At 40.2% G+C, this 115,343-nt stretch carries 81 protein-coding genes and 3 tRNA genes (1 of these 84 cut by a window edge); 42 read left to right on the plus strand and 42 right to left on the minus strand.

What is annotated here, in order from left to right:
* The 5 genes from BLP52_RS00570 to BLP52_RS00590 all read right to left on the minus strand — a co-directional run.
* On the minus strand, nt 1-631 hold the 5' portion of the coding sequence (locus BLP52_RS00570; protein WP_091707776.1) for a DUF354 domain-containing protein. Its footprint begins 425 nt before the window's first position; only the first 631 of its 1,056 coding nucleotides appear in the window; the start codon lies at nt 629-631; its stop codon lies beyond the left edge, outside the window.
* 3 nt (nt 632-634) lie between these two features.
* On the minus strand, nt 635-1,735 hold the full coding sequence (locus BLP52_RS00575) for a carboxylate--amine ligase (protein WP_091707777.1): 1,101 nt from the start codon (nt 1,733-1,735) through the stop codon (nt 635-637).
* A gap of 17 nt (nt 1,736-1,752) precedes the next feature.
* Entirely contained in the window at nt 1,753-2,037 is a 285-nt protein-coding gene (locus BLP52_RS14555; RefSeq protein ID WP_202905698.1) for an acyltransferase, read from the minus strand.
* Between the two features lie 191 nt (nt 2,038-2,228).
* A complete protein-coding gene (locus tag BLP52_RS00585; RefSeq protein ID WP_091707780.1) occupies nt 2,229-3,254 on the minus strand; it encodes a lipid II:glycine glycyltransferase FemX in 1,026 nt (341 codons plus the stop codon).
* A gap of 14 nt (nt 3,255-3,268) precedes the next feature.
* Nucleotides 3,269-4,057 carry a polysaccharide deacetylase family protein gene (locus tag BLP52_RS00590; protein ID WP_202905699.1) on the minus strand — a complete coding sequence of 263 codons (789 nt, stop codon included), beginning with the start codon at nt 4,055-4,057 and terminating at the stop codon, nt 3,269-3,271.
* A gap of 264 nt (nt 4,058-4,321) precedes the next feature.
* On the opposite strand from BLP52_RS00590, the gene artC reads away from it, so the two are divergent.
* Nucleotides 4,322-5,146: an archaeosortase C gene (artC, locus tag BLP52_RS00595; protein WP_091707781.1), complete on the plus strand. Its 825-nt coding sequence runs from the start codon at nt 4,322-4,324 to the stop codon at nt 5,144-5,146.
* 29 nt (nt 5,147-5,175) lie between these two features.
* Here artC and BLP52_RS00600 read toward each other — a convergent pair whose 3' ends face one another.
* Both BLP52_RS00600 and BLP52_RS00605 read right to left on the minus strand, forming a co-directional pair.
* Complete coding sequence (locus BLP52_RS00600; RefSeq protein WP_154717756.1) at nt 5,176-5,418, minus strand: hypothetical protein; 243 nt, start codon at nt 5,416-5,418, stop codon at nt 5,176-5,178.
* Nucleotides 5,415-6,200: a M48 family metallopeptidase gene (locus tag BLP52_RS00605; protein WP_154717757.1), complete on the minus strand. Its 786-nt coding sequence runs from the start codon at nt 6,198-6,200 to the stop codon at nt 5,415-5,417. The genes BLP52_RS00600 and BLP52_RS00605 overlap by 4 nt, the downstream gene beginning before the upstream one ends.
* A gap of 285 nt (nt 6,201-6,485) precedes the next feature.
* On the opposite strand from BLP52_RS00605, the gene BLP52_RS00610 reads away from it, so the two are divergent.
* The 3 genes from BLP52_RS00610 to BLP52_RS00620 all read left to right on the plus strand — a co-directional run bounded on the left by BLP52_RS00610 (nt 6,486) and on the right by BLP52_RS00620 (nt 11,027).
* Complete coding sequence (locus tag BLP52_RS00610; RefSeq protein ID WP_091707787.1) at nt 6,486-9,206, plus strand: DUF1616 domain-containing protein; 2,721 nt, start codon at nt 6,486-6,488, stop codon at nt 9,204-9,206.
* 153 nt (nt 9,207-9,359) lie between these two features.
* A complete protein-coding gene (locus BLP52_RS00615) occupies nt 9,360-9,863 on the plus strand; it encodes a PEF-CTERM sorting domain-containing protein (RefSeq protein WP_091707788.1) in 504 nt (167 codons plus the stop codon).
* Nucleotides 9,864-9,980: 117 nt separating this feature from the next.
* Complete coding sequence (locus BLP52_RS00620; RefSeq protein WP_091707790.1) at nt 9,981-11,027, plus strand: M42 family metallopeptidase; 1,047 nt, start codon at nt 9,981-9,983, stop codon at nt 11,025-11,027.
* Nucleotides 11,028-11,152: 125 nt separating this feature from the next.
* On the opposite strand, the gene BLP52_RS00625 is transcribed toward BLP52_RS00620, so the two are convergent.
* On the minus strand, nt 11,153-11,467 hold the full coding sequence (locus BLP52_RS00625; protein WP_091707792.1) for a hypothetical protein: 315 nt from the start codon (nt 11,465-11,467) through the stop codon (nt 11,153-11,155).
* Nucleotides 11,464-11,742, minus strand: a complete 279-nt coding sequence (locus BLP52_RS00630; RefSeq protein WP_091707794.1) for a hypothetical protein — start codon at nt 11,740-11,742, stop codon at nt 11,464-11,466. The genes BLP52_RS00625 and BLP52_RS00630 overlap by 4 nt, the downstream gene beginning before the upstream one ends.
* A gap of 340 nt (nt 11,743-12,082) precedes the next feature.
* Between BLP52_RS00630 and BLP52_RS00635 the strand changes: the two genes are divergently transcribed.
* The 5 genes from BLP52_RS00635 to BLP52_RS00655 all read left to right on the plus strand — a co-directional run bounded on the left by BLP52_RS00635 (nt 12,083) and on the right by BLP52_RS00655 (nt 17,477).
* Entirely contained in the window at nt 12,083-13,558 is a 1,476-nt protein-coding gene (locus BLP52_RS00635) for a (R)-citramalate synthase (RefSeq protein WP_449405410.1), read from the plus strand.
* 67 nt (nt 13,559-13,625) lie between these two features.
* Nucleotides 13,626-15,323 carry an acetolactate synthase large subunit gene (locus BLP52_RS00640; protein ID WP_091707798.1) on the plus strand — a complete coding sequence of 566 codons (1,698 nt, stop codon included), beginning with the start codon at nt 13,626-13,628 and terminating at the stop codon, nt 15,321-15,323.
* Complete coding sequence (gene ilvN, locus BLP52_RS00645; RefSeq protein WP_091707800.1) at nt 15,320-15,805, plus strand: acetolactate synthase small subunit; 486 nt, start codon at nt 15,320-15,322, stop codon at nt 15,803-15,805. Before BLP52_RS00640 ends, ilvN begins: the two co-directional genes overlap by 4 nt.
* A 62-nt stretch (nt 15,806-15,867) precedes the next feature.
* A complete protein-coding gene (gene ilvC / locus BLP52_RS00650) occupies nt 15,868-16,875 on the plus strand; it encodes a ketol-acid reductoisomerase (protein ID WP_091707801.1) in 1,008 nt (335 codons plus the stop codon).
* 80 nt (nt 16,876-16,955) lie between these two features.
* Nucleotides 16,956-17,477: a nitroreductase family protein gene (locus BLP52_RS00655; protein ID WP_091707803.1), complete on the plus strand. Its 522-nt coding sequence runs from the start codon at nt 16,956-16,958 to the stop codon at nt 17,475-17,477.
* A 261-nt stretch (nt 17,478-17,738) separates the two neighbouring features.
* On the opposite strand, the gene BLP52_RS00660 is transcribed toward BLP52_RS00655, so the two are convergent.
* Entirely contained in the window at nt 17,739-20,051 is a 2,313-nt protein-coding gene (locus BLP52_RS00660) for a DNA topoisomerase I (protein WP_091707805.1), read from the minus strand.
* A gap of 201 nt (nt 20,052-20,252) precedes the next feature.
* On the opposite strand from BLP52_RS00660, the gene thiC reads away from it, so the two are divergent.
* Nucleotides 20,253-21,536 (plus strand): phosphomethylpyrimidine synthase ThiC, encoded by a 1,284-nt coding sequence (thiC, locus tag BLP52_RS00665; protein ID WP_091707806.1) that lies wholly within the window; start codon nt 20,253-20,255, stop codon nt 21,534-21,536.
* 59 nt (nt 21,537-21,595) lie between these two features.
* A complete protein-coding gene (locus tag BLP52_RS00670; protein WP_091707809.1) occupies nt 21,596-22,435 on the plus strand; it encodes an MBL fold metallo-hydrolase in 840 nt (279 codons plus the stop codon).
* 48 nt (nt 22,436-22,483) lie between these two features.
* Here the strand turns inward: BLP52_RS00670 and BLP52_RS00675 are convergent, their stop codons facing one another.
* Complete coding sequence (locus tag BLP52_RS00675) at nt 22,484-23,134, minus strand: peroxiredoxin (RefSeq protein WP_091708365.1); 651 nt, start codon at nt 23,132-23,134, stop codon at nt 22,484-22,486.
* Nucleotides 23,135-23,592: 458 nt separating this feature from the next.
* Here BLP52_RS00675 and BLP52_RS00680 point away from each other — a divergent pair, with 458 nt between their 5' ends.
* The 3 genes from BLP52_RS00680 (at nt 23,593) to BLP52_RS00690 (ending at nt 31,135) form a co-directional block, all read left to right on the plus strand.
* Nucleotides 23,593-27,159 (plus strand): PAS domain S-box protein, encoded by a 3,567-nt coding sequence (locus BLP52_RS00680; protein WP_091707811.1) that lies wholly within the window; start codon nt 23,593-23,595, stop codon nt 27,157-27,159.
* 550 nt (nt 27,160-27,709) lie between these two features.
* Entirely contained in the window at nt 27,710-28,342 is a 633-nt protein-coding gene (locus BLP52_RS00685; RefSeq protein ID WP_091707812.1) for a MarC family protein, read from the plus strand.
* Between the two features lie 78 nt (nt 28,343-28,420).
* Complete coding sequence (locus BLP52_RS00690) at nt 28,421-31,135, plus strand: cation-translocating P-type ATPase (protein WP_091707815.1); 2,715 nt, start codon at nt 28,421-28,423, stop codon at nt 31,133-31,135.
* A 37-nt stretch (nt 31,136-31,172) separates the two neighbouring features.
* On the opposite strand, the gene BLP52_RS00695 is transcribed toward BLP52_RS00690, so the two are convergent.
* From BLP52_RS00695 to BLP52_RS00705, 3 genes are all read right to left on the minus strand, one after another.
* Entirely contained in the window at nt 31,173-32,027 is an 855-nt protein-coding gene (locus BLP52_RS00695; RefSeq protein ID WP_091707817.1) for a mechanosensitive ion channel family protein, read from the minus strand.
* A 127-nt stretch (nt 32,028-32,154) separates the two neighbouring features.
* Nucleotides 32,155-33,180 (minus strand): DUF21 domain-containing protein, encoded by a 1,026-nt coding sequence (locus tag BLP52_RS00700; RefSeq protein WP_091707818.1) that lies wholly within the window; start codon nt 33,178-33,180, stop codon nt 32,155-32,157.
* Between the two features lie 118 nt (nt 33,181-33,298).
* Nucleotides 33,299-36,838, minus strand: coding sequence for a PAS domain-containing hybrid sensor histidine kinase/response regulator (locus BLP52_RS00705; protein ID WP_091707820.1), 3,540 nt, complete (start codon nt 36,836-36,838; stop codon nt 33,299-33,301).
* A 182-nt stretch (nt 36,839-37,020) separates the two neighbouring features.
* On the opposite strand from BLP52_RS00705, the gene BLP52_RS00710 reads away from it, so the two are divergent.
* From BLP52_RS00710 to BLP52_RS00790, 17 genes are all read left to right on the plus strand, one after another.
* Complete coding sequence (locus BLP52_RS00710; RefSeq protein WP_091708367.1) at nt 37,021-38,823, plus strand: glycosyltransferase; 1,803 nt, start codon at nt 37,021-37,023, stop codon at nt 38,821-38,823.
* A 3-nt stretch (nt 38,824-38,826) separates the two neighbouring features.
* Entirely contained in the window at nt 38,827-39,804 is a 978-nt protein-coding gene (locus BLP52_RS00715; RefSeq protein WP_091707821.1) for a galactose-1-phosphate uridylyltransferase, read from the plus strand.
* A gap of 25 nt (nt 39,805-39,829) precedes the next feature.
* Nucleotides 39,830-41,011 carry a glycosyltransferase family 4 protein gene (locus BLP52_RS00720; RefSeq protein ID WP_091707823.1) on the plus strand — a complete coding sequence of 394 codons (1,182 nt, stop codon included), beginning with the start codon at nt 39,830-39,832 and terminating at the stop codon, nt 41,009-41,011.
* A gap of 30 nt (nt 41,012-41,041) precedes the next feature.
* Complete coding sequence (gene corA / locus BLP52_RS00725; RefSeq protein WP_091707825.1) at nt 41,042-42,106, plus strand: magnesium/cobalt transporter CorA; 1,065 nt, start codon at nt 41,042-41,044, stop codon at nt 42,104-42,106.
* A gap of 35 nt (nt 42,107-42,141) precedes the next feature.
* A complete protein-coding gene (locus tag BLP52_RS00730; protein ID WP_091707826.1) occupies nt 42,142-42,855 on the plus strand; it encodes a DUF432 domain-containing protein in 714 nt (237 codons plus the stop codon).
* A complete protein-coding gene (locus tag BLP52_RS00735) occupies nt 42,852-43,724 on the plus strand; it encodes a mechanosensitive ion channel family protein (RefSeq protein WP_091707828.1) in 873 nt (290 codons plus the stop codon). The genes BLP52_RS00730 and BLP52_RS00735 overlap by 4 nt, the downstream gene beginning before the upstream one ends.
* Entirely contained in the window at nt 43,721-44,899 is a 1,179-nt protein-coding gene (locus BLP52_RS00740; protein WP_091707829.1) for a polysaccharide deacetylase family protein, read from the plus strand. The genes BLP52_RS00735 and BLP52_RS00740 overlap by 4 nt, the downstream gene beginning before the upstream one ends.
* Entirely contained in the window at nt 44,896-46,092 is a 1,197-nt protein-coding gene (locus BLP52_RS00745) for a glycoside hydrolase family 57 protein (RefSeq protein WP_091707831.1), read from the plus strand. Before BLP52_RS00740 ends, BLP52_RS00745 begins: the two co-directional genes overlap by 4 nt.
* A gap of 43 nt (nt 46,093-46,135) precedes the next feature.
* Nucleotides 46,136-46,945, plus strand: a complete 810-nt coding sequence (locus tag BLP52_RS00750) for a V4R domain-containing protein (RefSeq protein WP_091707833.1) — start codon at nt 46,136-46,138, stop codon at nt 46,943-46,945.
* Complete coding sequence (locus BLP52_RS00755; protein ID WP_091707835.1) at nt 46,942-48,963, plus strand: glycoside hydrolase family 15 protein; 2,022 nt, start codon at nt 46,942-46,944, stop codon at nt 48,961-48,963. Before BLP52_RS00750 ends, BLP52_RS00755 begins: the two co-directional genes overlap by 4 nt.
* Entirely contained in the window at nt 48,941-50,893 is a 1,953-nt protein-coding gene (locus BLP52_RS00760; protein ID WP_091707836.1) for an amylo-alpha-1,6-glucosidase, read from the plus strand. Before BLP52_RS00755 ends, BLP52_RS00760 begins: the two co-directional genes overlap by 23 nt.
* A 109-nt stretch (nt 50,894-51,002) precedes the next feature.
* Nucleotides 51,003-52,172 carry a glycosyltransferase family 4 protein gene (locus tag BLP52_RS00765; RefSeq protein ID WP_091707838.1) on the plus strand — a complete coding sequence of 390 codons (1,170 nt, stop codon included), beginning with the start codon at nt 51,003-51,005 and terminating at the stop codon, nt 52,170-52,172.
* A 9-nt stretch (nt 52,173-52,181) separates the two neighbouring features.
* The gene (locus BLP52_RS00770; RefSeq protein WP_091707840.1) at nt 52,182-52,394 is read left to right on the plus strand and encodes a winged helix-turn-helix domain-containing protein; all 213 of its coding nucleotides are present in this window, start codon (nt 52,182-52,184) and stop codon (nt 52,392-52,394) included.
* Nucleotides 52,395-52,587: 193 nt separating this feature from the next.
* Nucleotides 52,588-55,209: an S-layer protein domain-containing protein gene (locus tag BLP52_RS00775; RefSeq protein ID WP_238380671.1), complete on the plus strand. Its 2,622-nt coding sequence runs from the start codon at nt 52,588-52,590 to the stop codon at nt 55,207-55,209.
* 186 nt (nt 55,210-55,395) lie between these two features.
* Nucleotides 55,396-56,019 carry a MotA/TolQ/ExbB proton channel family protein gene (locus BLP52_RS00780; RefSeq protein WP_091707842.1) on the plus strand — a complete coding sequence of 208 codons (624 nt, stop codon included), beginning with the start codon at nt 55,396-55,398 and terminating at the stop codon, nt 56,017-56,019.
* Nucleotides 56,016-56,378, plus strand: a complete 363-nt coding sequence (locus tag BLP52_RS00785) for a DUF2149 domain-containing protein (RefSeq protein ID WP_091707843.1) — start codon at nt 56,016-56,018, stop codon at nt 56,376-56,378. The genes BLP52_RS00780 and BLP52_RS00785 overlap by 4 nt, the downstream gene beginning before the upstream one ends.
* 285 nt (nt 56,379-56,663) lie before the next feature.
* Nucleotides 56,664-57,011, plus strand: a complete 348-nt coding sequence (locus tag BLP52_RS00790; protein ID WP_202905700.1) for a zinc ribbon domain-containing protein — start codon at nt 56,664-56,666, stop codon at nt 57,009-57,011.
* 59 nt (nt 57,012-57,070) lie between these two features.
* Here BLP52_RS00790 and BLP52_RS00795 read toward each other — a convergent pair whose 3' ends face one another.
* From BLP52_RS00795 to BLP52_RS00830, 8 genes are all read right to left on the minus strand, one after another.
* Nucleotides 57,071-58,372 (minus strand): APC family permease, encoded by a 1,302-nt coding sequence (locus tag BLP52_RS00795; protein ID WP_091707845.1) that lies wholly within the window; start codon nt 58,370-58,372, stop codon nt 57,071-57,073.
* Nucleotides 58,373-58,486: 114 nt separating this feature from the next.
* Nucleotides 58,487-60,208, minus strand: a complete 1,722-nt coding sequence (locus BLP52_RS00800) for an alpha-amylase family glycosyl hydrolase (RefSeq protein WP_091707847.1) — start codon at nt 60,206-60,208, stop codon at nt 58,487-58,489.
* A gap of 80 nt (nt 60,209-60,288) precedes the next feature.
* Nucleotides 60,289-60,717, minus strand: coding sequence for an EVE domain-containing protein (locus tag BLP52_RS00805; RefSeq protein WP_091707849.1), 429 nt, complete (start codon nt 60,715-60,717; stop codon nt 60,289-60,291).
* Between the two features lie 29 nt (nt 60,718-60,746).
* Nucleotides 60,747-60,971: a YgaP family membrane protein gene (locus tag BLP52_RS00810; protein ID WP_091707851.1), complete on the minus strand. Its 225-nt coding sequence runs from the start codon at nt 60,969-60,971 to the stop codon at nt 60,747-60,749.
* A gap of 118 nt (nt 60,972-61,089) precedes the next feature.
* A tRNA-Gly gene (locus BLP52_RS00815) sits at nt 61,090-61,161 on the minus strand.
* A gap of 12 nt (nt 61,162-61,173) precedes the next feature.
* Nucleotides 61,174-61,246, minus strand: a tRNA-Phe gene (locus BLP52_RS00820).
* A 64-nt stretch (nt 61,247-61,310) separates the two neighbouring features.
* Nucleotides 61,311-61,387 (minus strand) — tRNA-Val (locus BLP52_RS00825).
* Between the two features lie 492 nt (nt 61,388-61,879).
* Nucleotides 61,880-62,323: a hypothetical protein gene (locus BLP52_RS00830; protein WP_091707853.1), complete on the minus strand. Its 444-nt coding sequence runs from the start codon at nt 62,321-62,323 to the stop codon at nt 61,880-61,882.
* Between the two features lie 180 nt (nt 62,324-62,503).
* Between BLP52_RS00830 and lonB the strand changes: the two genes are divergently transcribed.
* The 5 genes from lonB (at nt 62,504) to BLP52_RS00855 (ending at nt 70,238) form a co-directional block, all read left to right on the plus strand.
* A complete protein-coding gene (gene lonB / locus BLP52_RS00835; RefSeq protein WP_091707855.1) occupies nt 62,504-64,405 on the plus strand; it encodes an ATP-dependent protease LonB in 1,902 nt (633 codons plus the stop codon).
* A gap of 60 nt (nt 64,406-64,465) precedes the next feature.
* Nucleotides 64,466-65,797, plus strand: coding sequence for a TldD/PmbA family protein (locus tag BLP52_RS00840; protein ID WP_091707857.1), 1,332 nt, complete (start codon nt 64,466-64,468; stop codon nt 65,795-65,797).
* 1 nt (nt 65,798) lies between these two features.
* Entirely contained in the window at nt 65,799-67,109 is a 1,311-nt protein-coding gene (locus tag BLP52_RS00845; protein WP_091707859.1) for a TldD/PmbA family protein, read from the plus strand.
* A 292-nt stretch (nt 67,110-67,401) separates the two neighbouring features.
* Nucleotides 67,402-69,432, plus strand: coding sequence for a CHASE4 domain-containing protein (locus tag BLP52_RS00850; RefSeq protein ID WP_091707861.1), 2,031 nt, complete (start codon nt 67,402-67,404; stop codon nt 69,430-69,432).
* Complete coding sequence (locus BLP52_RS00855; protein WP_091707863.1) at nt 69,432-70,238, plus strand: response regulator; 807 nt, start codon at nt 69,432-69,434, stop codon at nt 70,236-70,238. Before BLP52_RS00850 ends, BLP52_RS00855 begins: the two co-directional genes overlap by 1 nt.
* Nucleotides 70,239-70,261: 23 nt before the next feature.
* On the opposite strand, the gene BLP52_RS00860 is transcribed toward BLP52_RS00855, so the two are convergent.
* The 7 genes from BLP52_RS00860 to BLP52_RS00890 form a co-directional block, all read right to left on the minus strand.
* Nucleotides 70,262-71,485, minus strand: a complete 1,224-nt coding sequence (locus BLP52_RS00860; protein WP_091707865.1) for an MFS transporter — start codon at nt 71,483-71,485, stop codon at nt 70,262-70,264.
* A 45-nt stretch (nt 71,486-71,530) separates the two neighbouring features.
* Nucleotides 71,531-72,388 (minus strand): phosphatase PAP2 family protein, encoded by an 858-nt coding sequence (locus tag BLP52_RS00865; RefSeq protein WP_091707866.1) that lies wholly within the window; start codon nt 72,386-72,388, stop codon nt 71,531-71,533.
* A 200-nt stretch (nt 72,389-72,588) separates the two neighbouring features.
* Nucleotides 72,589-72,981 carry a cupredoxin domain-containing protein gene (locus BLP52_RS00870; RefSeq protein WP_154717758.1) on the minus strand — a complete coding sequence of 131 codons (393 nt, stop codon included), beginning with the start codon at nt 72,979-72,981 and terminating at the stop codon, nt 72,589-72,591.
* Between the two features lie 72 nt (nt 72,982-73,053).
* A complete protein-coding gene (locus tag BLP52_RS00875; RefSeq protein ID WP_091707870.1) occupies nt 73,054-74,745 on the minus strand; it encodes an ATP-dependent DNA ligase in 1,692 nt (563 codons plus the stop codon).
* 31 nt (nt 74,746-74,776) lie between these two features.
* Complete coding sequence (locus BLP52_RS00880) at nt 74,777-75,772, minus strand: homoserine dehydrogenase (protein WP_091707872.1); 996 nt, start codon at nt 75,770-75,772, stop codon at nt 74,777-74,779.
* The gene (locus BLP52_RS00885; RefSeq protein ID WP_091707874.1) at nt 75,772-76,281 is read right to left on the minus strand and encodes an amino acid-binding protein; all 510 of its coding nucleotides are present in this window, start codon (nt 76,279-76,281) and stop codon (nt 75,772-75,774) included. The genes BLP52_RS00880 and BLP52_RS00885 overlap by 1 nt, the downstream gene beginning before the upstream one ends.
* A gap of 100 nt (nt 76,282-76,381) precedes the next feature.
* The gene (locus BLP52_RS00890; protein WP_162272914.1) at nt 76,382-77,293 is read right to left on the minus strand and encodes a helix-turn-helix transcriptional regulator; all 912 of its coding nucleotides are present in this window, start codon (nt 77,291-77,293) and stop codon (nt 76,382-76,384) included.
* Nucleotides 77,294-77,553: 260 nt separating this feature from the next.
* Between BLP52_RS00890 and BLP52_RS00895 the strand changes: the two genes are divergently transcribed.
* The 5 genes from BLP52_RS00895 (at nt 77,554) to htpX (ending at nt 84,215) form a co-directional block, all read left to right on the plus strand.
* Nucleotides 77,554-77,862 (plus strand): hypothetical protein, encoded by a 309-nt coding sequence (locus BLP52_RS00895; RefSeq protein ID WP_091707877.1) that lies wholly within the window; start codon nt 77,554-77,556, stop codon nt 77,860-77,862.
* Nucleotides 77,863-78,049: 187 nt separating this feature from the next.
* On the plus strand, nt 78,050-79,573 hold the full coding sequence (locus BLP52_RS00900) for a hypothetical protein (RefSeq protein ID WP_091707879.1): 1,524 nt from the start codon (nt 78,050-78,052) through the stop codon (nt 79,571-79,573).
* A gap of 33 nt (nt 79,574-79,606) precedes the next feature.
* Nucleotides 79,607-79,879: a hypothetical protein gene (locus BLP52_RS00905; protein ID WP_091707880.1), complete on the plus strand. Its 273-nt coding sequence runs from the start codon at nt 79,607-79,609 to the stop codon at nt 79,877-79,879.
* Between the two features lie 420 nt (nt 79,880-80,299).
* Nucleotides 80,300-83,140, plus strand: a complete 2,841-nt coding sequence (locus BLP52_RS00910) for a methyl-accepting chemotaxis protein (RefSeq protein WP_091707882.1) — start codon at nt 80,300-80,302, stop codon at nt 83,138-83,140.
* A gap of 217 nt (nt 83,141-83,357) precedes the next feature.
* Nucleotides 83,358-84,215, plus strand: a complete 858-nt coding sequence (gene htpX, locus BLP52_RS00915) for a zinc metalloprotease HtpX (protein ID WP_091707884.1) — start codon at nt 83,358-83,360, stop codon at nt 84,213-84,215.
* A 25-nt stretch (nt 84,216-84,240) separates the two neighbouring features.
* Here htpX and BLP52_RS00920 read toward each other — a convergent pair whose 3' ends face one another.
* Nucleotides 84,241-84,675, minus strand: coding sequence for a DUF488 domain-containing protein (locus BLP52_RS00920; RefSeq protein ID WP_091707886.1), 435 nt, complete (start codon nt 84,673-84,675; stop codon nt 84,241-84,243).
* A gap of 334 nt (nt 84,676-85,009) precedes the next feature.
* Here BLP52_RS00920 and aroA point away from each other — a divergent pair, with 334 nt between their 5' ends.
* A complete protein-coding gene (gene aroA, locus BLP52_RS00925) occupies nt 85,010-86,287 on the plus strand; it encodes a 3-phosphoshikimate 1-carboxyvinyltransferase (protein ID WP_091707888.1) in 1,278 nt (425 codons plus the stop codon).
* A gap of 132 nt (nt 86,288-86,419) precedes the next feature.
* Here the strand turns inward: aroA and BLP52_RS00930 are convergent, their stop codons facing one another.
* The 12 genes from BLP52_RS00930 to BLP52_RS00985 all read right to left on the minus strand — a co-directional run bounded on the left by BLP52_RS00930 (nt 86,420) and on the right by BLP52_RS00985 (nt 115,253).
* Nucleotides 86,420-87,001 (minus strand): hypothetical protein, encoded by a 582-nt coding sequence (locus BLP52_RS00930; protein WP_091707890.1) that lies wholly within the window; start codon nt 86,999-87,001, stop codon nt 86,420-86,422.
* Nucleotides 87,002-87,057: 56 nt separating this feature from the next.
* Complete coding sequence (locus BLP52_RS00935) at nt 87,058-87,612, minus strand: XTP/dITP diphosphatase (RefSeq protein ID WP_091707892.1); 555 nt, start codon at nt 87,610-87,612, stop codon at nt 87,058-87,060.
* Complete coding sequence (locus BLP52_RS00940) at nt 87,605-88,177, minus strand: Kae1-associated kinase Bud32 (protein ID WP_091707894.1); 573 nt, start codon at nt 88,175-88,177, stop codon at nt 87,605-87,607. The genes BLP52_RS00935 and BLP52_RS00940 overlap by 8 nt, the downstream gene beginning before the upstream one ends.
* Nucleotides 88,174-89,193 carry a bifunctional N(6)-L-threonylcarbamoyladenine synthase/serine/threonine protein kinase gene (locus BLP52_RS00945; protein WP_091707895.1) on the minus strand — a complete coding sequence of 340 codons (1,020 nt, stop codon included), beginning with the start codon at nt 89,191-89,193 and terminating at the stop codon, nt 88,174-88,176. Before BLP52_RS00945 ends, BLP52_RS00940 begins: the two co-directional genes overlap by 4 nt.
* Nucleotides 89,194-89,231: 38 nt before the next feature.
* The gene (locus BLP52_RS00950) at nt 89,232-93,548 is read right to left on the minus strand and encodes a PGF-pre-PGF domain-containing protein (protein WP_091707897.1); all 4,317 of its coding nucleotides are present in this window, start codon (nt 93,546-93,548) and stop codon (nt 89,232-89,234) included.
* 119 nt (nt 93,549-93,667) lie between these two features.
* Nucleotides 93,668-98,371 carry a PGF-pre-PGF domain-containing protein gene (locus BLP52_RS00955; protein ID WP_162272915.1) on the minus strand — a complete coding sequence of 1,568 codons (4,704 nt, stop codon included), beginning with the start codon at nt 98,369-98,371 and terminating at the stop codon, nt 93,668-93,670.
* 213 nt (nt 98,372-98,584) lie between these two features.
* Nucleotides 98,585-102,895: a cobaltochelatase subunit CobN gene (locus BLP52_RS00960; RefSeq protein ID WP_238380672.1), complete on the minus strand. Its 4,311-nt coding sequence runs from the start codon at nt 102,893-102,895 to the stop codon at nt 98,585-98,587.
* 327 nt (nt 102,896-103,222) lie between these two features.
* On the minus strand, nt 103,223-108,355 hold the full coding sequence (locus BLP52_RS00965) for a cobaltochelatase subunit CobN (protein ID WP_091707900.1): 5,133 nt from the start codon (nt 108,353-108,355) through the stop codon (nt 103,223-103,225).
* Nucleotides 108,356-108,495: 140 nt separating this feature from the next.
* Complete coding sequence (gene cobN, locus BLP52_RS00970; protein ID WP_091707902.1) at nt 108,496-113,424, minus strand: cobaltochelatase subunit CobN; 4,929 nt, start codon at nt 113,422-113,424, stop codon at nt 108,496-108,498.
* A gap of 151 nt (nt 113,425-113,575) precedes the next feature.
* Entirely contained in the window at nt 113,576-113,956 is a 381-nt protein-coding gene (locus tag BLP52_RS00975) for a DUF2149 domain-containing protein (protein WP_091707904.1), read from the minus strand.
* Complete coding sequence (locus tag BLP52_RS00980) at nt 113,953-114,576, minus strand: MotA/TolQ/ExbB proton channel family protein (RefSeq protein ID WP_091707906.1); 624 nt, start codon at nt 114,574-114,576, stop codon at nt 113,953-113,955. The genes BLP52_RS00975 and BLP52_RS00980 overlap by 4 nt, the downstream gene beginning before the upstream one ends.
* Nucleotides 114,577-114,578: 2 nt before the next feature.
* A complete protein-coding gene (locus BLP52_RS00985; protein WP_091707907.1) occupies nt 114,579-115,253 on the minus strand; it encodes a DUF2162 domain-containing protein in 675 nt (224 codons plus the stop codon).
* Between the last annotated feature and the right edge of the window lie 90 nt (nt 115,254-115,343).

The following is a 115,343-nucleotide window of genomic DNA, read 5'->3' on the forward strand; positions in this document are numbered from 1 at the left end:
AAGATAAAATATCAGCTTCATTTTTAAAATTAAAGCCTTCTGCATTAACATCATGATGCGCATTTAAAGCTGAAAGACGGAGTATCGTATATTTTTCACCTTTTTTCAAACCGGCAATCTGCAACACACCAGGATCTGGAGTAAAGTATTTTGGGTGTAAATAAGATAACTCATAATATCCATTGAATTTCTTTTGTTTTTTACCCCTATCAATTCTGTGACATGTAGGTACATAATCTACTTTCGAAAACAGCAAAGTTGTGAATACAAACTGATTAATTGTTGCTTTTTCAGTATCAGTATCAGTAAAAGAAATATGATCTTTTCTCAATAAAAAACTAGCTTGGGCTGCATAAGGTGAACCAAAGCTCACAAAAAGATCTGCATTGAAATTCTTTGCTATTTTATATACCCGATAATCATTTTTAAACATGCCACATAATTTATTGAACAAACCTGTGTAATGAGGTTTCACTTCATAATCTAAACAATAAGAATTTAAAATCTCCAAGATATTTTCTTTGTTTGCAGCAACAATCTTAATTGAATGACCATCAGTAGATAATCTATTTATTACATTCAAAAAAACATTAATATCCTTTGGATGATTTATATCAATGAGAATACGCATTGATTACCTCCATATAAGTGTATTTAGTAAATCTTTTGATGAGAAAACTTTTTTACCCCGATAAGAAGAAAGAGCTGAATTGAATATTTTCATCTTGTTTTCATTTCTTAATAATTGGTTAATAATAGAAGGAATATCTTTGTAGATATTTATGAACTTTACACCTATATCATATGAAGTATTTGTTTCAAAATCATAGCCTAATGACACATTATATAGATGAAATGGAAAGTCAACCCCACATGCAATTGGATGCTTTAAATACTGCCAAAAACGAGGGTTTATTTCAATTAACTTAAAGCAATTATCCCTCAAATCCAATTTGAATTCAATTTCCGCTACTCCATACCACTTCAGGCTATCAAATATTTTTTTTGCATAATCCAGTAAAACCTGTTCAAATATACTCACGCCACATGTAGTAATTCCACCCGTATGAGGATATTCACGAATTTTTTTTGCCATAAAAAATGATACTAACTCATGGTCTTGATTGTACAGCACATTTATCATATACATCTGCTCACTTGAACCAGGAATATATTCTTGAACCATAGGAAGATGTCCAGCATTAATAAGTTCGGAATAATAACCTATAAGTTCATCTTTTGATTTAACAATATGAATACATCTTGCTGCACCTCCACCCATTCGAGGTTTTATTATTAGAGGATATGTCGCAATTTCGGAATATTTAATCAATTCATCATGATTTTTAAAAACAAATGTTTCAGGTACTGGGATATTTAATAATTTCGCTAAATCAAATGTTTGAAATTTATCGTGTGCTTTTATCAAATAATCGTAATCTGAAATTGGAACATCACACACTTCATTCAAAAGAGATTTGTTTTTACTAAGTGGAATTACAACGTCATCACTCATTGGAAATACTGTTTCGATATGATTTTTTAAACATATATCATATACTGAGTCAATAAAATATTCAGTTGACGGAGGCAAATAAGTCACATATTTTTGTTGGGAAAAATTAAAGATGGGTTCTGAAATATCTGCTGCAATAGTAGAAATACCTTCTTTATTAAGAGATTTTGCTGCCTCTTTTGATATTTTCCAAGAAGAATTTGTTAATAATACAGACATATAAACCTACTCCACTTTTACTTTAAAGTACCTATTTTTTTTGCAGGAACACCTGCAACTATGGTATATGATTCTACATTTTTAGTAACAACTGCCCCAGCACCCACAACAGCTCCTTCACCAATTGTAACATTAGGCAATATTGTAACAGAAGCTCCAATCCAAGAGCCTCTCATAATATGTATTGGGCCACTTGTTGTCGAAGTAATTTTGCCATATTTAGCAATATCACTTACAGGATGTGTACGAAGAACTAAGATTGAATACGGACCAATGTGAACATCATCTTCGATTGTAAGCAAAGATGAATCTGAATGATGAGTCCCCCATAAAAGGCAAAAGGGACTTATAATGGAGTTATTACCTATAGCGTAACCACATTTCCTCCACCAATAAGTAGGCCACTTATACGATACAGGATATCGTGCTAAAAAACTATATAATTTCAACTTCAGTTTATGTAATATTAATAGGCCCATAATCCACCATTGTTTTAACGTGAAATCCAAGTCAAAAAAGGTTTTACTTTTTGATAGGGCTTCAGTGCGTTGATTGCTAGTATTTTTTTTGCCGCAGAATGCACCTTCTCATACCTGCCATAATTCACCATTTCCCCACCAAATCTTCTCTTGAACTCCCTGACACCATATGGTTTATCCGGGTGACCGGCACCGCCAAAATCAAAGACCTTATATTTACCGGCATTCGTCTTAAGGATATGCCATACAAGAGCTTCATCCACGTAATCAACTCCCTGACAGGATCCGGCATACCAATCATAAACCATATCCTTATAATTGAGAGTAATTCGTGTTCCTATAGCTTCCTCGTCTTTATATGCAATAAAGAAATCTGCAAGCTCTGTACCTGACAAGTCATCATATACAGCTTCAAAGAGAGAAATATCTGCTATGGGAATCTTAAATCGCTTATATGTTTCAAGCACAAGATCATAACATAGATTCAGTTCTTTCTTATTTTCTACGCTACGGACTACAATTCCATCTCTTTCAGCCCTGTTTATCCCTTTTCGACGGGACTTCTGGATATCCGACCAAATTTCTTTTTCATCCCGATCAAGATCGATCAAAAAATCAAGGTGTTCTTTGTATTCATAACCCATCTCAGTCAAAGTATCGTGATAATCGCTGGTATCCCACATATTGCGTATCTGAGTATAAACAATCTTACTTTTTATTCGATTATTATAGTGAGACATTAGTTCCAAAACTGCTTTCCTGCCCTGATCAGAATCCACAAATAGCGGAGCACCCTGAATGACTGAGCGTGACGAAAAAGGCGAAAGCACACCTTTCATTTCACAAATCAAAGAACCCTGCACCAGAGCAAGTATATTTCCTGAATCTTCATCCCTTGCTATAAGGCGTACAGGTTCATACTTGTTGGTCTTCTCATATATCTTTGACATATGAGATGTCTGGAAAATATTGCCATGCGGATGATCCTGAACAAAATTATCCCACTCTGTATCATCAAAATTATCAGTAATTAATGTCATGAACTTCACCTAAGCTACCTGGTCATCTTCCTATACTGTATAATTCCAGCCTTGCCAACATTCTTGAGATTCTGCATGACAAGCTCTTTGGTCCAACCCAGCATTCCATCACACCACCTGTTAGGATGTGCAAGGATACACATCTGCTCAACCTCTTCACGCTTCACAAGGTTAATAACATCATCTGTAGATTTTATGGTTTTCCCATACCTGACACTCAGTTCATTATCAGGACTTTCAAGAACATCCTTTACACGTATGTTGCGATCCGCCCAGGTTCTTCCGGTATCTGTGAGATAAAGCACTTTGGAATAATCAATGGAAAAATAAGGTTCACCTACGATCCCAAGATCAGTGTAATTATGATCCTTCCAGAGATCCCGATTGGACCACGAAGCAAAAGGATTTCCATGCATGCATGCAGTAGTAACCTTCGCATATTTGCGAAGATCTTCCAGTTCAGTTCTGAATATTTCCAAGGCCTCTTCTTTATCACCCTTTGCCTTATCCATTACTTCATAATGGAAACCCACCTCATGTCCAAGATCTGCGACCTCTTCAATGGCCGAAGGGATGAAAACATCTTTTACATGCCTGAAATAATAAGTAGATCTTACACCATATTCCGCTTCCAGTCTTGCCATTTCAAGATTTCTGTCAACAGCACGATCCACATCGTGGCGTAAGATGATACAGCGTTCCTCTGGAGACAAAAGATAATCGAGAACTGGCATGGGTTTGTATTCTGTAGACTCTATTGCTTCGATAAGTTCTTCATACTTAGCTAATGTGAAATCTCTCAAGACAGAACCTCAGTGTTAGATAACAATCAATATTTATGGAGTGGTAAAGTAATCAGATTCAACTGACGGCACATTAAGTATTTAATGAAACAGGAAATCCCATAGTATATTGCAATATCACCCTGTTTTTAGCCAAATTACTAAACAAAGCAAAATATAAATTACTAACTATATAAAGTTAGCACCTGCTCAAAAAATGATGATGATGAGGACTTCAGTCAAATATATATATCATTTTAATGATTCTGTAAATGGGTACAAAAAATGCAAGATGAAAACAAAAACTTAATTATTATCCTTTTAGTACTTGCACTTTTCACGGGGGCAACTATAGAACTCAGTGAAGGTTCTACTATAATGGGTGTAATACTTTTCATAATAGCTGCAATCCTTATCTCCAGAATGAAATTAAAAGGAGAAGAAGGGTTACAGAGTTCAAAAAATTTCATGCTCATAGGTGGGTTCATAGTAGCTGCTGATCTCATATACAACTATGTGAACAGCAGCGGGCTGGGAACACTCGATTCAATGGTCTTTTTCCTTGGAGTATCATTGATCGCAATGGGTACAGGGAAGAGAGACCTGAAACAACTTGGAGAATTTGGTTTCTATATATCCTCTGTGTTCACCGGACTATACCTGATATTCTATTCATTCTTTGGATTTTTTAACATCGATTTTCTGCATCTCTTTGACCATTATTTTGTCCTTATGCCAACTGTGGCATTCATAAAGATTTTTGGAATACCCATTGAAATAATAGCCACAGAGACCGTCATCCTGTATGGTGCTAAACCAATGACCATTGTGATAGGAGGACCCTGTTCAGGTCTTTATTCAATGTTCCTGTTAATAGGTATTGTTGCTGGATATTCAAGGATAGAGAAAATGGACATGAAAAAGACATTTGCCTTATTGGGTCTTGCAGTTCTTATCGCATACATTGCAAACCTTATCAGAGTCCTGATCTTATATATCACTGCATACTTCTACGGAATGGACGTAATGATGATAGTCCATACACACATAGGCTGGATGATATTCGCAGTCACTGCAGGCGGCATCATGTACATTATCAATAAAAAATAAAAGAAATAGTAAAAATAATAGAATGCATTTTAGCGTTCTATTAATCTCTTTTTGAATATCCTGACAGATATAACCATCAGAACTATGACTGTGCCCATATAAACAAAGCTAAGTCCAAATACAAGTAGGAATTTGAAATCTTTGAGTATAAAAGTTATAGCCACAATAAGACCAAAAAGAATGATCGAATAAGAAATAAAACTGAACATCATTGCTTTTTGCCAGTCTTTAAGACTTGTATAAAAATAGTTAATCTCCGTAAACATACTCAAACCTCAACTCCATCCAGCCTTTTTCTAATTATTTTCTCCTGATATACATCATTATCGATCTTGTCAATGGCCTTCAAACGTGCCGAAAGATCAGGTTTCATATTAAAAAGAGAGAGATGAATGTCGAAAAAAGAGTTGACTTTAACAGGATTCATGACATACAAATGAACATGGCCAGGATTAAAATACTCCATGGAATTAAGAAGTATATCATTATGCAACCTTTTTAACGCGGATGATAATATATCCTTATTTTTCATTACCTTTAAAACTTCAATATCAGCCTTTGATGTTGAATCAGAAGCACCGGCATAAACAATAAGGGAACATGGAAGCATAACAATACCCATAACAACAAATCGTATGAATTTTGGAGCAGGATCTTCCTCCTGACCAAAACCACCCAGCATAGCCATCCACAGAGCAATAGTAGAAAAAGATGCAATGATACCTGCTATAAATGCCACAAAAGTATTGAGAGCCACATTGCCTTCTTTAATGCGAGCCATCTCCCGGGCAAAGATCATTTCCAGTTCATCATCTTCCAGAATATCAAGCAATCTGCGAGAGAAAACGATATGAGAACTTTTTTTAGAACCTACTGTAAATATAACAGGAACTGCTGATTCAAATAGATGGATTTCCGGCTTATTCACCGAAAAAATGCTGCAAAGATTATCTAACATTCCATATACTTCTGCAAACTCACCAGATGGCACATCATGGCATCCATACCACTTCAAAATAAAACGTGAAGATGACAGATAGATTACTCTGCTCAATATGAGAACAATAGCAAAACTCAAAATTCCCGGTACTAAGCCTCCAATATAGAATGAAACTGATACTACAGGAAGAGTAATCAAAATAAACAGAAGATATATCCAGATCTTATTCCTAATGCTTATCCCTCGGTCATATTATAAAAGATACAATGTTGTTTTATTCTGAAGTTGATATACAATGGCACCCTATACTTATATATTTTAGCAAATAATTACCTTCAACTCATAAATATTTCATTCATATTTCATAATCATACTAACTTACAAGGATCAAGTGAATAGATGTTTGGCAAAAACAAATGCAAGTACACCCAGGATCTTAAAATATTATTTTTGGTAGCATTGCTATCAATTGTCTTTATCCTGGTTCCGCCTTTCAGTGAAACCCCTTTGAGGATACCTTTCGCATTACTATTGATATTTTTTATACCTGGGTATACTTTTATTTCCGCCATGTTCCCCGGAAATCAGGTGATCTCAGGAATTGAAAGATTCACACTAAGCGTTGGTTTTAGCATTATTATCATGGTTTTTGATGGATTTCTTATTAGCCTTACTGTATGGAAATTCAGGCCAAACTCAATTACCATTTCACTTGTATTGCTCACATTCATATTTGGGATCATAGCTTATCTGGCAAGGAAACGCCTACCTCTGGATGATCAATTTAGCTTTTCATACAAAGATTTCATTCATTCACTTACAGCGCCGGAAACATGCAACATTGATGATGAAGAGGAGAATATCTGCTATGATGAGAACATAGATGACAAGCGTTTTGCTGCAAGGAACAGAAAAAAAATATCCTCAATGCGCAAACCAGTGAAAGCTATGAAAAAACCTGCTTTGAAAACCAGTGAAAGATTGCCTCCAGAGATTACAAAAACTCTCATAATAGCAATGGTGCTTTCGATCATCGTTGCCGGTTCAATGTTTGCCTATGCAAAAGCTACCAGAGAAAAAGAGACATTCACAACATTATACATACTGGGCCCTGATGGCAAAGCTGACAACTACCCGGAAAATTTCTCAATAAATGATCCGATACAGATTATTGCTGGTATTGAAAATTATGAACATGCAAAAGAGAACTACACACTTGAGATAATTCTGGATGGGTCTACATTAAATACAATGGAAATAACTCTCGATCATGGAGAAAAGTGGGAAAAAGAACTTACTATAACTCCTACCCAATCAAAACAAGGAAAACAGAAACTCGAACTTGCTTTATATAAGGGTGGTTCAGAAGGTAATACATATAGAACAGTAAATCTCTGGGTCAATCAGGTACTAAGCAATGGACCCATCATAACAAAAGATCATGAAGCAATAGATTTCGTAAAAATAATAAATCCATCTATGGAATCTGATGACGGATGGGAATTCACCACCACTAACGATACCATAGCCGCAGGATACTATGAAAATGGTACGGGAATATACGGATCAAGGGCATTTGTCATCAATGCCACTTATAAGGGTATGCTTAATGAATACAATTCACATACTGTAGAACAGATGATATACAGTAACAAATCTGCAAATGTTATATTATCATGCTACATTAAAGATTCATATACAAAAGGAACCCCGGATAAAGATGAAACCCAATCAAAAAGAATAATTTTGAACAGAAATGTAATTTGGTCTGATGGAATGAATGGAGATGAAGGTTGGCAACATTTAGAAATACCAATCACATTGCAAGAAGGTAATAATACCCTTGACTTTAGAATGCTACAGGGAAGACTTCAGGAATTAAATCCTGTTGAAATGATAATAGATGAGGTTTCTATTATACCAGAATCTGCATTATCAAAATACATAAGAGCCGACAATACAGTAGAATTTGAACTGCCAGAATCTAAGGTATTGCCGCTTCCAAAAACAAGCAATACAAAATTTACTGTTCAGTGGGAAGGCACTGATGTTGGATCTGGAATCTATTATTATACTATACAATATTCTACGAATGGAACTGAATGGAAAGACTGGATATCAAAAACAGCTATGACATCGGGAGAGTTTGAAGGGCAAGAAGGAGTTACATATTATTTCAGATCAAAAGCTGTTGACAATGCACTTAATGAGGAAATGGAAAAATCAACACCAGATACCAGTACAACCATAGATACGGCCACACCGGAGATTGAACTGGATATTACACCAAATCCGACAAGTGATGTAACGTATCTAACAGTAAACTCGAACAAAGCACTTTTGTCTGTTGACTGCCTGATCACCCCTCACAATTTTGGTACTATTGAAAATATCAAACTTTCTACAACTGATAATATAACCTGGGCAAGCAAATACAAAGTGGAAGTACAAGATACATATGATATTGAGGTAATGGCCAGAGATTATGCAAACAACACAGCCTACACATTTGGCACGTTATACACGGATGAGTCTTTAGAAAAACTGACTATAGATTTCGATCCAGAAGAAACATCTGATGAAGTAACAATAACTGTAACCTCATCAACTGCATTAAAGACAGAACCTACCTTAGTAGTGAAAGACAGATATGGTCACAAACTAGAGGTTAATTACCAGAGTTCAAAAGATAATGAGTATGTATACGTTGCCACAACCAATGATGACGATCTGGATTATACAATCTATGATGGAACAGCACGTGTTACGGTTACTGCTAAAACAGTTAATTCAATGACGCTCTATGAAGAAGATACTTTCTTAATAGACAGAGTAGACCCGACAATCGTAAGTTTCAGTCCTGATGACGGTGAAACTGTTAAAACAAATAGCCCATCTATCAGAGCTTCATATTCAGATGATCGTGCAGGTATTGATAAAACAAAAGTAAAACTCATAGTAAATGGAATAGATGTAACCAGCAATGCGGAAATAGATTACAGTTCCATATATTATCTGGCACAAGGACTGGAAAATGGAAAAGTTGACGTGCAACTGACAGTAACAGATCAGGCGGGCAATACTAAAGAGAAAGACTGGTCATTCTTTGTAACAGCATGATGATGGCGAATAAAGGATATCGATAACATATCATCATAATGAGTATAATGACTTATATGAATGTTTACAAACGTTTATATAGAAAAAAAGCAAAGGAGAGAATACCGTAAAAATCTTTTAGATATACTTTGAGATATAATGAGGTGGTACGATATGAAAAAAATATTAATAGCAATAGCAGTCATTGCATTGTTTACAGGAACAGCAGCAGCATATGATGCTAACATATGGAATGCAGCAGGAACAGCAGCAGCCGGTAACCCAATAGTTATTCACCCTGGCGAAACACTTACATTCAGTTACAATGGAGCTAATTTTGCATCCGAGAATCAGGTTTTGCCTTATTACTCTGACGTAGAAGCTGTTTCAGGAGGAGCTGCCGATACAGATATGACAGTAACTATCAGCAAAACAAACTTCGAGCCAGGAATAGCAGATCCATATACCGATGTAGCTGTAGTTCAGATCACTCTTGATGCAAATGCACCAGCAACAGGACAGTGGAGAGTTACCATAGGAGCAGGCGAAGATGCAATAACAAAGGATGTAGGATCAGCAGCAAGGAACTTCCTGATTCCTGAATTCCCAACAATTGCACTCCCAGTAGCTGCAATCCTTGGTCTTGCATTCTTCATGCAGCGCCGCAAGGAAGAGTAAGTTAACTAACTTACTCCTATTTTCTCTTTTTTGAAATCTAGCTTTAATTCATCTAACTCTAAAACTTATATTCTTTTAAACCCATACTTCCCTGAATAACATCAGAAGATGATCATCATGGAAGAACTAATCACAAAATTATCTAATGCTCATGGAATATCCGGTAGCGAAGGCAATATAAGAACAATTCTTGAAGAAGAACTCAAACCTTATACTGACGAGATGAGAACTGATAAAATGGGAAATCTCATAGCAATCAGAAAAGGTGAAGGACCTTCAATTATGCTTGCTGCACATATGGATGAGATTGGCCTGATGGTCAAATACATCGATGAAAACGGTTTCCTCAAGTTTGTCAAGATCGGTGGATGGTACGACCCAACTCTCCATAGCCAGAGAGTTATTGTCCATACAACAAAAGGCCCCATACCAGGTGTTATAGGATCAAAACCACCACATGTTATGAAGCCTGAGGACAGGAAGAAACCACCTGAAGCTAAAGATATGTTCATTGACGTCGGTGCAAAGGACAAAGAAGATGCTATGAACATGGGCATAATTGTTGGCACACCTGTTTCCATGGATCGTGAAGTAAAGAAACTTGCAAATGGCAAGATAACCGGTAAAGCATTCGACAACAGGGCGGGATGCGCGATTATGATCGATGCTATGCGACAGATAGCAGAGCTCGATATCAAGGCAACCATCTATGCAGTAGGTACCGTACAGGAAGAGGTTGGACTTAAAGGAGCACGTACTTCAGCGTTTGGACTTGATCCTGACATTGCAATTGCAATTGACACAACAATCCCGGGAGATCATCCGGGCATGAGCAAGAATGAATCCTCACTTGATACAGGAAAAGGAGGAGTCATAACAATAGCTGATGCAGCTGGAAGAGGTATTATCGCTTCACCACAGGTCATTAAATGGCTCATAGAAACTGCTGAGAAGAATGAGATTGCATACCAGACAGACGTAGGAGACGGCGGCACTACCGATGCAACAGCCATTCACCTTACAAGAGAAGGAATTCCATCTACTGTACTGAGCGTTGCAACAAGATATATTCACTCACCTGTGGAAGTTCTTGATCTTGCAGATCTGCAGAGCTGTTCAGACCTTATAGCAAAGGCAGTTCTTAGTGTGAACGACTATTTTTGATCAGGGATAGCTCCCTGATTATTTTTCAGTAACTTCATATATCAAAAAATTCATTTCGCAGGAATGATTCCTGAGCAAGATACTATTTGCCCTTGTAGCCAAAAAGTCTGTTATATTCGTCATGATCAACTATATCCAAGACAACTGCAAGAATAAGATTTGCCATCATCATGATCATTTTTTAATGTGTAAAGCATCCTCCAGAAATATGCCAATTCCACTCGGAATAGGTTTTTAACATCATAATTAGTGCGATATACGTCAGGAATCAATTTTTTATTTACAGGGATACCATAGTGCATATCTTTTTTAATAAGTTCAGCTTTGTCCTTTATTGCTTCTACAATTGCCGATTCTTTTTTAGATCCGGATGCCCTTTCCCGCAAGGAGTTATACTTAATACCTACCTCTTCAATAAGGACTACCCTAACTGTTTTCACATCTCAAAACCTCTGGATATTGCTTTGTTGAGGTTACGGTTACTATTGAATATCCAGGTAATTCCTCTGATGCTTACTGCTATCTTATTACTCTCTTCAAGATACTCCAGAATGGTTTTAAGAGTATTGTGATTTACTTGCCTTGGAAGATACCTTTTTAGCTCGGCCAGAGACACAACACTCTCATCCATATTTTGAAGGGTATTTTCTACCATCTTAATTGTATTCAACGTAGGTGAGCGTCCTGGCCTGCTGATCGATTCTGTAGTGTTCATTTATAGTCCCCTTACTTGATATCAGATAATTATTAAATGATACAAACTGATAATTATTATTTACTCCTCAATTACTATATATCTTCATTGATAAGTAGTACTGAAAAATCCTGTGTCATCCTGACAAAAAACAACTCAACTAGCCCGCCAAAGGCGGCACATTCCATGATCACTAAACGAAATGTTAACCAGTAATTTTCCATCTGATTCAACATCAAAGTAAAATAGTACTGCCATCATGTGATAAATCATGATAAATTAATCGTTATACATATATAGCACTTCAGTGTATCCCTCTAAGCTGTTGCTACTCAGTGACAGACAAATATCGTGAGGGATTATATTATTCGAAAATGTCCGGTTTTTAGACACAACTCTTAGAGACGGCGAACAAACACCAGGCGTAGCGCTTACCAGCAAGGATAAGGTTGACATTGCCACAAAGCTTGATGAGCTTGGCGTTAATGTCATCGAGGCAGGATCAGCCATCACCTCAGAAGGTGAACGCGAGTCCATAAGAGCCGTGGTTGCTGAAGGATTGAATGCAGAGATCTGTAGCTACTGCAGGATCATGAAGCCAGATGTAGATTATGCACTGGCATGTGATGTTGATTCGATCCACCTAGTGGCACCTGTATCCGACTTACACATTAATGTGAAGCTTAAGAAAGACAGGGAAGCTGTCAGGAAGATGGCTATTGAGACCACAGAATATGCAAAGGAACATGGCCTTATTGTAGAACTCAGTGGCGAAGATGCCTCAAGGGCAGACTTGGAGTTCCTGAAGTCATTATACATTGACGGCGTGGATGCCGGAGCTGACAGATTATGTTTCTGCGATACAGTAGGATTACTTGTTCCTGAGAAAGCGGAACTCATATTCAAGGACATCTGTTCTGCTGTAAAGGCACCTGTAAGTATTCACTGCCATGATGATTTTGGCCTTGCGACATCCAATACCATTGCAGCTTTACGAGGAGGCGCACAGCAGGCCCATGTCACAATAAACGGAATTGGCGAGCGTGCAGGCAACACATCTCTGGAAGAAGTTGTGATGACCATTGAATGGTTATACAAACACAAGACCGGAATTAACACAAAAGAGATCTTTAAGACCTCAAGACTTGTAAGCAGGCTCACAGGCATACCTGTAGCACCTAACAAATCACTAATCGGTGGTAATGCATTTACCCATGAAGCAGGAATCCACGTACACGGTTTACTTGCTGATACGGAAACATATGAGCCAATAAAGCCTGAGATACTTGGAAGAGAAAGGAAGATAGTTCTTGGAAAGCATGCAGGCAAGAGTTCTGTTACCCTTGCTGTCAAGGAAATGGGATTTGAGGTTGATGATTCACAGTTACATGAGATACTGAACCGTGTAAAAGAACTGGGAGACCACGGTAAGAAGGTAACCGACGCAGATCTGCAGACAATAACTGAAACTGTCCTTAGTATCCAGAGAGAAGCGAAGGTCATTCTTGAAGAATATACTGTAGTATCAGGTAACAAGGTCACACCTACGGCATCTGTTAAGCTCAAAGTTGATGGCCAGGATGTCGTTGAGGCAGGTATTGGAGACGGACCTGTGGATGCAGCCTTTGCAAGTATCAGAAAAGGAATATCAGGAATTGCTGATGTCCAGCTTGAAGAATATCACGTAGATGCAATCAGTGGTGGCACTGATGCCCTTGTAGAAGTACTTGTGAAGCTCTCAAAGGACGGAAAGATGGTTACGGCCAGAGGTTCAAGGACAGATATAGTAATGGCATCCGTGGAGGCTGTTATTAACGGAATTAACCGCCTTATCTGAAACTTCAGAAACATATAAGGCAGATACTAGCAATTAACGCAGATAATTTACATTTCAGAGGTTTCATATGACTGAATCGACGGAAAAAATGACAGGCGCCCGAGCCCTCATCGAGTGCCTGTACAGGGAAGGCGTAGATACCATCTTCGGATATCCGGGTGGTGTACTACTCCCTATATATGACGAACTTTATGATGCGGACATCCGTCACATACTTGTCCGCCACGAACAGGCTGCTGCCCACGCAGCAGAAGGGTATGCAAGAGCAACAGGGAAGACCGGAGTATGTATCGCAACTTCCGGACCTGGTGCAACAAATCTTGTTACAGGAATTGCAAACGCATACATGGACTCCATACCTATGGTGGTTTTCACCGGACAGGTACCAAGCAGTCTTTTAGGCAACGATGCATTCCAGGAAGCAAATATCACAGGCATTACAATGCCTATCACAAAGCACAATTACCTTGTACAGGATGCAAATGAACTTCCAAAGGTCATCAAGGAAGCATTCCACATAGCATCTACAGGCAGACAAGGACCTGTACTAATTGACCTACCTAAAGACATAACTGTACAGGAGATCGATTTCTATTACCCTGACAAAGTAGACCTAAGGGGCTACAAACCAACATACCAGGGTAACCTGCAACAGGTAAAAAGAGCAGCTTCTGCAATAAAAGAATCAAAGAACCCTGTGATCTATGCAGGTGGTGGCGTCATAAGTTCCAATGCAAGTAAAGAACTTCTTGATCTTGCAGAGAAAATAAAGGCACCTGTGACAACAACCCTTACAGGCATGGGCGGATTCCCCGTAGAACATGAGCTTTTCCTTGGAATGCCAGGAATGCACGGTGCAAAGTATGCAAACTACGCTATACAGGAATCCGACCTTCTTATTGCAGTAGGTGCAAGGTTTGATGACAGAGTAACCGGTAAACTCAAAGCTTTTGCATCTAACGCAAAGATCATTCACATAGACATTGACCCTGCAGAGATCTCAAAGAATGTCAAGGTAGATATTCCAATTGTAGGAGATGCAAAGTGGATCCTTCAGAAACTGCTGAAATACACAGAATCTGCACAGTCAGAGAAATGGCTTGACAGGATAGCACACTGGAAAAAAGTCCATCCACTTCATTACGTTGAACCTGCAACTGGTGATGGGATCAAACCTCAGTATATCATCGAGCAGATAACCGAAGCATGCAAGGATGCAATAATAGTTACTGAAGTCGGACAGCACCAGATGTGGGCTGCACAGTACTTCAGGTTCAGCGAACCAAGGACATTTATCACATCAGGCGGACTTGGAACAATGGGATACGGATTCCCTGCGTCCATCGGTGCAAAAATAGCAAGACCTGACAAGGTTGTCTTTGACATCGCAGGTGACGGTTCATTCCAGATGAACTCCCAGGAACTTGCAACAGCAGTTCAGGAGAACGTACCTGTAATTGTTGCAGTTTTTAATAATGGGTATCTTGGAATGGTAAGACAATGGCAGGAACTTTTCCACAACAGGAGATATTCCGCAACCTGTATCCAGAACAGTGTTGACTTTGTTAAACTTGCTGAGGCATACGGTGCACTTGGACTCAGAGCCACAAAGCGTAGTGAAGTACGCCCTGTAATAGAAGAGGCTATTGCATCAGGCAGGCCAACAGTCATTGACTTTGTTGTTGAAGAGGAGGAGAACGTATCCCCAATGGTACCGGCAGGTGCTGCTATCAACGAAATACTTGACCTGGAGAGGAAAGAATGAGACACACACTTGCAGTTCTGGTCGAGAACAAATACGGAGTACTTTCAAGAGTCTCAGGCATGTTCTCCAGAAGAGGTTATAACATTGACAGTCTTACAGTAGGAGTCACCGATGACCCTACAATTTCCCGTATGACCATTGTTGTCATGGGAGATGATGAAGTACTGGAACAGGTCACAAAGCAGCTTAACAAGCTCATTGATGTGATCAGGGTCACAGACCTTAAATCTGAAGAATCTGTTGAAAGGGAACTGGCTTTAATAAAGGTTAACTCAGATGTAACAAACCGTTCCGAGATCATGCAGATAGCAGACATTTTCCGTGCACGCATCATCGATGTTGCTTCAAAATCCATGATCATTGAAGTAACAGGTGACGACGGAAAGATCACTGCCATTGAGCAGTTACTCAAGCCATTTGGAATAAAGGAAATGGTGAGGACCGGAAAGGTTGCACTTAGAAGGGGACAGAAGAGTTCTTAATTATTCAAACACTTATAGGTGTTTTAATTATAAATAATAAATTTTGATTAGAGGTACATACAATGGCACAAATGTATTATGATAACGATGCAGACCTTAACTTGCTTAAAGGTAAAAAGATCGCTGTAATGGGTTACGGAAGTCAGGGACATGCACAGGCACAGAATCTGCATGACTCAGGTCTTGATGTAACAGTCGGTCTTAGAAAGGGAAGCAGACGCTGGAAGCAGGCAGAAGAAGACGGCCTTAAGGTCATGACCGTTGCTGAAGCAGCAAAGATGGCAGACGTCATCCAGATTCTCCTCCCTGACGAAACACAGGCACAGGTCTACTACAATGAGATCGAGCCAGGACTTGAAGCAGGTAATGCAATCGTATTCTCACATGGATTCAACATCCACTACAACCAGATCGTCCCACAGAAGGACATCGATGTCTACATGGTAGCTCCAAAGAGCCCAGGACACCTTGTCAGAAGGACATACGTTGATGGTGCTGGAGTTCCAGGTCTTGTAGCAGTCTATCAGGACGCAACCGGCAAGGCAATGGAATTGGCACTTGCACACGCAAAGGGTGTAGGATGTACCCGTGCAGGAGTCTACAAGACATCTTTCCGCGAGGAAACCGAGACTGACCTCTTCGGTGAGCAGGTAGACCTCTGTGGTGGTGTTGCATCACTTATCAAGACCTCCTTTGAAGTACTTGTTGAAGCAGGTTACCAGCCAGAAATGGCATACTTTGAGACATGCCACGAGCTTAAGCTAATTGTTGACCTTATCCACGAAGGTGGCCTTGATAAGATGTGGTACTCAGTATCCAACACCGCAGAATACGGCGGAATGACTGTTGGTCCAAAAGTTATCAACGAGCTTTCCAGAGAAGCTATGTACGAAGCTCTTGACAGGATCCAGAACGGAGAATTCGCCCGTGAGTTCGTACTTGAAGGCAAGGCAAACAGGCCAGTCCTCACCGCAATGGAAAGACAGGATAGAGAACACCCACTGGAAGTCATCGGTAAAGAGATCAGATCCAAGATGCCATGGCTTAACAGTGAGCTTAACGAAAAGTAGGCCTATTGGTCTACACAACCTTTTTTTATTTTTTACTACAATATTCTTACAATAATTTCCTTTTAACCGGAGGTATAGATGTGCATAAAGTAATTGAAACGATCCTTTCAAGAAGAAGTATCAGAACATATACAGAAGAATCAGTGGATGACAAAGATATCATAACCATACTGGAGGCAGCAAGATGGGCTCCATCCGGCCTTAATAATCAGCCATGGAAATTCATAGTAATCAAAGATAAAGTAACTATGGAAGAACTTGCTGGCTGCACCCATTATTCAAAAATAGTCCAGAATGCACCCTTACTAATAGCAGTCTACCTTGACACCGAAACGATGTATAACAAAACAAAAGACATACAGGCCATCGGTGCAGCCATACAAAACATGCTGCTTGCCTGCTGCGACCTGGGACTTGGTGCAGTATGGCTGGGAGAGATCCTGAACCAGTCAGATAAAGTTAACTTGATTCTTAATTGTCCTGATTCTATGGAACTTATGGCAGTACTTGCAATTGGCAAACCTGCTGAAGGTGGCAAAAGTCCATCCCGCAAGGAACTTCAAGACATGGTTTTCAGTGAAAGATACGGAAATAAATTCTGAGTATATACTAAGAATTAGAAGATCTGACATAAAAAAGGGAGGCTGAGACGAATTGTGATAAATTGGAGGTATATTGGAGGTAGTAGATCGGCTTGACCCATTTTTGTTGTAGTAGACATGATCAGGAAAATAGGTCTACAATTCGCCTCTAAATCCTAAAAGGGATTTTATCATATATAAGGCTTTTTCAAATTTGACACTAAATCAAGAAAAACTGATTTAACAATAATTCAACTACGATTGATTAACTATTATATACTATTACCTACCAGGACATTTCCTATTAGCACAAAACTCCATAGCATCCTGTTTTTGCTCTTTTACACGAAGTATATGCCACCCACAGTGCTCACACAATCTATCAAGAATAGTAAGTCTACCTGATTTAGGCACAGATTGCGTGTGCCCGCATCTGTTGGTGCAACCAAGAAAACGGGAATCCTTTGTAACTATAAGGAACATCGAACCGTCACAAACAGGGCACGGACCTACAATCTCAGGAGGGAAACATTTCTTTTCCATATCACATGTGAAACAAGGACCTATTCCCACGGCCCAATTATACTTGTTGCCTACCTTCATAACCGCAACACCACCCTTTTCACACTGTTGTGAGCGCAGAACAGTAAGCGCACCTGCCTTTGGCAGAGGATAAGTATTCTTGCATTCAGGATAACCAGTACAACCTACAAAGCGTCCTTTTTCAGTTTTGATCATGTGCAGCATTCTTCCGCATTCCGGACAGGTGCCAACGAAGTTCTTCTTATCCGTAGCAACTTGCTCATCCACAATCGTACCTGCCATTCTGGCAGCAATAGCATCTTTACTGGATGTCAGTTGAGAATACATCTGCTTGATTAGCATTGTACCTTCAGAAAGAGCAGCATCAAGGGATTTATTCCCATCCTCCACATCCTGTATCAGAGATTCGATGCGAGCCCTTATCTCAGGTTGTACCAGAATTGGCACCGTAGCATCCAAAGTATCCATAAGAGTAAAACCAGTATCCAGAATGGAAATGGTCTTCCCCTTGGTTTCAAAATATCCTCTCTTTTTATTGGTTTCTATATGACTTGGCGCTGTGGCCTTAGTACCAATACCATGCTTATCCATAAGAGTGAGAAGTTCAGCTTCAGTTAGTCTTTTTGGAGGAGTGGTTTCTGATTTGGTATTCTTTAATTCCTTGACATCGACCTCATCCTTTTCCTCAATTAAAGGCAGCAGTTTATCATTCTTTGTCTCAAAAGGATAGACGTCAAGCCAGCCCGGATTTGTCAGAATCGAACCTGTTACATCAAATATCTCGCCACCAACGAGGATTTCCAACCGGGTTTTCTCAAACAGGGCAGGTTCCATGAGATTTGCAAGAAAATGCCTCACAACAAGATCATAAACTTTCCATGCATTGGGCATTCGGACACTCTTTTCTATATCATCCTTTGATGCTGCCTTTATTGGGTGAATAGGTGGGTGGTCATGCCCATCTTTGGTTCCGTTCCTGCAGTTGATATCACCTGATGAAAGGATTATAAGAGCATATTTCTGGTAGATACCTGATGAAAATCCTATCAATTTGGATTTAAAATCAAAATCATCCGCATACTTATTAGTCTCGGTCCTCGGATAACTCGTAAATCCTGAAAGATAAAGCTGCTCTGCTGTTTCCAGCGCTTCCTCGGGACTAACACCAAGGAATTTAGAAGCACGTTTGAGGAACTCAGTTGTATTCAAAGGATAAGGTGGATTAGTGCGAGCCTCTTTTACGCTTTTCTTATCCACAAGACCGACCTTACAGTCCTTGATGCGAGCAAATATCTCATCGGCCTTTTCTTTTTCATGAATGTTTCCGGCCCTGTGCACACCGGTGAAATCCGCACCTTTTGAATTAAAAAGTGCTTCTATTTTCCAGAAATCCTTTGGCTTGAAGTTTTTGATCAGTTTCTCTCTCTCATAAACAAAACCACAAGTAGGAGTCTGGCACGGACCTATTGAGATAACACCTTTGGTGCGAGCCCTCTCCCTTATGGACAATGTCATGAAGCGGGTAAAAGCTGCACCCATTTTAAGATCAAGAATCTGTCTGGCTTCTGCTGACATTGCCATATTGTAATCAGGTTCAACAAGATTGGAAAATGCTTTTTTGATCTCACTTGAAGATAGTGAGGAAAAACGTGCCCTTTTTACTGGCAGGGAAGCCACCCTTTCAGCAATTTCCTTGGCTTCAAAACCAATATTCTCCCCTTCCCTGTCAAAGTCACATGCAAGGACAACTTCTTCAGCACCGCTCGCAAGAAGGGAAATTGCAGCTGCATAAGGTTTTTTAGTAACATTCTTCACAGGAGGAGTATCCAGGAGGACTGCAGGGTCGCATTCACGCCAGTTATTGAACTGTTCCGGGAAATCATAACCCATTATATGACCGGCAAGTCCCATTATTCTCCATTCTTTGCCGTTCATCTTAAAGTCATAAACAGGAATGCTTTCCACCGAAGCCCTGTTAAAGTGCCCTCCACTGAGAATACTTGCTATCTGGGAAGCTGCTTTGTTCTTTTCCGTGAATACGACTATAGACATGCTGCAACCCTATGTTCTGATGATAGATAAAAATTGAGCTTGCAGGGTGAAAGTAATTCGCTAATAATTGCTTGATTAATGCCACTAACCAACTGTAGACAATTGAAGCTGAGTATTCCAAATATTAAATAAGTCCTGTGAAACATATATATGTCCCTACAATGTATCTGCACCTAAAAGACACTGCATGCAGGAGATACAATGACACTAATGGAAGATGCTAAAAAAGGCAAGATAACACCACAGATGGAAGCCGTTGCCAGAGACGAGGGCATTGACGCGAAGACCATCTGTTCATGTGTTGCCAACGGGACCATAAGTATCCCGAACAACCCTGTAAGGGACTGCAGGGTCGTAGGTATAGGAAAATACCTCAGTACTAAGGTAAATGCTAATATCGGGACTTCCAGAGATTACATCAATATCGATGAGGAAGTAGAGAAGGCAAAAACCGCAGAAACCTTTGGTGCAGATGCACTCATGGACCTTTCAACCGGCGGAGACCTTGACATTATCAGAAAAAAGATAATGGATGCAGTGAACATCCCCATTGGCTCCGTGCCGATCTATCAGGCAGCAGCTTCGCAGAAGGCTGTTGTAGATATGACATCCGATGACATGTTCAACGCAGTACGCAAACATGCTAAAGATGGTATTGATTTTGTTACAATTCATGCAGCTGTAAACCAAGATGCCCTGAAGAGAATAAAAAACGCAGACAGGATAACTGATATTGTCAGCCGTGGTGGCTCATTTACCCTTGCATGGATGCTGCATAACGGAGAGGATAATCCATTCTACGCAGAATACGATTACCTCATGGAAATTGCCTACGAATACGATATGGCAATCAGCCTCGGAGATGGCATGAGACCGGGATGTATTCATGATGCATCTGACGGACCTTCATTTATGGAATTCATAACCCTTGGAGAGCTTGTCAAGAGAACAAGGGATGCAAACATCCAGTGTTTCGTGGAAGGTCCGGGACATGTACCTATTGATGAGGTTGAACTTAGTGTAAAGGGGATGAAGAATCTCTGCCACAATGCACCACTCTACCTTCTTGGTCCGCTTGTCACAGACATTGCACCGGGATATGACCACATAACCGGAGCCATAGGCGGAACATTTGCAGGCATGTGTGGAACAGATTTCCTGTGTATGACAACACCTGCAGAACACCTTGCACTGCCAACAAATGATGATATCCGTGAAGGAACCATAGTTACAAAGATTGCTGCCCATGCTGCCGACCTTACAAAAGAAGGACAGAGAGAGCGTGCAAGGGCGATTGATAATAAAATGGCACATGCCCGTAAGAACCTTGACTGGGATACACAATTTGAGCTTGCCATCGATGGTGAGAAGGCAAAGAAGATAAGAGACAGCAGGAACACCGGAAGTGAAGCCTGTTCCATGTGCGGCGATCTCTGTGCCATGAAGATTGTAAGCAAGGCACTCGAAGAAGAGAAGAACAAGTGACATTCCGTCACGTCTTCTTTAAATATAACGTTTATAATCATTCAGGCTTATTCTAATCTATGAAATTAACAGTACTCATAGATAACAACACTCTGATAGACCGTTATTTTCTGGGTGAACCGGGTGTTTCCTATTTAATTGAAGCCGACGATAAGAAAATACTCTTTGACACCGGATATTCTGACGCATTTATCAGAAATGCCCAAAAACTGAATATTAATCTTCTGGATATTGACCACATAGTTCTCTCCCATGCGCATCTGGACCATACATGGGGACTTGACCCTCTTATCAAACTGTACACCGAAGCGCAGATAGAATACCTGGATCATTCGCAGCCGGACCTGATTGCACACCCATTGATATTCAATAGCAGAACATATTGCGGATTGCAGGAAATTGGCACTCTTCTTTCTGCAGATAAGGTCTCACGTATTTTCAAATTGAAACTCAGCAGCGAACCATTGTGGATTACGGAGAATGTCGTGTTCCTTGGCGAAATTCCCCGGAAATTTGCTTTTGAGCATGATCCACTTGAAAGCAGAATCATCATTGATGGAAAAGAACATGAAGATGAATTACTGGATGACACCGCACTTGCCATAAAAACAAAACAGGGTCTTGTTATCATTACAGGGTGTTCCCATTCGGGTATCTGCAATATAATTGAATACGCAAAGAAAGTCTGCAACGAAGAGAAAATTGTAGATATTATCGGAGGGTTCCACTTACTTAATCCTCCTGAGATAAAGATGAAACAAACTATGGATTACTTCCACAGACTAAATGCTACAGAAGTGCATGCCTGTCACTGTACAGACCTTAGATCGAAGATCAAACTGTCAGAAGTATGTAATCTGAAAGAAGTAGGCTGTGGTCTTCAACTTGAATACAGGTAAATAAAAAAGGACTTGAAAGTCCTTTTAGCTTTATTGATATTATTTTTACTACTGCTTCTTAAAGCATATAAACCAGTCAAGACAATACTTTCCTTCTTCTTTCGATTCAACCCTTTCCTTTGCAGTTCCGCATGAACCCGGTGGCGGAATGATCACATCATCACCTGGCTGCCAGTTGGCAGGTGTGGCAACACCCTCTGCATCGGATTTCTGCATTGCAAGCAAGAGTCTTTTGATCTCGTCTATATTCCTTCCGTTGGACAATGGATAATAAACAATGGCTCTGATCTTTGCTTTCGGATCGATCATGAAAACTGCCCTGACAGCCTGGGTATCAGAAGCATTTGGCTGTACCATACCAAATTTTTTGGCAACTTCCATTTTAAGATCGGCTATTACCGGGAAGGTGACCTCAACATCCTTCATTCCCTTGTACTCTATCTTTTCCTTGATGGTACGCAGCCAGGCAATATGAGCATAAATACTATCAATTGAAAGACCAAGAAGCTCAGCGTTCAGTTTTTTGAAATCTTCCTGCATGCTTGAAAAGGTCATGAACTCTGTGGTGCAGACCGGTGTAAAGTCAGCAGGATGACTGAAAAATATAACCCACTTACCTTTATAGTCTTTTGGGAAATTGATCTCACCTGCTGTCGTTACAGCTGTAAAAGACGGTGCTGTGTCGCCTATAAGAGGCATATTAAAACCGCCTGTATCTGAAATATGTTTCTCACTCACACTTGATTTTAATTTTTTCATGCTGGTATCAAGATATTCATTGATATCTTTTACCTGTTTGTCGAATTCCTTTTCCAGCTCCAGATCTTTAATGTTTCTGGAAATGTAATCCTTCATATCCTTGAACTGCTCTTCAAGATGCTTTTTCATGTCTTTTTTCTCATCCATACATTTCACCTTTTAAGAAGTGTACTCTTTAAGAGTATTAACTAAAGGACAGAATAAAAACAATAAATCTGCCCGCACTCCAATAAATATTAAGGATTTCAAGAATAAGAAGTTGATTGTTCCAATAGTAATATTGAGACAGTTCTGTACAAAATAGGATATTGTTCAACAAAATATAAATACTGACTTATACAAATAGAAAATGAACATAACCGGAAAAGTACAGGCTTTAATACATCATTTTACGAAAAATGACTGACAGAAATAATAAGGGCACAAATACATCCTCAACCCCTGATTGTGGCCATGATGACTTCAAAAACCTTGTTGATGAATTGCCCCTTGGATTACTTTCGTGTGATACGAAAGGGAATATTACTTCTGTAAATGATTTTCTTTTAGATATTCTGGGTTCCCCTTCGGCTGAAGCTACTAAGAAGATAAACATACTAACTTACCAGCCGCTTGTGAACTCTGGCATATCTGCAATTATAGAGGAAGCAATCAATACAGGTAAAAACACTTCTATAGTAACGCCTTACAATTCAATGTGGGATAAAGAGCTCTTTTTAAGATTCAGAGCGTTTCCACGAAAAGATTCAGATGGGAATGTTTACGGATGTCATGCCATTGTTGAAGACATGACAACTGAAAAAGATACATCTTCAGAGATAGAATACAACAGACGTAAAGACAAACTTATATCAAAAATTTCCAGTCGTTTTATCAACAGTAACTTCCGAAGTATTGACCAGGACATTAAAATTACACTTCAGGAACTTGCAGAATTTGTAGTCTGTGACCGGATTACATTATTTAGTAATGATGAGAACACTGATTACATCATAAAAGAATATGAATGGCATATTGATGGACTATATCCTAAAATATCCATGAATGAGAAAATAGATACGAAGAAAATCGACTTCAAGCATCTTAAGAAACTGAAAATATTAAGTATCTCTGACGTCAGTGAGATTTCAGATGAAGAAAAGGATCTCCAGAAATTTTTGCAGCGCTTGAATGTTAAATCAATAGCAATAATACCTCTTTCTCGAAATGGAAAACTTAAAGGGTTTATAACAGTTGATTCAGAACATGTTGTTAGAAAGTGGAATGATAAACAACTTTATGTACTGAGAATAGCAGGTGGCATGATTGCCAATATCCTTGAACGTAAGGAAACTGAGGATCTTTTGCTTGAAAGAGAAAAGGAATATGAAGACATTATAAGTTCCCTGAAATCAATTATATGGAAAGCAAAATTTGATCCGCAGGGAAATGTACTTGAAACGTATGTATCCAAGTCCCTTGATGATGTAATGGGATTTACTGAAGGAACTGTGGGACATAACTGGAATACTTATTTTGAACACATTCATGAAAAAGACCTACCTGAAGTCCATAAAAAACTTAAACATGGTTTTGAAAATCCAGGTATACCCATATCAGCAGATTATAGAGTAATATCGGACAATGGAAAAGTTGTATGGATGAATAGTCTCGGTTCAGCCCAACTCCTTGAAGATGGTAATTACCTGATGTCAGGAACAACAACAAACGTGACAGATCGAAAGCTTGCTGAGAACAAGGTGGTTGAGAACGAAGAAAAACTGAGGTTGCTCATAGAACATTCACCGGCAGCGTTACTCATGTTGGATAGCAATATGCGGCATATAGCTGTGACTCAGAAATGGCTTGATGAGTCTCACCTTACCGGCCAGGATATCATTGGTCGATCACATTATGAAACACACCTCAATGTAAGGGAAGATATTAAAGAAGCACATCAGCGTGCCCTGAAAGGAGAAACTGTACATAAAGATGAAGATGCCATAGAACTTCCGGATGGAACTATAGTTTGGTCTCGTTGGGAAGTTAGACCATGGAAAGAAGCCGATGGATCAATTGGTGGAATTATTATCTTCGCGGAAAATATTACAGAACGCAAGGAAGCAGAAGAGAAAATAAAACGCAATGAGGAAAAATACAGAGAACTCTTTGAACAGTCAAATGACGCAATTCTGTTATTGAGATATGGCGGGATTATCCAGGAATTGAATAGTAAAGCCCTTGAGATCTTTGAGTGTACTGAAGAAGAGCTTCAAGGAATGAGCATTATAGAACTTGTTCCTCCTGAAATGAAAGAAAAAGCCGTAGAATATCTTAAATTGTTCCGTAAAGGTGAACTTAACAGATTTACCTTTAAAGCGATCACTTTCAAGAAAAATATATTGGATGTGGAAGTCAATGCTAAAATATTAGAGGGGCAGGACAACATATCCCAGTTAGTCATCAAGGATATTACTGCACGGAAAAAAGCACTTGAAAAATTAAAACGCAATGAAGAAAAATACAGGGCACTTTTTGAGCAGTCAAATGATGCTATTTTCCTGAACCGCACTGATGGCACAATAATTGATGTAAACGAGAAAGCCTGTGAGATGTTCGGATACACAAAGAAAGAATTTAAGAAAATGAATGTAGCTGATCTTCATTCTCCTAATCATATTGATCCTGGAAAATTGGGAATTAAAAATTTCAAAGAAACTGGTGTCGCTTCCTTATATACCCAATACCAAAAAGCTAATGGTGAAATATTTGATGCAGAGGTCAATGCAAAAATCATAGAAGGTGAAGAAGATCTTGCCCAGGGTATCGTCAAGGATATCAGCGAACGCAAAAAGGCAGAAGAAGAGATAATACGAAGCGAGATGAAATACAGAGCTCTTTTTGAAAAATCTAATGATGCAGTTTTAATTCATGATCTGACAGGAAAAGTTCTTGATGTAAATGATAAAGCCTGTGAGATGTTCGGATATGCTAAAGAAGAACTAATGAAGATTAATATTATCGATCTTATAGTCCCGGATGATGCAGAAAAATCCATCGAGTCGATGTTTAAAATAAAAGAAAATAAAACATGGCGTAATGAAACGCGAATGTTCAGATCAGATGGAAGTATAATTCACCTTGATGTCAATGGTTCGCTTATAGAGGCACAACAAAATATCATACAGGCAGTAGGTAGGGACATTACAGACAGGATCAAGGCAGAAGAAGATATGGTACGGGCAAAGATCGAGGCTGAGACTGCAAGTCGTGCTAAAAGTGACTTCCTTGCCACCATGAGCCATGAACTTCGTACGCCTCTTAATTCTATAATAGGATTTTCTGACATTATGCTGGACGGACTGACAGGAGATCTTGGAGATAAGCAGGAACACTACGTACAACATATTTCTCAGAGTGGACATCATCTTCTGAGTCTGATAAATGATATTCTGGACATATCCAAGATAGAAGCAGGAAAGATGGAACTATATATGGATATGGTAGATATTGCAAAGGCCGTCAGCGAGATCGTAACAATAACAGAAAGTCTTGCATCTCGCAAGAACATAACTGTAGATGTCCAAATTCCGGATGAGATACCACTTATTACTGTCGACAGATCCAAACTGAAACAGATAATGTACAATCTCCTTGGAAACGCTATCAAGTTCACAGACAATGATGGAAATGTGCACATAGAGGTCACTAATAACGATGAATATATGACCATGTCTATTACTGACACTGGAATAGGTATTTCACAGGATGACCAGAATAAACTTTTCAAACCATTCAGCCAGATAGATACTTCAATTTCAAGAAGATATGAAGGCACAGGCCTTGGGCTTGCACTTGTAAAAGAACTCATTGAGCTGCATGGTGGAAGGATATGGGTTGAAAGTGAACAAGGAAAAGGAAGTACTTTCTCCTTTGAGCTTCCGATCAAACCAGATAAATCCATCATTCTTCAAAATCAGAACTAGTCTTTTTTCCTAAGGTCTAAAAGATAGGGCATCATTAAAGATTAAGAGCCATCTTTTCAGAATTAGTTTGAAGGTTCACTGTTGTAAACCATCCAATGTAAACCACTTATCGTAAACCTCTATATTCAATCAAAATATATTAATTCTCAAAATATGTGTGAAAGGGAAGTGACCCTGGCAAGCCAGGGCAACTATGGAAGGGGATGTGGTGAGTTTGAAGGAGGTAGTTAGATGGATTTCAAATGACCCACATCCGCAAATACGCCAGAGTAATTATCCTCTGACAATTTGTGGTTTTATAGAAACTAGTATATATATGTATCGAGAAAATATAAATACTCCATGTATATTTTGCTATTGTGTAACAAAATAGATAAACATATTGTAAACCACTATATAAATGATACTCGAATAATGCAAAAAACAAATCAGATTTCAGGTTAACAATAAGGTTACGCACTTTATGAATAAAATATAGTATGACATCAATACCACCATAAATCTTATTAATCTGCGAAAAGGATTTTAGCCATATAGGGAGAACAAAAAGATGGACAATATTGCATTTCTTGTGTATTCATTCAGTACTTTATTTGCAATAGTCAGTCCTGTTGGTGGAGTCATCACATTTGTTTCGTTAACAAGTGATATGACACTAGAAGAAAAAAATATACTTGCAACAAAATCAGTCACTCTTGCATGCATTATTGCCTTATTTTTCGCAGTTACTGGAAAAATTATACTCAATTTCTTTGGAGTCAGCATAGACTCACTGAGGGTAGCTGGTGGAATACTTCTTTTTGTTGTAGCTTTCGACATGATACTGGCAAAAGTTTCCCGTGAGAGTATCACAGAAAAAGAGATAGATAAATCAATGGACCGTAGTGACATATGGATATTCCCCATTGCACTTCCGCTTTTAACCGGACCAGGAACAATAACAACTATAATAGTTCTTATGGGAAGTGCTCTTTCAATATTTCAAAATGCAATCGTTATGGTTGCGATCACACTCACCTTTGCAATCACATGGATATTGTTCCACTTCTCCAGAAGGATATACAAATTGCTCGGATACACCGGAATGCTGGTATTTACAAGACTAATGGGACTCTTACTGGCAGCCATGGCAGTTAATTTTGTAGCAATCGGTATCTGGAATATTTACATGTCATTCCAATGATCCGTCTGCAATGAAAGATTAACAATCACAATCATTTTATGCCATTATCTCATAATTCTATTAGAGTGTGGGATAGGATTGACAAACGATAAGAATATCCAATGTAAATCCAAAGGTGACGAACACAGAGTTTCATTAGAAGAGATCCTGAAGAGACTCGGTGCAACAACCGAAGGTTTGTCTACAGAAGAAGCAAACCGCAGGATCGACCTTTGTGGAAGAAACGTTTTCGAGGAAACAGGAAAACAAAGCCTGTTAGTCAGATACTTCAAGCAATACAAGAATTTCTTTTCACTACTACTGTTATTCGGCTCAATTTTATCATTCATAGCCGAATGGCTGGACCCCGGACAGGGTAATATTTTCATTGCCATAGCACTGCTTGGAGTAGTTATCCTGAATGGTACTTTCACATTTATTCAGGAATATCAGGCCGAAAGGATAATGGCGAGTTTCAAGAACCTGATACCACCAAAAACAAAGGTATTAAGAGATGGAGAAATAACTGAGATACTTGCCACGGATATTGTTGTTGGAGACATCATTTTTCTTGAGGAAGGAGACAAAGTACCGGCCGACGGCAGACTCATCGAAGAGAATTCCCTGAAAGTAGATAACTCACCAATAACAGGAGAAGCCGAACCACAACTAAGATCACTTGACTGCACGCACCCGAATATACTCGAATGCAGGAACATGGTCTTCTCAGGAACCCTTGTCCAGACTGGTAATGGTAAAGCTATCATATTTGGCACCGGTTCGGACACACAGATAGGAAAGCTTGCAGCTTTAACCGAACAAACAACATCTGTTGATACACCTATACGCAGAGAGCTTAATGACTTCATCAAGATTATTTCAGCAATTGCTATTTTCCTTGGAATATCCTTCTTTATTGTCGGATTTCTTATACAGGACACATTCCTTGCAAACCTCATCTTTGCCATAGGCATCATCGTTGCAAACGTACCTGAAGGACTGCTTCCAACAGTCACACTTGCACTGAGCCTTGCTTCAAAAAGAATGGCAAAAAGAAACGCCCTTATCAAACAACTGGAATCCGTTGAAACTTTAGGTTCCACAACAGTCATATGTACCGATAAGACAGGCACACTGACCCAGAATAAAATGGCGATCCATTCAGTTTACACCGGCTCTGGAATGCTTGATGTTGAAAACAAATCAAAGCCACCTGAGATGCTTCTGAGAGTTGCCACTATATGTAACAATTCAAGGCTTACTGAAGAAAATCCAGGATACAAAGGAGATCCGACAGAAGGTTCACTTCTGGTATATGCCAGTGAATTCACTGATATTGAAAAATTAAAAGATGATTACCCAAGAGCTTCGGAATATCCATTTGATTCTAAAAAGCAGAGAATGCAGGTTATCTGTAAGACACCTGAAGGAGCTATGGAAGCATACATGAAAGGAGCTCCGGAAGTTATCCTGGATATGTGCACTCATACTCTTGTTAATGGAAAAGAAGAAACACTTGATGATAAGGGGAAAAAGGATCTTGCAGCCGAACATCTTGAAATGGCAAAAAGAGGAGAAAGAGTTCTTTCATTTGCTTACAGGAAAGCTGACAGCGTTAAAGAATATGAAGATGGATTCGTATTTCTGGGATTTGCAGGTGCTGTGGACCCACCAAGACCTGAAGCAAGTGAAGCGATCAGGAAATGTCATCTTGCAGGCATTAAAGTAGTTATGATAACAGGAGACCATCCTGTAACTGCCCGCTCTATCGCTGCAACTGTTGGACTTACCAGTGACCATGAAGAACCTGTACTGATAACCGGTGCGGAACTTGAAGAACTCTCAACAGAAGAACTATCACAAAGATTAAAAGCACCAAGCATTGTATTTGCACGAACTTCTCCGGTGCAAAAACTCAAGATCGTGCAGGCTTTTCAGGAAGCTGGAGAGATCGTTACAATGACAGGAGACGGTGTCAATGATGCACCTGCCATGAAAAATGCCGATATGGGTGTTGCAATGGGAAGCGGAACCGATGTTGCAAGAGAGGCAGCAGACATGGTCCTCTTAGACGATAACTTTGCAACCATAGTCAATGCAATAGAAGAGGGAAGGACCGTCTTTGACAATATCAAGAAGTTCATAGCCTACATCCTAACAAGCAACGTTCCTGAAATATTACCGTTCATAGCATTTGTTTTGCTGGCACTTCCATTGCCAATGAATGTACAGCTGATCCTTGCCATCGATCTTGGTACGGATATTCTTCCGGCTCTGTCACTTGCTGTTGAAAAAGGCGAAGGTGACATCATGAACCGCCCGCCACGTTCAAAGGATGAAAAACTTCTGACACCCCAGGTATTGCTAACTTCATACGGTATCAAGGGACCAATAGAAGCAGCTGCAGGATTTGCATGTTACTTTGCCGTGCTCTTTGACGGCGGATGGAAATGGGGACAGAGCCTGCCATTTACAGACACTCTTTACATGCAGGCTATCACCGCTTTCTTTGCAGCCGTGATCATCTGCCAGATAGCGAATGTGTTCACGTCACGAACAAGAAGGCAGTCAGTTTTAACAAAGGGGTTCTTCAGTAACAAAATGGTACTTGTGGGAATTGCAAGTGAGCTCATCATTCTCTCATTCATAATATTCAACCCACTTGTGAATTTGATATTTAATACTGCCGTTATCTCCATGAAGTATATACTCATTGCAGTACCCTTTGCAATACTATTGCTCACTGTGGATGAACTAAGGAAGTATGGCATAAGGAAAGAATCCGCATTTATAACTCGTTTCCTCAAATGGTAATTGTAAGCAATTTTTCATTTCAAACTTATACTTACAATTACATTGCCTTTTTTCTGAAGATAACCTCGGTATGCGGGTAGGCTATTTCAACATCTTCAGCATCATTTATCCTGTCAAAGATCTCCTTTGTTATCTTTGAGGAATATTCATGTAACTGCCTTGCTGGTGAAAAATACTTTACCTGCACATCTATGCCGCTTGCCTGGAAATCAACCCTCACTTTCGGAACTCCCGGACTGGTACTGATCGTCCCGGCAAGAAATTTTCTTGCAGAAAGATCTGCTATCTCTATTGCACGGTCAAGATTGCTTTCATAAGTAACATTCACGATAACACTATGCAATACAAAATCATTATTATAAGTGTAGTTAATGATGTTCTTCTCAAACAGCATCCAGTTAGGGACCATAATAATTCTGCCTGAATTCTCTTCATCAGTTATCAGGCCTCCGATCTCCATGACATGCACATGAGTCAGGTTGAAGTCAACGACATCGCCTTTTACATCGCCTATGATAATCCTGTCACCTATATCAAAAGGTCTTTTTGTAACCACCATAATCCAGGCAGCAACACCTGTTATCGGTTGCTGGAGAGCAAAGCCAATGGCTGCTGAGAGCAAACCAAGGAAAACACCAAAGCTTGACCATGCGCCTGAAGAGGAAAGAATCGCTAATATAATAACAAGCAATGACAGAGTATATCTGGACAGCTGACCGAATATTCTGATATTAGAGCGTTGTTTTTTGGTCTTTGCTTTTTTCATCAAATTGGTCCTAATAATAGTGAAAAAAACATTGATAAACAAAAGAAAGAAAAGAACTATCAAAACATTTATTCCGGCACTTACCCAGAGATTGACATTATCTAAAAAATTCTGCAGCACTGCCATTCAATCACTCTTCCTTAAAACAGATCTATATGAATCCCATTTATTCCCATTTTAGTCCTATACTTATACTATCCTTCTGGATGATATTATTTTTCCAGTTCATTCATTATTTTAACTGGCCAGGAGCTCATTCGACCCTTACTACAATACCTCTGAGAAGTCTTCCCAGAATATCAGAACCTGTGATTATCATCTTTTCCGGATCATCCCTGTTCCAGTAGAGTATCAGATCGTCATCAATAACATCATCCTCGTCATTTACCGGATAGACTTTCAGACGGTGGAGAATGCTTCCAAGTTTTTCTCCCGGGTCACTGACGACTATTGGATGATGACAGTATTTGTAAGGATTGAAATTGTCCTTTTTGTAAATAGCATCCCTTAAAAATGATCCGGAGTCTACTGCCATTACAGGATCACCTGTTTCATCCAGTATTATGACCCATTTCTTTGAACTGGAAGCCATTTTTTCAAGTAGAATGGTAAATTCTGGATTATCATTATCAGGAAAGACCACAAGACCGTTGAAAGTAGGCATGGATATGATACTCAAGGGGTCTACCACAGAACCTTCCTGCTTAATGTAAAGGTCATCTATTGACAGGAAATTAAGAGCTCCAAGACCTTCAAGGTGATCGATCTCACTGCTTTCTGAAACTATATGTTTTTTAAGCATTATACCAAGAGACCGTTCTTTGAAATATTCAAGTTTTTCTTTTCCAAGCCACATGTCAAGCATTATAGCTGAGGGCTTTGCTACCGGATACAAAAGAATCATGTAAAATTTCACAAGAGGAGAAAGTCTGGCTCCCAGACGCAGAGAATTTCTTGTAAAATATGCCTGCGGAGCTATTTCTCCGAACAATGTTATGAATATTGTAGAAAAAGCAAAAGCTGAAGTTCCTGTAAGCACAGAGTCCGTAAGCAGTGTCAAAAGTACATTTATTCCTACATTGCCCCATAACAGAGTTGAAAGTAATAGGTGTGAATTGTGCCTTAGAGTAAGTACTTTCCTGGCGTTCTCATTTTTAGCCTCTGCTTCTATCTCAAGACGAAGACGGCTGAGCCCGAACATTCCGATGGTCAGACCGGAAAAGATACCGGACTGGACCAGACATAGAAATATCAAAAACCATGTAATTAGTTCGTTCATGTTTTATTCCGCTGACGCAGTTTCAAAAGTATCGTTAATGATAATGGTTTCAAGATTCATAAAAAGCTTTTCTGACATTCTTAACTTTAAGAATGTATTCAGGCAACTTAAATTGAACTCACAGTTTTCTCAATTCCTCGACCAGTGTTTCATATCTTCTGTCGAGTTCAGGAATCTTTTGCTGCAGAGAGCCAATATTAACAGAATTTCCGGATTGGACTTCTGCCTCAATATCAGCAACATATTTGCTCAGTGACATCCCCCCGACACTTGCTGTAGCTCCCTTGAAAGCGTGAGCCTTTTCAACTATATCTTCTGATTGGGCAATAATTGAATTTTTCAGATTATCCAGTTGACGAGGGGCATTATTTAAGAAAATGGAAATAACACGCCTTGCAAGCTGAAGATCATCCATCACATTTTCCATTAATAATCTATCATCAAAAACAGTTCCAGAATTTGCTGTTTTTGCAGAAAAAGCTCCATCTAACTGCAACTCAGGCTGTTTTTTTATCAACCAGTAATCAAGTGTATGAATAAGTGACTGGATCTTTATTGGCTTTGATATGTAATCGTCCATACCATTCTCAAGACAACGATTTTGGTCATCTTTCATTGCATGGGCGGTCATAGCAATAATAGTTGTATGTTCTCCACCGGATTCCTGCATCTTTCTTATTTTTCTTGTTGCCTCAAATCCATCCATAACAGGCATCTGTACATCCATTAACACCAGGTCATATTTCTTCTTTTTAAGGGCTTCAATCGCTTCTTTTCCATTATCTGCAACTTCTACATCCAGTCCAATTTTGTGCAACATACTTTGTGCAACATGCTGGTTTACCACATTATCCTCTACAAGAAGTATGCTTGCGTTGATATCGCCCAGTTTCCCGGAGGAAAGACCAGTCTCGCATGGCATTGATTCCTGTGACTCCTGATCATTACTGAAAATTGAGCACAATTTATCATAAAGTTCAGAAGCCTTGACAGGTTTTGTAATATATGCATCAAAAGTATCTTTGAATTCTATCCATGAATCCGTACGCCTTCCCAGAGAACTCAGAATTATCAATGACAGGTCACTGAGCTTCTCTTCGGATTTAATGATCTTGCCAAGAGACAGACCCTCCATATCAGGCATTTGCATGTCCAGCAATGCTAACTGGAAAGGTTCATTTTCGTGACAGGCCTTTAAAAGTGCAAGAAGAGCTGCAGGCCCATCTATTGCTTCCTCTGCATTCATTCCCCATGAAGTCAGTAATTTTACGAGATACTCGCGATTTGTGTTATTGTCATCAACTACAAGAACACGGCTGTTCTTCATATTGTTACAGATATTTTGCATTTTCTTTACGTTTGAATGTTTAGTGAACGGAATTCTGAACCAGAATTCTGAACCTTTGTCCTGCCCACTTTTTACACCAATATTCCCATCCATTAGTTCAACAAGCTCTTTTGAGATGGCAAGTCCAAGACCTGTTCCGCCATAATTTCTAGTCGTGGAAGTATCCACCTGACTGAATTTTCTAAATAGAACACCTGTCTTATCTTTAGATATACCGATACCAGTGTCCTTTACAGAGAAAAGCAGTGTTGTCGTTAGTTCCTTCTCTGACACAAGAGATACATTGATAACAACTTCCCCTTCATGCGTGAATTTGATGGCATTTCCACCAAGGTTTATAAGGATCTGTTTCAGTCTGAAAGGATCTGCAACAATATTGGTTGGTACGTCAGAGTCAGCTGCACATATAAATTCAAGTTCTTTGTCATGAGCTTTTACAGCTAAAAGGGAAGCAACTTCCTCTAGCACATCATTCAGGTCAATAGGTAGTACCTCAAGTTCCAGCTTTCTGGCTTCTATCTTTGAAATATCAAGAATATCATTGATAAGTTCAAGCAGAGCATCACCACTTTTCTGAACTGTATCAACATAATGCTTTTGTTCTTCATCCAGATCAGTACTAAGAAGAAGTGTCGTCATTCCGATCACACCATTCATAGGTGTGCGTATCTCATGTGACATATTAGCAAGGAACTCGCTTTTCGCCCTTGTAGCCCCTTCGGCCTGAATAAGAGCTAAGTCCAGTTCTTTGTTTTTCAGTTTCAGTTCTTCATTATATTCCTGCATCTTTTTATCGGCTATCTTGAGTTCTGTTATATCAATTCGGGAAATGACCACTTTACGTGGGAAAGAAGCTGCTCCTTCAAATGGACGTACTTTACTCACAAACCATTGTTCCTGCTCTACAAAAGGACATTTGAACTCAAGTTCGAAGTATTCTTTCCTGCCTTCCATTACATCTGCAATTCCCTCTATCAAACCCGCTGCGAGATTATTTGCTTCAATATTCGAATCCTTGAAAGATCTAAGGAAATTGCTACCTTCACTGAATATTTCAGATGCAGGAGTATTCTCAATAGCAAAATCTTTCCATGACTTGTTTGTTTTGATAATAATACCGGTTTCATCAAGCACACAGATGTTAACATCAAGGGAGTCAAGAGTTGACTGATTAAGTTTGTTCAGATCCTTGATCTTTTGCTCTGCTTTCCAGCTATTGGTTATGTTGCGACCAACACCCAGCAGACCAATGATGTTTCCAGAAGAACTATAAAGAGGGGCTTTAATCAGATCCAGAAAAGCCTCTGTTCCGTCTGGATATTCAGCCCATATTTCATCATGTCGGATCTTTCCTTTTTGTATGGTAAGTTCATCCTTCTTTGAAAAAAAATCAGCTTTTTGCTTACTAAATATATCGTATGAAGTAAGGCTAATTATTTCTTCTCTGCTCTTACCTGTAAACTTTGAGAACTCCGGATTACATCCCAGATATTTACCCTCAATATCTTTAAAGAAGATCATATCAGGAATTGAATCAAGAAGACCTTTCAGCAGGATACGTTCTTTTTTCAGTTTCTCTTCTGTAAGTTTACGTTCGGTAATATCACGAACTGCAGCCACACGAATGTATGTTCCATTGTGCATTATGCTATGAGCTTCGATCTCTATAGGAAAAACAGTTCCATCTTTTTTTATGGCACGTACCTCATACGGTTTGGTAGTATCATTAGCCATGTTCTGATATACAATTTCCAGATCATCTGGATGGACCAGCAGCTTCAGAACATTATTGCCCAGAACTTCTTCCAGGTCATATCCTGTCACTCTTGAAACTGCATTATTGGCTTCCAGTGCTATCCCGTTATCATGAATTACTATTCCTTCAAAAGTTGTGTCTGCAAGCAAACGGTATTTGATATGGCTTCTGGTAAGTTCTTCCTGAATATTAGTGCGTTCTGTGATATCAGAAATAATCACACATAATAGGTCTTTTCCTTCTATATTCACCGGAATGGCATAGATTTCCACATCACGAATTTCGCCATTTGCAAGTTTGTTCCTGGAAATAAAGCGGTTTTGTGTTTCGTTCTTTGCCATTTCAATTGAAGAAATTATGTCCTGTTCAGGAAGAATGACTATATCAATTATCTTTTTAGCAATGAACTCATCATGCGTCCAACCATAAAAATTGCAAGCAGCACTGTTTACATCTATTATAGATGCTGTTTCCGGATCAAACAAAGCCATTGCTGCATGATTATTATCAAATAATGATCTGTAACCTTTATCAATTTTAGTTTCCGTATTCATTGAACCTGCCTGAAATGTCGAGGACTAGACCTCATATATACTATAAATATAATAGAGCTTATAATAATATATAATTGTTAACTTCAAAAAAATATGACAGTTAGCAATCATGGATTTCAGATATTTTCATATATAATCGAAACTCTATTTAGAAAAGAAGATAATTAAGGGAGACGGGAATGATGCTGGAAAGCAAATGTATAATTATCGCAGGAGAAGAAGCCGGACCCAAGTCCAATAAGATGGGGGGCATATGGAATGTCATTGATGCTGAAGCTAAAAGTCTTGCAAGTCTGATAGCAAAAGGAGTTATCGATGAAGTGCCTGCTCCGACCATAGTTGTTGCAGGACCGTACTACGGTCACAGCGGCTCAGACTGGAACAAAGGACTGAATCGTATCACGGATATGAGCGAATTTGAAGAGCTTGAACCAGAAGGTCCTATTTTCGAAGCCATCGAGAACCTGAAGATCAAAGGTATTGAAGTTTTTCCCGGTGTTGAGATAGTCCATGATGTGAAGATAATCTACCTGATGTTCAAGACAAATGATTTTTGCCGTGTCAGTGTGGAATACAAAGGAGAGGAAACATGCCTGGCAAATGCTGTAAAAGGAGAAGCATTTGATTTGATAGGCCTAGATTCTATGACCTATGAGAGTATGGGCAATGGTATGGAATACAGCCATTATGTCAATCTATCCTATGCCATCTCAGAATTTGTAAAAGAGCTGGTAACGTCAAGGGATACAAGCTCTGAAGAATACCATGACAAAGCGATTTCCGAGTTCGCAGCATCTCTGATGCCAGCGGTTCACGTTTCACTTCACTGTCACGAGTTCGGTGTATTCTATGCACTTGCAAGACTTAAGAAACTGGGAATCAGTGTAAAAAGCGTTGCAACATACCATGCAACACTTCCGGGAAGATCTTCAGGACATAAATCCATACAGAAGATAAGAGAAAATGATAGTTCCTGGGATAGCGGTGTGCCGGTCAACTTCGCAAAGCTGGAATCGTTATCAGGATTTGCGGATGTTGTCACTGCTGTTGGAGATTCCACACGTAAGGAAATAAAACTCTTCTATGGAATTGATTCTATTGTTGTTCGAAATGGAATTGACAACGATGAGGAAGAAGATATTGAATGGGAGAAGAAAACAGAGTGCAGGGATAGAATACAAAACTTCCTTTCGGATAAATTATATGCAGTTTACAATGGTAAGGTAATACCTCCTGAAAGGATCATACCCATTTTTTCAATATCACGTATCGAGATCGAGAACAAAGGTTACCCCGACCTGCTGGATTCACTTGTACTACTTGACAGAATGGTCAAGGTCGAGATCGATGCAGGACATCTCGATGATAAATACCGTGTTATCTGCTTTATAATAGCAGCCCACGGACCAAAAACCAATCCACCTGAGAATTTCCCTATAAACCTCCCGGAAGAAGTGTTGGTGGGTGAAGAAATACGCCTCCAGCAGATGATCAAAGCCAGAGGTCTGGAATGTTCGAAACTTACTGACGGTAGCAGACATGTCTCAGCAGTCCTTTACCCGCAGTGGATATCTGACCATGACGGCGGACTTAATATGAGATCCGATGAGCTCATGGCAGGCTGTATTGCAGGGGTATTCCCTTCAAAATACGAACCATTCCTGCTTACGGGACTTGAAGCAGGAAAAGAAGCAACCCCAAGTATCGTTAGTAAGATATGCGGATTTAGTGATGCTCTCAAGACCCTCAAAAGACTTGTTATGGGAATGGGAGGTGTCATTGTTGTTGACAACATCAATATCCCGTATCTGGAATCAATTGCAGACTACGCGCTTGCAATGGATTATTTCATTGACACATTCACCGATGATAAGGTTAAGTATAACCTTCTTTGCCAGGAAGCAAATCTCCTTGCAAAGGACATGAACTGGGAAGAACCAATAAAGACGTATTATGAACTTTTAACCGGAACAAGAATGGAGTGAAACATGTCCGAGATACGCAAACACTATTTCCTTGATGAATATTGTATAATAGCATCCGGAAGAGCCAAAAGGCCATCCGCACCAAAAGCCTGTGGAGAGGACATGAAAGCAGGTAGTTGTGTATTTTGCGGCGGTCATGAAGATAAGACCCCTCCTGCACAGGCCGTTTACAAAGACGGGGAAATACTGAAAGATACTGATGAAGCACTGATCAGGGACTGGCAGGTCAGGTGTATACCAAACCTCTATCCTGCACTATCCCCTGATGCCGAGGAAGTTCAGAATTCCGGCTTTGAGGCAAAAAAAGGGTATGGATATCATGAAGTAATAATAGAAAGTCCGTCCCATGAAAATAAAATAAACCTTTTTTCAGATGAAGAAGTCCTGCTTCTTATGAAAGCCTACAGGGACAGGGTTATGCATTACCAGTCTCAGGAAGGTGTTGAGTATGTATCACTCTTTAAGAACTGGGGAAAAAAGGCGGGTGCTTCCCTGGAACACACCCACTCCCAGCTCATTGCGGTTCCTTTGATGCCACCATCTCTTGTTAAAGAAAAAAAGGCTATTTCTGAGATGAACAATTGTCCTTATTGCCGCATCATTGAGAAAGAGAAAGGAAAAGAAAGACAGGTCTACGAGAATGATGATTTCATTCTCATTGCACCATACTTTTCCAGGAACCAGTACGAAATGTGGATGCTTCCAAAAAAGCACGTGAACCACATCTCCGCTTTCACTGATGAGATGCTCATGTCTCTTGGAGACTGCATACGAACCGCTGTCAAATTGCTTGACAGAACGATACCGGAGCTGGCATACAATTACATGTTCTTCCAGATAGACCATGACCTTAGCTATCATTTCAATGTGAGGATTGTACCAATCACTTCAATTGCAGCGGGATTTGAAAAGAACACGGACATATACATTAATACTATCCCGCCAGAAATAGCTGTAGAGCATTTGCTGAATCCTGAATAAGGAATCTGCATTAAGAAGGGATCTGATGGGAAATAAATTAAGAATCGCCATGTTCTCATGGGAAAGCCTTAATTCCATAACCGTTGGCGGACTGGCACCCCATGTAACCGAGCTTTCAGAAGCTCTGGCACTTCAAGGACATGACATTCATATTTTTACACGCAATAAGGATATGTTGCCTTATGAGGTCATAAACGGCGTTCATTACCACAGGATATACCACGCCCTTGACGGCGGTATTGTCCAGCAGATGGACAGTATGTGTGACTCAATGTACAGTGCATTCACTGAAGCCACCAATACGTTTGGGAAATTTGACCTTACACACGTACATGACTGGCATCCTGTAAACCTGGTATGCAGACTGAAAGAGGAATCAGGAATTCCTTTCATAATGACATACCATAGTACCGAATGGGGCAGGAACGGTAACAAACATGGCAACTGGTTGGAAGCCATGGAGATAAGCCACCGGGAATGGAGGGGTGGCTACGAATCTGCAAAAGTAATAGTCACATCCACAAAACTAAAAGATGAGATCCAGTACCTTTACCAGATCCCGGATTACAAGATCAGCATAATACCCAATGGCATACACGGGGACAAAATGAGGATGGATGTGGACCCTGGCAAACTAAAAGAAGAGTATGGGATACATCCATACGCACCTGTTGTTCTTTTTGTTGGAAGGATGAATTACCAGAAAGGTCCTGATCTTTTTGTGAAAGCTATTCCGGCAATTCTGGCAAACAAATGGGACGTAAAGTTTGTCATTATAGGTGAAGGTGAAATGCGACCCGAATGTGAAAGGCTTGCACATGAACTGAAAGTTATGGACAGTTGTCGCTTCCTTGGTTATGTAGATGAATCCGTGAAGAAGAAGTGGATGAATGCCTGCAACCTGATATGTGTCCCAAGCCGCAACGAACCTTTCGGTATAATCCTTCTAGAAGCATGGGATGCCGGGAAGAATATAGTTGCAACCGATGCAATCTCTCTTATTGATAATTTCAAGGACGGAGTCATAGTTTACCAGAATCCGGATTCCATTGCATGGGGAATAAATCACGTACTTAACAATTATGCTGACGATGAACTTGGAAAAGAAGGTAAGAAACTCATAGGAACAAGATACAACTGGGACAACATAGCAGAATCCACAGTTGATGTTTACAATGAACAATTGCAACATGTCCGGGATCAGTAAAACGATAATGAATTAGTATGGAGTGGGATAATGAAAAAATTGTTTTACAAATCTTCGAGAAAAGCAGGGCTTTCACCTGGATCCTTGATACATATCGGTGAGGAGAGAACAGAAAAGCCCAAGATAACCCTTATCGACTATGACAACGATAACTATCAGGAACGTGTAGTTGAAAATGTAGAGGAATGTTTCCCTTTTAAGGACTATCCTACTGTAACATGGATAAACGTGGATGGAATCCATCAGGTAGACATAATTGAAAAACTGGGAATGCATTTTGGGCTTCATCCTCTTGTAATGGAAGATATTGTACACACCACACAGCGTCCGAAGATGGAGGACTACGATTCCTACATATATATTGTCCTGAAAATGCTCTGGTTCAATAATGATGATACTGATGTTAAAGCTGAACAGGTAAGTATTATTCTCGGAGATAATTTCGTTCTGTCCTTCCAGGAACTTGAAGGCGATACTTTCAATTTTGTCAGGGAAAGAATACGAACTGGAAAAGGCAGAATAAGACAGATGGGAGCCGACTATCTTGCATACGCGCTCCTTGACTCTATTGTTGACAATTACTTCATTATCATTGAAAAATTCGGAGAGATAATTGAGGATCTTGAGGAAGAGCTGGTGGAAAATCCAGAACCAAGAACCCTCCAGAACATACACGATCTGAAAAAGGAGATGATATTTCTTCGCAAATCAGTATGGCCGCTCAGAGAAGTTATCAGTGGACTTGAACGCTCGGAATCACATCTCATAAAAGATACCACATTCGTATTCCTCAAAGATGTCTACGACCATACAATACAGGTTGCAGATGCCATTGAAACATATAGGGACATACTTTCCGGAATACTGGATGTTTACCTGTCAAGTGTAAGCAACAAGATGAACGAGGTAATGAAAACACTCACCATAATTGCAACCATATTCATCCCTCTGACCTTCCTTGCAGGAATATATGGAATGAATTTCAGTTATATGCCTGAGCTGGGATGGAAATGGGGTTATCCGGCTGTGTGGGTAATCAATATAACGATATGCATTTCTATGTATGCGTATTTCCGAAGGAAGAACTGGCTTTAATATTAAATGAATAACAAAACGAGTAGCGATCCAAGATGTTTGAGATATATCACCCACCGTTTACCACAGAAGCTGAAGACACTAAAATAATAGTTGAAAAACAGGGAGATGACCTCATATATAAGCGCCTGTTCAGAGGAAAAGAGGAAAAAGAACTTGTTTTGCTAAACAACGATGGAGACATAACAATAAATCCTATTGAACCGGTAAACCTTCCTGAAGCTATCACTTCTTTTCTACTTATAGAATTTAAAAGGTCAGCAATTATCCGTTCCGGGGATAAGAAAAAAATCTATCTTAAATTTCCTGTGGAGATAGGGGTCTTTATTAGTGACAAATCTGGAAATCATGAAGTGATCGATATTTTCACATTCAATAAAGTTAAGTACACACTTTATGGAAGCCATACACAGGGCATAATCTGCAGGCATTGGGAAAGCGACATATATACTGATGAGCCGGACACAGAGAAACTCTATGAAGGATTCATAGAACTGGATATTGCTAATGAATCCAATCACCAGATGGAGATCACAAATGCAATATTCAACGCCTATGGTATGAAGATCTACTTCGGGGATAAGAGACTTGGTATGAAAGCCAGTATGAAGATAATAAACAAGCTCCTTGCTGAAACGGATTTCAGTACTTATCCTACAACATCCAGGTTCAAGCGTTCAATGGAACTCTACACAGCACGTAAACTTGCAATAACAAGCACTAAGGGGATCATGGAGTTTGGTATATGAGCAATAACAGCACCACCAGCACAGTTTCATCATATATACCAGCACTCTCTGATCCGCTATTTCAGATAACAACAGTAATAGCTGTTCTTTTCTTTACAATATTGATAGCAAAAGGCATAACGATTTATTTACAGAGGTCGCTTAAGGATAAGATGGACAAGGAGCATCTGAATATCCTTATTAAGTCCATCTATTACGGATCAATAGTTATTGCTGTGGTAGGAGTTATTTTCCCGTATCTTCAGATCAATACCTCAGGTCTCCTTGTCGCCGGAGGAGTTGTTGGTATAGTTCTTGGTTTTGCCAGTCAGAGTATCATGGGCAATTTAATTTCTGGAATTTTCCTTATGGTTGAACGACCCATAAAGATTGGGGACCAGGTTAATATTGATAATAAGCTGGGTTATGTTGAAGATATAAAGATAATCTCCACCATAATCCGCACCTATGATGGTCTTTTTATCAGGCTTCCTAATGAAACGGTTTTCACAACCAGCATAACAAATTATGTTGCAAACCTTACCAGGAGGTTTGAATATGTGGTTGGGATCCGGTACAATGATGATGCTGATGAAGCTATAAAGATCATCAAGGACATAATCGACTGGGAACCTTTTGCTTTGGTCAATCCCGGACCAAGTATTTTTGTTGACACATTGGGTGATAACGCGGTCAATATCATTGTCAGAATATGGGCACCTGCAACACAATGGTATGATATGAAAACCAGGCTTCTCTGGATAATCAAGAAAACACTTGAAGAGAACGGTATAGAGATCGCATTCCCACAGAGAACGATATGGTTTGCCAGTGAACTGAACACCAGAAAGATGTCAGATATTTCAGAAACAGGATATGATGAGCAATGAAAGCCGTATGCGTTTGTTTTGAGGTACATCTGCCTTTGCCTTTGCGCTGGTACTGGCCAAGAGAAGGATACGGAGATGTCCATATAGAAAAATACTTTGACATGGAAAAAGCATTCCATAACTTCACAAAATTTGCCGCAAACATTGAAACATTAAATGAAGCACTGGCTAAGTCTATTGAGAACGGGGGTAAATACACACTTGATATATCCGGCGTTTTTCTTGAACAGTGCAAATGGGCTCCTGAAATAATAGAGGGATTTAAAAAACTTGGGAACAAGAATGTCTCATTTGCAGCCTCACCTTATTATCACTCCATATCATGCCTGTTTCCAAGCCTGGCTGAATTCAAAGAACAGGTGGAAATGGATATAGAAGTTATCCGGGATGTTTTTGGCACTGAGCCTGAAACTTTTGTAAATACGGAACTGCTGTTTGATAAAAAGATAATGAAGACTCTTCATGAAATGGGATTCAAGTGCTTTATTTCCGAAGGCTCACACAATATCATGAACGGATATGACCCCATGCATGTTTATGATAACGAAGTCCCGACACTTCTGAGACACATAAACCTGAGTGAGGATCTGGAGATAAAATTCTCAGATAAAGGATGGCCAGGATACCCACTTATCGCTGACAAATTCGCATCATGGATATCAAGCATGAAAGGCGAGGTAATTACGCTTTACATAAAATACGATGCTATCAACACTCATCTTCAGAAGAATGAAGGAATACTCGAATTTCTTCATGAGCTCCCAATATGCCTGAAAAAACATGGCGTGAAAATGCTATTAGCTGAAGAGGCTGTGGAAAGTTTCAAAAAGACAGAACTTTCTTCCCTCGAATCAAAAACAACAGCACGTTATGGAATGCACAACCTGCTTGGAAATCATGCACAGCATCTTTTCATGCATGAACTTGTTGATATTGGCGAGATGCTTGAAAAAATGGGCGATAGCGGAAAAAAAGAGGAACTAACAAAGATCTTCAGATACCTGCAGCAGAGCGAGATATTCCTGGAAATGAATTCCGAGGAAAGAAGGCTTGGATATGAGAGAGCAGTAAATGATATTTCCATACTTTCAGACATCGAACGGGCAATAATTATAGCAGAAGCAACTGAAGCTGCAGAGAATAAATCTGCCGGGAAAAAGGAGGCTGCACAATGAACTCCATCTGTCCTTTCTTTGAAGTTCACCAGCCATACAGGCTGAGGTGGTTCTGGCCTGACCACAAGAAAGGTTTTGACCGCTATTTTGATGAAGCTGTCAACAAGGAGATTTTCCATAAGGTTGCAGGTAAATGTTATATTCCGGCAAACAGGACATTGCTGGAGCTTATTGACGACACTGACGGCTACTTCAGAGCAAGTATGTCTGTCACTGGGACTTTGCTCGAACAATGCGTGGAATGGGGAGAAGATGTCCTGGAATCATTCCGGGACCTTGCTGAAACAGGATGCATTGAATTTCTGGACGAGACATGTTATCATTCCCTTGCATCACTTTTTGAATCAAAGGATGAGTTCATGGATGAGGTTAAAGAACACCGCAACCTCATGTCTGAACTTATTGGTGTGAAGCCACGAATATTCAGGAACACTGAGATGCTCTACAACAACAGTGTTGCCCACTTTGTTGCAAAACTCGGATATGATGCCATTCTGACAGAAGGTATTGAGAGTATACTTCATGGAAGATCACCTGACCATGTATACAAGGCAAGGCACTCAAACATTGCAGTTCTGTTGCGTAACTATAAACTAAGTGATGATATCGGTTATCGTTTCTCATCCAGATGGTGGGAGGAATATCCACTAACGGCAAGTAAATGGGCAGACTGGGCTTCCTGGAACCATGGGGAGACCCTTAACATCTTCATGGATTACGAAACATTCGGTGAACACCAATGGGAAGAAACTGGAATATTCGACTTCCTCAAAGCATTACCAGGAGAGGTAAAGGACAGAGGAATGCGTTTTCTTACACCATCTCAGACCATTGACACATACAAACCTGCAGGTGAGATAGATGTAGGAGACTTTTCCACTATTTCGTGGGCTGATATTGAACGAGACACCAGCGCCTGGCTTGGTAACGATATGCAACGCCGCTGTTTTGAAGAAATGAAATTGCTTGAACCCTATGTCAGGAAAACCAATGACCCCGAACTGCTCAGGATATGGAAACATATGCTTACATCCGACCACTATTACTACATGAGCACAAAATGGCTTGGTGACGGTGATGTGCATTCATATTTCAGCATTCATAACTCACCATACGATGCAGCAGTAAACTTCATGGCAGCACTTAATGATTTCAAGTCCCAGGTTTTCAGAGCCCTTAATCCACCAGCATAATAATATATTGCGTAATGTCATATAATTCATCTGGAGTTTGTGTATGGTAAGAGATCTTTACATGTTCTCAAGAGTGAATGAGGAAGCAGATGTTATCTGGTTCAAGGTCGCATATGAGAACACAGTACATTCTGAAGCTGATATAACTTCTTTTTTTGCAGAGAAAGGACTTGATATTAGATTTGCATACCTGGATAGCTCGGAAGACCCGACAAAAGGCAAATATGTCATGTTCACAGAAGCTGAAAAAGGAAGAGATATCGGCAGTATTGCAGAAGAACTTGAAAAAATGGATGTTGTACTCTCGGTAAAATGGGGTTACTCTAAGAACCGGGCCATCCAGTCAGTAGATTTTCCGCTGCAGTTGCTAGGTAAAAGGGCAGTCATCATCAGGGCAAAGACCTTTGTTGATATTATCAACATTATGAATGAACAGGTACCCCAATCCGAAGGACTTCTTACCATGATAGGAATCCGAAACGGTGCCGGAGCAGCCAGATACATGCAGGAGATGGTGGAGATGAATGATGACAATTTCCTTGGTCTTCTGGGAGAACTTCTCATGGCTGCTGGCTGGGGAAAAATTGAATATGACATCAATATTTTCGAACTTACCGGAATTGTGAGAATGAAAGATTCTTTCCTTGCTGATGAGTATGGAGAGAGTGATGTTCCTGTATGTGTTTATATTAGTGCATTTCTTGCAGGATACATATCAGAATGCCTCAAAAAGACAGTACAAGTAAGAGAATCAAAATGCAAAAGCATGGGTGATGAAGTCTGTGAGCATGTAATTTCTGCTGCTCCATCAGGTGTGAAAATTGAGCACTTACTCAGGGGAGAGCTACATTGATAAGGCAACCTAATGCAATCCTTGGAAACAATAGATTACTTGTTACAATGGGTAAAAAAGGTGAAATTTTTGGGTATTACTACCCTGGGAGAGATTTTGCTCAGCATGTGGAAGACTCTCAATCATGTTTATACGATGGAAAAGGGGTTATCTGGTCCAATTCCCGTGAATGGGTTGCTGACCAGAAATACATCGAGAACACAAATGTTGTCAGTACAGAACTAGCACATCCAAATGGTCTTAAAATGAACATACTTGATTATGTTCACCCCAGACTACCGGTATTGGTCCGGAAATACAAAATTCGTTCAGAGAAAAGATTCAGTGGTAAATTCTTCTATTACTCTAATCTCCAAGTTGGAGAAATGAAAAAGAAGAACTCTGCATTCTGTGATTATGATTCTGGGCTTGTGGCGCAGTACTGGAAGAACTATTACATTGGAATCAGCTCAACTCCCATATTCAAAGAATGGCAGATAGGAAAAGCAATGGACACGATATGGTGGACAAATGCCAAGTATGATATGGAAGACGGAGAACTACAGAGAAACAATGAAGATATTGGCAACTTAAATTGTGCCGTTGGATGGAACATTGATATTGATGCATCAAAATCAGCTGATTTTACAGTTTATATTGGTGCAGCTTCCAGAAGAACTACTCTCTATAGGAGAATGCGTGAAATTCAAACTGAAACACCAGAAAGCATATACAATGATGTACAGGAAAACTGGATCAAATGGCTATCCAAAAAGAAGCTACTGGAACTTCCCGATTATATTGGCTTTGAGACTTTTAAGCAGGAACTACAAGCCGCATTTAATAGGTCACTTTTAACTCTGAGTCTGCTAAGTGATCCCATTAAAGGTTCATTTGTAGCTTCTCCTGAATTCGATCATGAGTTTGAAATGTGTGGAGGTTATGGATACTGCTGGAACAGGGACAGTGCAGAGATAGTGTTGTCACTTCTTAGATCTGAATACCCGGAGTACTGTTCACGGTTCTTTAAGTGGTGCAAAAACACCCAGATGCATGATGGTTCATGGTTCCAGCGTTACTGGCTTGATGGAAATACAGCACCTTCCTGGGGGAATTTCAGTTTTTCAACACAGATAGATGAAACCGGTAGCACCATATTTGCAATGGACCAGTATTATCGCACACTTAAACATCCTGTGAAAGAGGAATTTCTGGACAGCGTCTGGGCTACCGTGTTAAGTGCCGCTGAATATCTTATGAGAAGAACTGCCGACGGAGTACACGATCCCTGTATCTGTTTATGGGAAACGCATTCAGGTATTTTCACTTATACCAATGCTGCAATTTACGCAGGACTTCTTAGTGCCGCCAATATGGCAATGGACTACAATGAAAAAGGACTTGCTGACAGATGGACAGAAAGAGCTGAATTTATTAAGAAGACCACTATTGAGAGATTCTGGCTTGATGAAGGATATTTTGCAAGGGGAATAACCAATGGCCATCTTGATACTGCCATCGATGCAAGTATCATGGGGACTTTTGTTCCTTTTAACATGCTCTCTCCTGAAATACCAGAAGAGAAGGCAATGATACAATCCATCATTGAGAACATAGAAAAACAACTAAGGGTTCCAGTAAGCGACCACTTTGGAATCAAGCGATATGTGGATGACAATTACATAGAAGGAAATCCATGGATAGTTACAACCCTATGGCTTTCAAAAGCATTGCTTGAAATGGCATCTGTTATTGATCATACTGCGGGAGAAACTGAGAATCGCGAGCATCGAAAACTTACACATGATGCATTAAAGTACATTCAGTGGTCTCTCAAAGGAACAACAAGTGCCGGAATGCTCCCTGAGCAGGTAAATAAATACACGGGCCGTCCTGCATGGGCTATCCCGCTTTGCTGGAGCTGTGCACTGATGCTGGATAATATCCTCCTGCTTGATAAAATACAAAGGAAAATCAACAGCTCAAAAAAAGAAATAGAGGACACCGGAATTACATATGATATTTTCAGACTATCATGAAGGAACTTCAAAGGAATGGCTGATAACTAACGGCCTTGGAGGATATGCGTCTTCCACTGTGATAGGAACTAATACTCGAAAGTATCACGGACTGCTGGTTGCTTCCATGAATCCACCGGTAGAGAGAATGGTGTTGCTTTCTTCCCTTGATGAAGAACTATACACTGAAGATGGAACTTACAAACTCGCCGTTCACAAATACCCTGGTACTGTTTACCCGAATGGCAACGAATACCTGATAAAGTTCATCACAGAACCTTTGCCAGAGTTTCTTTACAGGGCAGGCGGGCTGATAATAAAGAAATATATTGTGATGGTAAACGGAGAGAATACTACTATTGTAAAATATGATATTGAAAATCCGGAGAAAAAGAAAGCTTTTCTCAAGATCCTGCCCCTGATAAACAGTAGGTCAATCCACCATCTTACCAAAGCTTCTGACATCGCTTTTTCTCAGCAAGCTGGAGAAAATAAAACTACAATTAACAATTCTCATTTACAATTCAGTCTAATCTCAGACACGAGATATCAGGCAGATGAACACTGGTATTATGATCTTGAATATGAGATCGAACTTTCAAGAGGCTATCCTTACCAGGAAGATAACTTCAATCCCGGTTATTTTGAACTTGAAATTAGTGATGAATGCTGTTCATGTTTTGTGGTTGCAAGCGCAGAATCCACGGAAAACTGGAAAAAAACAGATATTCAGACAATTGATGAATTGATAAAAAGGGAAGAAAAAAGGATTCAGGATATTGCAACATCAAGTTGTGAAAACGATAGCTTTTTGCAGAAACTGCTGGTTGCTGGTGACTCTTTTATTGTTAACAGAAAGAGCACAGGTGCCAGGTCGATAATCGCAGGTTATCACTGGTTTGCTGACTGGGGCAGGGATACCATGATATCACTGCCAGGTCTGACACTTGTAACCGGAAGGTTCGATGATGCAAGATCTGTACTATCTACTTTTGGGTCCAGTTGCAGAAGGGGCCTGATACCAAATCTCTTTCCAGAGAATCCGGCAGATTCCCCTGTTTATAACACAGTAGATGCTTCCTTGTGGTTCGTTCATGCCACCGGAAAATATCTGGATTATACTGGAGACCTGGCATTCATTGAGAAGATGTGGCCAACTATCATTGAAATTGTGGATAACTATCGAAACGGAACTGACTACGGTATCATGATGGACAATGATGGACTTATCGAACATTCCGGACAGCTCACATGGATGGATGCAAAAGTAGGAACCTGGGAAGTAACTCCAAGAAGAGGAAAAGCCTGTGAGATCAATACCCTCTGGTATAATGCGCTTATCTATACTGCAAAGATGGGAGAAAAACTCGGTAAGGATGTGTCTGGTCTTAAAAAGATAGCTGAGATCACGGCTAAAAGTTTCAAAGAGAAATTTCACAACACCGAAAAGAACTGCCTCTATGACTGTATTTCAGGTCAAGGTGAAGATTGGAATGATTCTTCCATAAGACCAAATCAGATCTTTGCAGTATCTCTTAGTCACACGATGCTGCCACATGAGATTGAAAAAGGAATTGTGGATATAATAAGTGAAGAACTGCTCACCCCTTACGGACTGCGAACACTCTCACCTGCTGACAGCAGGTACACAGGATATTACAGAGGAAATACTAAGGAGAGGGATGCAGCTTATCACAATGGTACCGTCTGGCCGTGGCTGCTTGGACCTTATATCACTGCATATTCAAAGGTTTATCGGGATAATACCGGAACAAAAGATAAACTTAGAGATTTGCTGAAAGGAATTGAAGGGCATTTGGACAATGCATGTATTGGTAGCATATCCGAGATATTTGATGGTGATAATCCCCATGAACCTGATGGATGTGTTTCTCAGGCATGGAGTGTAGCTGAGATCTTACGTTGTTATGTCGAAGATATAAAGAAATAGAGAAAATGTAAATATATTATTTTAAAGATTTCATACGCAATCTTTAAGAGAGTTTAAATTCATTTTAATATGTAATTTTGGGTTTTATTATAAAAAGTGTGTGGGAATTATGGAATCTATGAGAATTGCTATGTTCTCATGGGAGAGTCTTCACTCGGCAAAGGTCGGTGGACTGGCACCCCATGTGACAGAGTTATCAGAACAGCTTGCTAAATTGGGACATGAAGTCCATATTTTTACTCGCAGTGCCTGGTACCGGGATTACGATGAAATAAACGGTGTTCATTACCAGAGATGTAATTTTGACGAATCGGGAGATATACTTTCCCAGATGAACAAAATGTGCGATGCCATGTATTCGCGTTTTATTCAGGTTTCAAAAGAATTCGGGGATTTCGATATAATCCACGGACATGACTGGCATCCGGTGAACGTATTGAACCGTATCAAATACGAGCTAGGTAAACCATACATAATGACGTACCATAGCACTGAATGGGGCAGGAACGGAAATACACACGTTAACTCTTCTACGGCTCATGATGTTTCCCATAGGGAATGGCTTGGAGGCTATGAGAGTTCACAGGTAATAATTACTTCAGACAATTTCAAAAGAGAAGTTCAGGATCTCTACAGTATCCCTGACTACAAAATAGATATTATCCCAAATGGCATCTCTCCTGGTAAAATGGAAAGAGACGTTGATGCTGGCTCTATCAAGAGGGATTATGGTATCCATCCTTACTCACCGGTTATACTTTTCACAGGCAGAATGCACTACCAGAAAGGACCGGACCTGCTGGTCAAAGCCATTCCTAAAGTGCTTGATGGGAACAACTGGGGAGCACATTTTGTATTTATCGGTGAAGGCGAAATGAGGCCATATTGCCAGAACCTTGCCAATGATCTGAATATTGGAAATTCATGTCATTTCTTAGGATACTCTTCCGATGATGTACTTAAAGATTGGACTAACGCATGTGATATGACGTGCGTCCCCAGCAGGAACGAACCTTTCGGAATTGTTGTACTGGAATCATGGGACGCAACAAAAGCAGTGGTTGCAACAGATGCTGTGAAAATTGTAGACAATTTCCAGAACGGTGTGCTTAGTTACAGGAACCCGGAGTCAATTGCATGGGGTATTAATTACGCTCTGGAAGGCCTGGATTCACGAACACCCAGTATGGGTTCTAACGGAAAGAAACTTGTCAAAACAAAATTTAGCTGGGATACAATTGCAAGAAACACGGTTGAAGTTTATAACAAAATAGAATGAAGTGATAATATGGACGAAATGTGTTTAAGTATAGGTGAAGCAGCAGGTTGTGTTTACAAATTGCTCGAGAATGGAGAATCCAATATGGCGAACCTGAAAAGCCATCTGAAGGATAATGGATATGACCAACAGATGGCATTCATGGCTATCGGTTGGCTTTCAAGAGAAGACAAGATATGTATGGCCAAGAATGGAAATTCATGGTCTTTAAGATTGAAGTAAACATATAGATCAGACTATCGCCTGAGACTTGAAAGCTATCTCAGGTTACTTTTTTCATATTCAGAGTCTATAAAAAACTAATTTTTATAGTTTTGAGGATTACTGAAAAATTACAGTATGTTACGGAGTAATTTGATATATGTAAACCTCAATAAATTAAGTACTTATTAAAAACAGATATAGGGGGAATTATATGATGAAAATTAAAAGTAAACCAGATAAGAAACTGGTTTTTAAGCCTATGCTATTGTTGATCGCAGTAGTAGTATTAACAAGCACTGCAATGGCAGCAAGTAACAGCACAGGGAACCGAATATGGGATGCAGATGAAAATCTCTCTCTTGATTATAACTGGACCGCACTGACCTATTCAGGGTTCTATTATGACCTTGACTCAGGCGAAGGATCGGAAACACTTACGATCAAGCTTGATAGCAACAGTGACAGAAGTATAGGAGAAGGAGACCTTAAGTATTCAACAACTCCTATTAGCACAGATTTCCAACACAGCGACTGGGGTTCCTATCAGGTTATCGGATTTATGGCTGAAAGATACTTTGCAGGTTATACTGCTAATACACAATATACAAGTAATAGTGTCAGCCTGATATCTGACGGAATCCTCGCAAAAGTACTACGTGATGACGATGAAAAAGTATCATTGTATTCAGGCTCATCTCTTGTACTTGAAGAAGGATACGAACTAAACATTGAAGAAGTTGATGTGAACGGAAATAGTGTTCTTGTGAGCCTGAAAAAAGATGGAACAGAAGTAGACACTGGTATAGTTTCTTCAGATGACGATTATGTATATGAGAAAGAACTTGGAACCAGTGATAAAGTTGGAATAATTGCAGTTCATTTCAACAACATCTTCCAGGGAACAGAAACAAATGCAGTATTTGTACAGGGTGTTTTCCAGGTCTCTGAAGACTATGTTGAGATAACATCAGGAGATACTTTTGGAAAAATGCAAATCAATACCTTAAGCTCTGACATGATCACAATGGAAAATTCAGATGGTATCACACTTGGGAGAGGTAATACTATCAGTATAATGGGCAAGTTAAAATTCATAGTTGCTGACAGCAGCACACTGAGATTCGGACCTGAGCTGGATATGTCTGAACCGGGAACTTATGAGCTCAGAGGTACGGTCGCAGAAGGCGAAGGACTAAAATGGACACCTCTGAACTTTGAAGGTTTCTACTACAATATCGATGAAGGTGTGGGAACTGAATCCCTTGAGATAACCAGCCTGAGTGGACGAACAATAAGCGACGGAAATCTTGTTTACAAGAGTATACCAGCTGATGTCAGTTTTGAACACAAGGACTGGGGAGATTTCCAGGTTATGGGTTTCATGGCTGAGAAATATTTCGCAGGATACCCTAACAACAAGTTCACCAGTGATGTAAGTCTTCTTTCAAATGGCAAACTCTCTAAAGTCCTCATTGATGATGACAGTAAGACCTCACTATATTCCGGTTCTTCACTGGCACTGGACAACGGATATAAGCTTGATGTCGTGGAGGTAGATGTTAATGGTGACAGTGTCATGGTAAGTCTTACAAAGGATGGAGATCAGGTCGATACGGGCATCGTTTCTTCAAACGATGACTATGTTTATGAGAAAGAACTTGGCTCCACAGATAAGATACCTGTGATAGTAGTGCATTTCAATGATATCTTCCAGGGAACAGAGACTAATGCCGTATTCATTGAAGGTATCTTCCAGATCTCAGAAGACCTTGTGGAAATCTCAGATAATGATATGTTTGGAAAAATGGAAGTTACTAGTTTCGCATCCGACCAGATCATCCTTAAGAACAAGGACTCTGTTTCACTTACCAGAGGAAATACCATTGAGATTATGGGCGATGTTTCATTCAATGTTGCCGATTCCAGTGATGTACGCTACTATCCTTTCGTAAAAGTCTCTACTTTACCTTCAGAATCACTTGCACTCGAAATAAATTCAGTGCTGAAACAAAATGAGCAAATCGAAATAAAAGTAACATCAAGAGGTGCTGCTGTAAGCGGTGCTACGGTGATGTTCGCAAAGGAGCAGGTAGGAGATACAGCCACTGATGGAACAATAACATACACTCCGAAAACCGCAGGTACTTTCACTGTGACAGCCGAGAAAGAGGGATTTGTTTCTGCAAGTGAAAAGGTAGAAGTGATCTCTCCCGATGATGCCACAAAGAAGCTTATAATTGAGGTTTCACCGGAAACAGTTGTTCAGGATGATACTATCACAATCTCTGTGATGACTGCCATCGGAGGAGATGCTGTAAAGGATGTTCAGGTTTCTTATGACAACAAGTTCATTGGAAACACCAGCACAGACGGCACACTTACATACACGGTAAAAGAAACAGGAATGCACAAACTGACAACATCATCAACTAGTTACCTTGATGCTGAACTGAATCTGGAGGTTCTTGCTCTTGAAGCAAAGTTCTCATACTCAAACCTTCAGGTAAGTCCTATCCTTGCAAAGACAGGTGAAAATGTAAATGTAACAGTAGATGTAACAAACACCGGAACAGCAGCAGGTAACAAGGATGTTGAACTGATGATCAATGGAACAACTGTGGATTCACAAAGTGTTTCACTTGATGCAGGACAATCAACTTCTTTGACATTTACAGTCTCTGAGAATGAAGCCGGAACCTACGAAGCACAGGTTGGCAGTTCTACAGCAACTTTTAATGTCGAAAAGAGTTCTATTCCAGGTCCTGGAGTTCTGGTGTCTGTAATGGCCTTCATCGCTGTTGCAATGCTGATACGTAGGAAAGAGAACAAATAAACAGAAACTTAAAATTCGATTTGTGCCTGCATTTATGCAGGTGCTTATATTCTTTTTTTGAATTAATCATCGAGCGTTTTTACTAGTTTCCAGTTATTTTTATACTGATAGAGAAGCTTAAGTAATTGAGTATTTATATAGTCAGAATACACTACGCTCTAAAACAGGATTTAAGAAGGCATTTAAATGGACATTACTTCCTATATCTTTGATATACTCTACACTTTCTCATCAACACTGTTGTACCCGGTGATAATAGTACTGATATTGCTTGCTGTTTATTCCCTGATACTGATCGGTGAATTCATTTCAGAATCGTTGAAACGAAAACGTGATACGGAGAATCTAGAACTTTGCTGCAGCAGTACTCGTAAACACATACTCACCAAAGATTATGAAAAGGCTGCAGGCTCACTCCGAATTCTCAAACAGAACTTCCTTGTGAAAAACTTTGCATTAAGTGCGGCTGATCATATTGAAAAGGAAGATCTTCTGTCACTTGAGTGGATAGTCCAGGAATACGAAATAAATATGGCAAAAAGACTGGAACAAACCAGAATTGTTGCAACAATCTCACCAATGGTAGGACTTATGGGAACTCTTATTCCACTTGGACCTGCACTTATAGGCCTTTCACAGGGAAATATAGAGGAACTGGCTAACAACCTCATGATAGCATTTGCAACAACTGTTATAGGACTTTTTGCAGGAAGCATAGGATATGTGCTCACCCAGATAAGAAAAAGATGGTATTGGCAGGATATGGCTGATATTGATTACATCCTTGACACCCTGGAGGTTAAAGAATGAGACGCAGCAGGAATGACCGCCGAAAGCAGATATATGACGATGAGGAACAGAACCCGCTTACTGGTGTAGCGAACCTCTTTGACATTGCAATGGTATTCTCTGTGGCACTTCTGGTGGCACTTGTCATGTCCTATCAGCTTCCGGAACTGTTGAGCCCCACAGAGAACATAACCATTGTGAAAAATCCCGGTGCGAAGAATATGGAAATGATCATTAAAGAAGCCGGTGAACCTGTAAAAGTGCTTGATATGAGTGAGAATAAGGGTACTGGAGCAGGAGAATATCTTGGCGCTGCTTATAGATTGCCGGATGGTACCATTGTGTATGTTCCAAATGATGGTAACTCAACAGGAACCTAAAAAAAATCTGCAATTGGATTTTCAATAATCATACTGATTTGAAAGCTAAGATCACTATATTTGATATAAAATCACAAAAATGTAGTCATATGAGTTTGTATAATAATTAAAATATAAACTAAAACATCTTTTTTATTCTTAGCACTATTTAATCATTTTTTCACGATTAATTGTTCTGTGCAATTTTTGCACATGTATATATATGAACGCCAATATATACATATAGATGCCACATAAAATATACAAATGATGAAATCCTGAACGAACTAGTGTGAGGAGTAATGTATGGATATGAATTCAATGAAAATGAACTCGATGAATATGAAATCCATGGATATGGACGATATGGATATGATGGACATGGAAAACATGAATTTATGCCAGAGTTGCGGAATGCCAATGAAAGATCACATGGATTTCGGAACTAATGAAGATGGTTCAATGAACAATAACTATTGCACACATTGTTATCAGAAAGGTGATTTCACAGAACCTGATATATGCATGGACGATATGATCAATAAATGCACACATATGATGGTTGAGATGAACATGATGCCTGAAAAAGAAGCAAAAGAAATGAATATGAAGCTTATTCCAAACCTTAAAAGATGGATGATGGAAAAGACGTAAAAGTAAATTTTACAAAATCAAGTTGATTTTATTTCTTCTTTTTTATCAATTACTTCGTTTTAGCTGGATCCAGAAGTATCATTGGATCTAAGGAACCTTTTTTCAGCTACATATAGAAAAACCATCATAATGAATGCTATTACAATCAACATTCTGTCAGATGAAGCCTTGAATAGAACCAATGCACACAGTACAATTGAATCAAGCAATATCGCTATAGTTATTAGCAGAGGATTTGCATTAATGTCCTTTTGCAATTTGCGTAGAACGCCCCATTGCAGAACAATATCCATTACAAGATAGAGAATAGCTCCAAGAGAAGCTATACGACTAAGATCAAGGAATATTGTCAGAATAATAGCAATCACTATTGTATAAACCAGTGTATGCTGCTGTACACTTCCAGGCATGCCAAAATGACTGTGTGGAACAAGCTCCATTTCTGTTAGCATTGCAAGCATTCGTGACACCGCAAAAACACTGGCAATAATACCAGAGACCGTGGCAATTATGGCTAACAACACGGTAAACCACAGACCAAAGCTACCAAAGACTGGTCTTGCTGCTTCTGCAAGGGCAAAATCTCTTGCCTGTGAAATTTCAGCAATACTAAGACTTCCTGAAACTGCAAGTGATACTAAAAGATAAAGTATTGTGCATATTGAAAGAGAAATGATTATTGCCCTTCCCACATTCTTATGCGGATCTTCGACTTCAGAACCACTGTTGGTTATAGTTGTAAAACCTTTATAAGCAAGCACTGAAAGGGCAATAGCTGCCAGAAATCCCATTGAAGAAAAGGATGATACGTCAGTTGATACTGAAGAAAAGGAAAAGTCTGCAAGCCAGAGACCGACTATTCCAAAAATAGCAATTCCACCTATTTTGATAAAAGCCATGCTGAATGAAATCTTTTCGATTACATCATTACCTGAAATGTTCACAATAAATGCAAAAACCAATAAAACAACACCTAAAACAGGGATAAGAAAACTTCCCTGCTGAATATCAAATAACTGTAATGTATATGTACCAAAAGTACGTGCAACAAGACTTTCGTTGATCACCATGGAAAATGCCATCAGTAGCGCACTAAAGCCTGTTATGACCTTTTTACCATAGGCTTTTTTCAAATACATTGCAATTCCTCCTGCCGAAGGATAGGCATTTGACATTTTTATGTAAGCATATGAGCTAAATGCTGCAACAATCGCACCAATTACAAATGCTGCGGGAAACCATTGTCCCGCAAGTTCAGCAACCTGCCCCAGAAGTGCAAATATACCTGCACCTATCATTACGCCTGTCCCAAGAGAAACAGCACCTGTTAGCGTCAGGCTTCCAGATTTGTATTGACTCAATATTTACCCCCCGGGTAATAAAAGCTGGTTGAAACTACTTGTATGTTTTCATAAATAAAACTGAGAGAGCTTAGTGATCAATGAATTTAACGATAGTTGTCCAGATATTTGCCCTTATTTTAGAATAACCATGGAGTGAGCATCAAGATCTACTTTTACAAACATTGCTTCACCTGATTGTTCAATTATGAATTGCTGCTCAGGACAAAGCAAATTCGTCATTTTCTGACCTTTGCTGTGAAGACTACTATCTATGATAATACAATCTTCCCCTGGTTCTGGATCAAGGTTCATTGCTACAAGAACTTCGCTTGTATCAAGTATGCGCGAATATGCCAGTGTATTTTTGCCTGATAAGGGATAAAAAAAATCTGTGCCATTTTCAGAAATTTGTCTGAAATACTGCCTTCCATATCTCAATGCGGGTTCTGACATTCTGATCTTTGCCACTTCTGATATCCCACAATAGATCGGATTTTCCGGATTGAAGAAATGATATCCTTGTGTCCTGAATGCTCCCCATTCACCACCAAACATACACTCACGGATATATGCATCATCTTCTCCACCGCCATCAAAACCCTGCTCTGTGCCGTAATAAATGCAGGGTATGCCCTGACTTGTTAGTAAATATGTCATTGCAAGAACAGCCTGCTGATGAATGTTGTTCCCATGCATGAAACGCCTGTATGGCCTTATCATCTGGTCATGATTATCTACGAAGGTTACAAAATAACGGCCGGCTTCACCATGGTCAGTATAAAGGTTCCTGAAAGCCTCATATCTGTTCCTGAGAACTTCAGGATTACTGAAACCTTTTATCACTTCCTCAAGCACGAAATACAGGGGAAAATCCAGTGCAGCATCAAGGGAAGGAAAACGTTCATTGGTACCCGGAATACGACTGTTGCGGCCAATGTATTTCTGTATGGTTGTGTCATCTCCTACTATTTCCCCGAAAATGAAGAAATTGTGTTTGCCGATAGACTTGGCATATTCCTTGATGGCATTACAGAAAATAGCTGTTGAACTGGACTCCAGATGCTTTACAGTATCTATCCTGAACCCATCTATATCAGTCTCTTTTATCCAGTATTTGTAGATCTTTATTAATGTATCAAGTACATCTGGTCTGCTTACATCAAGCTCTTTCAGAGTGAAGAAATCACCATTTACAGCCTGCTCAGGATCGTTCCAGTCAGTTATCTGACCTCGTCTTTTGTAACATTCAGGACTTTGAAGTTCCTGTGGCCAGACAGCATCGTTTTCACCAATACTATTGTGATCATTATCAGTGGGAAAAGTACGCCATGCTCCAAAATCAAAAGGACCTGGGGCATTCTTCCAGTAATAATATGGATCGTCTTCGGGATATTCCCAGTTGTCTCCTGTGTGATTGATTATAATGTCCAGAATTACATACATATCACGACTATGAGCTTCTTTTACAAGCTCCTGAAGGTCTTCTAGCTTTCCGAATCTTTCATCCACCTTCAGGAAATCCTGTATCCCATAACCATGATAGCTTTCATCTATTTCCTGTCTGTTACGGAATACCGGACTTAACCAGATGGCATTAGCACCCAGACCTTTGATATAATCAAGTCTTCTGGTTATGCCTTTGATATTGCCCCCCTGAAACTTCTTTCCCTGTGAAATATCAAGCACCTGCGGCTCTGATGAGTTGCTGTAAGGTTCTGTATCACCCACATTGTTGTCAAACCTGTCCACCAGCAAAAAATAAATGAACACATCCCTCCAGTCTGAAGGAGAAGGAAAAACACCATTTTGAATATCAAAATTAATGTCTTTAACAGATCGGATATTTTCTCCCATATGAATCCCTGTTAATTATTGTGTCTTAAAGATAATAATCATTTGTACCCTGTGCAGAGTATTAATAAAATCGTATTAGATCAGTCACGCATATCTGAGCATATAAGCATGAAGTCATCTCTGGAAATTGAGCGGAAACCATTTCTGAGAAACATACCCCAACGGGCTTTATTCTTGATGAACTCCAGTTGAGGTATCAGCGGCCCGACATCTGTTTCATGGATGTCGGCAAGATATTCAACCTCACGCCGATATGGTTTAAATGAAGCCGAAAGGTTCACCTGAAATACCTCTTCCCCGGTAACCCTTGCAATTGCCACGAATCTCTGATATGGTTTGGTATCGCCGTATATTCTTTTTGGAGAATAGTATGCTATCCAGTCACCAATATTCATCTTTTCCAGGGGAGAGCTCCTGCCGTGAGAAGCCTGGGTGAAGCCCCCATGTATTCCTGCAAGCACATGATCCTTGGATGCAACTATGAGCCAGTATCCAACCTTGTTTTGCATATTTAGACTCCAATCCTGATAGTCAGCTTTTACTTTCTAGCTGTACTAAAACCCATCAAAGAATATGGAAGACAGTGCCTTGTTATCGATGAAAAAAGCCCAATAAGTGCAATCAGAGCAAGTATCCACTGCCATATACCCGGTGCTACCAGATCCATTGCAAGGGCAATTATTGCCAGCGTTCCCAAAAGTGCCCTGATAAAAAGATCAAAACCGCCTACATTCTCCTTGAATAATAATTCATTCGTATCCATATATTCACTCCCTTAGGTAAATTGAACAGAATTTCAAGTAAATGACTATTCTGAACACAGAAAATATGGACAAACTTACAGATAAAAGGTTCTGATATTTAGTTAGAAAAGAGTGAAGTACACCAGCCGGGATTCGAACCCGGGTTCGAGCGTTGGCAACGCCCGGTGATAACCGCTACACTACTGGTGTGCTTTGCTTAGGTGCCCAGACCCGGACTTGAACCGGGGACAACTGCCTCTTCAGGGCAGCGCTCTCCCAACTGAGCTACCTGGGCATGATGACCCGAAGCACCTAAATGTTGCTTTTACATTTAAACTTAACTGTTGCAAGACTGTTTTTGGTGGGCCCGCGGAGAGTCGAACTCCGGACCTCCGCCATGTCAAGGCGACGTCATGACCAGCTAGACCACGAGCCCATTATGCAGTTTGCGAATATCTGTAAACACCTTGCTGCTTTCTAACACTTTAGTGCTATTATCGCACGCCTTGGCGCTTATCAGCACCCCTCATAATGCATAATAGGTGATAAACCTTTTGGGTAAACAGACATAATACCTGACCCTGCATATAAAGAACAGTATCCTTAACACATGCCAGCAATAATTCATATTTGCAACAGAACATCTGCAAGTATAGATACAATAAGTTCCCTCTAAATCAGCTCTATACCAAATAATGAGATATGTTACAAATATTCAACATCAATAGACACTATTACACATAAGAAATACACAGGGCAGATAATACACAGATTAAAGCCTAACATTCAAACCAGCACATGCGGCACATCTATGGAAATAGATACCTTGCGCCCTGACAGAAAATAAACTTCCGGGCAACCAGTAAGAAACAGCAATACTTGTAGATAATTGGAGAGTTAATTACAGCTAATAGATTATTAAACTTCATTAACTATAAAATGTGTCTGGAGTGGAATTGGCATCAGCAATACTTTTTGTAGATCCGTCCGGATAAACCATGGTCAAAACATCTACGGTTCCATTCAGAGCATGTGAATCATGAAGATAGAAGGCATCATTCTTACGTGAAACATTCTTAGCAAATATCACAGCATGGTCCCTGCCAATCTCAACTACCTCAATATCCCCGAAATCCGAAAAGAAAGTATCAATTGAAGGTTCCAGATTGTGCGCGCCCAGAAGAGATATGTACATACTTGAGAACATATCCAGGCCATAGGAACTGGATATTACCGCATTTGTGCCCTGAAATCTCATTGTTACCTGCTTAAAATGAATGTACTCCTCTCCGTTGGAGATAAAGCTATTGCTGGCTGAAAACGAAAGCAAGGAGATGATAAGTGCTATGATCAGAAATGCTGTCAGCTTCATAATATTATATCCTGAGCAACAAAGGAAGGCATAATTTCTTATATTCTGATGCCACTATACTCATATTAACTTTACTCACAAATTAAATATAATAAATTTGACTTGCATAATTATAAAAACCGTCAAGTATATATTTTGTACGTACAACTGTGAACAAACCACAAAACTTGCGAGAAGACTATGGAAAAAGAGACTACTGATTCTAGTGAAGAGATTGAACTGTACGAGGACAATTTCGAAACCACAGACTCCATAGATGTTCCGGAACTCTTAATAGACCAGATAATCGGTCAGGAACATGCAGTGGAGGTGGTAAAAAAGGCAGCCAGTCAGAGAAGGCATGTAATGATGATAGGAAGCCCGGGTACGGGTAAATCCCTGCTTTCAAAGGCAATGGCTGAACTTCTTCCAAAAGAAGAACTTCAGGATATACTCGCATATCCAAATCCTGAAGATAACAACAATCCAAAGATACGTTCTGTACCTGCCGGAAAAGGCAGGGAGATCGTAATGGCACACAAGCTGGAAGCACAGAAAAAAGCCCAGTCACGTAATATGTTGATGATGATCCTGGTATTCGGTATCATTATCTATTCATTCTACGTCGGCCAGCTTCTGTGGGGTATCATTGCAGCGATAATGATATTGCTCTTAACACGCCAGTTCATGCCAAAAGAAGAAATGATGATACCAAAGCTCATTGTTTCTAACTACCAGAAAGAACACGCACCATTCCTTGATGCAACAGGAACACATGCAGGTGCACTTCTTGGAGATGTCAGACACGACCCGTTCCAGTCTGGTGGTCTTGAAACACCAGCTCATGACAGGGTAGAGAGCGGTGACATACACAAATCACACAAGGGTGTACTGTTCATAGATGAGATCAACACCCTTAGCCTTGAATCTCAGCAGAGCCTGCTTACAGCCCTTCAGGAAAAGGAATATCCGATCACCGGACAATCCGAAAGGAGTTCAGGTGCACTTGTCAAGACAGAACCTGTACCATGTGACTTTATCATGGTGGCAGCAGGTAACCTTGATGCAATGGAAAAGATGCATCCTGCACTCAGGTCACGTATAAAGGGATACGGATACGAGCTTTTCATGAGGGAATCCATGGAAGATAATGCTGAAAACCGCAAGACTCTAGTCAGATTCGTGGCACAGGAAGTCATGAGAGACGGCCATATACCACCATTTGACCAGACCGCTGTGGATGAAGTTATCCGTGAAGCTCAAAGAAGAGCAGGTAGAAAGGGACATCTCACACTTAAACTCCGTGACCTTGGAGGTCTTATAAGAGTTGCAGGTGACATTGCTCAATCAGAAGATGCACCGGTTGCTACTGCAAAGCATGTACTTGCCGCAAAGAAGATGGCAAGATCAATCGAACAGCAGCTTGCTGACAGCTATCTTGAACGCAAGAACGATTACCAGCTTTTCAAGAAGATGGGAAGTGCAGTAGGAAGAGTAAACGGTCTTGCTGTAATGGGAGGAGATTCAGGAATCGTACTGCCGATAATGGCAGGAGTAGCTCCATCACTCTCTAACTCAGAAGGTAAGGTCATTGCAACAGGTATGCTCAAGGATATAGCAAAAGAAGCTGTACAGAATGTGTCCGCTGTAATCAAGAACGTAACAGGCAAGGATATAAGCAACCATGACATCCACATCCAGTTTATTGGAACGTATGAAGGTGTGGAAGGTGACAGTGCATCCATATCCATCGCCACTGCCGTCATATCAGCTCTTGAGAACATCCCTATCGATCAGTCTGTAGCCATGACAGGTTCGCTTTCCGTAAGAGGAGACGTGCTTCCTATCGGTGGTGCTACCTATAAGATCGAAGCAGCAGCAAGAGCTGGCATAAAGAAAGTAATTATTCCAAAATCCAACGAGGATGACGTACTGATCGAAGATGCATACAAGGATAAAATAGAGATAGTTCCTGTAACCAACATTGTAGAAGTTATAGAACACAGTCTCGTAGGTCCTGAAAAGGAAAGGATCCTTGAGAAACTTAAGAGTCTCAGCAGCCTCAAGACCGGTACCGAAATGCCTGAAGTGGTCCCTGTGTGAGCAGGGGCTGTTACTTATTTATTTAAATTTTTATTTCATTCACAAAGTGAGGAGTTAATAATGCATAGCGTAGACTTTTTTGATACAAGGATCATTGAGGGGACTACAACGTCTATTGTCCTTGATAATGGCAAGATAGAACAGATATCTGTCAATTTTACAAAAGGAGCAGCCGTCAGAGCTCTTAAAGGCGGTTCCTGGGGATTCACTTCCGCAGACGGAGATTTTGATGTTGAAAAAGCCATACGTGCAGCCTCTGAACTTGCAGTGAGCATGGATGAGAAATCACCTAAGGAGAAAGTAAAGATGCAGGATATCGCAAGTCCTGTAGTCTCAAATACTCCAAAAATAAAGAAGAATCCTCTGGATATTTCCCTTGAAGAAAAGGTCAGCAACCTGAAAGAGTTCGGAAAACACGCTAAAAAAGAAGGTATAAGCAGCACCAGTGCAGTGTACAGCGAATCATCATACAAAGTTATGTATACTGATTCCACAGGTGTGGAAGGAGAATATGATGTAGTACGTACCGGGTTTGCTATTAGCGCTGTAGCTTCAAGGAACGGAATGTATCAGGCAGGAAGGGAAAGCCGCTTTGGAGTCACAGGTTACGAGATATTCGATAAGTATAATGCATCAGAACTGGCAGAGGAAGCTGCAAACAGTGCATTACAACTTCTGGATGCAAAACCTGCCAAAGGTGGAAATATGCCGGTGATCCTTGACCCGGAGCTTGCTGGAGTTTTCGCCCATGAGGCAGTTGGACATGCTTCTGAAGCAGACCTCGTGCTGGAAGGAAGTTCAGTCCTTGAGAACCGCATAGGTAAGTCAATAGCATCCCCACTTGTAACAATTATTGATGACCCTACAATGCATGAATATGGTTATTTCCCTTTTGACGATGAAGGTTCACAAACTGAGAAAACAACACTCATAGAAAATGGAGTGCTCAAATCATACCTGCATTCCAGAGAAACCGCAGCAAAACTGGGAGGAACACCCGGACACTGCCGTGCTCAGGGACACTCCAAACCAATAGTCCGTATGAGTAACACATACATCGACAACGGTAGTTCAAAATTCGAGGAAATGCTTGAGGAAATAGGAAACGGAATGTACCTTATCGGTTCCAGAGGTGGACAGGTAAACACAGGAGAAGGTGTGTTCCAGTTCAATGCTGAAAAAGGATACCTCATAGAAGATGGAAAACTCACAACACTCATCAGGGATGTTTCACTTTCCGGGAAGATCCTTGAGATACTCAACAATGTAAAAATGGTTGGTGATGACCTGAAAATGAATTCAGGAAGATGTGGCAAAGGCGGACAGCTTGTACCTGTTACCGATGGTTCTCCGCATTTGATGATCTCTGAAGCAATGGTAGGGGGTGCATGAAATGTACGACCTTGCTGAAAAAGCTCTGAAAGCAGCCACAAAATATGGTGCAAAAGAAGCTGAAGTTTATATTATGAAAAGCCAGAAGACCTCTGTCAATATCCAGAAAGATATGATAGAGGGTGCTAAGGAAAATATCACAACCGGAATCGGTATTCGTGCCATTATTGATGGTGCTGTGGGATTTTCCAGTACCAACATCATGAGCTATATTGATGAAGCTGCTAAGAATGCAGTGAGTTCCGCAAAAACACAGGATGCTGATCCTGATTGGAAAGAACTTCCTTCCAACCAGAAGTATCCAACGGTTTCAGGTATTCTTGACAAAGAGATTCAGAATATGGAACTCGATGAATGTATTGGCTATACAATGGAAATGATGGAAGCTGCAAGAAAGACACCAGGAATCATAGTCACATCCGGAAGTTTCAGCCGAAGCCACGGAGAAAGACTCATACTCAACACAAACGGTGTTGAAGTTTCAGAAGAAGGCACTGGAATCTCAGGTTTTGTTGATGTAATTACAAATGCAGGTGAAACCTCTACTGCATATGACTTCGCAATATCACGTAAGAATGATCTTGATTTTGCAGCAATCGGAAAGAATGCTGCAGAACTTGCAAAGCAGTCCCAGGACACAATTTCTATTGAGCCTCACAGGACCGAAGTTGTGATCCATCCGTTTGCATTCTCAGATCTTATCGAAAACACATTTATACCATCTATTGATGCTGACAATGTACAGAAAGGACGTTCTAACCTTATTGGCAGAAAAGATGAGATAATAGCAAACGAGAAGCTCTCCATATATGATGACGGACTTCTTGAAGGCGGCATTGACACAGGAATTGCCGATGATGAAGGAGTAGCATCACGCAAAACAACAGTGATAGAGGATGGAGTATTCAGGTCATATCTATATGACACTTATACTGCAGGAAAAGATGGAGTGGAAAGCACAGGTAATGCTGCCCGCAACTCATATCTATCTACACCTTCTGTGGGGTCAAGGAATTTTATTATCGATTTTCCAAGCTGTGACATAATAGCTGACACTGACATTGGTGTCTATGTGAACACAGTTATTGGTGCTCACACCGCTAATGCCATTTCAGGTGATTTTTCCGTAGAAGCACGTAATTCATTCACCATAAAAGATGGAAAACTGGATAAACCAATAAAATCACTTATGATCTCCGGCAATATATTTGATATGTTGAAAAATATCAATGGTGCCGGAACAGATGTTCGCAAGGTTGGTGGAACCATCACCCCATCCATTAGAGTCTCTGACATGAGTGTAGTTGGTTAATTTTCTTTTTTTTAAATGACTACTTCATTACATGCTTGCAGGAACATATTAGTTCTGCAAGCCACTATTTTTTGTTTCATCTTTTTCTGTATATCCCAGTTTAATTGTGCACAACTACGATAATTGTCGAGTAGTTAAGGCATGCGTTGACATCATTTAACCATACAAATGTATAAATATGCACAGTTACAGGAAACAATTATATAGAGATATAAATTATAAGTCAGTTATATAACAATACAGAGAATGAAAAATAAATGGAAAATTAGCATCCATTAAAAAGGGCAAACGAATGGCAACACTTCAGAAAAAAACACATTGCATCATCAGTGCAACTCTCATAGGTCTTATACTTATTATATATCTGAGTTCACATTCCATCATTATTGACAGCTATGATAAACTGGAAGAAGAAGATGCCATTGAGAACGCTATTTGCATCAAAAGCATATTGATACTCGAAAACCATGACCTGGAAAATAAAGCTGCTGACTGGTCAGTATGGGATGAAACATACGACTTTGTCCAGGGAAAAAATAGTGATTATCCTGAAAAATACCTCATGGATGAAACTTTTTACAATCAAAGACATGATTTCATGCTTTTCTATAATGGAACAGAATCATTGGTATATGAAAGATCAATTAAGAACAATAATTCATCCACTTTAAAAGAACTGGAAGAACACCTTCAAAATAATCCTTATCTTCTTGAACATGCCAATTACAGCAGCAGAAAAACCGGTTTTCTTGTATTCAACAAAAAACCTGTGATGATAACATCGCAACCAGTTATGAAAAGTGATTTCAGCGGCCCAATTGCCGGAACTGTGATCATGGGTCGGATAATTGATCCAGAAGAAATAACAAGAATACATGAAACTACAAATCTTATTGTGAAATTACAAAAAATAAAGAACACAGAAATTACAGGAAATGTCTCATTCCTGAATACCAATGATTCAAACAGCACTATATTTACTGTTACAGATGATAGTCGCATATATTCCTATGTAAGTTTCAATGACATATATGGAAACGATGCATTCTCCATTGAAGTTGAAGTGCTTAGGAATATCCATCAACAGGGAGTCAATGCTATCAATTATTTCCTTGTGGTTATTGTGTTAACTGGAATCGTTTTCGGGGCAGGGATTACACTGCTGCTTGATAGGTCACATATTTCCCGCCTGAAGAAACTCCAGAACGAAGTAAGAGAGATCGGTGAAAATGGAGATTTCACTAAAAGAATATCATACGAGGGAAGCGATGAAGTTGCAAGCCTTAGTAGTTCAATAAACAAGATGCTTGAATCACTTGAAATATCACAGAGACTTGTTATCAAAAGAGACGCTACTATTAATGCTATTTTACAGGCCATGCCTGATATGATGTTCCAGGTCAAAAAGGATGGAACGATATGCAACTATAAACTTTCCACTGACAGCTGCATATACGAATCACCTGAAACCGACCTTAATATAACACTTGAGGATGTGCTCCCTGCACACATCGCAGAAATGGAACTTGATATTATTGAAGAAGCACTTCGGACAAACAAAACCCATACTATGCATTACACAATGCCTGTAAAAAGAGAGATGAGAGACTTTGAGGTCAGGTTCGTTGTCATTGCTGATGATGAGGTTCTTGCGGTTGTCAAGGATATTACAGAGATAAAACAGGCGGAAGAGATGCGAAGGAAGGATATCCTCCTTAAAGAAGTGCATCACCGCGTAAAGAACAATCTCCAGATAATATCAAGTATGTTGCGGCTTCAGTCCAGAAAATTCACTGATAAAGAAACCATTGAAGCCTTTCGAAAGAGTCAGAACCGGGCAAAATCAATGGCAATTGCACATGAGAAACTATACCAGTCGCGCGACCTTGAGAACATCGAACTTTCTTCATACATAGAGACTCTGACTAAATATCTTCTAAATACATATGGCTGCGACCCGGAGAATATCAAAATTGATATAAAGATTAAAAACATAACACAGGATATTGATACAGCCATACCTCTTGGGCTTATCATCAATGAGATCGTTTCAAATTCCCTGAAACATGCTTTTAAAGACCATAAGGGGGAAATATTCGTCGAGATAGTTCCGGATGTCGATGGTCAATACATGTTAACAATAAGGGATAACGGAATCGGATTCCCGGAAAATCTGGATTTCATGAACACGGACTCATTGGGAATGCAACTAGTAGTTTCATTAGTGGAACAGATAGAGGGCAGCATCGAGCTTATCAGAGGAAACGGTACGGAATTCAGAATTAAATTCAAACAACTATCCTATAAGAGAAGGGACTACTGATGACTAATGAAAAGATAATGATAGTCGAAGACGAAAAAATAGTAGCTCTGGATATTAAAGATAGTCTGGAACATTTCGGATACTCTGTACCCTGCATGGCAGATAGTGGAGAAGATGCCATCAGCTTTATTGACAAATGCCAACCTGATCTTATTTTAATGGATATAGTTCTTAAAGGGAAGATCGATGGAATTGAAGCTGCAAGGACCATACGCGATAATTATGACATACCTGTAATATACCTGACAGCTTATTCTGACGAAAAGACACTTCAGAGAGCTAAACTTACTGAGCCTTTCGGACATATACTCAAACCCTTTGATGAGAGGGAACTGAGAACTAATATTGAGATCGCTCTCTATAAACGGGAAAAGGAAAAAGAAAAGCAGTTCAATCATGAGAATTGTATCAATTCCCTTCTTGACAACATAGGTGATGCAGTTATATCCACTGATATGAACGGTAACATCAAATACATAAATCCACTTGCAGAAGCTCTCACGGGATATACCAGAAAAGAAGCACTCGGATGCAAGATAAATGAAGTGTTCAGAGTTGTTTATGAAGGTAACAAGGATGCTGAGGATCCAACAAGGAAGGTTTTCAGAGAAGGTGCCTTTTTCGGACTTGAGGAGGATACCATACTCATTTCAAAGGATGACACACGTATACCGCTTGATATCATAGGTTCACCGGTCACCAATAAGAAGAACGAGATAATCGGTGCCGTAATCATCTTTTATGACATAACCGAGAGAAAAGAGATGGAGCGATCTTTCCACTACTATGATATCTCCTACAGTTAAGCTTATTATAATTTAGCCGAAATTCAACCTGCTGTGCCGACCTCTGCGCCTGCAGGTTCTTTTATACCCACAATTACAAGTAAGAGTGAGAACAACAACATTGCAGCACAGATATAGAAAGGCAATTCAAATGAAATATAACCTGCAAGGATACCTCCCATTATAGGGCCTAGTGCCATTCCTGCCGCCTGCGAAGCTGTGATGGAACTTACCTTTGAACTAACTGCTATTCCTGCAAGGTCAACTGCCAGAGCCATTACAGGTGTTTCCACAGCAGCCATGGATATTCCCTGAACAGCGCGTAGAATAATTAGCTGAGTTACGTTTTCCACATAACCAAGACCAATAACGATAGGAATGTTCAGCAATAATCCCATTGCAATGATTTTTTTTCTCCCCACCCTGTCAGAAAGTAAACCCATAGGAGTCTGGAACAGGACCCTTACTATAACATAAGCAGATACCGCTATGCTCAGGGAGATCTCACCGGTCCCGAGTCTTGATTCATACTCAGGGAGGAAGGCAAATATTATCATGATACCTGCCATCATCATGAACATTGCAATGGAAAGAATAGTGAACTGGAAACCTTTTGCAGGCTCCTTTGATGAAGACGAGGATGAGTTTCCGTTCTGTGTTTCGGATACAAAGAATGATATCAGTATAAAACTTGCAAGCCCAAGAAGTGCACATACGTAAAATGCTGTGACATAACCAAAATAACTGGCTATTACACCACCTGCAATTGACCCCGTACCAAACCCAAAACCACGAACTGTAGAATAGATACCTATCGCAGTTCCTCTTGTGCTTTTTGACGAAAGATGAGTAACCATAGCAACAATGGCAGGAACAGTGGCACCCACCGTTATACCCTGGACTATCCTCAGTAATATCATATGATCAAAATTGCTGGTATTTGCATAGATAAAAGATATCAGAGTAAAGCCTGCCATTCCCATTACAACAAAAGGTTTTCTTCTGTTCAGGCTATCGGACAAACGACCCATAAAAGGTTGAGACAGAGCATTGGATAAGCCAAAAACTGTTGCTATGAGTCCGGCTCTGAATACTATGGGAGTTCCTGAAAAGATATTACTGTCCATTCCAACTATATAAAGCGGAAGCAAAAAAGCCAGCATCCCGGTTCCAAGATCCTTGAATAATTTGGACAATGAAAGCACATATAGCGCAGGATCCAGTTTATCATGGGCATGTGAAGAACTTTGGGATGCAACGTCTTTCATATAACACCTGATTGTAGTTTAAAGTATAAAATACCGAATAAGCAATTACTGTTTATCCGGCCAAACTACATGGTGGAATTTCTTGGCTATTGGTGAATGATACTTTGTGGCAAGATAATAGCTTAAAAGTGCCAATATGATGCCTCCTATAAAATCAGTAATCCAGTGAATACCAAGATAGAATATGGTAAACTGAATAGCCAGTGTCATAAGAACGCCAACTACTTTTAGAGCATTATTATCAGTCCTGAAAAGAATGAAAAACATTGCAAGAATAGAAAGAGCTGCATGAAGACTTGGGAAACAATTGTCAAAAGATGGATCCACAGTTCTCAAACCACTAGCTATCAAAGGACTGAGATTATAAAGCAATGGTGTCATACCCGGAAGAGTATAACCTGTGACTTTCACAGGTGTGAATATGTAGAATGGGAAAGCCACCATGTATATAAAAGACAATGCAACGGTATATTCTTTTAAAGTTTCCAACTGGTCTGTCATCAGGAAAAAGATGAATGTGAACGTCAGCAGAAATGAAAAGCCAAATATGTAGATGAAAGAACTTACATATGTAAGTACAGGACTTGTAAATGCCTGGAAGATGCTGACTTTGCTGCCTTCAAGGAGAAATATATCTCTTGCAAGGCCGTAGTCAAGCGAAATACCCATCACGTTTACCAGTTCCCTTATAAGTATTTCCTGTGATTTGATCAGAAGATATACGAAAGAAACGAGTCCTACATATGGCAATAATTCTATGACAAAAGACCGTTTATCCAAACCTTTTGCATTGGAGGAGCTTTTTTCTTTTCTGTAACCGGGAGGAACGATAACATAGTATGCCACTGTATTCATAAACAATACAACAGTAAAAAGTGTCAATGTTATGCGGATATCTGTCATTTTAACATTCTACCCTTTTTTATGCTTATTAATTATATAGATAATAAATAAAACTATTTTATAATGATAGATAAATGTTATGCCTCGTTTAGAGAAAATGAGATATGAGTATTATCAAATAAAAACAGATATTATGACATATTTATTCCTGAATATCTGGAATTACATGCCATAAAGAAAATGGTCAGGAATTACTATTATCATTCTACAACTATGAAACCTACATTTGTCCACGGATGAGTTACAAGTTCATATCTGTATGTGCCTTTGTCTTCAAAAGTATATGTGAAAATGTCATCTTTTCTGAGAGTCGGAGACTGGAAGATCCCACCGCCAACAAGAGTACCTTTTATGATAAATGCCACAGAGTCATTGTTAACCCACATGACAGTATCACCTGGTGAGATGGTCACATGATCTGGGTGGAAAGCATAGTTTTCGATATACACAATGGTTTCGGCATTTACTGTTTCCTGATTAGAGACATTTTCTGCTGGAACATTATTCGTTGAATTATTATCAACACAACCTGAAAATGCCATACTGACAAGTGATATAAATAAAATTAGGAACGCAAGACTTCTAATTCTCATATTTGAGAAGAATTGCTATTACCTAATAACACTTTTGATGAAATAAAAAAAGAAAATGTAGTGAATTGGAATTCAATTCCTTTCACGCTGGACAAGATACATTTCTTCAAGACGGCCTATTGTTTCCACATCTTCTATGGATTTGTCAGACCTCACATTGACAAGTCTTGGGAAACGAAGTGCATAACCTGAATCGTAATTGACGCTTTTCTGTATCTCCTCAAATGCAACCTCAAATATTATCTCAGGTTTTATCTCAACCTCAGTGCCAATTTCAGTGACAATAAGATCGGAAAACAGCTCAGTAAGCTCTGCAAGCTGTTCATCGGAAAAACCGGTTGCTACACGCCCTACAGGCAGAAATCGACCTGTATCAGGGTCATGGCATGCAAGTGCATAAGAACCAAGATAACTGGTACGTCTTCCGTATCCCCACTCTGCTCCGATTACCACAAGATCCAGTGTCTCCATTACCGGCTTTTTCTTGAGCCAGTTCTTACCCCTCTTTCCAGGAGAATAAGGAGACTGGGGATTCTTGATCATGACACCTTCATGACCTGCCTTCAGGGCTTCATTGTATACTTCCATTATCCTGTCAAGGTCATCTGTAATATACTGGGTATCAACCCTTATTTTATCCCCTGACCTAACACAGCCCTCAAGTTTTTCTCTTCTCTGAACAAGGGGAAGATCAAGTAATTCCTCGCCATTCAGATACATTATATCAAAAAGATTTAATATCAGAGGAATTTCACGAGCAGTTGACTGTACATCATACTTTCTTCTGAAACGTTTCAGTATATCCTGAAAAGCTCTTGGCCTGCCATTCTCATCAATTGCAACTGCCTCACCGTCAAGTATGGCTGACTGCGCATCGATGTTTTCCCTTACAGCTTCCACAATATCAGGCAGGGACCCAGTTATGTTCTCAAGCCTGCGGGAGAATAACGTGATATTGTCGCCTTCTTTATGTATCTGTACCCTGGCACCATCGAATTTCCATTCAACCGCAGCGGTTCCCAGATCAGAAAGTGCAACTTCAAAATCAGGAGTAACCTGAGCAAGCATCATGCGGATTGGACGATTAAGTTCAAGTCCTAGAGACTGAACAGCATCCCTGCCGCCTTCTTTTGCAGTTACAGCTACTAGCCCTAGATCATTTGTAAGCATGAAAGCCCTTTCAATTTCTTCAGAAGGCACATCAAAAGCTTTTGAGATCGCATCGCGAACAATTCCTTCACCGACACCGATCCTCAGCTCTTCAACAGCAATACGTGCTATGTAGCCTACTTCCTCTGATGAGGCGGAATTGAAAAGATACTGGAGATTCTTCATCTTAGAGGTCTGAGAACCTTTTCCAGATGTCTTTGACATAGCCTGGAATCTCGCAAAAACCTCAAGAATAGACAGATCAGAGTTTTCTTCCATAAAAGAAGAAAAAGTAGCCTGGCCGCTTGATACTTTTTTCAATGCTTTGACCGCTGTTTTACCGATGTCACCGGTTTCCCTAACCAGCTCCTTGATATCAGTAACTGAAAGTCCTGCTGACTTTGCAAGAGCACTATAGAGAATACCTGCGCCTACACCAATTTCCTCGCTGCTCCATGCAGGGAAAATCTCACCCATCACAAAATGGGTTACTACAGGAAGTTCATCAGGAGTTACCTTTTCAAGTAACTCCGCAACCAGAACAGTCATATCAAGGGAACCTGGGGTTCCTTCAATAACTTTACATGCCCTGGCAAACTCTTTGAAACTTGTCATACTACACCCTTAAAATATGGATGCTTGGACCTTAGTCCCTGTAAATGGATATCATATCACTAAGAATGGCGCTTGCAGTCTCTATTGAACCTGCACCACGTCCTGTAACAGTGATAGGACCTGAAAGGTCGGTCTGGACAGAAGCCACGTTCAGAGAACCACCAACAGCAAGCGGGTGATCTATTGGCACAAGTTTTGGTGCAACATTGATCCTGCTGTCGTTGACCTCTCCTATAAGTTTGATCACATAGCCCTCGTTCTGGGCCAGAAGAAGTGCTTCAGGTGTGATCTTGGTAATTCCCGTAATGGTTACATCCTCATGTGTTGCGTTCATGCCAAACACACAGTTTGCGAGGATGACAAGTTTACATGCAGTGTCAATTCCTTCAACATCATAGGTCGGATCTGTTTCTGCAAACCCAAGTTCCTGAGCCTCTGCAAGCATCTGCTCATAAGAAGCATGTTCCTCCATCATACGGGTGAGGATATAATTACATGTTCCGTTAAAAATTCCTTCAACATTTGTGATGATATTTCCTGCAAGCACATCATTTGCAAGGTTAAGGACTGGCATTGCTCCGCCAACTGTTGCTTCGAACCTGAAACGTGAGCCGCCAGCTTTTGAAGCTTCAATAAGTTCACCATATTTCATTGCAAGTGGACCTTTGTTTGAGGTGACAACGTCCCTTCCGTTCTTAAAGGCCATAAGCATGTTCTGAAGACCAACGCCACCTGTTATTATATTAGTAGGTGTGGTCTCAACTACAAGATCATGGTCGATTGTTTCAATGATTTCAAGACCGGTAAGCTTTTCAGAACCTACGACACCTTCGCTTTGTTTTCTGGCAAGCACTGCACTGAGATCAACACCATTCTCATCAATGGTAGATGTTCTTGAATCTGCAACGGCAACTACCCTGAAATCAAGCCCTATGTTTTCAAGATACTCCTTTTTATCGATAAGTACCCGGGCAACACCCTGACCTACTGCACCAAAACCAATTACTGATACACGAATCGTCCTCATCAGGCCACCCCTATGCTTTTTATTGGTTCAATTACCAGCAGATCCTTCTTTTTTGCTATTTCCTTTAACAGAGCAATAGCTGATTCCATATGCTCCTTGCTAACAGCATCTATCTTTAACGAAGCAGAAGATGCCATATTTATCTTTGGCATTGAAAGATTAAGGTCAACAACTTCTGCGTAGCCTGTCTTGTCAATGGTATCAATGGTGTCCTGTATATCTGTGTGGACTATGTGTCCTATAAGCAGCACTGCCCCATGCTCAAAAAATCTCTTCTCGTCAATCCGTACGATACCAATGCCACTTTCTTCGAGGCTTGAAACAATATCATTAAGCTTATCCGGTTTTATCTCAAAGACCAATTGAACCGGAATAGTTCCACGGGGAGTTCTTTTTTCATGGTGGTGAACCACCGAAATTAAATTACCTTTAAGCTCGGAAACCGGTCTCAAAGCCTGAAGCAACTGCCCGGGAATATCTTTTAACTCAATATCCATGGAAACTCGCATGTATACCCTCATAATATCATAAATACATAAATAGAACTATTTCTGAATGCTTACATCCATACTCGTTAAATACAGTTATACGTTTTGGTTTGGCTTTTGATCATGTGTTATTATCATGATCGTTATTTGATGGATCGGTCACTTCTTCCCCGGAATTAGTATCATCTGCTTGACCCGGCTCTTCAAGAATAATAATGTTTCCTCGCCCTTTTTTGAATTTGCGCACAATTCCTCTGCTTTCAAGGTCCGAGATCATTAAACTCACCTTGGCTTCCGAGTGTTTTACTTTGGTACGAAGATCTTTCTGTGTAATTCTGCCATCGTTCTTTACAATAATGGAAACCACTTCGCGCAGATCATCTGGCAGATCGTCCAGACCATCTATTGACTTTTCAGGCACATATTCATCTGACAGATAATCAGATGAAGGATTTTCTGATATGGAAACATCTTTCTTTTGTTTTAGTAGAATAGTTCCTGCAATAATAAGGATTAGAAGAACAACAATAATCACCACTGAACTGCCTGACAGAGAAGATGAGGAACCTCCTTTATCAGATTCTGAAAAGTTGGCTATATCGCTAAGTTCTGCAAAATCGCTTTCATTAAGCAATGGATCATTGTAATAGATAGGATACAGGATAAGATCCAGCACATAGTCGCCATCATCGGTAATTGTGACCTTTTCTTCAGTATATGCTGCCAGTTCATTTCCACTGTAATAACTGGCAGATATAAGGTAAGTTCCGGGGTCAAGATTAAAGGAATAAATGCCGTAATTTGCAAGCATTGACTGGGAAGGTGTTGAATTTACCTCCACAATGACATGTTCAAGAGGATCAAATGAATCCCACTCATATACAGCACCATGTATTGTTGCTTCCTGGGCTGATGCCGTAAGACAAAGAGATGCAAATAAAATAACACTCAAGCTAAGCAGGATTATCTTTTTGTTCAACACAGGATGTATATTTACATAGTACACCCATATAATAGTTACTTCTAATGCCAATCTGAAGTATCGTAAAGTTTAATCAAGTAAAATAAACTGTTTTAAGCCTTTATTCACCATTGAAGCATTCATAAAGTTTCCGTGAAGTAAAGTATGCTTATATCCCACTCAGCCAATGGGGGAATTGCAAGTGCAGGTTGAAAACAACTATACTACCAAGATAGGACAATGTCAACCGCAAAATACCACCATGACAATGTCAGGCTTGCACTTGCAATGGTCAAAATAAAAGAAATAAATTAGAAACAGAGGGAGAGTAAATGAACACTAGAAAACTTTCACTGATTGCTGCAGCACTTATGCTGTTCAGCTTGTTTGCAGTATCTGCTATGGCAGCATATGGAGATCATGGACAGAATGGAAATGGGGACGGAACCTGTCTATATGATGGAGATTGTCCAAATGATGGCATCTGCGATAACTTTGTAGATGAAGACGGAGATGGAGTCTGTGACAACTGTCCAAACGGCGGAATCTGTGATGGAACAGGCCCTCATGGGGTAGGAAATAGTCAGGGAGAAGGTAAGGGAGATATGGATCGCTCTAGAGATGGTTCATGCAATGACTAAAGCGTGATATAAATAAAAAACGAAAGTAAAACGAAAGTAGAAAGGGAGAAATAAATGGGATAATCCTTCACCGGGATCTATCCCATTTATACATTACATTTTACAGACCTTTATATACCAAAAAACTAAATTCATATTCACAAGATGTCATAAAATTTATTAAAGAGAACTGGAGGGAACTCTTATAATGAGCAAAACAAAAAATGGAATGCGAATAATTACGATCTTTGCAGTACTTATGATGCTGATAAGTGTTATGCCAATTAGTGCAATGGCAGTATCTGATAACGCTGCATCCAATAATGCCAATGGACAATCAAATAAAATGTACTCAGTAAATGGTGCCAGTGCTAAAGCCACTGACGATGACAGTAATGATGACTCTGCTGATACTTCCAAACTTTATGACAGGGAACGCATCAGAGATCAGGAAATGATCAATGCAACTGAGAACGCAACCAGAACAAGAGCAGAGATCGCAAAAATGAACTCAGGTAATGCTGCAGGTAATTATCAGGCAGCAAAGAGTAATTTTGCCAATATAAAGTCTCAGAATCCTAACCTTAATACTGAAGAGGCCATCAACGCCACAAAAGAGTACCTCATCAGTTCTATTGACTATATGCTTACTTTCCTCGATGAGGAAGAAGATGCAGACTATATAGCCAAGCTTGAAGAAGAAAGACAAAAAGTAGAGGATGCAAGCACCAGACAGGAACTTGCAGATTCTGCAAAGAACATCAGGACTATCTGGAATGATGTACGCAAGGACCGTGTAGTATCAAATGGAAAGGTCATTGATAACAAAGTAGGAGCAGTCATTCAGACATCTAAGAACATGGCAAATCGTCTTGAAAATGAGATTGTCAGAATGGAGCAGAATGGCCAGGACGTGACAGGTCTTCAAAATATGCTTGGAGAATATAATCAACTTATAGCTTCAGCTGAAAAGAATAGGGAACATGCAAGGAACTCTTATATGTACGGTGAAGGCACCGATGCAGAGAATATCAGAGAAGCAAACCAGTATTTCACAGAAGCAGGTAAAGACATAACAGAAGCAAATGCACTCCTGCGTAATATGTTCGGTGTGATCAAGCAGCAGAGGGAAGGTCTGATCACACTGAGCGGAACAGGAAATCTTACCGCTAATGGAAACGGAACCGTTGTACTTTCAGGCAACATTACGATCGATGCCACTGCAGAAGATGTCAATATCATCATCAAAGATCTTGCAGATGATGCTACGATCAACACAGATGGTGCAACATATAATGAGTCCAATATCGATGCAGGTAACAGCACTGACAACAACCGGGCATTTGTATTCATCGGACTTTCCGGTAATGTACACATTGAAGGAAGCCGCCTTACAGTCATGATAAAAGGAACAGGAATTAACCTTGAGGCTGAAGGTACAGGTTCAGTAGTACTGGCAGGCGAGGGAACATACATCGCAGATGGAACCAACGGTCAGTGGGCAAACAGAATCTCAGATGATAACGATGTTGAAGATAATTCCGAAAATCCTGACGACAATATCGAAGCAGAAACTGAGAACGGACAGGAAGATGGAGTTAATGACTCAATTGCTGATAATGAAGATTCTGGCAATGGTGTAGAAGATAATGATTCAGCTGAAACCGAACCTGCAGAAAATGAACAGGACAGCGAAAATAACAGCACCGATGAAAATGGGGCAGAAAACTGAATGATACGGAGTTTAGAAGATAGGTGGTTATAAATGGTAAAAGCTGGAAACGTTATTATCATTGCTGTGGTGCTCTTCAGTCTTATCATCTCAGGATGCGCCGATAAAGAAAGTACTACTCAGGAACAAAGTAATCCAAGTGACAGTATTTCTCAAAATGTCAGTGTTGCCGATGAGTTGCTCAGTTCGGAAATGGTAGGTATAACTGATACAGAAATGCAGGATCTGGAAGCAGACCTTGCCGAACTTGAAGCAATGCTCAATGAGACGAAACTTGAAGAAGATATTGTTATTGAAGATATATGAGATGGAACATCGAAATGTTCCACCATTCTTTTTTAATTCATATAGATCAAAGTTTTTGTATAGATACGTGTTTTTTCTTTTTTGTTACAATAAGAATGGATTTTCTTATTTGTTCATTACATTGAAATGTTGAATTTCTCCTGAAAAGATCCTATTCAAAAAAAGATTGTTGCGCATATGTGGGATATATTACTGACAGCAAACAACTGTTATGACTTTGACCAACTGTCTTTTTCTGATGCCTAAAATATTCAAATGTACATATTTAACCATGAAATCTTTTTATAATAAAACTAATATACACATATTAGCATAAATTAAACACAGGAACTGTTATAAAACCTATCTGTTCAAAATATGCAGAATTAACAACAATTCCTAGAATTCTATAGAATTTACCACTAACAAGGTGACAATATTATGTTTGGTACAAATAAAGTGATTAAAGACATTCCTGATGTACTATCTTCTATAAAAAAAGGAAACAATGAAGCTAGAATATCTTTGCAAGGAAGTGATGCGGATAGAGCTGCTGCAGAGGAACTTAATGCATTCCTTGACGAAGCTATCCAGTGGAAAATTGCGGCAAATGAACAAGAACAAATTAGAAGAGAAATGCAAGAGGTCCTGGCTAAAGCACTTGAAGGAGAGCTTGGTGCACGCATAGGAACTGCAAAATCCTGTACTGATGCACAGGATATTACAGGATGTTTTAACAGTCTGATGGATGCTGTTATAGAACCCCTCCTTGCCGCATCCAAATATGTAAAAAGAATATCAATGGGTGACATTCCACCTCGCATTGAAAGGGAGTATAAAGGCACCTTCAATGAATTCAAGAACAATCTGAATCTCTGCGTGGATGCCATCAATGCTCTGATAGAGGATTCTGAGAAACTTGCCCAGGCAGGCATTGAAGGCATTATGGACCTGCGTGCAGATGCCTCCAGACATGAAGGAGACTTCAAAAGAATCATAGAATCACAGAACACACTTCTGGATTCAATAGAAGAACCTCTTAATGAAGGAACAGATGTACTTCTTAAACTTGCAGTTAATGACTTTGAAACTGAAGCCATAGGACAATACAACGGAGTGTTTAAAGATAATATATATGCCGTAAATGAAGTACACAGCAGACTTCTCAACATCCAGCGTACTTTTGAATATATGGTTGCAGGAGACTTCAGCGACCTTGTAAAATACAGATCTGTTGGTAAACGCTCAGAGAATGACAAGCTTCTCCCTTACACCATTGCAATGATGGAAAATGTAAAGGGAATGACAGATGAGTTCATTGAGCTTGGGCATGCTGCTGAAAATGGAAATCTTAAATATAGAGCAAATGCCGATAATTTCAGAGGATTGTTCAATGAAGCCATTACTACTGTTAACCACGCATTTGATTCTGTAATTGATCCGCTGAACATGACAGCAGACTATGTTGAACAGATATCAAAGGGTGAAATACCTGAAAGGATCACTGAAGAATACCTGGGTGATTTCAATCACATCAAGGATAACATCAACGAATGTATCGATGGTCTTGGAGGACTTGTAGAGAGCAATGAGATCCTGCAGTTGATGGTTGATAATGACCACACACGAAAAGTAGAAGGTGATTATCAGGGAATCTATGCTGAAGTTGCTGCCGCCACCAATGGTGTCAGAGAACGCATATTAACTGTAATGGGTGTTAACAAGAAGATAGCTCTTGGAGATCTCAGTGACCTTGAAGGACTCAAACAAGTCGGCAAGCGTTCCGAAAATGATGATCTCATTCCGTGTTACATTGCAATGATGAGCAATATTGAAAACCTGGGTCTTGAGTTTGTCAAACTTGGAAATGCAGCAAAGAATGGTGACCTTGAATACCGGTCTGATTCATCACAGTTCAACGGTGCATATAAAGATGCGATAGATTCTGTGAATGATGCAATAGATGCTCTTGTCACACCAATGAACGAAGCCATACGTTTAGTTAATGAATACAGCAAAGGTCTTCTTGGTGCAAGGTTTGAGCTGGAGGCAAATGGCGACTTCGAGGATTTTGCCAATGCTCTTAATATATTTGGTGATAAGCTTCAGGGACTTATAGAAGAGTCAAGTGAGGTGCTTGCTGCAATTTCAAATAATGATCTATCAAAACCACTGAGTCTTGTTGGTGATGGCGATGTTAAGAAACTGACAGACGGTATTGAAAACGCCAGAAGATCATTGAACGAAGTTGTATCCCTTGTACACAATAGTTCCATAAATGTAGCTTCTACTGCCGAGGAGATGTCAGCATCTGTAGAGGAAATAACATCCTCAGCATATCAGATAGAAGATACTGTTTCTGAAATCGCAAAGGGTGCCCAGAGTCAGGCTTCAAAAACAGAAGAAGTCTCAAGGGCTATGATCGATATGACAATGACAGTTCAGGAAGTGGCATCTAATTCAGGTAAGGCAGCAGAGAGTGCCAAAGGCTCAAACGAACTGATGGAGAACCTCAGGACTACAACAAAGGACCTGCTGCACAAAATGGAGAATATAAAACACAGTTCAGGCGAGTCATCCGATGTGATTATGGAATTGGCAGGAAAATCCAAACAGATAGGAGAAATTGTCAACCTTATTACTAACATTGCTGACCAGACCAACCTGCTTGCTTTGAATGCTGCAATTGAAGCAGCACGTGCAGGTGAGCATGGAAGAGGATTTGCCGTAGTAGCCGACGAGGTACGCAAACTTGCTGAAGACTCAGGAAACGCAGCAAAGCAGATTGCTACACTCATTACTGAAATACAGGAAGGAACCAACAATGCTGTCATTTCAATACAGCAGGGTTCTGAAGAGGTAACAAACGGGGCAGAAGCACTGAACACTGTTGCAATTGATATTGAACAGGTAGTTGAGTCCGGTGGAATAATCGCTAATATGGTACAGGATATTGCTGCTGCTGCACAGGAACAATCAGCTTCTATTGAAGAAATAACCTCATCTATAGAAGAGGTCAGTGCAATATCAGAGGAATCTGCAGCCAGCACACAGGAAGCTTCAGCATCTGTCCAGGAACAGAACTCTACTATGCAGGAACTTGCAAGATCTGCAGATGAGCTTTCATGCCTCTCCCACGACATGAAATCAGTAGTTGACAAATTCATCCTTGATGTTAATTTGCGTGTCAGCGGTGCAAGTGCTGCAAGCATTGCCTGTGCAAGTGACAATAGAGATGATGATGCGATTGTAGACCGTGATGAGAAGCCAGCGCTGGTCTGAAATTTCATGGATATTTGCCGGAAACGGCAAATTTCAATTTCATTTTCTTTTTCTTAAAATCTGATCAAATCTAACAAAGAAGTCTTTTGATTCTGTTTTATTGCTTTTTACATGATTAATTCATAGGAAAAAGACTCCGGATGTTGAGTTACTTTTTTATAGAAGAACAAACAACAATTTTGCACTTAGAAATGACATCATATCTAAGAGGAAGATTATGGGAAATATGCTAAAAACCACTTTATTACTGGCATCTCTTACCGGTTTACTGGTTATTGTAGGTCAGTTGCTCGGTGGAACGTCAGGAATGATTATCGCATTCATATTTGCAATCATTTTGAACTTTGGAAGCTACTGGTACAGTGATAAGATTGTCCTGAAAATGTATCGTGCTCAGGAAGTCACTTCAGTCGAAGCTCCACAATTATATGGAATTGTACAAAAACTTGCCATGCGTGCAAATCTGCCAATGCCAAAGGTCTATATTGTAAATACTGCAATGCCAAATGCATTCGCAACAGGCAGAGACCCTCAGCATGCAGCAGTAGCTGCAACCACAGGAATACTTGACCTGTTAAACGCAGAGGAACTTGAAGGAGTTCTGGCACACGAACTTTCACACGTAAAACACAGAGACACACTCATTAGTGCCATTGCAGCAACCATTGCCGGTGTCATTACAATGATAGCAACCTGGGTCAAGTGGGCGGCAATATTTGGCGGTTTTGGTGGTAGGGACAGCGAAGGCGGTGGAAATATAATTGGATTCCTTGCGCTTGCTATCGTAGCACCAATTGCAGCAACGATCATCCAGCTTGCAATCTCAAGATCAAGGGAATTCGCAGCCGATGAAGAAGGAGCACGTATTTCACAGAAACCATGGGCTCTTGCCAGTGCCCTTGAGAAACTGGAATATGGAAGCAACAACTACCGTCCAAGAAGAGGCGATGTGCAAGCATCTGAGACCACTGCACACATGTTCATCGTAAACCCTCTGAAAGGTCACTCTCTGATGAACCTGTTCAGGACACATCCTGCTACAGAAGAACGTATCAGGCGTCTGCGTGCAATGTAAGATCAAAGTCAAAATAAGTCAAATATCAGAAATTAAAGAGGCTTGTCTGCCCCTGTTCAACAAGGTGGATAACCTCTATACCTTTTTCTTCAAGTTTGTTTGAAAGATAATGTCTGTGACAACCTTTCGGACTTTTTTCAGCACACATCAAAACTATCCTGCCGTTCTCAGAGTCCACCTTGCTGATAAGCGATATCAGTTTCTTCAGGCTACTCTGGAATGACTCCGTATCCATATACTCCACATAAGTAGAATCACGCATTCCTCCGACACCTTCACAATGGTAATAAAGAATACTGTTCTTTGGAAGGATATCTTCCAGTGATTCCCTGTCATATTCCTTGAAAGTTGATTGCGGATACCTTCTTATATCAACCAGATGCGTGATCTTATTCTTTGCCAGCATGAAGATAAACTCATCAAGCTGCCGATTTCCGTATCCTATGGTATAGCACTTCATTCTTCGCACCATCAAGTGTAATAGACAATCATATGTTGATATCTAAATGTTCATCCTGAGATTTTGCGGCATATGATAAAAAGAAAGCGGAAGAGATGACAATATTAAGAGGGGCTTTACTGACATAAAGAAAGTATTTAACAAAAAAGTGTCCACTTATTCATTCAGTGATATTACATCGATAAGAATATCATTGAGAAAGGCATTTTGTCAAAAGTAACTAGAGATTGTTCATATTTGCATAAAGCTATTGAAATTAATTCATATCTGAATACAGGGAATGAGATTTTAAGATATTAACTATTACATTTTATAGAGGCCGAGAGAGGATAAAATGAAAGTATCTGTCAGCACTTCAAAAGTAAATGGTGAGGTTTTCGCACCACCATCAAAAAGCTATACTCATCGTGCAATCACAATTGCCGCACTGTCCGATGACTGTGTGATCCACCGCCCCCTCATGTCAGCCGATACACTTGCAAGTATTCGTGCAGCAGAAGCATTGGGAGCAAGTATTGAGAAATATGAAGATAGAATTCATGTTAAAGGAGTGAATGGTAAACCTCACGTACCAAACAACATAATAGATGTTGCAAACTCCGGAACAACACTGCGTTTTATGACAGCGGTATCAGCACTTACAAATGGTGTGACCGTACTTACAGGAGACAGTTCCATCAGAAACAGGCCAAACCAGCCTCTCCTTGATGTCCTGAATAAACTTGGTGTGGAAGCATATTCTACCAGAGGAAATGGCTGTGCACCTATTGTAGTTCGTGGAGGGCTGAAAGGTGCCATTACAACAATTGACGGATCCATCAGTTCACAGTTCATATCAGCACTTCTTATTGCATGCCCATTGACCACTCAGAGCACAACACTTTCCATTAAAGGTGAGATGAAGTCAAGACCTTATGTTGACGTTACAATGGAATTGATAGAACAGGCAGGTGCAGAGATCCTTGTAGAAGAAGGGAACACCATCAAGTTCATCATCCCTGCAAATCAGAAGTACAACCTGAAAGAGTACACTGTCCCCGGAGACTTTTCTTCAGCTTCATACCTGCTTGCAGCTGCTGCCATAACCGGATCAACTGTTACTGTGAAGAACCTGTTCCCATCAAAACAGGGAGATATAGAGATCATTGATGTCCTTGAACGTATGGGTGCAAAGATATCATGGGACAAAGAGAATGGAATAGCTCAGATCACAGGCAATGGCCTTAAGGCAACGATCTTCGATGCCGGTGCGACACCTGATCTTGTGCCAACTATTGCTGTTCTGGCGGCATGTGCCGAAGGAACTACTGTGATAGAGAATGCAGAGCACGTCCGTTACAAGGAAACTGACAGGCTTCATGCAATGGCACTCGAACTTACCAAGATGGGGATTGCTGTTAAAGAAGAGCCTGATCAGCTTATCATCACAGGTGGTAAACTGAGAGGGGCTGAGCTTCACGGATGGCACGACCACAGGATAATAATGGCACTGACCATTGCAGGAATGGTTGCCGGAGACACTGTGATCGATACTGCTGAGGCCGTGGACATTTCATTCCCAAATTTCTTTGATACAATGAAAGAATTGGGTGCAGAAGTAGAACTTATCTAAAGTATCAGATTTTATTTACAAAAACAGCATCAACATGAGTTTTGTTTCATGTTGATCTGAACACTTTTTTAATTTATATTTTTGTAATCTGTTACTGAGCGCAAATTAGGTTTTAGGCTTTGGAATTTGTGCTTAAAAATGTGACATGGTATATTTTCCGTCATCAAGCACCAGCTCAAAATCAAAAGTACATGATATTGGACCTTCGATCACAAGCCCTGTTGAAAGTTTATTTTCATCCGGCACCCATAGACCGGTGGAGTTATCCAGCCTACCTTTCTGGAAAACAATGGTTTCACCATCAAGGTGGTAAAGGTTCCTTGCACCGTTTTCATACTGACAGATAATGGTATTGTTCTCAACGATCCATAAACTATCACTGAGATTACCATTTGTATCTGAATCCGGGTCTACGCCAAATGCCAGAAATCTTACATCTGGCAATGATAGTTCAATACTACACATCGAACCCTCCGGCGAGGTCATATCCTGAATGTTCCTGGCGTATCCGTCCTGTATAGCCTCGAGCTCCAAAGCAGCAGAATTTATCTGCTTGCTGTCCTTAGCCCCAGAGTAAACTGGTGCCATATTGTTCCATGAGAAAGCCATAAGGAAAATAATAGCCCCTGTTATGGCAAGATAAAATACCAATTTTAAAGGAACAGTATCGATACCTCTGGTATCCCTGAAAAAAGAACTGTTTTCAACCCCCACGTTTTTCACATCCCTGTATCAAATCAATACAATGCCAATACAATATAATTCAAAAATTAGCCTTGTGAATCCAGCCACTCTACAAACTTATCAACAGCGCGCCTGCGGTGTGAAACCTTGTTCTTGAATTCATCACCAAGCTCTCCAAAGGTCTTCCCATTGTAATCGAATATAGGGTCATATCCGAAACCACCGGTACCGAGTTCTTCAAAGGCAATCTTACCCTCAACAGTTCCTGTAAAGGTCAGCGGTTCGGCTCCTGGTTCACAGTATCCTATAACTGACTTGAACACTGCAGACCTTTCGGTTTCACCTTCCATTATCTTAAGAACCCTCGGATTACCAAGGTTCTTTTCCACAAAAGCAGAATATGGCCCTGGAAAACCATTGAGCACATTAATGAAGAGTCCTGAGTCGTCCACCATTACAGGAAGTCCAAGTTTGTCAGATGCCCATTTAGCACCATAGGCTGCAATAGGTTCAAGGTCATCTTCCTGAAGTTCAGGATATCCATCTGTATTCTGTATAACCTCAAATCCCCTGGCAGCAAGTATATCCTTGACCTCTCTGAACTTTCCATTATTACCTGTTACAAAAACGATCTTACGCATATCTTCCCCTCTTCTCTATCTCTTTTACTCTTTCAAGCACTTCATCAGCCTGCGCGAATTCTTTCCTGTATCCACGGCAGAATGCAGCTATCAGTCTTTCATGGTCCCTGTGTGTACTTTCAAATGTCCTGAAAAGGACATGTACATCTACACCGCGTGCTTCGACACTGCTCTCAAAAAATGATAGACCGAAGTCTATCATGTAAATTTTATCGTTGGAAAGTATGAGATTGGATGTTGTAAGGTCACCATGAATAATTCCGGCTGCATGTAATTCCGCAACAAGGATACCTATCTGCTCACTGAGATCATCATCAATGACATGTTTCAGTGCAATTCCATCGATGTACTGCATCTTTATTGTAGAATTCTCAATATCATAAATTATAGGAGTTGGAACACCGGCTCTTCTTGCTTCGGATATAAGCCTTGCTTCGGCTTTTGTCCTTTCCTTCCTGATACGCTCATCAAGTTCTTTCAAGCGATAACTCTTCGGAACCCTTTCCTTGATAAGCACACCGTCCTCAACCCTGACGACAGCCTCGGCACCATTTGTAAGGTTCATGACTGCCTCACTTCCTCAAAGTCTCTAGGAATCCATGTTACATCAACATCATCCGGCCTGAAATTCGGGTTCACATGCGAGTTCTCAACGTCGATCACATTGCCTGAATCATACATCAGGAGTCCAAGATAAGCTATCATGGCACCATTGTCACCCATGAATCTCTTTTCAGGAACATAGAAATTAGCACCGCGCTCGTTACACATGATATCAAGCATTTCCCGAAGTCTCATGTTAGCACCGACACCACCTGCAAGAAGCACTTCATTCTTTCCCGTATGAGCAAGTGCACGTTCGGTAACCTCAACCACCATTGCAAAAGCAGTCTCCTGAAATGAATAACACACATCTTCCATAGAATTATCTTTGAGTGCTGCTGTTGCTGCGGTTGAAAGCCCTGAGAACGAAAGGTCCATTCCCTTTACAACATAGGGAAGTGGAATGTAATTGGAAGCATTTCTGGCGAACTGCTCTATCTGCGGTCCTCCCGGATGTCCAAGACCTGCACTGCGTGCAAACTTATCAAAGGCATTTCCAAGTCCTATATCAAGTGTCTCGCCAAAAACCCTGTATCGTCCCATTCTGTAAGCCAGCACCTGTGAATTTGCACCACTGACATACAGTGTGACCGGATCAGTTGCCGGAGTTTTCCAGCGGCCAACCTCAACATGGGCAAGGCAATGATTTACACCAACAAGAGGAACATCAAGACTTATTGCAAGCATTCTGGCAGCAGTAGCCACTGTACGCAGACAGGCTCCAAGTCCCGGACCCTGCGAGAATGAGATTGCATCGATATCAGATGCATCGACTCCTTTCTGCTTTGCTTCCTCAAGTACTCCTTTTACCACATAGGAAGCATACTTTGCGTGGTGCTGGGCAGCTTCCCTTGGGTGTATCCCGCCGGTTGGAGGCCTGTACATGTCGGAAACCTCCGCAATTACATCTTTCTCATTAACGATGGCAGCACTGAGATTCCACGCAGTACCCTCAATGCCAAGCACTGTTCCTTTCAACTTGATATCTCCGGCGCTAAATGGGATGGAGTTGAATATTAATTTTGCTGTTTCCTTATGAATACAGATACGACACTAAATATTATCAGTGTTACAATACCTGATATTGCAGGTGTACTTTTGTCTCCTGTATTATTTTCCGCATTAACAACTGTTTTTTCACTGCCACTGTCATTGGATGAACCTGCATTTATTTGCTCGTTTGTTACATCTTGTTTTGTACTGAGTATGATTGGAAGGTCTGCAGTTATGGCAAACGGCGAGAATCCAGGAGTACTTGACTCAAAGTAATAATAATCCTTATCCTCCCCGGTCCGTTCAGTATCAAGCTTAGTCCATACGTCTTCACTATAGCGATTGAGGACTATAGTGCCAATGTTGACGTTATTATCATCCACCCATTTTTTGCTTACCATAAAACCAATCACGGAATCCTTGATATTATGCTCTGTGGCATAACCTGTCTTTCCGACCCATATATTCATGTTCTTATATACCAAACCAGGAGCAGCTTTATCCACAAGTGCAGACGAATTTTTCAGCATTTCTATTGTCACACTTATCTTACCTGCATTCTTCAGTGAAGTATAGCGGACATAATCAATCACATTCTGGTCTTTGGTGAAATCAAAATCTACCTGATCATTCATTCCTGCATAGACAGAAAGTACGTCCTTGAATGCAATGTTATCCACATTCTCGCCGGTGGAACCACCTCCACCACCTCCTCCACCACCGGAAGGAGTGTTTGTAGGCGTTACAGCGCTCGTTAAAACTGATGTGTTATACCAGTCACCCGTATTTCCTGCGTAGTCAACCGCACGAAGACTGTAATTGTAAAGAGTGCTGGCACTAAGTCCCTTATCTGTCATTGAGGAAACAGAATAGTTCCCAAGAAGTGAAGCATTCTTCCAGACTTCCACATGATCAGTATCAATTGATGAATTCCATACAAGGGTGACAGTTGAAAAAGTACTGGAATTTGTCACACCGCTAATAGCTGGTGATGTATTATCTTCCAGAGGAGCATAAATGCTTAGATGGGTTATATTTGCAGTAACGGTATGTGCTGTACTGTTAACGGAACTCCTGTAAGGAACCCATGAACCTTCATCAGGATCATACCATGCAACTGCAAGTTTGGCTGTGTTATTTACACGATATGGATCATATCCAAGTGTTAGTGACACATTTCTGCCAAACTGATATGAATAATTCAGATCAGACTCATTGTAGACCTTTATATCAAGAACAGGGCCTGACAATAAAGAACCATTTCCAGGTTCTGTTCCTCTTACAACTGAAGCAGAAATATTGCCCGGATTTGAAGATGTTCCACTAATATTGAAATTGAACATCGGATTGCTCACATTGGAATCTATTCCCGGAACATTTACAGTGATCATTTCACCTGAACTTGTATCCACAGTCTCCCCAAGACTTAGGTATATTGTAGTATTTGAAGCAAAGTAATCATTCTGAGAATTATTGTACATGGCACTTACATTTACTGTACTTGTTCCGTTTGAAAGAGGAACATTACTTATATTAAAGATCCCACCAGACACAGGCTCTGAATAATTGGTCAGTACACCGTTAACATAAACTGAAACATTGGTTGCAACTCCTGCTGTTCCATTTAGAGTGAAACTGTTTTGCGGGAGGTAATAAATATTATCTGATGCGGGTGAATCAATATCTACCGGATCTGTAAACACAGTAAAGTTCAGAGTCGTTGAATTGATGAAACCTGTTACATCCTTGGCAAACAGCGTGATATTGTAATTGCCTTCACTGAGTTCTATGCTTGTATTGAAGGAATAACCTGAATCCAGCGTGGAATTCGCTCCGCCATCAATATTATACCAGAAATTGCACAACTTGGTATTGCTGGAATTGATTACAATGATGTTGTCCTGTATCACTGAATTTTCCAGAGGACTCTGGACAGTGAGTATATTGTCCTCAACACTGACATAGAATTTCCATCCGTAATTCAGTACCTCATCAAGATCAGTAAGTGCACTCACAGATACATTATGGAAACCTTCGGAATATGGCTGAGCGGTCAGATTTTGAATACTATATCCTCCTGATATAGCTTCCAGAGAATATGATGCAGGCGAACCATCGATGAACATGCCTATGGAACTTGAGTTTATTCCATCAGTATGTGTAAGATTCATGTAGACTTCAGTACTTGCATTAGTTGTATAGGAGTTATGCGCAGGGTACATAGAGATATTACTGAGTTCACCGTACGAAACCACGAGTGAGAAATTCTGCGGACCCTGTGGGACATTTGTTCCATTAACTGTTATTGTGTAAGTACCTGCAACTGGCTCCAGCAGTTCAACGCCTTCTACATTATTAACTGTATCAGGAGCACCGTTTCCATAATAGGTTCCATCCGGCGCATCCACAATAAGATCAAGATTGTTCACAAGTTGCGGATCAACATTAGCAGTTCCCGGATAATCTGTCCATACAAGTGTTATTCTTAGAGGTCTTGATGTATGGAGTATATCATAACTTACATTCCATGATTCACTGTAATTCAGAGGGATGTAATCATAGTACCTCATGACAACAGGAGACTCAGGATATATAGAATTCTCAATGTCAACACGTCCCCATCCCTGTGAATAATCAGGTATTCCATCAATTTCCTGGTCAACACCAATTCCATATTGGCCCGGAGTCATGTTGTATGCTCCATTTATTATTGTAGCTTTAAGCAATGAAGCACTTGGATTACTGACGTTTTCAACATCGGTATAATATTCCCTGACAAGTGCTGCGGCTCCTGCTGTAATTGGCGTGGACATGCTGGTGCCACCCATATAAACATAATTATCGTCAATTATCCCCCATCCAGTCATGCTTCCTACAATGCTTGATCTTGTAGATGCAATGAAAGTACCTGGAGCAACAATATCCGGTTTTATCCTTCCATCGTTTGTTGGACCCCGGCTGCTGAAAGCAGCAATTCCGTTGCTGTTGTCTGCCATGTAATCTTCATATATCGGAGATACAGGATAATTATCAGACCATGCAAATCCCCAATACAAATATTTGCCTATTCCAAAAGTATTTCCTCTTTCATTCTCTGACGCACCGACAGTAAGACAGTTCTTGGCAGTTCCTGGCGATCCAATCGAATCCAAATCTATTACTCCATCGTGATTGGAATCAACTCCTGAATTTCCGGCAGAGAAAAGTATAAGCATATCCTGATGTTCCCACATGAACTGGTCTATCTGCATAGAGTAATCTGTATAAACTCCATTTTGAGAAGAACCCCAGCTATTTGTGTGAATTCTTGCTCCAAGGCCATATGCCGCCTGAAACAGGACATTAAGGTCATCTGGAAGATACAAATACTCAGTATTGTCACCTACAGACTGGAATACCAGTTCAGCTTCAGGCGCCATTCCACTGTACTGGCCGCCGGAGAGTGAACCATTTCCAAGTACCGAGCCTGCGACATGGGTTCCATGTCCCAGGTAATCAGCGGCATCTCCATCGTATGTATCAGTGATGTTCAGTATCCTCCCCCTCAGATCTGCGTGCATTGAACCATCATTCACACCTGTATCTAACCCGGAATCACAGACAGCTACTATCTGTCCGCTACCATTCAGCCCATATGTTTGGTGGACCGTAGATACATTAATGATACCTACCGCAATATCGTTGTTTACTTTTGGCTGGATGTATTCCTCTATCCAGCTTATTCCTTCGATAGCTGATATGTTTTTGATCTGATCAGCTGATGCCTTGATCCTGATGATTTTTCCGGAACCGCTGAGAACTTCAATTCCCTGAGCTTTAAGAGAAGCTACGATTTTTGCATATTCGTCTTCAGAAAAGAGGGAGACATGATACATTGAAGTTTCTTCAGTTCCAAAGGATAAAATACCTACATCATTACTGCTATCACCTATTTCAGGATCATATTTATAAGAAGGCTCATATTCACCTACCCATTTAACAAAATCCAGCATTTGAACCTGGTTTTTGATATTTGCATTCATTTTCACAATAAAAGCATTATTAGGAACATAACTGAAGATCTCCACACCTGTTAAGCTGATCTCCTGCTTCCACTCATCTCTAACAGGACCAACAAACTGAACAATATAATAGTATGCTGAATCATCCGAAATAGTTGAAGACATGGACAATACTCCATTTTGAACATCCATTGTATCAGTTGTGTTTACATGTCCTGCTTTTAAAAACAACATGTCATTATTTGTAAGGTCTGCATTGTTTATACTTGCAGATACCGTTATTGATGAAATGAAAAAGATCAGGATCAGATTGATCAGAATCCTATTTTTAGTGTGCATAAGCCATCCTCAATATTATTCAGAATAACTGAATATTATAATTAATACATTTATATGTATTGCACTATAAATTATATAGTTATATTGAGAGGATAGTTGAGAACATAGAAAAAGAAAAATTACTGCTTCCTATGTAGGAAGCAGACAAAAGTAAGTATCAGGAACGATATCAGGCCTGAAACTGCATTCAAGGTATTTTCCGGTTTAGTTTGTTCTGCCGTAAGATTTGACACCGGTTCACTGTCATCCGGTGAGAATTGAGAATCTACCGAATTAAGACTACTCTCAATAACCTGTGTTTCACCTGTAATAGCAAACGGTGAGAATCCCGGAGTTGTGGCCTCGAAGTACAGATAGTTGGCATCTGAATCGGTCTGTCTGGTTGAAAGTTTACTCCAGCCTCCGTTATATCTGTTAAGGACTATGGAATCCGGATCAATATTATTATTCTCTATCCAGTTTCTGTCAACCCTGAAACCTATCACAGGATTTGCTATGTTCTCCTCAATAGCATAGCCGGTCTTTCCTACCCAGATATTGATGTTCCTGTAAACAATTCCAGACGGAAGAGAATCAACAAGCGCCGATTTATCCACCAGAACCTCGACTGTTACTGATATGCTCCCTGCGTTCTTCAGTGACCTATATTCAACATAGCGGATATCACTGGCTGCATTTCTGAACTCGAATACAACATCCATATCATTTCCAACAAACATGGAACTGACATCCTTGACTGCTATGTTCTCGAATTCCTCTGTGGTACCACCACCACCGCCTCCTCCTCCGCCGCCACCGGCAGCAGAGCTTGTAGTAACTGCACTTACTGTGGTATTGGTCACTGTGATTGAAACGTTGAGATTATCATAATAGTGGCTGTCAGTAACTGTGAAATTAGCATAATAATTTCCAGTCTGGTTCTGCATCGGAGTCCAGTTGAATAAAAGGTTTGTAGCATTGAACTCTGCACCTTCAGGTATACTGTCAGCTGAATAAGTCAGATTATCATTGTCAATATCAGTTGCATTCAAAGTGAACCGGAGGTCCTCATTTACCAGAACAGTTTGTGCTGATATAGTATTAAACTGCGGAGGAGCGTTTACATTAACTACTCTTATGCTGACATTTTCATAATCAATTAGACCATTTGCAATGGCTGTAAAATTAATGTAGTAGTTTCCTGAATCATTATAACCAGTCACCCAATGGAAATTACCGGATTCAGAATCAAAAGTGGAATTACCTGGAAGAGCAGATACCGAATAGGTTACCTTATCTCCGTCAGGATCACTTCCGGTGACTATGAAATCAATAATTTCAGTTTCATTTACTATGACATCATCAACAGGATCAAGTTGCACAGGCCTGTCAACGTTAAGAACTGTGATTGTGATGGTTTCTGAATCTTGAAGACCATTAGCTGATGCTATGAACTCAACATTGTAGTTTCCTGATGTTCCATAACCGGATGTCCAGACAAACTCGCCGCTTGATGTATCGAAAATAGCATCCTGAGGCAGGCCATTTGCTGAATATATTACTGAATCTCCGTCAAGATCTGTTGCAGATATATTAAAATTAAGAGTTTGGTTCTCACTAACCGATTTACTTCCAATTGAACCAAGTACCGGTGCTCTATCGACATTATTTACTGTGATGCTTACATTCTGAGAATCTGTAAGTCCATTTGAGATTGCAATGAATTCTACATCATAGATACCTGACTGATTGTACAATGGAGTCCATGAAAATTCACCTGTATTTGAATCAAATGTTGCTCCTTCAGGCATATTATTTGCGGAATAGGTTATTGTAGCCGGTCCATCGGGATCCGCAGCAGAAACAATAAAACTCAATAAATTGTTTTCATTAACTTCTTTGTTTCCTATAGCTGAAAGAACTGGACCTCTGTCCACATTCAAAACGGTTATTACTATTGTTTCAGAATCACTAAGCCCGTTAGCTGATGCAATAAACTCTACATTATAAGTTCCTGCTTCATCATATTGTGGATTCCAGCGGAATTCCCCGCTGCCCGTATCAAGGGTAGCATTATCAGGTAATCCATTTGCAGAATAACTTACTGTATCATTGTCAGCATCTGTTGCTGAAATAGTAAAGCTGAGAGTTGAATTCTCATTCACGGTCTTGCTGCCAATTGTTTCAAGTTCAGGTCTCCTATCAAGGTTTATTACATTTATTGTAATAATTTCCGAATCAACATCCGTGTTGTCGGTTACATTGAATTCAATATCATAAGTTCCAGCATCACTATAACCTGGATTCCAGGTGAAAGTATCGCCACTAAGAACACCAAAACTTGCATTTGTGCCAAAAGTAAGTGTGTCATTATCAGCATCTGTTGCCGATAGCTCAATTACCAGAGGATAGGATTCACTGACAGTCTTATTTCCAATAGGTAAGAGGACAGGAGCAGTGTTAGATGTCTCCGCATCAACTGTGAAATTCCATGAATAGGAGAACTCCTGTCCGGTTTCTGTACTGGCTGTTACAGATACATTGTACTCACCTGTTTGATAGGAGGAGGCACTGTTGTATATAATACTGTACCCACCTGTTATTGGAGTGGAAGTAAATGATACAGGAGAATTATTTATTTTCATGACGATAGAATCATAATCAACTCCCTGCGGATGGACAACATCGGTAGAAACTGCAATGTTCTTGCTGTCAGCCTGTGTGCCGGGAGCAGGGAATTCATTGTTGTCACAGGTGAACGAAGCTACAAGTGCGAATGGTTGTGTCCCACCCATGCTAACGCTGTGACCGTCAACAGTAAAAGTATAATCATCATCCGACACACTACTCAGTTCTATTCCTTCAACATTGTTGATGCGATCCGGACCGGAACCATCATTGCCATAATAAGTATCTGAAGAATCTGCAATGGTGAAGTCAAGATCATTTACCAGTGACTTACTTGCGCTTGCAGAAGCAGGATAATCGGTCCATACAAGAGTTGCCCTTAAAGGTTTACCACTTTCAATATAATCATAAGTATGAGTCCATGAATTACCGGTACTCAAAGATTCTCCATCATAATATGCTGTCACTTCTGGATAGTCTGCCATTATTGAATTCGCAACATCGACACGTCCCCAACCCTGGGAATTATCAGGTCTTCCTGTTATTTCTTGATCAGTACCTTCACCATACTGTCCCGGAGTCATATCGATTGCACCATTAATGAGAGTAGCTTTAATAAGGGCAGCACTCGGAGTTGCTACACTTTCCATTTCAGTGTAGTACTCTCTGACAAGAGCAGCAGAACCTGCAACCAGTGGTGCTGCCATACTTGTACCACCCATGTATGCATAATTATCATCGATCAGTCCCCATTCATACCAGCTAATATAACTGGACCTTGTAGAAGCTATGAATGTACCCGGAGCTACAAGGTCGGGTTTTATTCTTCCATCATCCGTAGGGCCTCTGCTGCTAAAAGCAGCTATACCATCAATATTGTCTGCTTTTGTATCCTCAGATATAGGAAGCGCAAAAGAATTACCGTAAGTGTAGTTAATAATCTCAGGCCTGTAATTCTCTGATGCACCTACTGCAATGCAGTTCTTTGAAGTTGCCGGAGGCGATGTCGAATTAATATCAACCACACCATCTTTGTCAGAATCAGTTCCTAAATTTCCTGCTGAGAACAATATTAGCATGTCAGGATGTTGCCACATGAACTCATCCACCATTCTTGAAATAGAAGTATAATCACCCAGATTTGAGGTATAGCCCCAGCTATTGGTATGTATCCTTGCACCTTGAGCATATGCATCCTGAAAAATAGATTCAAGGTTTGTAGAACTGATTACCATAGTGCCATCTGTTTTTTGAACTGCTTCAAAAACTAACTCTGCCTCTGGCGCCATTCCCTTGTACTGACCTTCAGACATTGACCCGTTTCCCAGTACGGAACCTGTAACATGAGTACCATGTCCACCATTGTTCCAAGCATCTGCGTTATCGGCTGCACCATCACCTGAAAAATCAATTATATCTATGATCCTGCCTGAAAAATCGGGGTGCATTGAACTATCATCTACACCAGTGTCAAGTCCGGTATCACACACAGCAATTATTTGCCCGCTCCCATTAAGCTCAATGTCATTGTGTACTGCATCTACATTCAATATTCCCGCTGCAACATCATTAAAAAGAACAACTTCTGAGTATTCCTCGATCCAGGAAATACCTTTTATTGATGCAAGAGATTGAAACTGGTTTTTTGGTAGAACAATAGTTAATATTCTGTCAGAACGACTGATGACATCACCGTTGATATCATTAATAGCTTTGGCAATTTCCCCGGCGTTTTGGGATTCAAAAAGAAATACATTTAATATTATAGTTTCAATCTGAATTTCATTTATCGACATTTGATTCTCATCTGTTTCCAGACTGAGATCATACTTATATTCAGGTAAATATTCCCCAACCCAGCGTACAAATTCAAGAGACTCGACCTGGGACTTTACGGTTTCATTCATCTTCAGCACAAAAGTATTATCAGGAACATAATCAAAAATCTCAGCACCGGTTGTTTCCACCGTATCTTTCCACTCAGGCTGCACGATACCATCAAACTGAACAAGATAATATGTGTAAGAACTATCCGCAACTTCACTATTTATATTGACAGCCATCACATCAGGCTCAGTGACATTAGCACCCGTTTCCAGATCCGTATCTATGTGGCCCGCTTTCAGAAAGATTATGTTGTCATTGTTTGCCGAAACAAGAGGTATAAAAAACAATAAAATTATGAAGATGAATGCAATTTTTTTCCTATCCGTCATGTATTCATTTCCTGTTTTTGTGCTGGGTATAAAAACAATAGAAGAAATATTCACCATAGTATGTAATTGATAAATATATTCAAACAAACTTGTATATAAAATACAATGAATATGTAAAAAGTAGTATATTTATATATAATATATAAACACCGTGCGACATTGCATAAGTGTAAAAATAAAATTTAGGCGCTTCTTAAAAAGCACCAGAAGTCTTCAGAATTTTCTTCTTTTCCAGAATCCTATGTACACAACCCCTACTGTACCTAGAACAAATACAGAAGCTATTATATCCGAACTTGTAGCTGTAAATCCACTATCGGTGGATGTAGTTACAGTTGCCTCATTTGTCATCTCATAACCTTCAACATAGTTATCAGGAGTGGACTTTGTAGAATCCTGAACTGGTGTATCAGCATCAAGACCAGCTCCCCCAGAATCTGTCATCGTGCTCTGGTTCGATGATCTGGACCCTGATACCATAGCTCTTTGGACAGAGTTTAATGAATCATCTTTAACTTTTGCTGAACTTGTGTCAGGCTGTTGCTGAGTCTGGAATTCATTTCTTTGCGTTGCATCGAACATCTTCGATTTGTATGCATCTATTACCTGTTGACTGACTCCCGCTGCTGCCATGTTACCCTGAACGAACTCATCCAGCAACGGATTACCACATGTATGGTGGCAGCATGTTGCCCCATTATCCGCGACCGATTCCATATATTCATTCACAAGGTTGTTGACAATATCGTCTGAGAACTCAACATAGCCTTTACGATAAGCTTCCAGCATCCTACCGGTCATTGACTGATAAGCACCAGGGTTGTTTGCATTGAAGAACTCCCTCATTTCATCGTTTATGTATGTGTTATACACGGTTTCCCACATACTATCATCAACAAGATCCGGGTTAGATACTTCCCATCCCCATAGATTGTCCACAAATTCAGACATCATTCTTGCACCGGCATAATCAGATGCCATCATACCTTCTATCCATTTATCGTTGAGATATCTGGAACGCAGGTTCGTAGTCAGATACTTTTCCATGGTAACCATTCCACTATTAGCAGAATCCCTTGTATCTGAAACATACATCTCCGGTGTCTTGCCGGATACATATCTGGTTGCAAGGTTGAGACCTCCGAAGTACTGGAAGAAATCATCATTGTCCAGTGTATCGTAGAGGTTGGATGAATCTGAATGCACTGAAGCATCAACATTCATAAGGTTCTGTCTGAGAAGATCCGAACACTGCTGACCCCAGAGTTCTGTTCCATAGGCAAATCCCATCTTACTAAGATAAAGTTCTCCTATCTGGGCCTCGTCATCCCATGTACCACTTGCTTCTATTGCATTGGAAATACCTATCTCATAAGTTCCATCCATTACAGCAAAGCAACGCATTGTTGAAACTTGGTCAGCAGTCTCATTATCATAACCGGCTTCAATCAATGCCTGTCTGATTGAGAGTGTACTCTCGTTAACATAGTTGCTATAGTTTCCAGCCGGAGCAGTGTTTGCAAGTCTTACAGCCTCATCTATCATCTTTATCTTGTCAGGGAATGCATCTCTCATTCCTGCGGTTGCATAGACGACATCAATACGAGGTCTTCCTGGATATTCACCATAACTTGGTGCAAGCTCTGACTCGTTCATTAATGTAAGACCGATTACCTGTTTGGAAGTATCGTCCCATACTGGTTTTACTCCAAGTAGGTATAACATCTCAGCTTCAAGGGTTCCGTGATCTCTTATGAATTCCACACCGAACCTTGAAAATGATACTTTCTGTGGATATTCTCCATATTTATCATAGTAATCCACCAGCAGATCCTCCGCAAGTCTGGAGCCAAGATCCCATGTTGTTGGTGATGGATAAAGTCTTGAATCTACTCCATAGAAATTGCGACCTGTTGGTACAGAATCAGTATTCTGTATCGGGTCTCTTCCAGGTCCTGGTGGGATAAAGCCTGCACTTAAAGCATCAAGTACCCGATCAAGCTCAGTAGCTGATACAAGAAGGTTATCCCTATGTATGATCCCATTTTCAAGCAAAGAAGTAATTGATGAATCATTATATCCATATATCATATCCTGTGCCTGTGAAGGAACAGTGTTGTTGGTAACAACTTCCCATACAAGCCAGTCGATCTTTGTATCGTTGAATGGTATTCCAAGAGGGTACTCATTTGTATCTGAATAGAAAGTGCTGGATACCTGAGTTTCAAAGCTGCTTCCAAGCATTGACCTTACCATTACAGACATCTGGTCATCCACCGGACCACTTGCATTCATCGGTGGAACTTCTCCTAGTATATGGAAACCATATGGTATGTTCTCCTCAGAGATCTCTTCCAGATATTCGTGGAGTACATTCTTTACAAAAACCTGGAACAGAGTATCGTTATTCCTGTAGGTCTCAACCATGCTTTCATTCACATCGAGATCATTATCCAAATTGAGTTCTATCATCTGATCAAGTATTGTTTCTCTGTAACCGTTCCTGACCTCATCTGTTATTGCAGGGTCATAGTAAACCTGGATATTTGCTGCAATATCAGCCATATCACCATGAAGACCTCCGCGTTCAAGAGTTGGTGTAAGGTGGTCTATGATCAAAGCGTTTCCACGGTATTCTGCTGTTAGTCCTTCGCCTACGTTGGCTACGATATATGGATAAATGTTTGGCAGATCCTGCAAAAGAAGTGGTGCCCAGTCTGCTGTCCTGTTCATACCATATGCAAGTCCAGGAAGCCATTCGTGTGTACCGTGGGTACCAAGATGGATAATTGCATCAGGATCCCAGTCTTTGTTAAGCCAGAGATAGAATGCAATGTACTGGTGTGTAGGAGGAACAACGGAGCTGTGGTACAGCACGTTATCATTCTGAGTAGAACCACGTGCCGGCTGTGGCATGAGCCATACATTTCCACACTGGACCGCCGGGATTACAATATATTTGCCGGTTTCATTTTCCCACATCATAAGTTTTTTATCTTCCGGGAAATCATCTGCCCAGGGTTCTCCCCACTCATTTATTACATCATCCCTGAGGTTTTGTGGGAGCTCAGTTTCAAACCATTCTTTATACTCATCCATTGGTATGAGTTGAATTCCCCACTCAGTTCGATTGTTCACCATTTCTTCAAGAACTCCTGGTGCCCAGGAACCTGCATTTATTCCCTGCTCCATGATCATTTCCTGAAGAACTGTTTTGTTCTCCGGAACATTACTCAGAATGTAATCACTTTCATTCATCCTGTTAAGCAGGTTCATCATACTGGACATGGTATCCAGGTAACTTGCTCCTACATTGTCCTTACCTGATGGATAGTTGTAATAGATAATACCAACTTTTTTGTCTGCATTGTCCTTGCGCTTGAGTTCGGTCCATTTGATGGCACGGTTGGTCATCCAATCTATCTGTGCAGCATTTGGCTTATACTCATAGACACCATATTCTATCTGTTTACTTTGTCCAAGTACAATATATTCAAAGATACCGTCAATGTTCGGACTGACTGTTTTCCTTACAGCTTCTTCATTAGAGATTCCCCTGTTAGCATCTGCAGGATCTCCTGAATCCGAATCTGCAACCATACCTTTCAGAACAGGAACATCTAGATCTGTCAGCTCAGTTAGGCCATATCCCTCATACATGCTTACATCCATTCCAAAGCTCTTGAGAGATATCATACACTGAACCAATGGTTCCCCGTTTTCATCACAATAGTAGCCACTTACATTTAGGAATGTGTCAAAACCAGCTATAACATTACAACCCTTGCTTTCAAGATCATATATCAGGGCGTTGACAACTTGTGTGTTACCGTCTTTGTAATCAGATTTATGGAACCATATTCCAACACTGGGTTTAGAAGGATCGTATGTATAATGTTCGCCATTTGATTGGTTCTGGTACCAGTCCAGATATTCAGCTGTAGTATCAAACCAGTAAGCATCTGCATCCGGGTGATAAAGACCCTGGGGAAGTATTACTGGTGCTTCACATGCCCAGCTATCTGTAAGTGAAGGATGGTTACCATAATTTTTTGCAAGATATATTATGAAATTTTCAGCATTCGATCTCAGAAACTCTTCCTTCATTCCCATATTGAAGAAGTATTTTTCATCGTCACTTCCGTAGGGTTCACCACCACTGAAGTCATAATCATAGATAGAGGTATCAATATAACTTGCAATATTCACAAGAGTAGTCCCGCTGGCATTAGCCTTCTCCATTTCATCAGAGAACTCTGCATATTTAGAACCCCATAGCATGTAGGTGAATATTACATCCTGATTGCTAAGATCAATAGCACTCAGGTTATTCTTTGTTGTAAAATATTGAACATTTATACTTTCACTATACACATTTGCATTTTTAGCATAATCGATCACTTCTGCATCATCATAGGTGATGAGAGTGACATTCACATGATTTTCATCTGCCACTGCAATTGTTGTTAATGATAATAACAACAGTATACTTGCCAATAATATGGATCTTATTTTTACTTTCATATTATCCCCCGAAATATTCCTGAACAGGCGAAAACTCCATAATTTCATCATGTTCGGATCTAAATCGAATTCACAAAATCTGTTGAAACATGATTTCATCTATTTATCAATAAAATCCTGTACCAACAGGTAAATCAGTGTATTATTTTTCCGAACCACCGTATATTAAATCGTATTATATATTAACTCAAAGGTATTGATAGTAATATATAAATTAATACTTATGAGTTTTAAAACTAACACATGGAACTCATATAAAAGTTTCGTTTTGAATTAGCAAAAAAAAAAGAATGGCACTTTTACAAGAAAAGTACCAAAACCAATACTTCAGAATTTCCTTCTCTTCCAGAATCCCAGATACATAGCTCCAACAGCTCCTACAACAAATATTGATGCAAAAACATCCGAACTTGAGAATGAAGGACTGTTCGTACTATCGGTATTGGTTACCGTTTCCTGTGTCATCTCGTAGCCTTCGATATAATTATCAGGAGTTGATTTTCCTGAATCCTGCACTGGTGTATCATAATCCGTTCCTGCTCCTCCTGTCTCGGATATCATAGTCTGGTTTGATGCACCGGCAGCCATAGCTCTTTGGACAGAGTTCAGAGAGTCGTCCCTTGCTGTTATTGAACTGGTATCAGGTTGCTGTTGTGTCACAAACTCGTCCCTCAGGGTAGCCTCATACATCAATTTATTGTATGCTTGCTGCATTTCAGGAGTGAGTCCTGCTGCCTGCATTTGTCCGGCTACGAAGTCAGCGAGTTGTGCATTACCACATGTGTGGTGACAACAGGTAACACCATTTTCAACCACCGATCTGACATATTCATTGACAAGATTATTCAAGGTATCATCTGAAGTTGTCCAGCCACCTTTCCTGATAGTTTCGATCATTCTGGCAGTTACAGACTGATATTGATATGCGTTCTCTTTCAGGAAGTCATCAACACCTATATTCTGTGAATCCCGGATAAGTGTGTCATATATCTTGTTCCAGTCCGAATCGGAAACCAGATCAGGAGTTGTTGCTTCCCAGCCCCACATATACTCAACTGCTTTCATCATCTCCCTGGCACCAGCATAATCATACTCCATCATACCGTTCAACCAGCTTGGATTAAGATATCTGGCAGTAAGCTCTTTACTGAAGGCTTCTTGAAGAGTAATGACTTCAGGATTATCCACGCTTGTAAAGTCTGCAACAAACAATGAAACGTCAGTTCCACCAAGTGACCTTATAGCCAGACCAAGTCCACCAAGATACTGATAGAAATCATCATTGTCGATCAGACCATAGAGGTTTGATGAATCACTGTGTATAGCTGCATCCACATCGACAAGATTGAGCTTGAACACATCCTCATAATTGTCGCCCCACACATCCGATCCATAAATATTTGACATTCTGGAAATGAACAGATCAGCAATCTCGGATGAATTCTCCCATGTATCACTTGCTTCTACTGCAGATGTTACACCGGTACCGTATGTTCCTTGGGCTTCACTGAATATCCTTGCTCTTGAAATGTAGTGTGCAATGCTTTCATTGTAACCCAGTTCAAGCATAGCATCTTCAATTGCAAGTGAATTCATTCTCACGTAATTTGTCTGATTGGTCTCATTGAGATCAGCAACCGTACGAACCGCATTATCCATTAGTTCAAGCTGGAATGGGAATGTATCACGGTAGAGTCCGGAAGGCACAAGAAGAACATCAATTCTTGGATGGCCAAGTTCTTCAGTAGAAATTACTTCAAACTCCCCATTAAGCCTGCCTGAAGTTCTCTTTGGTTTTACACCCAGAAGTTCGTATATCTGAGCTTCCATGAGACCTTCGTGACGCATTGTTTCAACAGACCACAGAACAAATGACACCTTGGTCGGATATTCGCCATTCTCTGTGTAATATGAATCAAGCCATGCTTTTATCACTTCACGTCCTTGTGCTTCTGTTTCCTCATCAGGGATCATTCTCTGGTCAAAACTATAGAAGTTGTTTCCAGTTGGTAACGCACCTGGGTTGCGGATCGGATCGTTTCCTGGTGCCGGTTCAATGTATTGGGAATTAAGAGCACGCAAAGTCTGACTGATCTCACGGGTTGTCTGTTCCAGATTATCAGCATATTCTAATGCAAGTTCAAGATCTGCTGTGATGGTTGTGTAGTTATCACCAAACAACTCTATCTGTGCAGTAGAGACATTTACTTCATCAAGCAATGTTGCATTCAATAACAATGTGGCATCAATACTTGCCTCTTCTTCCCATTCTTCCTGGCTTCCACTAGTCTTTGGAAGAATATCATAGATATGATCTGTGAAATCATCACCAAGCATTGACTTGACCATTGATACAAGTTTGAAATCCTCAGGTGCAACACCAAAGATATGCAATCCATAAGGCATCAGCTCAGACTGTAATTCATGCAGATATTCATGGAGTACACTATCCAGGAACGTCTCAAACTCATCATCTGTCATGACAGATAATTCTTCAGTTGAAACCCCAAGATCTTCACCAAGACTTAGGTTATCATAGAGTTGTATGGTACTGTTCCTGTAAAGCTCCATCATAACGGTATCACTGTCGTCCTTTGCATCATGATAGTTATGGATCTTATCATGCAGTGTCGCAAGGTCACCATAAAGTCCGGCTTCAACTATCGGAGGTGTCAGGTGGTCAATAATTACTGCATTACCACGACGCTTTGCCTGTGTACCTTCACCAACATTATCCATGATGTACGGATAGACAACAGGAGTTTCTGCAACCATGATGGATGGATAATCATATCTCCACAGTCCCACTTCATTACCAGGCAACCATTCCTGAGTACCATGTGTACCGAAATGAATGATGGCATCTGCATCATAACCATTGTTGATCCAGAAGTATGTTGCAAGGTACTGGTGTGTTGGTGGAATGGAGTCATTGTGATAAATGAGTGACTCATCAGAAAGACCTGCCCTTGTTGGCTGTGGAATGAAATTGATGTTACCAAGCTGGATCGTTGGTATGACAAAGTACTCACCGCTTTCATTTTCATAGGTCATGATATTTCCAGGAGCTTCACCCCATGTATCTTCAACCTCTTCACGTACACTCTCTGGAAGTTCATTGTACCATACAAGATAATCATCCACAGGAAGTAGTGTAACATGACCGCTTTCAACAACTTTTTCCAGTTCTCCGGGTGCCCATGTTCCAACATTCCTGCTGGTTATGAACAGATCAATGAACTCGCTTCCATTTGGAATTGTATCATTTCCAACATCATATCCGGCTGATCTCATACTCTCCAGAAGCAGTGTGAAACTTGAACCAATATCCATGTAGCTGGCACCAATGTTGTTCTTACCACCTTCGTGGTTGTAATAAATGATGCTTACCTTCTTGTCAGAATTTGACATCTCGCCAAGTTCTGCCCATGCAATGGCCCTGTCACAGATCCATTCGATCTGGTAATCCAGAGGTTCGTAGTAATACTGCTCCGTTTCTTCATCCTGTTCCCTTCCGGCAATCCAGATGTAATCAGTAAGACCATCAATTTCTGCTTGTGTTACCTGCCATGGTATACAACTAACACTCAGTCCCTTGGTGCTGTTGATGTAATCATCTGTTGTCTGATAGTAGTCCTGCACAGCCTTCAAAACCGGAACGTTGTAAGTTTCCCGGAGATACTCTACACCTTCTTCCTGACTACCATAGTTTAGATAGAATCCTTTCACAGAAATGATGGAATCCACCAGTACATCTCCATCTTTGAGGAAGTAGTCAACATCATCAGTACACACTGTATATGTTGTGTAAATAACATTGCATCCTTTTGATTCAAGACACCTGATAAGTGCATTCTCGGAGTTGAACTCAATTTCGGTCTGACCAAATTTGCCCCCTATTATTCCGATAGTAGGTGCTGATTCATTGTAACCGTGATCTGCATACCATTCCAGATATTCCGTACTGTCTGAGAATATTCTTGGGAATGCATCCGGATGATAGATGCCATCTGTTGGAATCTCTGGTTCTGCCGGGTCTGCAGATTCTATGTAAACATTACCAAACATAGCTCCGACCCTGCGGATCCAGTTCTCCATATTGTCGTAACCATCATTATATAGATAATCAGTAAGTATTGAATATTGCTCACTTGACATATCAAAAGTTGCGATACCGTAGATATCTGCGAGCATTCCGAAAGTACCGATCTGTGCTCCGTTGGCCTGTGCCTCAAGAAGATCATCTTTTATCAGTGGAAGCTCGTTTGCTCCAACCATGTAAAGAATAATTACATCTTCATTCGAAATATCAATAGTACTATTAATGGCCTCTTCACCATTCATGACATTAACATTGAATCGGTCTGTGATTATTTTCCTTTCATCCAGTATTCGATTCAGGTAATAAGCACTGGTATCACGATTTATGATATAGGTCACATTCATCTTTGGCTGGATTATCTCCGGTGTGAAGGTCTCTGTTGTCCATAATCCAGTGAATTTCTGCCCCATTTCCTTGAGCATATTTTCCATGTTGGTCTCGCTGCCCTGTATCCAGAACCTTTCGATGTCGGTATATTCATCTGAATACATATCCACATTTGTCAGAGTGATATTCTCAGAAAGATTATATCCAATAACATTTGCACCTGCACCACGTGCAGCATTGATGCTGATTCTCCAGGTGTCATTTACCAGATCCTCTTCCTGTGATTCAATGAAGATGACGCCATAGTTTGAGAAGTTGAAATCATCGGGAACTTCATCTGTAGAAAGGACAGTTGTATTGAGCTGTAGGTCGATATCTTCTGTTGAAGCGGCGGTAATGAGTGCATCTTTGTTGAAGTCCGTACCAAGGATGAACAGGAATTCTTCATAGTTTCTGTTTGAAGTACCCCAACTGTCTGTAATCTCTGAATGATTACCATATTCCTTTGCAAGATAGATCAGTAGGTTCTCAGCGTTCTCAAGTCCCTTACCTGAAGTATCCAGGTTGTTGAAATAAACAGCTATCGTATCATTTGCATCAATATTATTTGAATCTTCATAATATACCCTGTAATCAAAATAAGTAGGTACTGTTGGAATTTTTGTCTTGATGCTCAACAGTGAAGTTCCGGAGTCATGCGCAGACTTTAGCGAATCATTGATAAGTTTATAGGCATCACCGGAAACCATACTACAGAATACAACGTCCTGTGTTTCAAAGAAACCATTTTGTGCAGCTTCTATCACATCATCATTTACACATGGGTCTTTAGAAGAATCATAGTAATTAATGTAAGTGTAATCTATGAGATCACTATATGGATTTGTCTGGCTTGCAATTTCAAGTGCGTCACTTGGCTTATATGCAATGTAAGTTATGTTTATTTTTTCGTCTTCCGCTGCAGCAACACCTGTTAGTGCTGCCATCAACAATATACTTAATACCAATATCGATTTTATTTTTATTTGCATGTTATCCCCCGATAACGTGTGATGACACTCCCAATTCTTGCTTGGCGGCTTTTTGGGAGTGTCTTAATTTTATCTAGTCCTATACCCTGGTCATTATTTCACAATTGTAAAAATAGGCGCAAAAGGCACCTAAAACGTTTTCATATCTTCCTCCTCTTCCAGAATCCAATATAGATCGAACCAACTAATACAGCTACAAATCCCATTGCAAGAACATCAGAACCTGAGATCGGTGGACTGTTAGGTGAGGTGGCATCAGAAACACTCGACGGAGTCATTTCATAGCCTTCTACATAGTCATCCGGAGTGGACTTTGAGCCTTCCTCCAGAGGTTGCACTGTATTTATTCCAGCTCCTCCTGATTTGGATGTTGAACTCTGGTTGGCTGCTGCCTGAGAGGCCATTGCTCTTTGGACAGAGTTGAGTGAATCAGAAGAAGTAGGAGTACTTACAGACGTGTCTTTTACCACAATACTGGAAGTAGTAGCTTCTTTCATAATTTCCAGATATCTGTCAAGTTCAGCCTGAGTAAGTTCTCCTGCATCCACAAGTGCCTGTGCAATTCCAGTTATAAATTCCTGATTCAAAATATTTCCACAAGTGTGGTGGCAGCATGTAGCACCATTCTCATTGACTGACTTTATCTGCCGGGATACCAGATCATTAAGAGTCTCATCTGAAGCATCCCAACTTTCTTTTCTTATAGTTTCAGTCATCCTTGCAAGCATGGACTGATACGCGTAGGGGTTATTTTTCTGCATCCAGCTGCTGAGCTCTGCATTACTCATATAGGTATCATACACACTGTTCCAGACATCATCACCGATGAGATTAGGACTCAGTGCTTCCCATCCCCAGAGATTCTCAAGGAATTCTGACATTTCACGTGCACCTTCAAAACCACTTAGCTGCATTCCTGCTATCCATGATGGATTCAGGTATCTTGCATATAATTCGTTAGCAAGATATGTCTGAAGTGTTTGTATCTCCGCATCATTAAGGTCCTGCAGGTTTACCACATATGTTTCAACCTCATTACCAGTGATGTATTTGATAGCATTGTACAATCCACCCATGTACTGGTAGAAGTCATCAGTATCAAGGCAACCATATGTACTGGAACTTCTGCTGTGGAATATTGCTGCAGTTCCGTTAAGGTTATTCTCAAAGACCACATAATTATCGATATCAACTGCACGACCTGTCTGCTGCTCTATGTAATCGGCTATAGTCTGTCCCCAGATCTTTTCTCCGTAGACATAGCTCATCTTGCTGACATAGAGTTCTGCAAGTACACTGGTATCATTCCATGTGTCACTTGAATCAACGGCATTTGCCATACCAGTACCATAGGCACCATCAGCCGGACCGAATACCCTGAACTGTGCGACATCAAGTGAAAGGTTGCCATCCTGTATTGTTTCGTTGAGAAGCTCCTGAATTACATCGGTGTTCTGGGTCACATAGTTGTCATATACATCAGTTTCTCCCTGTTCATAGGCAAGCCTCACTGCCTTATCGATGAGCTTTACCTTCATCGGGAATGTATCCCTGTAAAGACCGGATATCTGTACAAGTACATCGATACGTGGTCTTCCAAGTTCTGATGAATTGATTACTTCTACATCTTCAACTTCGCTGTTGTCAGCATTCCATACCGGCTTGATTCCCATCATGTAGAGTAACTGGGATTCCATTACGCCCTGGTGACGTGTTGATTCTCCTGCCCAGAGGATGTATCCTACCTTAGTTGGATACTCACCGTTTTCAGCATAATATTCTGCAAGCCACTCGTCAACAAGTGCCGTACCCTGTTCCCATGCTTCTTCAGTAGGTATGAGCTGTTCATCGAATGCATAGAAATTGCTGCCTGATGGGAGTGTCTCGGAACGAAGTACCGGGTCACCACCAAGGTTTGCACGGATATATTCACCATCCATTGCATTCAGTACCTGTTGAACTTCGTTGTCAGCTTCGCCAAGTAACTCAGCATAATTAATGGAAATATTGAGCTGTGAATCCATATCCGCATCCACATCAGAAATTCCAAGTATCTGCATCTGGGCTTCGGTTGTAGACATATTATCCAACAACACCAGTGAAAGCAGGTCTGTTGGTGCATCATCAGAACTGTTGTAAACTGCAACAAGGTCTGTGAAATCATCTCCAAGCATGGAGTTGACCATTCCTACAAGAACCTCTCCTTCAGGTGCTTCACCAAGAACGTGAAGACCGTAAGGCATGGACTGGCTCTTCAGTTCAGTAAGTATATCATCCAGCTCTTCAAGGAATTCATCGATAGTATCTTCATCCTCTGCAAGACTCATGTTGACCTGTTCATCAAGTCCGAGATCAAGTGTCAGGTTCACTATACTCTGCAGATATGACTGTTTCAATTCTTCATTTTCAGTGCTCAGTGTCTGACAAGAAGTGATGTCACTACTAAGACTGCTGTAATTTCCGTAAAGACCGGCAGATACAACAGGTGGGATCAGATGATCAATAATAATGGCATTGCCCCTGCGTTTTGCCTGCATACCTTCACCCATTCCGTCCATTACGTATGGGTAGATGACAGGTATGTCTCCAACCATAAGGGCAGGCCATTCGTCACTCAGGAGACAGAAGTCCTTTCCGGGAAGCCATTCCACGGTTCCGTGTCTTCCCATGTTCACCATGACATCGGCATCGAACTCATGTTGCAACCAGAGATAGAATGCGATGTACTGGTGATGTGGCGGAAGTTCTGTATCATGGTAGAGTATCTCATTATCCTGCAACCATCCTCTTGTTGGCTGTGGTGCAAGTATCACATTGTCACTTATATTGATCTTAGGAATTACGATAAACTTATCACCGTTTTCATCCGTGTAAACCATTATTTCCCCGGGAGCTTCACCCCATGTGTCAATTACTTCCTCTCTTCTCTCTTCAGGAAGTTCATTGAACCATGAAAGATAGGTGCTTTCAGGAATAAGCTCAACTTCGCCAGTTTCAACAAGTGCTTCAAGTTCTCCCGGTGCCCATGTACCAACATTCCTTCCCTGGTATGTGATAAGGTCTACAAGCTCTGTCTTGTTGGGTATCAGACTGCTGTTGATATCATAACCTTCGTCTGCCATACCTTCAAGCAGGTTCACAATACTTGGCATGACTTCAAGATAGGAAGCACCTATGTTGTCTTTTCCACCACCGTGATTGTAGTAAAGTATGACTACTTTCTTGTCAGACTCATCTTCAGTTCCAAGGTCTGCCTGTGCAATGGCACGGTCGATTAGCCATTCTATCTGTTCATCGTGACCGATGTATTTCTCAACGGTGTTGTTGCCTTCTACAAAAGTCTCCAGCGCACCAATCATAATCGGATCTATGAGACCATCTGTTTCAGGACCATATATCCTGAGCATATTTGTCTCTGGCAAAGGTGTGCTGGATTCTATCCATTCGCTGGTGTTCATGTATCCATTGAGAACAGCGTTTATGACAGGAACACCAAGTTCCTCAAGGTCAAAATAGTTACCACGATAATTGAATGATACTACTGTGTCAACCTTTGTTTCAGTACTATGATTGAAGTAATCATCTATATTATTAGCAGAATTAGCATAGCATGCAATCACATTTGCTCCTTTGTCCTCAAACCCTTCTATGAGTTTGTCGATAGGATCCATGTCATCAGGATAGTATGAGCCATAAAAAGTAATACCTACTGTCGGTGCAGTTATATCAAAAGCATGTCCTTCTGATCGATTAGTGTACCAGCTAAAGTATTCATCAGCATCGTTTGTAAAATATTCAACAAGGGTTCCATTCATTGATGGATGATAAATAGCCCTCAATAAACCAGTGGGATCTTCTACAGTTAAATCCGAACGACCATAATACTCCTGAGCCAAGTAAAATATTAAATTGTCTAAATTAGTGTTATCAAATGAAGTCCCTGACCAGTAATCAGACAGAAGTTCTTTAAAACTTGATTCGTCTTCATCTGCGGGAATTGTATAATTACTTTCAGGCAAATATGTATTTGAACCAATCACCAATGCACCATTATCGATGGCTTCCTGAACGGCAGCTTCAAATTCTGATGCACTCTGAGTAACCATCACAATATAGATGATATCCGTATCACTTAGACTTATATTATCTGGCAGGTTAGTGGTGATATACGAACTTACGGTTATGTTCAACTCTGAATTTGAATTAATTCTCTCTGTAAAATTTGCAAGTTCTTCCTCATATGAAGAATAACCTGTGATTATAGATACATTCAAATGAGGAGCATTTGAGGGCTCTTCAGTTGACTCTCTTTTTGTAAGGAGAACTGAACATATTTTAGAATATTCCTTACCCATTCCTGATGAATAATAATAAGTTCTTCCTGATATTGATGATATCTTTGATTTTGAGGTTAAAAGAAACTCCACTTCATCATGGTCGACATCGCCACCACTGTCGAGTGATACATTAAAATTAAAAATATCAGTTTCATTTACGCTTATGTCAAGTTCCTTATTGTAGTAAATAATGCTTCCACTTTTGAGTGTTTCATTAATAGCCACTATTGTGTAATTTCCTTCAGGAATACCTTCAAGTGTGAAGTTACCGTTTGCATCAGTTGTTGTATTTGCAACTACATATTCATCAGCATAAAGCAATGCTATTGTACATATTTTAGAATATTCTTTACCCATTCCTGATGAATAATAATAGGTTCTTCCTGATATTGATGAAGTCTTTAGTTCTGAAGCTAAAAGAGACTCCACTTCATCATGGTCGACATCGCCACCACTGTCGAGTGATACATTAAAATTAAAAATATCAGTTTCATTTACGCTTATGTCAAGTTCCTTATTGTAGTAAATAATGTTTCCACTTTTGAGTGTTTCATTAATAGCAATTATTGTATAATTTCCTTGAGGAATATCCTCAAATACAAAATTACCATCCGCATCACTGGTCGTATTAGCAACCAGATAGTAGTCATTTTCTTCTGACAATGCTGTTGTTGTTAGCGATAGTAACAACAATACACTTATGAATAATGTTATTATTACTTCTTTTTGCATGTTATCCCTCGATAACGTGCAGCATTTCGGCTACTTTGCTTGCAGGCTGTGCCGAAATGCTCCACCGTCTTTTCATGTTCCTATCCACCAACCCCAATATAAATCAAAATTGAGTTAAAACAAATCAACTTGTTTAATTGTTCGAAAAAAATTAACCGGAAGTACTATTCTCGACCTTCTTCTCTTCATCTTCAGGTACGTAAACAACTCTTCCATCCGCAAGTTTGTAGGCAGTTCCCAATGCTTCACCCTGTCCACCGCCAATCTGTTCTGTCATGTTCAGTACCTCAAGGGGTTTGCCTTCTTCCTTAATGATAATCTGCATATCCTTCTGCCCTGGGTTTTTCACAAGAGTAATATCCTCTGTAGGATTTAGAAGCTCAGGCATCTGGTAGGACATAACAAGTGCTACGAGTAATGCAACTGAAAAAACCATGGCAATATCAAAAAGGTTGGCAACCCCGGTTAAGGGGTTCTGTTCATCCTCATTATTTATGAGCCCTGTTCGCCTGTACCTTCTTCTCCCTTTCACTCTTCAACCTCCAGTGTGTCAAGGATATAATCTATATCAGCCATGTCCTGCCAGTACCATCTTTTTCTTACCTGGGTAAGAACATAACCGATGGTTCCTGCGAAAAGTCCGATAACGGTTGTCGCAAAAGCTATCATAAGATTGTTTGCAAGCTGGACAATATCACCTTGTGAAAGACCAATAAGCGCTGGGCCCAGCGGAATAAGTGTCCCCATAAGACCAAGCATTGGTGAGATCGTTGCAACGATCCTGGTCTGTTCCAGTCTTTTTGCCATTCTTATCTCATATTCCTGAGAAAGCCATTCAATGGCAGGTAACATGTTCTTTTCCAGATGGCCAGCTGCAGATTCTGCAAAGCTCATGACCATATAGTTCTGTTTAATGTTGCGAAGGGATTTTGCTGCCTTATCGAATTGCCGAGAACCCACCTGTTCCCTGACATCATTGCAGCAAAGTTCAAGATTTTCGATATCTCTATGTCTTTTTGCATATTCCGAAAGGAATTCCCCTATGAGCATCAGAGAAAATACCACAAGCAATATGAGAATGATAATTACCGGGTACAGCAATGATGCTGAAAATGTGTATAATATACCAAACAACGAAGAAGTAGCATCCATTTTTATTGACCTCTTATGCTATTGAGCGCATAGCCTCCAATTATGAATATTGATAATATCAACAGAGGAACTATCTCGAAATCTCCGCCTGTACTGAATTCCATGCTGAGTTTCTTTGCTTTGATGTAAGCGGGAACTATCATTGCTCCGAGTAGATAGAAAAGCCCGAGGAACATCATTGCGGTTCCAAGATCCTCAGGTGTGCGTTTCATTTTCCTGAAGATGAATGTTGATGATATTACTGAAATGAAGAAAACAAGTCCTACTATGATCCCAACCTTCCAGCCACTCATTTCCAGGGTTGAGGCCAGTATCATGCATGATACAAAAAGAGCTGTGAGACATACAGGACAGGGAACTGATATCACAAGGAAGGTCTTTTTAGAGACATCATGCCCACAGTTCCATTTTTTCTGCGTGTAGACGCCTGCAGTGATAAGAAGCAGTGCAATGAAAACGTGTAATGTCATTCCAAGATTTGCTATCTTTTCAAGATAGGACTGGTCTACCATTTCCACAAGGCTTCCAAGTATGATGGAGATAAGAAAATAACCACTTGCAAGTATCAATACATCTTTTTTCTTTACAGTTGAAAAGCCACATCCAACCCCGGTCTTTAGCCCGAAGATAAAGATGCCTATCAGTATGCCGATTACGGCAGCATATACGTAACTCATAATATCCCCCTATAAACTGATTGTATGTATCAACTAATAACTAATTACCATATTTTATTCAATAAATTATGTACACTACACGATTATGCA

This window comes from Methanolobus vulcani, assembly GCF_900100715.1.
In the GTDB taxonomy this organism is placed as follows: domain Archaea; phylum Halobacteriota; class Methanosarcinia; order Methanosarcinales; family Methanosarcinaceae; genus Methanolobus; species Methanolobus vulcani.

Bases quoted from the DNA above. Each gene is read 5' to 3' on its own strand.
- BLP52_RS00575 (WP_091707777.1), bottom strand. From the start codon at position 1,735: ATGTCTGTATTATTAACAAATTCTTCTTGGAAAATATCAAAAGAGGCA.
- BLP52_RS00585 (WP_091707780.1), bottom strand. From the start codon at position 3,254: ATGACATTAATTACTGATAATTTTGATGATACAGAGTGGGATAATTTT.
- artC (WP_091707781.1), top strand. From the start codon at position 4,322: ATGCAAGATGAAAACAAAAACTTAATTATTATCCTTTTAGTACTTGCA.
- BLP52_RS00610 (WP_091707787.1), top strand. From the start codon at position 6,486: ATGTTTGGCAAAAACAAATGCAAGTACACCCAGGATCTTAAAATATTA.
- BLP52_RS00615 (WP_091707788.1), top strand. From the start codon at position 9,360: ATGAAAAAAATATTAATAGCAATAGCAGTCATTGCATTGTTTACAGGA.
- BLP52_RS00620 (WP_091707790.1), top strand. From the start codon at position 9,981: ATGGAAGAACTAATCACAAAATTATCTAATGCTCATGGAATATCCGGT.
- BLP52_RS00630 (WP_091707794.1), bottom strand. From the start codon at position 11,742: ATGAACACTACAGAATCGATCAGCAGGCCAGGACGCTCACCTACGTTG.
- BLP52_RS00640 (WP_091707798.1), top strand. From the start codon at position 13,626: ATGACTGAATCGACGGAAAAAATGACAGGCGCCCGAGCCCTCATCGAG.
- ilvN (WP_091707800.1), top strand. From the start codon at position 15,320: ATGAGACACACACTTGCAGTTCTGGTCGAGAACAAATACGGAGTACTT.
- ilvC (WP_091707801.1), top strand. From the start codon at position 15,868: ATGGCACAAATGTATTATGATAACGATGCAGACCTTAACTTGCTTAAA.
- BLP52_RS00660 (WP_091707805.1), bottom strand. From the start codon at position 20,051: ATGTCTATAGTCGTATTCACGGAAAAGAACAAAGCAGCTTCCCAGATA.
- thiC (WP_091707806.1), top strand. From the start codon at position 20,253: ATGACACTAATGGAAGATGCTAAAAAAGGCAAGATAACACCACAGATG.
- BLP52_RS00670 (WP_091707809.1), top strand. From the start codon at position 21,596: ATGAAATTAACAGTACTCATAGATAACAACACTCTGATAGACCGTTAT.
- BLP52_RS00675 (WP_091708365.1), bottom strand. From the start codon at position 23,134: ATGCCTCTTATAGGCGACACAGCACCGTCTTTTACAGCTGTAACGACA.
- BLP52_RS00680 (WP_091707811.1), top strand. From the start codon at position 23,593: ATGACTGACAGAAATAATAAGGGCACAAATACATCCTCAACCCCTGAT.
- BLP52_RS00685 (WP_091707812.1), top strand. From the start codon at position 27,710: ATGGACAATATTGCATTTCTTGTGTATTCATTCAGTACTTTATTTGCA.
- BLP52_RS00695 (WP_091707817.1), bottom strand. From the start codon at position 32,027: ATGGCAGTGCTGCAGAATTTTTTAGATAATGTCAATCTCTGGGTAAGT.
- BLP52_RS00700 (WP_091707818.1), bottom strand. From the start codon at position 33,180: ATGAACGAACTAATTACATGGTTTTTGATATTTCTATGTCTGGTCCAG.
- BLP52_RS00705 (WP_091707820.1), bottom strand. From the start codon at position 36,838: ATGAATACGGAAACTAAAATTGATAAAGGTTACAGATCATTATTTGAT.
- BLP52_RS00710 (WP_091708367.1), top strand. From the start codon at position 37,021: ATGCTGGAAAGCAAATGTATAATTATCGCAGGAGAAGAAGCCGGACCC.
- BLP52_RS00715 (WP_091707821.1), top strand. From the start codon at position 38,827: ATGTCCGAGATACGCAAACACTATTTCCTTGATGAATATTGTATAATA.
- BLP52_RS00720 (WP_091707823.1), top strand. From the start codon at position 39,830: ATGGGAAATAAATTAAGAATCGCCATGTTCTCATGGGAAAGCCTTAAT.
- corA (WP_091707825.1), top strand. From the start codon at position 41,042: ATGAAAAAATTGTTTTACAAATCTTCGAGAAAAGCAGGGCTTTCACCT.
- BLP52_RS00730 (WP_091707826.1), top strand. From the start codon at position 42,142: ATGTTTGAGATATATCACCCACCGTTTACCACAGAAGCTGAAGACACT.
- BLP52_RS00735 (WP_091707828.1), top strand. From the start codon at position 42,852: ATGAGCAATAACAGCACCACCAGCACAGTTTCATCATATATACCAGCA.
- BLP52_RS00740 (WP_091707829.1), top strand. From the start codon at position 43,721: ATGAAAGCCGTATGCGTTTGTTTTGAGGTACATCTGCCTTTGCCTTTG.
- BLP52_RS00745 (WP_091707831.1), top strand. From the start codon at position 44,896: ATGAACTCCATCTGTCCTTTCTTTGAAGTTCACCAGCCATACAGGCTG.
- BLP52_RS00750 (WP_091707833.1), top strand. From the start codon at position 46,136: ATGGTAAGAGATCTTTACATGTTCTCAAGAGTGAATGAGGAAGCAGAT.
- BLP52_RS00760 (WP_091707836.1), top strand. From the start codon at position 48,941: ATGATATTTTCAGACTATCATGAAGGAACTTCAAAGGAATGGCTGATA.
- BLP52_RS00765 (WP_091707838.1), top strand. From the start codon at position 51,003: ATGGAATCTATGAGAATTGCTATGTTCTCATGGGAGAGTCTTCACTCG.
- BLP52_RS00770 (WP_091707840.1), top strand. From the start codon at position 52,182: ATGGACGAAATGTGTTTAAGTATAGGTGAAGCAGCAGGTTGTGTTTAC.
- BLP52_RS00775 (WP_238380671.1), top strand. From the start codon at position 52,588: ATGATGAAAATTAAAAGTAAACCAGATAAGAAACTGGTTTTTAAGCCT.
- BLP52_RS00780 (WP_091707842.1), top strand. From the start codon at position 55,396: ATGGACATTACTTCCTATATCTTTGATATACTCTACACTTTCTCATCA.
- BLP52_RS00785 (WP_091707843.1), top strand. From the start codon at position 56,016: ATGAGACGCAGCAGGAATGACCGCCGAAAGCAGATATATGACGATGAG.
- BLP52_RS00790 (WP_202905700.1), top strand. From the start codon at position 56,664: ATGGATATGAATTCAATGAAAATGAACTCGATGAATATGAAATCCATG.
- BLP52_RS00800 (WP_091707847.1), bottom strand. From the start codon at position 60,208: ATGGGAGAAAATATCCGATCTGTTAAAGACATTAATTTTGATATTCAA.
- BLP52_RS00805 (WP_091707849.1), bottom strand. From the start codon at position 60,717: ATGCAAAACAAGGTTGGATACTGGCTCATAGTTGCATCCAAGGATCAT.
- BLP52_RS00810 (WP_091707851.1), bottom strand. From the start codon at position 60,971: ATGGATACGAATGAATTATTATTCAAGGAGAATGTAGGCGGTTTTGAT.
- BLP52_RS00830 (WP_091707853.1), bottom strand. From the start codon at position 62,323: ATGAAGCTGACAGCATTTCTGATCATAGCACTTATCATCTCCTTGCTT.
- lonB (WP_091707855.1), top strand. From the start codon at position 62,504: ATGGAAAAAGAGACTACTGATTCTAGTGAAGAGATTGAACTGTACGAG.
- BLP52_RS00840 (WP_091707857.1), top strand. From the start codon at position 64,466: ATGCATAGCGTAGACTTTTTTGATACAAGGATCATTGAGGGGACTACA.
- BLP52_RS00845 (WP_091707859.1), top strand. From the start codon at position 65,799: ATGTACGACCTTGCTGAAAAAGCTCTGAAAGCAGCCACAAAATATGGT.
- BLP52_RS00850 (WP_091707861.1), top strand. From the start codon at position 67,402: ATGGCAACACTTCAGAAAAAAACACATTGCATCATCAGTGCAACTCTC.
- BLP52_RS00855 (WP_091707863.1), top strand. From the start codon at position 69,432: ATGACTAATGAAAAGATAATGATAGTCGAAGACGAAAAAATAGTAGCT.
- BLP52_RS00860 (WP_091707865.1), bottom strand. From the start codon at position 71,485: ATGAAAGACGTTGCATCCCAAAGTTCTTCACATGCCCATGATAAACTG.
- BLP52_RS00865 (WP_091707866.1), bottom strand. From the start codon at position 72,388: ATGACAGATATCCGCATAACATTGACACTTTTTACTGTTGTATTGTTT.
- BLP52_RS00870 (WP_154717758.1), bottom strand. From the start codon at position 72,981: ATGAGAATTAGAAGTCTTGCGTTCCTAATTTTATTTATATCACTTGTC.
- BLP52_RS00875 (WP_091707870.1), bottom strand. From the start codon at position 74,745: ATGACAAGTTTCAAAGAGTTTGCCAGGGCATGTAAAGTTATTGAAGGA.
- BLP52_RS00880 (WP_091707872.1), bottom strand. From the start codon at position 75,772: ATGAGGACGATTCGTGTATCAGTAATTGGTTTTGGTGCAGTAGGTCAG.
- BLP52_RS00885 (WP_091707874.1), bottom strand. From the start codon at position 76,281: ATGCGAGTTTCCATGGATATTGAGTTAAAAGATATTCCCGGGCAGTTG.
- BLP52_RS00895 (WP_091707877.1), top strand. From the start codon at position 77,554: ATGAACACTAGAAAACTTTCACTGATTGCTGCAGCACTTATGCTGTTC.
- BLP52_RS00900 (WP_091707879.1), top strand. From the start codon at position 78,050: ATGAGCAAAACAAAAAATGGAATGCGAATAATTACGATCTTTGCAGTA.
- BLP52_RS00905 (WP_091707880.1), top strand. From the start codon at position 79,607: ATGGTAAAAGCTGGAAACGTTATTATCATTGCTGTGGTGCTCTTCAGT.
- BLP52_RS00910 (WP_091707882.1), top strand. From the start codon at position 80,300: ATGTTTGGTACAAATAAAGTGATTAAAGACATTCCTGATGTACTATCT.
- htpX (WP_091707884.1), top strand. From the start codon at position 83,358: ATGGGAAATATGCTAAAAACCACTTTATTACTGGCATCTCTTACCGGT.
- BLP52_RS00920 (WP_091707886.1), bottom strand. From the start codon at position 84,675: ATGAAGTGCTATACCATAGGATACGGAAATCGGCAGCTTGATGAGTTT.
- aroA (WP_091707888.1), top strand. From the start codon at position 85,010: ATGAAAGTATCTGTCAGCACTTCAAAAGTAAATGGTGAGGTTTTCGCA.
- BLP52_RS00935 (WP_091707892.1), bottom strand. From the start codon at position 87,612: ATGCGTAAGATCGTTTTTGTAACAGGTAATAATGGAAAGTTCAGAGAG.
- BLP52_RS00940 (WP_091707894.1), bottom strand. From the start codon at position 88,177: ATGAACCTTACAAATGGTGCCGAGGCTGTCGTCAGGGTTGAGGACGGT.
- BLP52_RS00950 (WP_091707897.1), bottom strand. From the start codon at position 93,548: ATGCACACTAAAAATAGGATTCTGATCAATCTGATCCTGATCTTTTTC.
- BLP52_RS00955 (WP_162272915.1), bottom strand. From the start codon at position 98,371: ATGACGGATAGGAAAAAAATTGCATTCATCTTCATAATTTTATTGTTT.
- BLP52_RS00960 (WP_238380672.1), bottom strand. From the start codon at position 102,895: ATGAAAGTAAAAATAAGATCCATATTATTGGCAAGTATACTGTTGTTA.
- BLP52_RS00965 (WP_091707900.1), bottom strand. From the start codon at position 108,355: ATGCAAATAAAAATAAAATCGATATTGGTATTAAGTATATTGTTGATG.
- cobN (WP_091707902.1), bottom strand. From the start codon at position 113,424: ATGCAAAAAGAAGTAATAATAACATTATTCATAAGTGTATTGTTGTTA.
- BLP52_RS00980 (WP_091707906.1), bottom strand. From the start codon at position 114,576: ATGGATGCTACTTCTTCGTTGTTTGGTATATTATACACATTTTCAGCA.
- BLP52_RS00985 (WP_091707907.1), bottom strand. From the start codon at position 115,253: ATGAGTTACGTATATGCTGCCGTAATCGGCATACTGATAGGCATCTTT.